The organism is Paraburkholderia sp. FT54 (genome assembly GCF_031585635.1).
Taxonomy (GTDB): Bacteria; Pseudomonadota; Gammaproteobacteria; order Burkholderiales; family Burkholderiaceae; genus Paraburkholderia.
The window spans coordinates 2,864,010-2,949,897 of the sequence record NZ_CP134196.1; the positions used below are offsets into that span (position 1 = coordinate 2,864,010).

Sequence of the window (85,888 nt, forward strand, 5' to 3'; positions counted from 1 at the left end):
CGTGCCGCCCTTTTCCTGGATCGTCAGCACTTCGACGGGACGGCCGCTCGCGCGCACCACGTCCACCAGATAGTGCTTGTTCATGCTCTCGCACCCGAGCGAGACGAATAGCACCGCGCCCACATTGGGATGCGTGGTGAGCCGCTCGAGCATCTTCTCGGCATAGCCGTTCGGATAGCAGCCCGGAAAGCCGATCAGGTGCACGGGCGGTTCGCGCTCGGCGCAAGGATCGTCGAACGCATCGAGCGGTTCGCGAAACTGCGTGACAATCTCGCGCGCCACGTGATGCGCGCACTCGACCAGATACGCAACGGCAACCACATTGCGGATGCCCTTGCGACCGTCGCGGCGCAGATATCCCTGCAACATGGGCTGCTGCGATTCGGCAGATGGAGATGCAACGGAGATGTCAGTCATGATCGTTCCAGAGCGGCGCGAGGCCACGTCATTGTGCTCACGTTAGTGATGGACGAATTCGTGGCCCGCGTCGTGTGTGTACGTTGGCAGATAGTCGCTTTCGAGATTGTGCGTATGCAGATGCGCACCGCGCGCCACCGCTTCCGTCACGTGACCGATCACCGCGCCGTAGCGCAGCACCTTGTCGTCTTTCGCGAGTTCATGACGCGCCACCTTGTGACCGAGTTCGATAGTCTTGGTGAGCGTCACGCGTTCGCCTTCAATCTCGATCTGCATGCCTGCGTCCAGACGCGCTGCCGCAATCAGGCAGTTGTCGGCGGGGCTGAGCAGGATCAGGCGTGGATCCGTTTGGTCCGTTGAGTCCGTTTGCGATGGGTGGCTGGTCAAATCAGTTCTCCGAGGTGCGTGCGCATCAGTTCTGGCCTTCGCCGCTAGCGAGGCGCGCCACCATCAGCGAGCCCAGGATGATCGCGCCGTAAATCGCCTGAATCCAGAAAGACGGGACCTGAGCGAGCGTCAACAGGTTCTGCACGACGCCGAGCAGCAGCACGCCGGTCAGCGCGCCAAACATGGTGCCCTTGCCGCCGTCGAGCGAAATGCCGCCGATCACCGCCGCCGCGAACACCGTGAAGATCATGCCGTTGCCCTGGTTCGCGTTGATCGCGCCGACGTAGCCGGTCACGATCAGACCGCCCACCGCGGCAAGTATGCTCCCGAGCACGAATACGCCCCACGTAATGCGCTCCACGCGAATCCCCGCCGCACGCGCCGCTTCCGGATTGCCGCCGATGGCATACAAGGCCCGGCCCAGCCGGTGATAGCGCAACATGAAGGCCGCGATCGCAAACGCCACCGCCGCGAGCCACACGGACAAGGGCAAGCCGAGCACGATGGTGGTCGCGAGCGTGAAGAACGACGGCGGCATATCGAACAACGTGCCGCCCTTGGTCGCACCCACCAGCATGCCGCGCAACACGATCAGCATGGCGAGCGTGACGATGAACGCATTGAGCCGCAAACGCACCACAAGAAAGCCATTGATCAAGCCGATCACCGCGCCCACCGCCACGATGGCGAGCAAGCCGGCGGCCGCCGGCCATTGCGTGCCGAAGCCCGCGGACGCCGCCGGCATCACCAGCATCGCACCCACGGCGGGCGCGATGCCGACCGTCGATTCGAGCGACAAGTCGAACTTGCCGGTCAGCACGATCAGCGATTCGGCGAGCACGACGAGCGCCAACGCCGCCGACGCACCCAGCACGCTAATGAGATTCGCCCTGGTCAGAAAGCTCGGGCTGACAAACGCGCCGATCACGATCAGCAAAGCGAGCGCGGGCAGCAACGCCAGTTCGCGCAGGCGCGCGAGTTCGGAGCGCGCGCGTTTGCCGCGTGACGCCTGCGCGGCCAACTGCGGCTGAACCTGAGCTTGCGTGGTGCCGAATGCAGGACTGGGCACACTATTCTTCATGGAGACTGACTCCTTCAACTGATGCAATCAGGTCGTGGTCCTGCCAACCCGCGGGAAATTCGACCGCGACACGGCCCCGGAACATGACCAGCACGCGGTCACAAGTGCGCAGATCGTCAAGTTCGCCGGACACGACCAGCACGGCCTTGCCTTCTTCGCGCACGCGATCCACGACGGAGAGCAACGCTTCCTTCGATTTAACGTCGACGCCCGCGGTGGGATCGATCAGCACGAGTACGTCGGGATTGGTGGCGAGCGCGCGTGCCATCACCACTTTTTGCTGATTGCCGCCGGATAGACCCGAGACGACATGCTCCGGACCTTGCGCGACGATGCCGAGCGCGTCGATCATCTTCTGGCCGAACGCGTTCTTCTTCGCGGGCGGCGCGATGCCGAATTTGCCGAGCAAACGCGCGATCGTCATCGAAGCGTTCTCCGCGACCGATTGTGTGAGCACGAGGCCTTCGTGATGGCGATCCTTCGGCACACAGCCGATGCCGTGCGCGAGCGCCGCGGGCACATCGCCGGGCGGCAAGGTTGCGCCGTCCACGCTGATCGTGCCGCGTTTGGCGGCGCGCAGGCCGGCAATCGCTTCGGCCACGCTCGTGCGGCCGCTGCTCGTCGCGCCGGTCAAGCCGACGACTTCGCCGCGCTTGACGGTGAACGACACGTCTTCATAATCGGCGCCGGCCAGATCTTTGACTTCCAGCGCCACCGCCGTATCGGCCAACAACGCGGCGCGTGCCGCCGCATCGGCCACCGCGAGACCGCCGCGTTCGCCGGTCATCGCTTCGATCAACTGCTCGCGCGGCAACGCGGAAACCGGCGCGCTGACGATATGCCGCGCGTCGCGCAGCACGGTCACGGCCTGGCAGATTTCATAGACTTCCTGAAGATGATGCGAGATGAAGAGGAACGTCACGCCCTCGCGCTGCAACTCGCTGATGCGCCGGAACAGGCGCTTGATCTCGTCGCCGTCGAGTTGCGCCGTTGGTTCGTCGAGAATGATGAAGCGCGCGCCGTACGACAGCGCCCGCGCAATCTCCACCAATTGCCGCGCTTCCACCGACAGATCGCCGGCGCGGGCATCTTCGCGCACGTCGATCTTCCAGTGATCGAGCAACGCGCGCGCGTCGCGCCACATGGCTTGCCAATCGATCACGCCGCCGCGCAACGGCTGGCGGTTGATGAACAGATTCTCCGCCACGCTCAGATCACGGATGATCGTCGAATGCTGATAGACGCACGCCACGCGCTCGCGCCATGCGTCGCGATCCGCGATCGATGGCGCGGCCGCGCCGCTGAAACGAACCTCGCCCGTGTCCGGCTTGCGCAGGCCGGTGAGGATCGACACGAGCGTCGATTTACCCGCGCCGTTGCGCCCGACGAGCGCATGCGACTCGCCGGGCATCACGCGGATGCTCACGTCTTTCAGCGCGGCCGTCGAGCCGAAGCGTTTGGTGACATCGATCGCTTCGACGACGGGCACGGAGGGCGCGAGCTCGCTCATTTGACGGCTCATTTGACCGTGTTGCCCCACAAGGCCTTGTCGTCGACGTTCGATTTCGTCACGAGCGGTGCGGGCAACTGGTCTTCCAGAATGCCCGGCGCCAACTGGATGATGTTGCTGCCGTGATTGGTCGGGCCCGGCTTGAAGGTCTGCCCTGCCAATGCCGCCTTGATGTAGAACAGCCCGTATTTCGCGTACGAGTCGGCGGGCTGCGAAATGGTCGCGTCGATATCGCCGCGGCGGATCGCCTCGAACTCCTGAGGAATGCCGTCGTTGCTGACGATCACGACGTGTTTCGCGTCGCCGGCGGGAAACAGCATCTGCTTGCGGCGCAAGGTTTGCAGCGTCGGCGACAGATAGACGCCGCCCGCCTGCATGTAAATGGCCTTCACGTCGGGATTGGCGGTCAGCAGACTGTCGAGCGCGGTGGCCGCGACGTCACCCTTCCAGCTCGCCGGAATTTCCAGCAGCGACAAACCCGGATAACCCTTCAGGCAGGAACGGAATGCTTCTGAGCGATCGCGCCCGTTGACCGATGCCAGGTCGCCCATGATCTGTACGACCTTGCCCGACTTCACGTGCTCGCCGATGTATTTGCACGCCTTCTCGCCATATGCGTGATTGTCGGCGCGCACCACCATCGCGACTTTGCCTTGCGTCGGCGCGACGTCGACGGCGACTACCGGCACGTTCTTCGCCGCTGCGGCGTCGAGCGCACGGCTGATCGCCGCCGAATCCAGCGGGCCGACCACGATGCCCTTCGCACCGAGGTTCAGCAGGTTGTTCATGTCCGTGATCTGCTGGACGGGATCGCCGTTCGAATTGACCGGCGCCAGGATGTCGAGGCCGCTCTCCTTCGCGTATTTGGGCAGATAGTTGTTGTATGACTGCCAGAACGGCGACGTCAGCAGCGGCAGACCGAGGCCGATCTTGCCGGTGTCGGCGGCTTGCGCGGCGCCTGTCACACCGAGTGCGGCGAGGCACGCAGCGGCTGCTACGACAGAGAGCGAACTGCGGAACAAACGGCGGCCCGTGAGCGGCCCTTTCGCGAACGACATGGTTGTCTCCTGTGTCGACGGGAGTGAGCGCTTTAGCGCTTACTCCCGCCCCATGTTATGGGAATTGCGTGAACCGGCTGCGGAGCCCGGCACTTCGTCCTGCGCTTTCTTATCGATTCTTATGGGTATTGGCTATGTTCATTCACCAATGAACGTATTATTCATATACGGACTTTTTTAAGTCAAGGAATGTGCGCTGCACCAACCGTCCGTGTTTTCCCTGGACGTTCGCCAACTCCACGAGATTCATGACGCACTTACACTCACGCGCCACATAATGAGAAAAGCCCAAGGAATCTCCCTCACGATGGACGCAGACGACAAAGACGACGCCGACCGCTACCGCGCCCCGGCGCTCGACAAAGGCCTCGACATCCTCGAACTGCTCGCCGAGCAGAAGGAGGGACTGACGCGCGCGGAGATCACCAAGCTGCTCGGACGCAACGCGAGCGAGATGTATCGCATGCTCGAACGGCTGGTCGCGCGTCAGTACGTGGTGCGCTCGGCGGCCGGAGACCGCTACTCGCTCAGCCTCAAGCTGTATGCGCTCGCGCATCGTCATCCGCCGATGAACCGTCTGATCTCCGAAGCGCTGCCGCTCATGCAGCGTTTTGCCGATGCCGCCGAACAATCGTGTCACCTCGTGGTGTACGACCGCGGCAATCTGCTGGTGATCGCGCAAGTGGATGGGCCGGGCACGTGGGGCATGTCGGTGCGGCTCGGCTCGCGCGTCGGCCTGATCGACACGGGTTCGGGGCGCGTGATGCTGGCGTTTCAAAGCGTCGAGCAGCGCGAGCAGATGCTGGCCGAACACACCAAGGTGAAGGGCGAGGTCACGATCGATCGCGCCGCGCTCGATCAGGCCTGCGAGCGGATTCGCGCGGCGGGTTTCTCGCAGAAGGACAGCCAGCAGACGTTCGGCGTGACCGACGTCACGTTCCCGATCCAGGGTCCGTCCGGCCAGGCGATTGCGGTGCTCACCTGTCCGTATTTGCGCCGCATCGACGAATACGTCGCGCCGACGCTGGAAGCCGCCACCGCGCTGTTGCGCGAGACGGTCCAGGCGTTATCGATGTTTCACGAGAACGCCGCCTAGCATGCGATGCGGGCAAGCGAACCCACGCGGCGGCCTGTCGAAAATCGGCCGCTCGCGCACATGGTTTAGAATGGCGACCCTCTCAAAAATCACGCCGCATGGGGTCGCTCATGCGCGCTCATCGATAAGCAATGGCGAAACTTCTGACCGATTCCGAATTCCAGCGTTTTTCCGAACTCCAGCAGAAGCAGTCGAGCTTCACGATCACGCCTGAAGAAGCCGACGAGCTGCGCGACATCGTCGCTCATGCGCAAAAGCGCCGCGACGATCGCGCAGCGGCGATGCAAAGCATCGAGACATTCATTCAGCAATTCGACATCAGCCCGGACGAACTGTTTTCGGCCGAGCAGATCGGCGACGCTGCGCGCACCTTCGGTCTGATTCCGGCCGCGAAGAAAGAGCGCGTGCTGCCGCCGCAATTCACGTTCAACGGCAAGCCGTATCAGTGGACCACGCGTGCGCTGCCGGACGATATTCGCGTGCCGTTGTTCGATGCTTTCAAGGCGGGTGAATCGGTGAAGTCGTTCATCGCGACGCCGAAGGACTCGAGCCGTTGCGCGGCGACGATTGCGCGACTGGAGCGCGAGACTGGTGCGGTGTATGGGGATGCGTGGCTGGAAGAACTGTCGGTGACGCGCACGCAAGTCGACGAAGCCGCCGCGAAGCTGGCGGCCTGAGCGCGCTTGCGCTACTCACACGTTTCACACATCTTGCGGCGCGAGGCAGGCAGTGCCTCTCGCCGCTTCGATCACCGCCTGTAGCCGCCGCGACCGTGTCGCTGGCCTGCTGTGCCGACGACGCGGCGGTGATCCATCCAATTCAGCGCTACCAGCGCGCCGCTTATGCGCTTGCCTCGGCCGCCTCATCCAACGCCATCCTGAAGCCGACCACACCCGGATCCTCCGTCCGCGTAATCGTGAAACCGCTGGCTTTGGCGAGCCCGATCATCGGGGTATTTTCGCGCAGCGCCTCGCCGACCAGCCAGTGGATGCCGCGCACCCGCGCGTACTTGATGATCCGGTCCATCAGCAATTGGCCGAGGCGCCGGCCCTTCTGATCCGAGCGCACCGCCACCGCGAATTCGGCGGTTTCGTTGTCAGGATCGGCGACCGCGCGCACCACGCCCAGCGTCCGCGTGAAACCTTCTTCGCTTTGCACGGTGGCGATCAGCGCCATTTCGCGGTCGTAGTCGATCTGCGTCATGCGCGCGAGCTGCGAGTGGTCGAAGCTGCCTACGGCGCCGAAAAACCGCAGGCGCAAATCTTCGGGCGTCATCGCTTCGACGAAGTCATGATGCGCGGCCTCGTCTTCCGGACGGATCGGCCGGACTGTCACCCGGAAACCTTGCCAGTCCAGCGTCTCTTCGAAGCGGCGCGGATAAGGCACGATCGCGAGGCGGCTGCGCGTTGCCGCGACGCTCAGCGTCGGATCGACGAGCATCACGTGCTCCCGGTACACCCTGAGCGTCAGCGCGAGACCGACGAGCTCCTTGACGTCGCACACGGCTTGCGAGAGCGCCGTCAGCGCGGCCAGGGCCGGCTCCGGTGCAACCAGCCGCGCGTACGGCGAACGTGTGACCATATCGCGCGCGAGCATCGGGTTGAGCGGCGGCAAGCCGTAGACGCGCAGCGGCTCGGATACGCCATCGGTCGATGGCGCCGTGAAGCGGAAGACGGGCCCGAAGTTGTCGTCGTCGTGGAGTTCGACGGCGATGTCGACGACGGGCTTGGTGGATGAGTGGGTGCTCGCCTCCGCGCTGTCCGATGCGAACGGCGCGGTCTCCACGCGCAAACCAAAACGCTCCAGAAACCGCGCCGCCGCTTCCCCGGTTAGTTGGCGCTCACCTGCGGCAACTGCCGCGCATGCCTGAGCTTGGGCTGCGTCGATGGTTTCGGGGACCTGCGCCGGCAAACCCTCTGGCGTCTGCATCAGCAGTTCGCGGCCCATCCGGTAATCGACCAGCCGCGCGAAGGCGCGCGCGAGGCGCTGCGGCGTCGTATGCACCGGGATGCCCTGCGCGTGGAGCGCGTCGCGCGTGGCGGCATCCACGCCGCCGAAGAAACACGCAAGGAGGCCACGGTACGCGAAACGCTGGTTCGCGATCAACGCCTGCGCCACTTCGCCGACCGGCGCGCCATGCGTCGACGCGTGGACCACGAAGGCCGTGCCCGTGCCGCGATGATCCGCCAGCAGCTTGAGGGCGGTGCCGAAATGCTCGGGCCGCGCGTCGTCGCCAAGTTGCAGCGGATTGCCGCCGACCGCGTACGGCAAAGTCTGCTTCAAGGCTTCCGACGCTTCGTCCGGCCACGGCGCAAGCGTGTCGCCGGCGGCGGCAAAGGCGTCACAAGCGAGCGTGGCCAGGCCGCGGTCGCTCGTAATCAGCGTCGCCGTGGCCCCCGCCGCCACGCGGCCGACGCCGAGCGTCTCGATCTCGTCGAGCAGGTCGTCGAGCGCATCGACGCGCACCATGCCCGCGCGACGGAACGCGGCGGTGTAGAGCGCGTCGGCGGGATCGGCGCGGCCGGAGCGCAGTGCCAGCACCGGCTTGTTGCGCGCCGCCGCGCGGGCCGCCGACATGAACTTTCGGGCAGCCCGCACGCTGTCCAGTTCGAGCAGGATGGCGCGCGTGCCGGGGTCGCTCGCCAGATAGTCGAGCACGTCGCCCGCGTCGACGTCCGCTTCGCCGCCGAGCGCCACGGCATGCGAGAAACCGAGGCCGCGCGCATGCGCCCAGCCGAGCACGGCATTGGTCAATGCATTCGACTGCGACACCCACGCCACGCCGCCCGCCTTCACCGTGCACGACGGCGCGCCCAGGTGCGCGCGCAGCGCCGGCGACACCACGCCGAGACTGCCCGGCCCGACGATCCGCAGCAGGTTCGGGCGCGCCGCCGAGAGCGCGTGCCGCAGCGCGAGCCGGTCGTCATCGCAACGCACCTCGCCGACGATGATCGCCGCGCGCGTGCCCAAGCCACCGAGCTTATGGATGATGCCCGGCCACGTCGCCGGCGGCGTGCAGATCAGGGCGACGGTCGGCGCTTCCGGCAAATCGCCCGTGTCCCCGACCACGGCATGGCCGCCGAGCATTGCGTACTTCGTATTGACCGGCCAGAGCGGGCCGTCGAAGCCCCCTTCCAGCACGCGCGCCCACACCATCGCGCCGGTGCTGCCGGGCCGCTCGGAAGCGCCGATCACGGCAACGGATTTGGGTCGAAACAAGGCGTCGAGATTGCGAACGGTCACGGGCGCTCCGAAGACGGGGAAGGCGGGCCGGCCTCGCGACCGGGCGCATCTCCGTCAGCATAGGTGAAGTTTGGCGCGCGCGGCGGCGCTTCTCATCAAGCGCCACTCATGCACCCAGTCGTGGCCGACGGCTCAGGGCCTGTCGCGGATATTTCTTATCGAGATTAAGCAAAACGGGAGGCGCCAATGCGACAATCTTCAGGCTGCCAATGGCTAACAGAAGGTGATCTATGCGGCGCTTGCCATCGCTGATCGCGTTGCGGTTCTTCGAAGAGACAGCCCGTCATATGAGCTTCAATCGCGCAGCCGTTGCGCTGTGCGTGACACAAGGCGCGGTAAGCCGGCAAATCAAGCTGCTCGAAGAATCGCTGGGCGCGAAACTGTTCGAGCGCGACCACAAGGGCATCCGTCTGACGCAGGCGGGCCTGCAGTTGCTGCCGTGCCTGTCCGAAGCCTTCGACACGATCGAGCGCGGCTTTCGTCAAATCACCGCAGCCAAAGGGCGGCGGCGCCTCGTGCTCGCCCTGCCGCCCACTTTCGCCACGCAGTGGTTTTCGCCGCGGCTGGGTTCGCTCGCGGTGGAATTGCCAGACGTCGAACTATCCGTTCGCACTGAGGCGCATGGCGACTTTCACTGCCAGATTCGCTTCGGCCGCCGGGCGTTGCCGGACGCGCATTCCGAATTGCTGATAATGGAGCGCCACGTACTCGTGGGCGCGCCGCGCCTGCTCGGTCAACCGCTCGACGCGCTGCTCGAACGCATGCCCGCGCTGCATGTGCTGCACAACGACGCTCGGCTCGAACTGTGGCCGAACTGGCTAGCGAAGGCGGGCATGCCCGCGCGTTACGCGGACAACGGCATCGAGTTCTCGACGCTGGAACAGGCGATTCGCGCGGCGAGCAAAGGTGCGGGGCTGGCGATCGTCGATCGGAACATGATTGTCGAGGAACTGGCGGACAGCAGTCTCGCGCAGTTTTCCGATGTCGAAGTGAGCGGGCCGTTCGGATACTGGCTCGATATTCCCCAGCGACATCTGGGGCTCGAACATGTGCAGGCGCTGGCAGGGTGGATGCGGGAAGAGGTGTTAAAGCTGGGGTGAGCGTTGACGATTCTGTCGGCAGCCGTATGGGCGGCAATGCAAAAGGCCCCATCTTTTGACGGGGCCTTCTGATTTGCCTTGCCTTGACTTGACTCGCTTTGCGCTCGATACCGGCGCGGTGGCGTTACATCGCCCTCTTGAACGGCGCGCCCGAGTGCTCGCGCAATTCGTTGAACACGATCTTCGGCCACGCCTTTTGCGCGACTTCGATCTCCGACACGTGCGAGGCTAGATAGGTTGGCGCGTCCGACGCGTCGAGCGCGATCCGTGCCGCGTACGAATCGGTAAAGCGGCGCAATTCGGCCGCATCGTCGCAGGTCACCCAGCGCGACATGCGGTAACGCGCCGGCGCCATGCGCACGTCGACCTTGTATTCCGTCGACAACCGGTGCGACACGACTTCGAACTGCAGTTGTCCGACCGCGCCGAGAATCATCAGGCCGCCCACTTCAGGACGAAACACTTGAATCGCGCCTTCCTCGCCGAGTTGCTTGAGCGCCTCGCCGAGTTGCTTGGCGCGCATCGGATCCACCACTTCCACCGTCTGGAAAATTTCCGGTGCGAAGAACGGCAGGCCGACGAATTGCAACTGTTCGCCCTCAGTCAGCGTATCGCCGAGACTCAGCGTGCCATGATTCGGAATACCGATGATGTCGCCCGGATACGCCTCGCTCACTGTCTCACGACGCTGCGACAGGAACGTCACCACGTTGTTGGCGCGGAACGTCTTGTTCGAACGCGTGACCTTGACGGCCATGCCGCGCTCGAAACGTCCCGAACACACGCGGATGAACGCCACGCGGTCACGGTGCGCCAGGTCCATATTGGCCTGCACCTTGAACACGACGCCAGTGAACTTCGGCTCGTCCGGCATGACCGGACGCTGCACCGTCATGCGCATGGACGGCGGCGGCGCGAGGTCGACCAGCGCGTCGAGAATTTCCTTCACGCCGAAGTTGTTGATCGCCGAGCCGAACAGCACCGGCGACTGCTGGCCAGCCAGGAACTGCTCGCGGTCGAAATCAGGCGTCGCGCCGGTGATCAGATCGATCTCTTCCTTCGCCTTGACCCAGCTATGGCCGAAGCGGCGTTCGCCTTCCTCGTCGCTGAGCGCCTGCAGCGTTTCGACTTCGCCGCCCGCTTTGTCCTGCCCCGCGCGGAACAGGCGCACCTGATCGCGCTGGATGTCGTAGACGCCCTGGAATTCCTTGCCCATGCCGATCGGCCACGTGAACGGCACGGCGGCGACGCCCAGGTGCTGCTCGATTTCGTCGAGCAGTTCGAGCGGCTCGCGCACTTCGCGGTCGAGCTTGTTGATGAAGGTGACGATCGGCGTCTTGCGGCTGCGGCAGACTTCGAGCAGCTTGAGCGTTTGCGCTTCGACGCCGTTCGCGCCGTCGATCACCATCACGGCCGCGTCGACCGCCGTCAGCACGCGGTACGTATCTTCAGAGAAGTCTTCGTGACCCGGCGTGTCGAGCAGATTGATGACGGCGTCGCCGTACTCGAACTGCATCACCGAGCTCGCCACCGAAATGCCCCGCTGCTTTTCGATCTCCATCCAGTCGGACGTCGCGTAACGGTTGCTCTTGCGGCCCTTCACGGTACCGGCGATCTGAATCGCGCCCGAGAACAGCAGCAGCTTTTCCGTGAGCGTGGTCTTGCCCGCGTCCGGGTGGGAAATGACCGCGAACGTGCGGCGGCGTTTGAGTTCGGAGACTGACATCGGGTCTGGCGGTCACGGATAGGGGTTCGGGCGGTTCCCGGCGGCTTGTGGCTGCCGGCGTGCCACGCCTTGCGCGGCGGCGTCGAGCTGCGGGAATTGGGCCGACGACCCGCATCACAGTGGCAATCCGGCCGCATCGGAAACAGGTCACGAACGAGCGTTCGACAATACGGGAATCGCCAGCGCAGAACAGCGCAGGGAACGAATGATACACGTCATGGGCGCCGGCGTATTGAAACGCACTCGATCAGAAGCAACTGAACCAATAAGCGGAATCCCGATTCGAGCTATTGATACGACATCGTGAAGGTCGCCAGCGCCTTGACTGACCCTGGCGAGACTGCGCCCGTCCTGATGTATCGCGCTTGCATAGGCACAACCAACGAGCCGTTCGGCGAGTCACCAATCAGCCACTGATTGGTATTGCCGGGAGCAGCGGAATCCGGACCAAAGGATACGGGCGACCCGGTGCTGTTCAGCACTTGAACACCAATTCCTTGCGCAGTCGAATCGGTCGTCAACGTCAGCGTATTGGTCCGGTTCGACGGATTGACGCTGTCGGTCAGCGTGATCGACACCTTCGCGCCCGTGGCACAAGCGAGCGATAACTGGAATGATTGTGGAGCGGCAACACTACCAATCCCAGCGGAAAATGCGTGGGTGTTAGCCGTGGGCAGTGAGACGGACAGGCTGGATTGAGTGACTGAGCAGGTAGCGTGGACTAGCAAGCCAGTTGCCGCCCCCGTGTAAAGCGAACCCTTGCCCCATGACGTGTCCTGATCACTCGATGTATACGTGATCGATACCGATGGCACGGTTGAAAGCGCCACCGTGCCAGCAGCAATCGCCCCCGTAACAACCAGCGCGGGCGTGACCGTTATATTCGCTGCCATGTATGGACCATCTATCGGACCACTGAACGAACAACCGACCTGCGCATTTCCATTGATCATAACTACGCCGGTGGCGTTACATTGAATCGAATCGAAGGTATAGCGCACGCCGATGCCGGCGATATTGGTCTGGTAGACATCCGTGAATCCCGGCGCAAGCTGCGTCGTCGCCATATTGGCGTAATTAGTCGCCGAGGTCACAGTGTTCACGCGATTCACAAAGTGGCAGGTCATCTGGAACGTGCTTGGCGCAAGGCTACCGAGTGTCTGTCCGATCGACGTGCCGACTGGCACAGTGATAGTGCCCGCCGAAAGCGTCAACGAAATATTGCCAGCTTCGCATGCAATGTTTGCGTAAGCGGACGGTGAAAAAATCGCTCCTACCAAAGTCAGCACAATAGCCGCGAGGAATCGCAAAACTGACAAATTGCGAATGATTCCACCTGGCCGGCCCGCAGTTCGGCGAAAGAGCGTCGCGCTGAAGGAGGAATTGCTCAATCCAATTTTGAATTCAGCCATTTTCTTCTCCAATTCAATTCGCTACGGCGAGCACGTCGGACTCGCTACCCACACGGGCCGCCCGAATATCATCAATGCAATGCCCTTGCACTGAAGCGTATGCTGCCTCTTTGTCATCGACCTTCTTCGGCAACACGTAGTCAATCCTGCACTGCTCTGCCGAACTTGAACCCCACTTCACGAACAACGAGCCTTTGTCATCCAGTCCACGCGCAAAAATCCGGCTATCCTGTGCAACGACTCCAACGTTGTGCCCGTTGTTGTCAACCACATCCGCTCCGAACGGCAGCGCTTCGCCACCGAGTTGCGGCGCCCGAATCAGAGCCGCGCGCCCCGTCACCGTCTTGTACTTGAGCATAAGCACCGAGCCCAACCGCGGCACCGCATGTTCTGAAGTGGACTCGAACTCAACTTCGCTAGACGAGCCCTTCGGATCGATATCCACCGTGTTCATACTATACGGCGTCAGGTAAGGCACCACCGCATAACCACGACGATCGACCTTCACCCCCATCGCGCTCGACACCCTCGCGCCCGCCGCGCCCGCCGCTTCAACGATGCCGAACGTATCGCCCACGGTCTGGGAGAACGTCACGCCACCCGGATGCGCGACGATCGAGCCGCTCACACCAGCCGAGACCTGCGTCGAGTTGGTTCCCGCACTAGCCGACGCCGTCATCTGCGCATAAGGCGCACGATAAACGCCGCTCACACCGCCGTTCACATTCGCACCCGATGACGAACCCTGCCCCGCCGTCCCGTACGCGTTGTACGAGTACTGGTTCTGGTCGCCCGCCGATCCGCCGATATTCGCCTGCATCGTCGCTGTGCCGCTGCCCGCGTTCAGGTTCGTCGTCAGCACCGGCGCATGCGGCGTGTGGCCGAGCGGAATCGTCGTGCTGAGCATGATCTCGTTGGACAATGTGCCGTCCGAGCCGCGCGTGCGGCCCGCTGTCACACTGTAGGTGCCGAACTTGAAGCCATTCGAATAGCCAGCCTGATAGAACACGTCGCTACCGGGCCGGTCCCAGTAATGCTGCGACGACGCCGTCAAGAACACCGAACCGTGGTTGTTGCTCAGGTTCTGGTTCACCGTCAGTTGCAAACGGCCGCGTTGACGGTCGGCGGCATTCACGTCCCCGCCGTGCTGCGCGAGGTCGCGCAACGACGACGCGTCGGCGAGGTTCAGATAACCCACGTCCGAGTAACGGTAAGCGCCCACCGAAATATTCGTCCCCGTCGGGTCAATGAACTTACTGTAGCCGATATGCAGGCTGTTGCCATGCAGCGATTCGTGACCCGGCACTTCGGTGCGTGCGGCCGTGATGTCGGCGGCAACCGCGCCGTACTTCGTGTTGAACGCCGCGCCCGTGTTCGCCGCCACGTACCCGCTCGACGCGATCGCGCCGCCGTACAACGTGACCAGATTCGTGAGGCCGCGCTGCATCGTGAACTGTGTGAAGCCGGGCCTCGTCTGCAGCGAGTCGTCGCGCAACTGGCCAGCCGTCACCGCAAAACGCGTCGTGCCGGGGCGCAATGATTGCGCGACCGCTGCGTACGGTACCGTGAAGTTCTTCGTGCGGCCGTCCGCTTCGGTGACGGTCACGTCGAGATTACCGCCGTAACCGGTTGCATAGAGATCCTTGATCTCGAACGGACCCGGCGACACGCTCGTCTCGTAGATCACCTGACCATTCTGACGCACCGTCACGCGCGCATTCGAATCCGCCGTGCCGCGTACGACCGGTGCGTAACCGCGCAGCGATTCGGGCAGCATGCGGTCGTCGGTAGCGATCTGCGCGCCGCGAAACGACACGCTGTCGAACACGTCACCCGTCGTTTGCGCGTCGCCGAGCGTCACTTGCGAGCGTAGCATCGCGACGTCGTGCTGTACGTAGGTGGCGATGTTGTCGAATTGCGTCGCCTGGCCCGTCATCGCCGATACCGACGACTGATGGCGGAAGTGCCACGCGCCGATGTTCACGCCGGCGTTCAGGCCGAGATACTCCTGTGTCGAATGCACACCGCCATTGCTCGACTGATATGCGTTAGCGTTGTAGCTGACGAAGCCGGCATTCACGCCGCTCTCCCACAACTCGGGCGGCACATAACCGCGCGCAGAGTTGCGCATGTATTTCTGCGGAACCGTGATCGCAACCTTCTGTTCGGTGAAGTCGAACTCGATACTTGCTTCCGGCACTGCCACGGCAACGTCGATGCAGTCGCTCGCTGCGGACTTCGTCGCGCCTTCGTTGTGCTCGGCGTCGACCTTCGCGAAGTCGATGCCATAGCCTTCGAGCATTTTGCGATCGAAACATGCACGCGCGCTTTCGCCATCGCGCGTCGCGACGAAGCGCACGTTGTCGTGTGCTACGCGCACATCGTTGACCAACACGTCGACCGAGTACACGCCTGGCGACACGATGTTGCCACGCGCAAAGCGCGAGACATCGACGGTCTGTTTCGCATCGGTCTGCAAGAAAGTCGTGTCGAACGTAACGGCACTGGCTACCTGCGCTGCTTCCTTTGCGCTGACGTTTTCCTGCGCCATATAGCCCAACACTGCAAATACCGAAAGCACGACGGCAGTGACCGGCTTGAGGCCGAACGAACCGCAATCGCCGTTGGAGTGAGAACTCGATTGAATTTGACGCGAGGATTTCATGACCGTAACACCGCTTGCAGAAAACTTCGGCCTCTTGATGAGGTACAAGTCGATGTTATGGATTTACGAGATAGCAATATCTAGGACGGGTCTGAATTACGAGATAGGCGAATGAAGGCGTGCGGGGCGCGGCGTATCGCGGCCTGCGCGATACGGACGGAGTTGAACTGGAAGGGGTGGGCAGCGTGCAGCCGCCCTGTGAGGACGCGAGGAACGGGCCTCGCGCTATTGGCTCAGCGTCGCATCGCCCTCGATGGGGCCGCCAAAATCGCTGATGGCAGTGTAGTGGACCTTGGCACTCGCCTGCACGCCGGTCATCTGCGGCACGGGAATGATCTGCGTGCCGTGCGGCGCCACCATGCCACCGCGGTCGTTCTTGTACGTGCGGCCGTTCGCCGTCACATCGATCGCGCTGAACGACACGTGGTAGGCGCTCGGATTGGATACCGCCAACGCCTGCCCCTTGCCGTCCGACGCGGGTACGACCTTCCAGTCGAGTTGACGAGGCGCGTCCTCGGGCCGGCCAGGCAGCTTCGGCGGCCGCACGAACACCTTGATTCGCGTGCGGTACGCGAACTGAAGGGTATTGGCGTCGGGCGTGCTCGCGGCTTTGGGCGGAATATCCAGCACGTTCAGCCAGTAGACGGACTCGCGGTCCTGCGGTAACGCTTCGCCGCTGTACATCACACGCAACGTCTGCGACTTCTGCGGGTCCATCCGGAAGATCGGCGGCGTGATCACGAACGGCACCTTGGTCTCGCCGGGCTTCGCATCGGCGTTGCCGTCGTCCATCCACACCTGCACGAGCGACGGGTTGCGGCTATCGTTCTCGAGCTTGACCGTGACTTCGCGCTGATCCAGCGGGTACACGACCCGTGTGCCGCCAATCGTGACGCTCGCGTGCGCCGCGCCCGCGAACAACGCACCCGCCAGACCCGCCACCGCCATCCATCGACGCATCGCTTTCATCACCGCTCCTCTTCTTTCAAGCTTGATAGTGACTAATCTCAAAATTAGTCCATTAAAAAGGCGTTTGCCGCAACAAACGCCTTTTTCTACTACTTATTGATATTGCATCGTGTATTGAATCGACGACGTCACCGCGCCCGCCTGAGCCTTGCCGGTCGCATAGTACTGTGCGAAGTAGTTCACCGTCGCGTTGCCCGCGGCAATCGGCGCGCCGTTGGTGGCGACGTCGTTGTTGCTGCCGCTAAGAATGTTGATCGGTTGCAAATTCGCGTTCAGCAAGCGGATTTCGACGTTTTGCGCAGGCGCTGCCACCGACTGATTCACCAGGTAACCGTTCGACTGATCGACCGTCGAACCGTTTTCGAAGCGTGCGACTGCCTTGGTTGCCGCGCCAGAGCAGCCAGTCAACTGCATCTGGATGGCGCCGGAGTTGGTCGTGCCGGCGGTCGCGCCTGCCGATGCCAATGCGCCAGCGGGAACCGGCGGCAGCGTGACGGCGATGTCGGCCGGGCTGCCGGAGGTCACGCCGTTGATCGAGCAAGTCGTGTCGGAGACGCTGCCGGTGAACGTAATGGTGCCGTCCGCGGCGTGGGCCTTCACCGACAACAGGGCGACTACGCCGATGGCGGTCACGACGAGTGCGGAAATCATGCGTTGTTTCATTTCATGCTCCTGAGATTCAATCAATTAGATGGTTTCGAATTCAGCGGCCACTTCGTATCTTCACGTCGAACCGCCCAGGTTATCGCTGCTTTCGCTTGACTTCGTCTTGGCATCCACCGAAGCGTTGATCACCATGAATAGAATCTTAAAAAAGCACGGCCCGGCAGTCGTTCAGACCAGTCTTAAATTAATGAGATAACAGTAAGAGCACGACGCGGCCACTTTGCCGCCTCTGGTATAGCTTTGCGGGATTCAACAGGACTTTTTGCGACGGGCGGACGCTGTGGATTAAGAACACTCCTAGACTTCACCGGCAGGCGCGCACCGAGCCGCATGGCGAGCAGAATTCCGATCGGCCTCGAACTTCGGTCCAAAGCAAAAGACCCGCCGCATCGTTGCCGATGCGACGGGTTTTCTCGTCGTACTCCCGCGGTTACGCGCCGCTGGCTTCGTTCAGTGTCAGATGCCTGGTTTCCGGCGCCCACGCGATCGACACCACCATGCCGACCAGCAACACGGCGGCGAGGACCATCATCGTGATGTGGAAACCCAGATGCACGATGCCGAGCGGCAGCAGAAACGTCCCGACCGCCGAGCCAAGACGGCTGCACGCAATCGCGAGCCCGACACCGCACGCACGCACCTCGGTCGGAAAACACTCTGGCGGAAACACGCCGACCAGATTCGAGAACGCCGACATGGTGAGCGTGAAAATCGCAAACGCGACGATCGTGCCGAGCGTTGCCGACTCCGGCAGCACACTCAAAGCAATCAGCGAAACGCACGTCACGGCGAACGAGCCGATCAGGAATACGCGACGCGGCAATTTGATGGTCAGCCAGATGCCGATCAGCGCGCCGAGCACAAGGAATCCGTTCAGCAGAAAGTCCGCGCTCGAATCATTGTTCAAATGAATCGCCTTCAGAATGGTCGGCAAAAACGTATAAACGGCAAAATAAGGAATGACGAGACATACGAAGAACGCGCAATTGAAGATCGTGCGGCGAATCAGATCCGGCTTGAACAGCCGGACGAAACCGCCCGTCGATTGCGCGTGCTCGTCGTCACCGCCATCCAGCGTGACGTTCGCGCCGAAGTGCTTCAGCACGATCGACTTCGCTTCCGCCGTGCGGCCTTTGCCATGCAGCCAGCGCGGCGACTCGGGGGTGCCCATGCGCAACACGAGTACGATCAACGCCGGCACACCCGCCGACGCCAGCAGCCAGCGCCATGCATCCGGCGAGGCCTCGGCGTAATGCATGCCGAGCACATTCGCCACCACGTAGCCGATCGTCCACACCACGCTGAACGACCCGAGCAAGGTGCCGCGATGTTTGCGCGGCGAGAATTCCGCGAGGATCGCATGTCCCACCGCAAAATCGCCGCCCATGCCGAAGCCGATCAACACACGCAGCAAACACAGTTCGAGCGGCGAGCGCACATAGAACTGCGCGAACGCGGCCGCCGTGATGATCAGAAAGCTCAACAGAAAAATCTTCTGACGCCCGAGACGATCCGACAGCCAGCCAAACACCAGACTGCCGATGAAAATGCCCATCAACGCGGAACTGCCGATCATGCCCATCCAGAACGCGTCGAGCGGCATCTGCCGATTCAGCGACGCGAGCGCATAGCCGATCGTGCCGAGCGCGAAACCTTCAGTGAAGTGCGCGCCGAACGTCAACCCGGCGATCTTGACGTGAAAGGCGTTCAGCGGAACGTCGTCGAGAGGTATGGGGCCGTGCGCGGATGCCGCTGCCGCTGGCAAAGTGGGGGCGAGGCCGAGAGTGGCCGCCTGCATATCCTGATTGCTCACGCTGTCTCCTTCGTTAGTATGGATCGCCGGACGTGACAGGCATGTTGCCGGTCACGCCCGATTGCGTCGTCCGCCTGTGCGGCATACGTGTGCATGCCGCATGACGGACGCGCGGTGTGAAGATCAGCGTCCGAGGCCGCCCATCATCATGTACTTCAGTTCGGTGTATTCATCGAGCCCATACTTCGAGCCTTCGCGACCCAGCCCTGACTGCTTGACGCCGCCGAACGGCGCGACTTCCGTGGACAGAATCCCTTCGTTGATGCCGACCATGCCGCTTTCCAGCGCTTCGCCGACGCGCCATGCGCGGGCCAGATCGCGCGTGTAGAAATACGCCGATAGGCCGAACGGCGTATCGTTGGCCGCGTCGATGGCTTCCGCTTCGCTCTTGAAGCGGAAGCACGCAGCCACCGGGCCGAAGGTTTCTTCCTCGGCGATCAGCATCGAACTGGAGGCGTCAACCAGAACGGTCGGTTCATAGAAAGTGCCACCGAGTGTGTGCGGCCTGCCGCCGGTCAAGATCTTCGCGCCCTTTGCCAAGGCGTCGGCCACGTGCGTCTCGACCTTCTCGAGCGCAGCCCGATTGATCAGCGGACCCTGTTCGACCTCGCCTTGCAACGCGTTGCCCACGCGCATTTTGCGCACCGCTTGCGTCAGCGCCAACGTGAACGCTTCGTAGATGCCGTCCTGTACGTAGAAGCGGTTCACGCACACACACGTCTGCCCGGTGTTGCGGAATTTCGAAGCTATCGCGCCTTGCACGGCGGCGTCGAGATCCGCGTCGTCGAATACGATGAAGGGCGCGTTGCCGCCGAGCTCGAGCGACAATTTTTTCAACGTGTCCGCCGATTGCTTCGCCAGCAGCTTGCCGACGCGCGTCGAACCGGTGAACGACAGCTTGCGCACCACGTCGGATTCGGTGAGCGCGCCGCCGATCGCGACAGCATCGCCGGAAACGATATTGAACACGCCGGGCGGAATGCCCGCTTTCCCGGCCAGCACCGCCAAAGCGAACGCGGACAACGGCGTTTCTTCCGATGGCTTGAGCACCATCGTGCAGCCGGCCGCGAGCGCGGGACCGGCCTTGCGCGTGATCATGGCAAGCGGAAAATTCCACGGCGTGATCGCCGCGACCACGCCGACCGGTTCGCGCGTCACAATGATCTTCGCGGTTGGATTCGGACTCGGGATCACGTCGCCGTAAGCGCGCTTCGCTTCTTCCGCGAACCATTCGAAGAAGCTGGCCGCATAGCCGACTTCGCCGCGCGCCTCGGCAAGCGGCTTGCCTTGCTCCAGCGTCAGCAGTTCGGCGAGCGCGTCACGCTTCTCGAGCATCAACTCGCCCCAGCGTTTGACGCGCGCGCTGCGTTCCTTTGCGGTCAGCGAACGCCATGCGGGAAACGCGCGCTCGGCCGCCGCGATGGCCTGCGCGGTTTCCGCAGCGCCACCTTTGGCCACTTGCGCGATCACCTCGCCGGTCGCGGGATTCAACACGGCGTACGTGTCGGCGCTTTCGTACCACTCGCCGCCAATGTAATGCCCGGTGCGGAGAAATTCGTTCATGCGGCCTTCTCCAGCGTGTCGACGAAGACGCCTTGCGCGAGCCGCGGTTCACGCGCGATTCGCTTGCCGGCGGTGTAGTCGTTGATCAGATCGCACGGCGTGTAGTTGCGTTCGAGCTCGAACAGTTCATCCGCTGAGAGCGTCGTGCCGAGCGCGGCGAGCGCGCTGTCGAACTGCGCCGGCGTATCCGCGCCGACCAGCATGCTCGCGACGCCACCGTGATTCAGCACCCACGCCTGCGCAATTTGCGCGGCGGAAACGCCACGCCGCGCGGCCACGCGCGCCACCGACGCAGCGATCTCACACGAAGCCCTATCGCCGTACATTTGCGCGGTGAAGAAGTCGGTCTGATTGCGCGTCGAATTCGGATCGCACGTCAGCAGCCCGCGCGCCAGCGGACTGAACACGGACACGCCGACGCCCTGATCCTGGCAATACGGAATCATTTCGCGCTCTTCCTCGCGGTACGCCAGGTTCAACTGCAATTGCATATTGATCGGCTTGTGCCAGCCATTGCGCTCGCAGACCTGCATGATCTTGGCGAACTGCCACGTGTACATGGTCGATACGCCGATATAGCGGGCCTTGCCGGCGCGCACGATATCGTTGAGCGCACCCATGGTTTCTTCCACCGGCGTATTCACGTCGAAGAAATGCAGCATGTAGATGTCGACGTAATCCATGCCGAGACGCGCGAGCGAGCCGTCAATGCCGTCCATGATGTGCTTGCGCGAATGACCGCCCGCGTTCTGATACGCGCCCATGTCATAACCGACCTTGGTCGTCACGACGATTTCCTCGCGGCGCGCAATACGCTTCAAAATGCGTCCCACCACTTCTTCGCCCACGCCGGTCGAATAAAAATCGGCGAGATCGATGAAGTTGACGCCCGCTTCGAGCGCATGACGGACAATCGGCTCGCTTTGCGCTTCGTCGAAAATCCACGGTTTCCATTGCGGCGTGCCCATGTTCATCGTGCCGAGGCACAGACGCGAAACCTTCAGGCCAGATTGGCCGAGGCGAATGTATTCCATAGTGCGTGTCTCCTTCCTGATCGGATCCAGCAGCGCGGACGGTTGGCTGCGCGTTCCAGCACGCGCGCGGAACCGCGCTGCATGCCATTAACGTTGCTTCGGCGTGTAGAACGGGTTCGATACGCCGCGCGCGGCGGCGAACACTTCATCGCGATGCGGCAGGCCCTTCATCGCCGCGAGGAGCGCGTTCTTGCACGCGCGGTAGTTGTTCTCGAAGACGGCGTCGAGGTCGTCGGTGGACGGATTGATCCAGTTCGCCGACACCACCACCCAATCGTTTTCCGCTTCGGGCGGCAGCGTGCCGTTCTCCAACGACTCGGCCACCGCCTTCGCTATGCCGGCTTGCGAGGCGCCCCACGTTGCGTTGCCGTGGAAGTCGCTGCCAATCGGCGCCTTGTTCACGTAGAGCGTGAGCGGCTTGGTCGGCACGCCCGGACGCGCGATGACGACGAACGGCGCGTGGCCCGCCGAAGGCGTCGCCAATGCGGTGGCGAAAGCCTGCCCTGCCGGACCGTTGCGCGGGCCGACCAGTACGTTGATGTGCGCGAGATTGACGCCGGGGCCTTCGAATCCTTCGCCGATAAAGAGTTGTTTGTCCGTCGATGCGCTCATGGTCTTTCCGTCGAGGTTGAGTGGATAGCCGATTGTGACGTTCGGTATCCGCGACCATGTATCGATGAGTTTTGATCCGGGGTATGAGTGCAACTCAACTCCGGGTTAGTCCGTAGCGCGTTGGCCTGCGCGTGTCGGGAAACGCAAAGGTGAGGGTTTTCGGGACTCTCGCCGGCGCACCCTTGAATCGCAGCAAAAGGTGAGCGTGTCGTCTTTCGGTCGCACACCTGCACAGAGAAAGTCTGCAGCGCGTCGAACGCGACGGCCGCAACTGAAAGAGACTCGAGTGACGGCCGCAGCGATTCTTCGCAGAGCCTGGGAACGCCACGCCAGCAAAGGCTGGCGCGGGTTTCAAAGGAGGGAGGTCTGTGACGGAGGCTTGCGGCGGCAAGCTTGCCGCAAGGTGCGTGATTCAATAAAACCAGGCTTATCGAAGCAACTCAGCCCGACGCGCGTCGCACAGCCGAGCCCACGACTTACGCGCCAGGTTCACGCGAAAGGTGAGCGTTTTCGGGACCTGCTTGACGGTGCGTAAAAAACCGCAGGCGACATCACTTTAGACATTTAGACAATCCGGCGCACAACGCGCGGACACCTCACGCACTCACGCGGCTCAACCTTCGATCAGAAAGCGCTCGCGATTCTTTCCCGCGAGCCAGGCGGGCGAGCGGCCGCGGCCGCTCCAGGTCTCGCCGGTTTTCGGGTTGCGATATTTGGCGACCGGGACCGTTTTGCGGCCCACGGTGCGCTTGCTCGTAAATCCCAGTTCTTCAGCAGTCAGGTCGTATTCGGCCACCTTCTGCTTGATCTCGGCGATCGCCTGCGCAATTTCCTTCTCGCGGGCGGCCGCGACTTCCTTGTGGAGTTTTTCGAGCTGGGCAGTCAACTGCTTGTACGAGGCCATGACGGGTGCTCCGATCATTTTGACGAGAACTGAAGTGCGGACACTATCAGACGAATAAATTGCCGGATAGAGAGGCCCGACACCGCGAGCGGGTAACGCGCTTAAAAGACGCCGGCTCGGACGCCGCGACCGGTTCACTCAATCGTCAATTGCATCGTACACGCGACGTTCGAAGTCCACTGCCATTGAGAACGGTTCGATGGAGCGCCTTTGAATCAGCATCAGACCGATCAGGTCTTCCACCGGATCGGCGAACCAGCTCGTGCCGTACGCGCCCGGCCAGCCGAACGAGCCCATCGAGCGATAGCCGAGCGACAGTTGCTGCGCCGGATCGTCGACGACGGACAAGCCGAGGCCGAACCCCTGGCCTGCCCACAGCACATGACCGAAGGCCGGCACACGACGTTGGTCGCGCGTCAGGAAATTGGAGCGCATCAGATCGACTGAGCGATGCGACAGCAGACGCGTCGTGCCGACCCGTCCGCGGCCGAGCAGCAGTTGCGCGAATTGCAGATAGTCTTGCGCTGTCGAAACCAGGCCGCCGCCGCCGCTCTGGAATCGGTTCGGATTCGCCCACCGGCTCGATGACGGGTGATCCTCGACCACGCGCCGCCGCGTACCCTGTTCGACGCCATAAGCCGTGGCCAGGCGGGCAAGTTGCGCGTCAGGCACCCAGAAAGCGGTATCGCGCATGCCGAGGGGCTCGAAAATCCGCGTCCGGAAAAACTCGCCGAGCGGCATGCCGCTGACGCGTTCGATCAGCACGCCGAGCACGTCGGTCGCGATGCCGTAGTGCCAGCGTGAGCCTGGCTGAAACATCAGCGGCAAACCCGCAATGCGGGCGAGCCAGGCGTCGCCATCCATGCGCGCTTCGAAACCGTTGAAAGCGGCTGCATAAGCCTCGGCCAGCGGCCCGGTCGCGGTGAAGTGATACGCGAAGCCGGCGCGGTGCGTCAGCAGATCCAGTACGGTGAGCGACGCTCTGGCGGGGTCGGTTTCGTCGAGCGGGCCGGTGGGATCGCGCAGCACGCGCGGCGCGGACAGTTCCGGCAACCAGAGGGAAATTGGCGTGTCGAGGGCGAGCCGATCCTCTTCGATCAGCATCAGGATCGCGGCGCTGGTCACCGGCTTCGTCATGGAGGCAATGCGGAACAGCGTGTCGCGCTCCATCGGCAACTGCGCCGCTTCATCGCGCAAGCCGAGCGGCTCGAAATAGCCGATCTCGCCGCGCCGCCATACCATCGACACCACGCCCGCCACATCGCCGCGTTCCACATAGCCTTGCATGCCGTTGGTCAGCGCCGTCAGCCGAGACGCGGAAAATCCTGCTGGTTGCATGTTTGTCCTGAGTCAGTGGATGGGGACGGCGGCCCGCTGGCCCATGCCTCGCGAGCGCGTTCCATCCGCCGTCGGTGGACGAAATGCGCCTGCGCGCCGCAAGCGTGTTCGCTGCAGATGACGTGGCTTGCGTCAAGACAAGGCGCTACAGCCGGCCGCCGGCGTGGCCGTTACGTTCCCTTATTTTTGCAGAAAACGTGCGCCGATCGAAGCGTACGTCACAGCCTTCCACCGCGGCGGGCGTTCAGGCTTTCTGCCGCTGCTCCAGCGCCGAGAGTGCGGCATTGAGCCGTTTGACGCGGCTCGCCTGGGCTGGCACCAGGACGGCGCCGGAAACGGAGTCGATGCGATTTCGCCAATAGGACAGCGGGATGCGGTCTTCAGCGGAAATATGCGAGATTACGTGTTCAAGATGCTCGATATCTTTTTCGAGTTGGTGATGATTCATTGCTTTCCCCGGATTACTCGTTGAACTATTTTCAATGCGTAAATCGAAGCATGAAGCGTGCCGCAATTACTCCCGGTTTGTCTAAACGGAAAATCCTTCCTGCCACCTTTTAATCTCGACGACTGAACCGGCAAAACCTGCTTGCTGCCTGAATCTTGAGTCACTGACAAGAGAATACGGCGCCTGAACTTCGCGGTCCGTTAGGTGCCGCACTGACTTGGCAAAACGGCGGAAATCGCGGCGTTTTAATTATGGCCGGCGACAAGAAAGATAATATGAAGCGCAGCATTAATATCCATTGCGCATGATAGACGTGGACAGAACCGGCATTAGACGCAGGTCTTTATGACGGCCATACGCTTGTCGTGACGAGCTTGACGTGCCGCGCGAACCAAATTGACTGACGCGGATGAATTCGATGTGGCGATCGAGACGCCCGCCCTCGTTATCGAGAGGCGGGCAGAAGGAAGGGTGTTTGACGCGTATGAGTCGCGCCGGCCCTGTGCCGGCGGCCCGTTATTTTGCCCGGCAGGCGTAAATCAGGTTGAGTGTGCCGTTCTCAGTCGACTGCCGCACGACGTCGAATGCGCCGCCGCAACCTGCGCTGGCCTGCTGCGAGCAGGAGTCGGAACCGGCGGGGCACTGAACCAGCGTGGTCGCGCGGCCATCCGACAGAAACAGCGGCGCGCTGCTGCTGCAAGCGCTTAGCGCGACCATAGCGCCGGCCGCCAGCGTGGCGCCGGCCCGGCGCGCAAAAAAGGAGAGATTGCGTTTCATTTGAAACCCCGATCACGTCTTGTTTTTCGATCTCGCGATTGTGCCACGCGGCAATTACGCTGCGTCAATCGCTATCGTCGAACGTGGTCACACGTCGATGCCGTATGCCGCGATCTTTTTATAGAGCGTCGCGCGGCCCATGCCGATCTGGTTCGCCGTGTCGATCACGCGGCCGCCGTTGGCACGCAAGGCGTCGCTCAGGAAGCGCTTTTCGAAGGCCGCCATCGCATCACTCCAGGACGCCGGTTCAGGTGCGCCGGTCTGCGCGCCTGCAGCGTGCGCCGGGGAAAGCGCCTCCGGTAAGGCTACATTCGGACGATGCCCGCCGCCGTGCGCCGAGCCGATAAACGGCGCCAGCGCCCGCGCATCGATCCGCTCGCTGTCGGAGAGCATCACGGCGCGCTCCAGCGTGTTACGCAGCTCGCGCACGTTGCCCGGCCAGCCGTGCAGACACAGCAGCCGCAGCGCGTCGTCCTGCAATTCGAAGTGACTGCCGCCGCGTGCCTGCGTCGACAGATCCTCGAGCATGGCGTAGGCCAGCGCCTCGATGTCGGAGGTTCGCTCGCGCAACGGCGGCGCATGGATCGTCAGCACGTTCAGCCGATAGAACAGGTCCGCGCGAAAGCGCCCCGCCGCGACCAGCGCGGGCAAATCCGCCGACGTCGCCGCGATGATCCGGACATCGGCGCGCACGATCCGGTTCGAGCCCAGCGGTTCGAACTCCTTGTCCTGCAACACCCGCAGCAGCTTGCCCTGCAAAGGCAGCGGCATGTCGCCGATTTCGTCGAGAAACAGCGTGCCGCCGTTCGCCAGTTCGAACTTGCCGACACGCCCCTTGCGGTCCGCGCCGGTGTAGGCGCCTGGCGCGGCGCCGAAGAATTCGACTTCGAGCAAGGTGTCGGGAATCGCCGCGACGTTGACCGTCACGAGCGGCTGATTCGCCCGCGCCGAGCCGCCGTGGATGGCATGCGCGAGCAACTCCTTACCGGTACCGGTTTCGCCGAGCAGCAGCACCGGCGATTCGAGCTGCGCTGCGCGCCGCGCCTGGCGCTTCACTTCGAGACTGGCCGCGCTCGTGCCGACGAAACTGCCGAACGTATATTTGGCCCGCCGCGCCTGCGCGAGCGACTGGCGCGTCGCGATCAACTCTTCCTGCACGCGCGAGTAGTGGGAAAAGAGCGGCGTCAGCGCCTTCAGTTCATCGAAGAGCGCGAAGCCCACGGCGCCTACCGTGGCACCCGCGTCGTCCTTCAGCGGCAAACGCGTGACGACGAGCGGTTCGCGGTCCGTTTCCAGAATATCGAGCAGAATCGGTTTGCCGGTTTTCACGACCTCGCGCATCAAGCTGTTGGGGATCACGGCTTCGCAATCGCGGCCGATAGCCTGCTCCGGGTCCGAAAAACCGAAGCGCGCCGCATAGCGCTTGTTGATCCAGACTACGCGGGCGTCGGCGTCGACGATAAACGTGCCTTCGCTGAAATTCTCGAATGTGCGGAAGAGCGAATCCATCGCCCGGCGCAGTACGTCGCCGTAGGTGGCAGGGACACCCGCCCAGTCGTTCATCATGCTGTCGCTGTCTCCGGCTATCGTTTTATTATGCTTGTCTCATTTCGTAGACAAGCTTATCTCATCGACGAGATCGCCAGCAAGCTTACGGCATAAGGGTTTAACCTCGGTTTGGCCTAACTCCAGCCAATTTGCGTCCCATTTTTGAGACGTTTGGGTACAATCGGCCGCGCCGCGTTTCGAACTTCGGCCTGCGAAATCAAGCAGCGGGCCGTTTCCGCATGCGTGGCACGGAACCTGCAATTGCCGGCGCCGTGCCGTCGCGCCCTCGCGACGGCGACCATGTAGAACAACCAAGCTTTGGAGACTCAATGTCCTTTGTTATCGTCCTCGCCGCGCTGGCGTTTCTGATGTTTGCGGCCTATCGCGGCTACAGCGTCATTCTATTTGCGCCGATCGCGGCGCTCGGCGCCGTTCTGTTGACCGACCCGGCCGCCGTCGCACCGGTGTTCACCGGCATCTTCATGGAGAAGATGGTCGGTTTCGTGAAGCTCTACTTCCCGGTGTTCCTGTTGGGCGCCGTGTTCGGTAAGGTCATCGAACTGTCGGGCTTCTCGGAGTCGATCGTGGCCGCCGCGATCCGCTATATTGGCCGCTCGCGCGCCAATGCGGTGATCGTTGCGGTGTGCGCGCTGCTCACCTACGGCGGCGTCTCGCTGTTCGTGGTGGTGTTCGCGGTCTATCCGTTCGCCGCCGAGCTGTACCGCCAGAGCAATATTCCGAAGCGCCTGATGCCCGGCGCGATCGCGCTCGGCGCGTTTTCGTTCACCATGGATTCGCTGCCCGGCACGCCGCAGATCCAGAACATCATCCCGACCACCTTCTTCAAGACGACCTCGTGGGCCGCGCCCGCACTCGGCGTGATCGGTTCGCTGTTCATCATCGTGGTCGGCCTGACCTACCTGGAATGGCGCCGCCGCTCGGCGATGGCGACCGGCGAAGGTTACGGCACGGAACTCGTCAACGAGCCGGAGCGCGTGGAGTCGAAGCAACTGCCGCATCCGCTGCTGGCGGTTGCGCCGCTGGTTCTGGTCGGCGTCGCGAACTTCCTGCTGACCCGCTGGATTCCGAACTGGTACGGCGCGACGTACACCGTGGCGCCGGACATCCTGCCGGGCATCCACGCACCGGTCACGACCACGATCAAGGCCGTGGTCGCCATCTGGGCCGTGGAAGGCGCCCTGCTGCTCGGTATCGTCATGGTCGTCGTGACGGCGTTCAACCGTGTGCGCGAGCGCTTCGCGATCGGCACCAAGGCGGCGGTGGGGGGCGCGCTGCTGGCTTCGCTGAATACGGCGTCGGAATACGGTTTTGGCGGTGTGATCGCAGCGCTGCCGGGCTTTCTGGTGGTCAGCGACGCATTGAAGAGCATTCCCAATCCGCTCGTCAATGCAGCCGTGTCGGTGAGTTCGCTGGCCGGTATCACGGGTTCGGCGTCGGGCGGCATGAGCATTGCGCTCGCGGCCATGTCCGACACGTTCATCAAGGGCGCGGAAGCGGCGCATATTCCGATGGAAGTGCTGCACCGGGTTGTCGCCATGGCGAGCGGCGGTATGGACACGCTGCCGCACAACGGCGCGGTGATCACGCTGCTGGCGGTCACGGGCTTGACGCATCGCCAGTCGTATCGCGATATTTTCGCGGTGACTGTCATCAAGACGATGGCGGTTTTCTTTGTGATCGCGGTCTATTACGCGACTGGTTTGGTCTGATCGGACGGGAACTGGGCACGATGCCGGCAACGCGCCGGCATCCTGACTTTTGATCGGTTACCTTGTCATCCCGACATCCGATCTTGCCCAGCACACCCTGCCATGAGTTCAGCACCTTCTTTCTGGATGATTCCCTCAGCACCCACGCCGGTCGGCCCGTTCTCGCATGCTGCCGAGGCCGACGGCTGGGTCTTCCTGACCGGCCAGATGCCGACCTCTCCCACCGACGACAGCGCGCCACTCCCCGAAGGGGTGGTCGCCCAAACCAAACGCGTGATGGACAATCTCGTGCTGGTTCTCCAGGGGCTGGGCCTCGGCCTGTCAAACGTGGTGGCCGTACGGATCTTCCTGACCGAGTTCAAGCGCGATTACGCGCCGATGAACGAGATCTACCGCGCCTATTTCCCCGCCGATGCGCTGCCCGCGCGAACCTGCATCGGCGTCACCGCGTTGGCGCGCGACGCGCTGGTCGAGATCGACTTCATTGTCAAACGGCCGGGCTGAGGCGGCAAAGCGGCACGGCGGCTAATCAATGCGCCGACGCCTCGTCGAGTCCGTAGTGATCGCATAAGGCTTCGTGCAGCGAAATCGCGAGTTCGTCCATCTCGGTGGTCCAGCGTTCGCTTTCGTTGCATAGCCGTTGCAATCGCCGGCATTGCTCGACGAACCGCGGCTCCTGCACCACGACGAACGCGCCGCTCGCGCTATGCGCCCAGCCGGCCAATGCCTGCACGTCTTCCTCTTCGACGATCGCAAGCAGTCTCGGCAGATCTTTTTGCAAATGCTCCTTGAGCATCGCCGCGTAGCGTGCCTTGTCGTCCGCGCTGAGCGTGCTGCCCGCATTGGCAACGGGCGCCATGGGTTGGGCTGGCGCGGCTGTCCCGGCAGCCGCCTGCGCCGATGCCGGCGCCACCTCCAGCAACGCGGCTTGCAATTGGCTCAACGACGCTGGCTTGGCCACATAGCCGCTAAAGCCACGCTCGCGCCAGATGTGCGCACTCTCATTCTCGGACACGGCGCTAAAGGCCAACACCCGCACGGCAGCATGCAACTCGCGCAGCGCGGCCAGCAGTGCGTAACCGTCCATCTCGGGCATATGAATGTCGGTCAGCACCACCTCGAAATCTGTTTGCTCGAACAGTTTCAGCGCGTGCTTGCCGTCGTGGGCGATGGTGGGCACGCACCCCAATTCGACCAGTTGTTCGGCGATCAAAGTCTGGATCAGGGGATTGTCTTCCGCGACCAGGACCGGGAGTCCACGCAACGTGGGATGAGCTCCCATCGAATCCGTTGCCGCGCTCGCGGAAACCGGCGCCGCAGCCGCGGACCCGCCCTCGTGCGCCAGTTCGACGGCAGACAGAATCGCAGTCCGGCTGAATTCACTCACTTCGAGCACACCGTCGCCGCGCGCCTCGGCACGATGCGGGCCGTCATGCGTGATCCACACGGCGCCGACCGGTTGCAGCGCACGCAACGTGGCAATCACCTCGAAATCGTATTCGCCGGAGACGACCAATACATCCGGGCGGTTCACGCGCAACCACGCCTGCGCGGCGGCAGACGAGAACACCAGGTGGGCCGCCCAGCCCGCGCGCTGAAGCCAGCGGTCCAGCAACTCGCCGCCTTCCGCTTCCATGAATAAGACGAGCACCGTCCCGCGCTGCTCGGGGACCGCTGCTGACACGCGCGGATCGGCGGGGGGCTTCTCAAGAGGGATTGATACGCGAAATGCACTGCCGACGTTGGGTACACTTTCCGCGGAAATCTGGCCGCCCATCAACTCGCATAAGCGCGCACAGATCGCGAGGCCGAGACCCGTGCCGGCGTTGCCGCGCGAAGCCCCCTGTTCGCCCTGCGCGAACGGCTTGAAAAGCAGCGCCAGCGTTTCCTGGCTAATGCCTGCGCCCGAATCCGAGACTCGGCAGTTCAGTATCGCCCGGCCCGCTGAATCGTCTGTCACGTCGGCATATAACGTGATCCTGCCGATCGAGGTGAACTTGAATGCATTGCTCAGCAGGTTGTTGACGATCTGCCCTATGCGCATGCGATCGCCGATCAAGATCTGGTCGAGGGTCGGAGAAAAGAGGGCGTGGTAACTGATCGAGCGGTCACCGTGCATCGATGCATAGGAAAGGGCGATGTTTTCGAAATCGTCGATCAGGCGAAAGGGTTCCTTGACCAGCAACATCTCGCCTGCGTCGATCTTCGAAAAATCGAGAATGTCGTTGACCACGCGGCGCAGCGCGCCTGCCGCAAGGTCCAATGTCGCGAGCCGTTGCGAATGCGCCTCGAGACCTGGCGTACGGGCGAACAGTTCGAGATTGCCGAGCAGCGCGTTCAAAGGCGTGCGAATTTCGTGGCTCATTGCGGCGAAGAAATTCGTACGCGCACGCATCAGCGCTTCCGATGTCTGCTGTGCGTGCCGCAGTTGTTGTTCAAGCATGGTCTGCGCGGTGACGTCGAGTATCGCGCAGAACAGCACATTCTCACTGGCGTAACGAGCGGGCGCATAGATGAATTGCAGAAACAGGGCCGGCGCGTCGCCGTCCCTCTCTGATGGCAACGCGGTTTGCGGGCCTGCTCGGTGCTCGGTTGCCGAGCGAGACAGAGACTGAGCCGGCGGCGTCTTCAGCGGCTGCGCGGGCGCGACGAACGCAGCCACCCCCGTGAACGCCGCGGCCGACGTCTGATCCGGCGCCTGAGCCACGAACTCGCCCACGATATGCGGCGGGAGCCGACTACCATCGGCCTCGATATCGAGCAACTCAGTCGCAAGCGCGTTGGCCGTCAGGATCGAATAGTCGCTCTGCCGGACAATGCACAACCCGACGGGTGTCGCGCTGACGAGAATGTGGTTGAGGGTTTCGCTTTGCAGCGCGCGTGACGTTTCCGCAAACGAATTGCGTAAGAGTCGCAAGCCGAAATAGCGCGCCATCAGAGCGATAGCCAGCAGGAAGAGCGCCGTCAGGCAGCCAATCACCGCCAGTTGCCAGCCGAGTGCGACGGCCAGCGCGCTCCACGGTATGTAGCCGACCAGGAAGCCGACGCCTGGCCCCAATGGCTCGTAAAAAAATGCGCCCTCGCGGCCGTAATGAAAGGCGTGGGTTGGCGTAGCTGCTACCGTCTGACGCAGCAGCCGGGCGATCGAGCCGTCGAGCGGCGCCGACAACACGGCAATGCGGCCGTCCGCCCTCATGAGCAGATTCACGCCCTCGCGGTCGGGTGGCGCGATACGCGACACGAGCGCGTCCACCGGAATGTTCATGCTGATCAGGGAGATCGGCGTGTCGCCGTCATAGTAGGCACTCACCGCGGAAATCACCGGACGGTTCTGCAGCGGATCACGGTACGGTCCCAGCCAGACGCGCTCGCCTTTGCTCGGCACGCGCTTGCCGGTTTGCGCCTCGAACTGGCGCTCGAGCGTCTCGCGCAGCACGTTGACGATCGTCGGTTGCGGCACAGGCGTAGCGGCCTGATCGGCCCTGCCGGTCTGGCCCGCGAGCGGTTCCGCCAGCGTACGCAGAATCACCGCGTAGTCTTCGTTCAATCCGATCAGCATCGCCTGTTGCCGCAATTCAAAAGCCTGCTGAGTCACGAGCGTCGATCGCGCCGATTCGTAGAGGCGTCCGAGGTTTTGGCCCAGTTGCGGGCCCCACGCGTTGCGCGTGGCTTCGCCGACCGCCATGTCGAAATCTGAATCGTCTATCTGGAAGCGCGCGACACCGTTCTTCACGATCGCTTGCTGTATGGTATCGGGCGCGCTCCGTGCGCCGGCCTGGCCGTCGTTATGAGCGAGCGTCAACTCGGCGCGCCGCAGGAACGACTCCTCCTGATGCACGAGCAGGGAGATCTGGGCGGCATTCTGCGATACGAGGGTACGGTGATAGTCGAGTTGCTGGAGTCCCGCGACGGCAACCAGCACGAGCGCAAAGATCACCACGATCAGCATCAGCGAGCCGACGGTCGCGAGATAAAGCCGCTGTTGGCGCTTCGCGCTCTGGGCGAGCGTGGCAAAGGCCTGCGCCAGCGACTCCTGAGTACGGTCGAGAATCTTCTGCATCAGCGCGCGTGGGTAGCGGATTCGCGCAGGCAGACCGCGGCGAATCGAGGGGCGAGATGCGTCTGCAGCCCTTATACGGGCGCAGTGTAGTCCTTTTGAAGACATCGCGCGACGCATCCGGCACTGTTTCACACGGCCTTTCAGCGCTCGTCAAACAACCCTGTATTAACGGCCTGGTCGAGACTAAACCTGAGTGGTTTACTGGGAAACCCTCAAGACTGCGGGGTTAATTGCCGTTATTCCTTGCAACCATGTAAGCACCGCGCCCACGCGTGGGCTGGCACCAGCAAGGAAGCCATGCGCAACAACCAGCCTGTCACCGGGCACGAGTACGAAATCCCTTCGTCACACATGCTTGTTTCCGCGACCGACCTGACCGGTCGCATCCAGTACTGCAATCCGGCCTTCATCACCGTCTCGGGCTTTGCGCGCGACGAACTGATTGGCCAGCCGCACAACCTGATCCGCCATCCGGACATGCCACGCGAAGCGTTCGCCGACATGTGGGCAACGATCCGCGACGGGCGCCCCTGGACAGCGCTCGTGAAAAATCGCCGCCAGAACGGCGATCACTACTGGGTCCATGCCAACGTCACGCCGGTGGTCGAGAAAGGCGCCGTGGTCGGCTACTTGAGCGTGCGCGTGAAACCGGAACGCGCCGCGGTGCGCGCCGCCGAAGCGCTGTACGCACGCATGCGCGGCGGCGAGTCGCGTGGCGTGCGGTTGCGCCGCGGCGTGGTGGTGCGCACCGGTGTGCTGGGGCGCTTGCAGGCGCTGATGCGCCTGCCCGTCGCGACACGCGCGGCGATCGGCTACGCGATCACGCCGCTCGCGCTGCTGCTGACCGGCCTCGCGGCATGGCAAGGCGCGCCGCCTGTGCCGTTCTGGATGGCGTTCGGCGTCACCACGGCAGTCAGTATCGTGTCGTGGCAGGTGCTGACGCGCCAACTCGCCGCTCCGATCCGCGACATGTCGGGATTCGCCACGCGTCTCGCCGCGGGCGACCTGACCGCCGATCTGCAGATCGTGCGCCACGACGACCTCGGCGACGTGCTGCAAGCACTGAATCAGTTGAGGGCGAATCTTGCGGCGATCGTCTACGACGTGCGCGCCCAGATCACCGGCATGCTCGACAATGCGCGCGAAATTTCCAGCGGCAATGTCGATCTCGCGAGACGCACGGAGTTGCAGGCAGCGTCGCTTGAAGAGACCGCCGCCACGATGGAAGAGCTGACCACCACGGTGCAAGCCAACGCCGACGCCACCGTGCGCGCACTCGATCTGGCGCGGGACGCTCAGGCGGCGGCCGCGGTCGGCGGCAAGATTGCGGGCCAGGTCGAGCAGACCATGGCGGGCATCACCGCGGCATCTCGGCGTATCGCCGACATTACCGGCGTGATCGACGGCATCGCGTTCCAGACCAATATCCTTGCGTTGAATGCCGCCGTCGAAGCGGCGCGCGCGGGCGAAGCGGGCCGCTCGTTCGCGGTCGTCGCGGGCGAAGTGCGCATGCTGGCGCAACGCTGCGCGGCGTCGTCGAAGGAAATCAAGTCGGTGGTCGAAGCGAGCGCAACCGAAGTCGCGGCGGGCACCGAACTGGTTGCCCGTACAACGTCGCAGATGCGCGTGATCGACGAGGCGGTGGGCCGCGTGTCGTCGATCATCGTCGACGTGGCGAATGCGAGCAGCGAACAGGCGGAAGGCATTCGCCAGGTCAATCAGGCGGTCTCGCATCTGGACGGCGCCACCCAGCAGAATGCGGCGCTCGTCGAGCAGGCGGCGGCAACCGCGCAGCGTCTGGCGGAACAGGCGGACGTGCTGGACGAAGCCGTGCGTCTGTTCACCGTCGCCGACGCAGCACAGGCGCAACGCGCCGCCGGCAAGAAGCGTCAGGCGTTCAGCGCCGATGCAGCGCAAACGGCGGTGCTTGGGATCAAACGACACCGTGCGCCAGTCATCGTCCGCGATGTCGAGCAGGAAGACGCTGCATTGATCTGATAGATCGGCGTTACTCCCACCTCGACAGTCCGGTATTGACGCAGCACGATGGCACGGTCAGCGCCCAGTTGTTTGAAGGGGCAGGCTGACCCGAGTAACAACGGCGTTGAGCGGCCCGCCCCCTCCGTGGACGGGCCTATTTTTTTGCGGACGACGCCGGTGCGTGCGCTGTTGAGGATTCTTGAGGTTCGACCTTTGATCATTCGCTGCTGCCGGTGCAGCGGATAAGACGAACGGTGAGGGAATACGGGAGCACGCCTTCGTCGATTCGCCACGTGCCGATCGCCTCGCGCGAAGCGATGCTACGCTAGATAGGCAGGGCTTCCATTCTCACGCCACGCGCTCGCTTGACGACGCGCATGCGCACCCACGTGCCCAATTCCCGCCATCGGAGGCCGACGTGACCCCTTCCGACTCGCCGCGTGCCAATCCGCTGTCTTCGCACCTCACCGCCATGGCGCGCAACAACGCATGGTCGAATCTGCGCCTCTACCGCGCCTGCCTCGCCTTGACCGACGAAGCGTTCGCCGAACGCAGAGTGAGTTACTTCCCGTCGTTGCAGCTCACGTTGAATCACATCCTTCTGGTGGACCGTTATTACTTCGACGCGCTGATCGGCGGCGGCGCAGGCCTCACCATTTTCGATAACGAAATGCCCTATCCGCGCGCAGCCGACCTGTGGGATGCACAAGCGCGGAGCGACCAGCAACTGCTCGCCTTCTGCGAATCGCTCACCGACGACGATCTGCAACGCGAGGTCCAGATCGACCGCGGTCCGTCGATCGGGGTACAACGCGAGCAGGTCGGCAGCGTATTGCCGCATGTTTTCGTCCATCAGATTCACCATCGCGGGCAAGTTCACGCGATGCTGAGCGGCACGGCGGCCGCCCCGCCGCAGCTCGACGAGTTTTTCCTTTCCGCCGACGCACCGCTGCGCGTTGCCGAACTCAGCGATCTGGACACGATGCGCGACGCGCGAACCACGCCGCGCCCGGTCCATTTTCCCTAACCGGGGCGCGCGTCAACAGCATGACAGTCGGGGGGAAGAATCGCACCGTCACGGGGCACGAAAAATGCATCCGTCGTAGCCGAGAGTCGCGTTAAACTGATTGTCACGGCGGGACGTCACGACGTGCGTTGCCCGGCGGACCGCGCCAGTCAACGCGCTTGGCGGCCTACGGCACGCAGGCGGACGAACGGCCGACCACGCGGGTAACCACGCGAAGCGTGACGGCGGCGCGACAGACGCCGCGCTATCGTGCCCGTACAATGGTTCGATCAACAACGGAACAAGGACAACTTCGATGCGCACTACCGGGTCTTCCGGGTCAATGGCCCTGCTCACCGAATACGACGACGCAACGGCGCGCGAACTCCGTTCGCTGCGCCTCGAATCGACAGAAGACGGCAAAGGCATTCTTTTGATCGAAGTCGACGAGCGCAAGCCAGGCATACACCGCGAAGTGCGCTACGAAATTACGCCAGCCGAACTGATTGCCGCGATTCGCGCACACGGCGCCGAATTGCCTGGCGAACAGCACAATCATCGTCAATGAAATACGTCACGCGGCATTGCACGTCGACTGCAAATGCCGCGTGACGCGTCGGTATCACCCGCTTGCTGAGCGGGCTTCCGCGGACGTCAATCGGGCATTATTTCCGCTTCAGCACGCCGCGCGACATTCTCATCTTTTTCGTTTTGTTCGAGTCGCGCTGCTAATGCGTCTTTCAAGTCATTCAGTGTGCTTGAGATAGCGCTTCCCATACCCAACTAAAGGACATCTTTTCAGGGCGTTTGCACGTCTTGAAAATGCGTCCATAATTCTTGCATTCTCCTTTGCATTCCCTACCTGCGCCGCGTCCGAAAGGGCTGCGGATTTAAGCCGATGCTACATGATCTCGTCGAGCAATATGGGCCGGCGCTCGTGTTCGTGAACGTGCTCGCCGCCTCGATCGGGCTGCCGGTCCCGGCAATGCCGTCGCTCGTGCTGTTCGGGGCGATGGCGGCCATGCATCCCGGTTCCGTGGGCACGCAGTTGGCGCCCGTGCTTATCCTGTCGATTTTCGCCACGTTGATCGGCGACAGCGCGTGGTATTTCGCCGGCCGTATGTACGGCGGCAATACGCTGAAAACGATTTGCCGGCTCTCGCTCTCGCGTGACACGTGCGTGAAGAAGACAGAACGCTTTTTCGGCCGCTGGGGCGTGCGCGTGCTGGCCGTGGCCAAGTTCGTGCCGGGACTGTCGATCGTGTCGATCCCGATGGCGGGCGCCATGGGCACGCGCTACCGCACGTTCCTCACTTACGACAGCATCGGCGCCGCATTGTGGTCCGGCACCGGCCTGATCATCGGCGCGCTGTTCGCGAGGCAGATCGACATGCTGTTCGCGTTCGCCGGGCGCCTTGGCCGCACGGCCGCGCTGGTCGCCGTCGGCCTGCTGCTGGCGTATGCCGCGTATCGTTGGATCCGCCGGCGCCAGCTGATTTCGAAGCTCGCGTCGGCGCGCATCGAAGTCGACGAACTGGCCTCGCTCGTGAAGGCCGGCAACACGCCGGTGCTGTTCGACATCCGTTCGCATGAGAAGCGCAAGCTCGATCCGTTCGTGATTCCGGGCTCGCAATTCGCCGATGAGCGGCAACTCGACGAGATCGTCGCGACCTATCCGCACGATCAAAAGGTGGTGATTTACTGTTCCTGCCCGAATGAGATTTCCGCGGCATGGATGGCCAAGCAATTGAACGAAGCCGGCTTCTCCGACGTGCTGCCGTTGCGCGGTGGCATGGAAGCCTGGCGCGACTCGGGCAAGCCGGTGGATTCGCTGCCCAACATGCCACCGCCCGAGGTGGCGGTCGACGACATCGCGCCGAAGGCCGTATAGCGCAAGCAGCGCACCTGGATTCGCGCCTTCGGGCGCCGCGCCGCTTCGCTCCTCGTTCGATCCATCAATGAACACAGAAGGAGCGGTTTAATGCTTTCGATTCAAGAACCTGAAGTGCAGCAACCGGAAATGCCACAACCAGACGTCGTCGCCGACGCACCGTTTTCGTCGCTCTCGACGCGCATGCATCAGATGTTCCCCGCGCTCACCTGCGCGGAAATCGGCCGTTTGCGCAAGTTCGGCGAGATTGGCCACTGGAAAGCCGGTGAACTGTTGTTCGAGACCGGCCTCACCGGTCCCGGCATGTTCGTGGTGCTCGAAGGGCGCGTGAAGGTGTATCAACGCGACGGCATCGGGCGCGAAGTGCTGATCAACGAACATGGCGCCGGGCATTTCCTTGCCGAAGTCGGTCAATTGTCGGGACGGCCGGCGCTCGTCAACGGCATGGCGCTGGGTTCGGTGGAAGCGTTGTTGATTCCGCCGGATCGGCTGCGCGCGCTGATCGTCGCCGAAGCGGAACTCGGCGAGCGCATCATGCGCGCACTGATCCTGCGGCGCGTGTCGCTGATCGAAAAGGGCGCGGGCGGGCCGATTCTGATCGGCAACAGCAGCGACGCGCGGCTCGTCATGTTGCAAGGCTTCCTGTCGCGCAACGGCCATCCGCATTCCGTGATAGACGAACGCGACGAAGACGCGCTGCGTCTGATCGAGCAATTCGCCGCGCAAAAAGAAGACATGCCGCTGGTGATCTGCCCGGACGGCTCGGTGCTGCGTCATCCGAGCATGCCGGAACTCGCCACGTGCCTCGGCTTGCTGCCCGATCTCGACGATGCGCACGTGTACGACGTCGCGATCGTCGGCGCTGGACCGGCTGGGCTCGCCACTGCGGTGTACGCGGCCTCCGAAGGCCTGTCGGTAATCGTGCTCGACAGCCGTGCGCCGGGCGGCCAGGCCGGCGCCAGTTCGCGGATCGAGAACTATCTGGGCTTCCCGACCGGCATCTCCGGTCAGGCGCTGGCGGGCCGGGCGTTCGTGCAGGCGCAGAAATTCGGCGCGCACGTGGCGATTCCGGTCAATGTGAAGGCGCTGCATTGCGCGGAACGGCCGCATCGGCTGGAACTGAAGTGTGGCGGGCATATCACGGCGCGCGCCATTGTGATTGCAAGCGGCGCGGTTTATCGGCGCCCGGCGCTCGAAGGACTCGACCGCTTCGAGGGACGCGGCGTCTACTACTGGGCGTCGCCGGTCGAAGCCAAGCTGTGCAAGCGCCAGGAAGTCGTGCTGGTGGGCGGCGGCAACTCGGCCGGTCAGGCGATCGTCTATCTGGCGACGCATGCGGCCAAGGTTCATGTGCTGATCCGGCGCAGCGGTTTCGAAGCCACCATGTCGCGCTATCTGATCGACCGGATCCGCTCGCTGCCGAATGTGTTCGTGCATCCGAATTCGGAAATCGGCCGGCTGGATGCCGACGAAAGCGGTTTGTCGTCCGTCGCCCTGAAAAAGCCGTTGCCGGACGGCACCGATCATTTTGACACGCGCCATCTGTTCCTTTTCACCGGTGCGGACCCGAATACCGACTGGCTGCGCACCTGCGGCGTGGAACTCGACGAGAAAGGCTTCGTGTTGACCGGCACCAGCGCCGACGGCGCATCGGTCTGCGATCTCGCGACGACGGTCGAGGGCGTGTACGCGATCGGCGATGCACGCGCCGGCTCGACCAAACGGGTGGCGGCGGCCGTCGGCGAAGGCGCGGCCGTGGTCGCGCAGATCCATCAACTGCTGGCGGTGTCGGCGGGAGAAGCGGTCCCGCTGAGCGCCTGAATGCTCCACAAACCGCCCGCCGGCCTTGCAACCGCCGGCGGGTAACCTGCTGTTACACACACGTTCAACTGGTTGCACCTGCTCGCCTTTCTGTCTCGTAAGATTGTCGTCAGCCATTCGACAGTGAATGGCCGGCTCTTTCGACGCAATCTTGCATGGGAGACACGCATGTTCCAACGCGCGATCATTTTCGCCGCCTTCGGCGTTGCCGCCGCCTGCGCATCGACTGCCGCCTCGGCGCGGGTGGATGTCGGCGTGTTCGTCAACACGCCGGGACCGGTGTACGCAGCGCCGCCGGTCTATGCGCCGCCGCCGGTCGTGTACGCGCCCCAACCGGTCTACGGTTACGGCTACCGGGACGACTACTATCGCGGCCGCCACTGGCACCACGATCACGGCCGTCATCGCGGCTGGGATCGGCATCACGGCCGCGAGTGGTAAAGGCACGTTTGGGCGCTTCACGCTACAGTAGCGGCTGCTGATCCAAGCCGGGCCTCGTGCCCGCCCTTCGCAGTCACTCACTGATCGACGCCCGCGTGGAGACTCTTCCTCTTTCCGCCGCCCGTACCCTGCATCTGGCCGCGCAAGGATTGCTGACGCCGCCGCGCCGCAAGGCCGTCAAGGCCGACGTGCTCGACACGATCCGCCGCATGGCGCAATTGCAGATCGACACGATTCACGTGGTCGCGCGCAGTCCCTATCTCGTGTTGTTCAGCCGGCTCGGCGCTTATCCGCAGCAATGGCTCGACGAGCATCTCGCCGAAGGCAAGCTATTCGAATACTGGTCGCATGAAGCCTGTTTCGTGCCGATCGACGACTATGGCCTGCTGCGCCATCGCATGCTCGATCCGAGCGGCATGGGCTGGAAATACGCGGCCGAGTGGCACAAGAAGCATCGCAAGGACATTGAGAAGCTGCTCGCGCACATTCGCGCGACGGGTCCGGTGCGTTCCGCGGATTTTGCCCGCGAGGCGGGCAAGGGCAACGGCTGGTGGGACTGGAAGCCGGAGAAACGCCATCTGGAGGTGCTGTTCGCGATCGGGCAATTGATGGTGGCCGAGCGGCGCAATTTTCACCGCGTCTACGATCTGACCGAGCGCGTTCTGCCGGATTGGGACGACGCGCGCCATCTGCCGCCCGCGCACTCGGTAACCGAATCCGTGCTACGCCGCACCTGCCGTGCGCTCGGTATCGCGCGCGCAGATTGGGTGGCCGATTACTACCGGCTGCCGCGTCGTCCGTATCGCGACGAACTGCATGCGCTCGCCGATCAGGGCGAACTGATCCCGGTGCGCGTGGAAGGCTGGAAGCAGGATACGTACATGCATCAAGACTTCGCCGCCATACTCGACGATGCCGCGAGCGGCAAGCTCACGTCGACGGTCACCACCGTGTTGTCGCCGTTCGATCCGGTGGTGTGGGACCGAAAGCGTGCCGCGGCGCTGTTCGACTTCGACTACGCGATCGAATGCTATACGCCGGCGGCGAAGCGCAAATATGGTTACTTCGTGTTGCCGCTGCTGAGCCGCGGCCGTCTGGTCGGCCGTGTGGATGCGAAAGCGCACCGGACCCAAGGTGTGTTCGAACTGAAGTCGCTGCACATTGAACCGGGCGTGCGTCTGAGCGCCCGTCTCGCCGGCGATCTGCGGCGCGCGTTGCAACGCTGCGCGGATTGGCACGGCACGCCGCAACTGCAGATCACCTCCGCGCCGCCTGAATGGCGCGACGCGCTAAGCGCCGACGACGCCCCCTTGAGAGACAGCGTGGCCGCCTGAAATCCGGCTCAGCGCTGCACACTCAATGCAGCGCCGCCCATGCGAGCGACAAGGAAAATACACCGAGCACGATCGAAGCGCCGCGCTGCATCTTCACCGGATTGAGCCAGGTGAGCCTGCCGCTGCCGAGCGCCGCGCCGAACGCAATCCACGCGAGCGCGATCGGCACGAGCAGGCACGCGAATATCAGCATCGAGAAGGCGTAGGCGGGCAGGTGCGCGAAAGCGATAGCCGGAAAAATCGTACCAGCGAACAGCAAGCCCTTCGGATTGAGCAGCGTGGCCACGAACAACGTGCGCATGCCACTCGCGCGTTGTGCCGAGTCGGGCAAGGCGACTGCCGCGCGCCACATGTCGACGGCGAGATACGCGATGTACAAGCCGGCCGCCACGCGCAACAGCGAGGGCAACCAGGGCAGCACATGCGCCGCCCGGACGAGGAAATGCCCCCACACCGAGATCGAGACGAGATAGCCGCCCAGTTCGGCGGCAATCAGCGGCAGCGAACGCCGCACACCATGGCGCAAACCGGCCGCCGCAAGCAGCGTATTGGTTGGGCCGGGTGTAATCAGCACGACGATAATGCCGACGGCCAGCAGCGCGATAGCAGACGCAGAGAGCATAAAAAGGCGCAATGTTAGAGACAGTGCGCCTTTTTATCATAGACAGCGGCGGCGCCGAAATGCAGCGGCCAATTGCGATGACGAATCGCAACCGCGTGACGCCGTCACACCACAGAGGAGCAACGGCCGCTCGACATCGGTATGCATACCGATGTGAATCGCGCCGCGCACGGGCAACGCGCCATCGCCTTCAGTGATCCAACCTCGCGCGTAGCTCGCGAGCCGCTTCCAGCAGTCCCTCATAACCCGAACGTGCATGCTCCGGCAGATCGGGATCGCCGACGAACGTGCCGAGCGTTTCGATCAGGCTATACAGAATGCCCTTCGCGGCGCCGGACGCAATGCTGCCCGACGATACCTGCTGATCCACGTGACTGAGCGCCGCGTCGAGGTTTTCCAGATCGGGCCGGTCGCCCGTGGGTGGCTTAGGCGTTACGTCTTGCGTCATGATGAAACGTCACTCCTGTTAATGCAGCGGTGAACAAGCCATCCTTTCATATTGTTATATACCGATCGTGCGTTGCCGTCCATTCGTGAACGGGGCGAACGCGATCTGCGTTAAGGCATCCATCGATACATCAGAATTTTCGCGCGGGCATCGTCTTCGAGCAGGACGACGTACTCGCCATTGTCGCGTTGCACCGCGCTGATACCAAGATACACGTCGACCCACCCACTCGTGTTGCCGACGCTCGCACCCGGCGTCATATAGCCGACGGCCTGGCCGGTGCGCGCGTCGTACACATCCACCTTCTGCGTGTACAACTCAGCCACGAAGATGTAGTTGCCTGCCACCGCGACGCCCACGGTCGTCGTTTGCGGATTGCTCTGTGTGTTCCAGGGCAGCGAAATGGTGTACTGCTGCGTCGGCGTGCCGGAACTCCAGTTGTCATAGCGCGCGAGCACCGGCCCCGCCTCTTTCCAATGCGGCGCATCCCACGGAATCGCGCTGGTGAAACCGGAGATGTACATGGTGTCGGTCGCCGCGATATACACGATCCGCGCAATCCGCGTGAACGGTTGCGGCATCGCGAACATCGTCGAGCTGGCGTACGTGTAGATCGGATTACCCACGGAGTCGAGACCCTGCAACGGCATTTCGCGGATGCCGCTCAACGGTGTGGCAAGCCACACATTGCCCGGCGTGTCGACCCACCAGAAACCGTTGCCGACGGTGCTGCCGGTCGAGGGATTGCTGCTGATCTCGCTGGTGTCGACGCTGCCGTTGCCATTGCTGTCGCGCCACAGCCATTCGCCATACGTAGGCTGCGCCGCGGGCCACGTGCCTGGCAGCGGATTTTGCGCGAGCAGGCCGGAGGGAATCGCCACTTCACCGTGCGCGGCGTCGAAGCGATAGACGTTCAGGTAGTGCGCGCCCGGATCGAGCGTGTAGAGAAACGGCTGGCCGTTGATTCTGCGCACCATCGGCTCGCCCCGCACGCCGCGCGGCTCATGAAACGCGGGATCGTCCGGATAGTCGAAACGATCGAGCGTGAAACCCGCGTACGACCATTCGTGGCCGACGGGTTGGCTGTAATCCAGCGTGAAGCGCTTCGAGCCTGTGTAGACGGAATTCGGTGTGGCGGGATCGAAGGCGGCGCTATCGACGAACGTCAGGCCGTACAGGCGCCAATTGAGGGCGTGTGAACTATACACGTAGCTTTCGAGCACCGCGCCCTGTCCAACCGATGCCGATCCGACCGGCCGCGGTCCTTCGCCATTCTGCGCGACATACAGATTGCCCGCGGGATCGACGCCGATGCCCGTCATGCCGTTGAAGCGCCAGTTACCCGGCACGCCCTTGACCGCGTGAAAGATGCCGTTGCGCGTGCCGATCGCCGGGGCGGCCTGCGGTCGACCGTTGGCGTCCTTGTTGAAGACGAGGATCTGTTGCGACGGTCCATTGTCCGCGACGAGGATTTGCCCTGCCGGCGTAACCGCGATGTCAGCCGGCACCGCACCCGCGGGCAGTGGCAATGTGCCGGCGAGCGCGGTGCCATTTGCGGCGTAGTGCTGAATGGTTAGGGTTCCAGAAGAGACGCCGCTCATCACCCACAGCGTCGAGTCGGTATCCACCGCAATGCGTCCCGGCGACGTCACGTTCCACGAGCGCAAGCGCTGCATCGAATTCGCGTCGAACACGACGATCCGGTTGGCGTAGGTATCGGCCACGTAGAGTTCGCTGTCGGTGGCGGCCATGCCGCGAATGCCAGCGTCGTTGCCGGTCGCAACCGTCTCGAGCGGCAGAAAACTGTTCTTCGTCGCATTGGCGCTATTGCCGATGCCGCCGCTGAACGCCGCGCCGGTCGCCAGATTGGCGAGCGAGCGGCGCGTGACGCCGTACCAGGTCAGGTTGGCGGCCGGATAATCCGCGCCGACCAGGGCGTTGTTCTCGTTGCCGATCGACATTGCCGCATACAGGTACGTGTGATTCACCGCGACGGCGTCCCCACCGGCCGCGCCCCAGCCATGCGTGGAACCGGCGACAGCGATCTTGTCGCCCGCGCGGTAGGCGGCGATTTCACTGCCGCTTTCATCCCATGGCGCATTGGTGTAAACGGTGCCGTCAGCGCCGACGCTGATGGCCTGGATATCCTGCTGCATCCATTTGCCGTCGCCGAAACCAAAACTATTGCCGATCCAGGAGGTAGTGTAATTGAGTTGCGATTGCGCGGACGCATTCAGCGGAATAAGACAATGGAAGGCAACAACTGTCACGCTCAGGCGAGAGAACAATGTCACGACGGTATTTCCTTGCGAGGTGCGAAGCACGCGCGACCGCTATGTCCGGCGCGCATTCGCAGGCATGCGGATCGATGGGCAATCGCGCATACGTAAACGTTGGCGTTTTATCCTCGCATAGAAAAAGCGGAAATATATTGATAAAAAATCCGCTTTAAATGTCGAATGGTTCCAACAATTCGAAGCGCATAAGCGCGCGCACGAATACAGTGCTATTTGCTATTCACGCGATGCGATAAGCGCAGCGACGTGCGCCGGCCAGTACATGCCCCTCGTGCTCAACCGAATCGCCTTCGCGCGCTTGTTGCCGAGCGGCTCAAATTCGATTCGCACGCGCATCGGCGGCATTTATGCGGGCATGAGCCTGCTCGCCATTGGCGTGACCAGATTCTCGCCGCGCGTGCGCGCTTTGGCCGACTGGCTCGTCGAGGTAGTCGAAAGCGCAGCCGGAATGGTGAAATCGGCTGCGGCGCCCCGATCCGATTCGCCGCCGTGGCCGGTGCTCGATTCGACTCACGGCGCCGTATTGGCGCAGCTTGACTAGCCTGCCGATTTCACGCGTGTTGAACTGCTGCAGCCTGCACTGCCGCTGCTTCCGCCGCGGCGACGGCTGGCGACACGATCGCCGGCTGACCCGTCTGCCGGCGCGAGCGGCCCGAGCTCAGATAGTCCGCGATCGAATCCTGCGTGACTTCGCCGACGTAACGGCCGTCGCTATCCAGCACCGGCATCCATGACGAATTGAACTGGTACATCTTCGACAGCACGATGCGCAGATGCTCGTCCGCACTGACCGTCGCCTTGAACGCGGTCAGATGGTCGCCGCACACGCCCTGAGCCGCGCGCGCCGCGCGGCGCGTCACATAGCCGAGCGCCTGCTGCTTGTCGTCGACGATGGTCAGATAGCGGTTGTCGCTGTCGTCCATCATCTGGAACGCACGCGCGACCGGCATATCGGCGTGCGCGGTTTCCGGCTGGGTGGCGGCATCGCCGGCCTTCACCAGCAAGAGGCGCTTCAACGTGCTGTCCTGACCGACAAACGCGCCGACGAACTCGTCGCGCGGATGCGCCAGCAACGTATCCGGATGATCGTATTGCACCAGTTGACCACGGCGGAACACGGCGACGCGGTCACCGAGCTTGATCGCCTCGTCGATGTCGTGGCTCACCATGATCACCGTCTTGTTCAACTGACGCTGCATCTGGAAGAACTCGTTCTGAATCGACTCTCGGTTGATCGGGTCGACCGCGCCGAACGGCTCGTCCATCAGCAGCACCGGCGGATCGGCGGCCAACGCGCGAATCACGCCAATACGCTGCTGCTGACCACCCGACAGTTCACGCGGATAGCGCTTCAGATACTGCTTCGGATCGAGCGCGACCATCGACATCAATTCAGTGGCCCGTTCGCGGCAACGCTTCTTGTCCCAGCCGAGCAGGCGCGGCACGACCGTGATGTTCTCCTCGATCGTCATGTTCGGAAACAGGCCGATCTGCTGGATTACGTAGCCGATGTGACGGCGCAATTCGACTTCGTTCAGACCCGAGGTGTCCTCGCCGTTGATCAGCACGCGGCCCGAAGTCGGCGCGATCAGACGGTTGATCATCTTCAGCGTGGTGGTCTTGCCGCAGCCCGACGGGCCCAGAAACACGCAGATTTCGCCTTCGCCGACGGTCAGGCTCACCGAGTCGACCGCCTTCACCTGCTGGCCGTCCTTCTGCGTAAACGTCTTGGTCAGTTTGTCGAGTTCGATCATGTCTTTTGTACTCCCTTCGGGGTGAGCAAGCGTTGCAGCGCTTGCAGCAGCAGGTCGGCGACGATCGCGAGCACGCTCACGAGCACGGCGCCCACCAACAGTTTCATCATGTTGCTCTGGCCGATTGCGCGGATGATCAGCGTGCCCAGACCGCCCGCGCCGATCACCGCGGCGATCGTCATCACGCCGATGTTCATCACCACCGCCGTGCGCACGCCGCCGAGAATCACCGGCACGGAGAGCGGCAAATCGACGAGGCGCAGGCGTTGCCACACCGTCATGCCGATACCGATGCCCGCTTCCTTGATGCCGGCGTCGACGTTGCGCAGCGCGAGGTAGGTGTTGCGCATGATCGGCAGCAGCGAATAGAGGAACACGGCGGTGATCGCCGGCACCGCGCCGATGCCTTGGCCGAAGCGCGAGAACACCGGAATCATCAAGCCGAACAGCGCGATGGACGGCAAGGTCAGCACCACCGTCGCCACGCTCAGCAGCGGCGCCGCGAGCCACTCGTGCCGATTGATCAGGATACCCAAGGGTACGCCGACGGCAATCGCGCAGCCCACTGCGATTCCCACCAGCCACACGTGTTGTGCGGTGAGTTGCAGCAGTTCAGGCCAGTTGGCCAATAGATAGTCGAATACATTCATCAATAGGATCTCCGCTCAAGGCAGCTTGTGCGTGCGCAGGAATTCCGCCGCGACTTCGCGCACCGGCTTGCCGTCAATGTCGACCTGCTTGTTCATCTCCAGCATCGTGTCGTTGTTCAGCGCGTCGGACAATGCGTTCAGTTGCGGCGCGAGTTGCGGATTCTGGTCGAGCGTCGTCTTGCGCACCACGGGCGTGGCGTTGTACGCGGGGAAGTAGTGGCGATCGTCTTCGAGCGGCACGATGTTGAAGCCCTTCACGCGGCCGTCGGTCGTGTAGATCAGTCCGATTGGCACCTGGTTGTTATGCAACGCCGTGTAGACGAGGCCTGGATCCATCTGACGCGTTTCCGCGCGGCTGAACTGCATGCCGTAGGCGGCTTCGAGCGGCTTCAGCCCGTCCGGACGATTGGCGAATTCGGCATCCATGGCGAACACGTGCTTCTTTTTCGGCTCCGTCGCCATCTTCGCGGCGAGTTGCGAAATCGTGCGGATGCCGGTTTGCTGCGCCAACTGCTGCGGAAGACCGAGCGCGTACGTGTTGTTCAGCGGCGAACAATTGAGCCAAACCAAACCACGTTTCGCGTCGAGCGTTTTCACGCGCTCGTACATCGTCTTCGGATCGAGCTTTTCGGTGATCTTGTTGTAGACGATTGCGGCGGTGCCGGTGTATTCCCACGTGATATCGACCTGGCCGTTCTCCTGCGCGCTGCGCAACAGCGTGCTGCCGAGACCGGTGCGGGCGTCGATCGTGTAGCCCTTCGCGCGCAGATATTGCGACGTGATTTCGGCAAGAACGTATTGCTCGGTGAAATTTTTTCCGCCGAGCACGAGCGTCGCCGCGCCGGCCTGAAGGCTCGTAAGGAGCAATGCGCCGGCGGCAATCCAGCGGCTGCGTTTGAACAGATTCGTCATGCCGTCACCCCGCGTCGCGCGAGCAGGTAGCGGCTGCCGGCCGAGACGATGCCGTCCAGCACCAGCGCGAGAATCGCGGTGGCTGCCGCGCCGAGCAAAAGCTGCTGCTGGTTGTTCAGATAGATGCCGGGAAAGATCAGCGTGCCGAGACTGTCCGCGCCGATAAGATAAGCGAGCGGCGCGCTGCCCACGTTGATCGCGAGCGCCGTGCGCACGCCACCGATGATGATCGGCATGGCGTTAGGCAACTCCACGCGCAACAACGACTGCCAGCCCGTCATGCCGAGACCGCGCGCCGCCTCTCGCAGCGCGGGCGAGACGTTCTTCATGCCTTCATAGGCATTGCGGGTGATCGGCAGCAACGACGCGAGAAACAGTGCGACGAGCGCCGGAATATCGCCGATGCCGAAGATGCCGAGTGCGATCGCCAGCACGGCCAGCGAGGGAATCGTGTTGCCGATGTTGAAGATCTGCATGAAACGTTCGGCGTGACGCGCGAACGATGGACGGCTCAGCAATACGCCAGCGGGAATGCCGACCAGCAGCGCGAGCGCCATGGAATAGCCGACGAGCACCAGGTGTCGCTTGGTGTAGTAGACGAGATCAGGCGCGTATTGATGCAATGCGCTGGGATCGATCGCGCGGCACAGCAACGCGACGACAACACCGATAGCGACAAGACTGCCGATCAGTCTGGCAGGACGTTGAATCATGAAGATGCGCCTCCTTGTTCGAGCGACGCGCAGAAATGGCCGCGCCGCACAGGCGTCGTGACGACGCTGCGAATGGGAAGTTCGGGACGCGGCAGATACCGCGAGGTGAACCGAGTGGTGCCGGGGGTTCGTTTTTCCCGGCGCGAAGGCGATGTGGTTTCGCCTTCGGTGGCGGACCAGTCAGCAAAACTGGTGCCAGATCCATCGATGAAGTTGCACAGCAGCGCTGAGCTGCTTGTCCGACAGGGGTTTGGCGCCCCTCAGGGATACCGGTTTTTCACCGGCAACAGGGTGCGACACAAGTGCTTCCAATTTGCATCGAACCCCTTCTAACTTTGCTTATTCAGCTGCGATTTCGCGGTTAGGGTGCGTGGATTATACGGGCGTTCGACGGGTTCGTCTACCCATGTGGTTAATGTGGAGGTGGTGGAGAGGGCGCTGGGCTTTGATTTCTGCTTGATTTCGCCACTCCCGAAGAAGCTCACCTGTGGTTTCCCCGACCGCTTTTGATCTCCCGAAAACGCTCACCTCAAACGCTTGTTGGTGCGCCGGGGTCCCATCCGAATCATCGCGTTTGAGGAAGCGGCGCATCGGCAACCGGCGTCATTTCCCGCCAAACACCGCCGCCCGCCGCTCCGAAAACGCCGCCAACCCTTCGCTAAAGTCAGCACTCTCGCACGCCCGCCGACGCAGCTCCGCAATCTGCTCCATCGCCTGCACTGGCATCGGCTGCAGGTCCTCGAGTATTCGCAATTGCTCCTTCACGGCCTGAATCGCAAGCGGCGCCTTGCCGGCAATGCCGCGCGCCATGTCGAGCGCCGTTGCCTCCAGCCTGTCGCTGTCGACCAGCCGGTTGACCACACCGAACCGCTCGGCACGCGCCGCATCGAGCGGCTGTGCGGTGAAGAACATCTCCTTCAACACGTGAATCGGCACGTTGTTGAAGAAGCGCAGCAAACCGCTCGTCGTATAGGGCAAGCCGATATTCGCAGGCGTCATCGCGAAACGCGCGCTTTCGTCGGCGACGACCAGGTCGCAACTCATCACCAGATCCACCGCGCCGCCCCACGCCGAACCCGACACCATTGCGATCACCACGCCCGGATACGCGCGCACCCGGCGCAACGCCTGTTCGAGCGGCTTGCCGTAGGCGATCGGATCGCGGTCGCGCGCCAGTTCGCCGAGATCGTGGCCCGCGCTCCAGACGTCCTGTCCGACTCCGCTGCCCAATATCACGACCGGTATGCGCCGCGCAGCGAGCTCGATGAGGCGCGCGTCGAGCGCCTCTAACAGCTCAGCGCTGAGCGCATTTCTTCGCGTAGGATGACTGAACGTCAACCGGGCGATCCGTTCATCGATGATATCGACTGTCACCGTAAATGACGGTGTGTGCATCGTGCTCATTGCGTAACTCCCGCAGCGCGTTCCAAGGCATTCTCCAGCGAATGATAGCCGCCCTGTTGATGCACGGCCTTGGCCGCAAGCAACGCGTCGATCTGCGCGGCATCGAAACCCGCCTCGCGCAAGACGTCGACGGTATGTTCGCCAAGGCCCGGCGGCGCATGACGGCTCGTCTGCCGCGCGGATCCGTCCGCAGCAGCGGAACTCGACACCGGCGTCACAACCTGACGCAGCGCGCCGAGCGTCGGATGCTCGAGCGTCTCGACGAGTCGACTGTGCTGGACCTGCGGGTCGTCGAACACTTCGTCGAGCGTATTGATCGGACCGGCCGGCAGCCCGGCGCCGATAAACATCTCGGTCCACTCCCGCTTGCCTCGTGTCTTCAAACGCGCTTCCAGCACCGCCTTCAATTCATCTCGATGCGCGACGCGTGCTTCATTGGTCGCGAAGCGCGGGTCGTCAGGCAAGGCGGCCAGACCGAGCAACTGGCACAAGCGCAGCCACATGTCGGACGTGATCGGCGCGAGGTTGAGCGGGCCGTCCGCGGTCTCGAACACGCCGTACGGCGCGATCACCGAATGCGCGTTGCCGGTGCGGCGCGGCACGTCGCCAAGGCTCAGATAACGCTGACCATGCACGCTCAGCAAGCCCACCAGACTCGCGAGCAACGACGTGCTCACATGCTGGCCGCGCCCGGTTCGTTCACGTTCCAGCAGCGCGGACAGAATCGCCATGGCAAGCCACATGCCCGAACTCAGATCGCCGATAGCGGTGCCGGTGCGCGTGGGGTCGCCATCGGCGAAACCGGTCAGGCTCATCAGGCCGGAATAGCCCTGCGCGATCTGATCGAAACCCGGCCAGCCGCTCATTGGACCATCCGAGCCGAACGCGTTGATGCTGCCCATCACGAGACGCGGATTGCGCGCGCTCAGCACGTCGTAACCGAGCCCCATGCTGTCGACGGTGCCCGGCTTGAAGTTCTCGATCACCACATCCGCATCGTCGATCAGACGGTGAATCGCGGCCAGTCCTTCAGGATGGCGAAAGTCGATGCACACGCCACGCTTGTTGCGGTTGCAGGACAGATAATAGGTACTCACGCCACGGTCGAACGGCCCCCAGGTTCGGCTCATGTCGCCGCCCGGGCCCGGTTCGACCTTGACGACATCCGCACCGAGATCGGCGAGCACCATCGAACAGAATGGCCCCGACAGCGCACGGCTCAGCTCGACGACCTTGATTCCTTGTAACGCTTGCATCCGGTTCTCCAGCGAATTGATAACGACAGGCGACAGATGAGTAGTGGTGCGCTATTCCGGCAACGTCTGATGACGCGTCTCGACAGCGAACGGCAGAATCAGCAGGCCGATCACGAAGGCCGCCGCGGTCCACGCGACCGGCAATCCGAGCGACCCTTGCCAGTGAATCGCGGCGGCCAGCAGAAAGTTCACGCCGGCGCCGAGCAGGCGGCCCACCGACGCATTGAAGGCGAAGGCGGTGGCGCGAATCCGCGTCGGGTATTGCTCGGGTAGCCACAGCGAGAAAATCGCGAAGTTGCCGCCGAAAAACCCGAGGAACAGCAGCGACCCCATGAAGAGGTTGAGTCCGTTCGGCAGATAGAAGACCCAGCCGAACGCGAACACGATCGACACCGCCATGCCGGCGAAGTACGCGGCGAGCGCGAGCCGCCGCCCGAGCCGTTCCGCCAGCCAGGGAGCGGCGAGGCAACCGAGAATCGTCCCCACGGAGAGCACCGCCGCCCCGATCGATGCGAGATGCACGGCGCCGACGCGGTCAATGCCGGCGCGCGTCGCCAGTGTCACGACCGCGCTGGCTTCGTAGACCGAACCCGCCCACAGGCCGATGATCGCGACACCCACGAGGCTCGCGCTGGTCAACGTGCGGCGCCGGTAGGCCGGCGCGAAGATCTCCAGCAGCGGCCGGCGAGCCCGCGCGGGCGGCGCACTCGCTTGCCCGGCACCGTGCGTGGCCTTGCGCCACTGCCCCGGCTCCTTCACCTTGAGCACCGTGAAAATCGCGAGCAATGCCGGCGCGAGGCCGCACAGAAACATGGCGCGCCAGCCGTATGTCGCGCCGACGGTGTAGTTCAGCAAGGCGGCGAGAAAGAATCCCACGTAGTAACCCGTCTGCAGATAGCCTGCGCCCATCTTGCGGCGATCCTCCGGCCAGCTCTCGGCCACATAGGTGCCGGCCAGCGCCCATTCGCCGCCCACGCCGATGCCGGCGATCAACCGGAACGCGGCCAGCTCCCAGACGTTGTGCGCGAACGCCGCGGCGCCCGTGAATACCGAATAGATGAGGATGCTCGCGGCCAGCGTCTTCACCCGCCCGAAGCGGTCGGCGAGCGGCCCCCAGATGAACGACAGTCCCCAGCCGATCAGAAACAGCGCAAACAGGATCGAACCGTACATGCCGAGGTTGCCGGGCGTGGCGGCAATGCCCGAGGCGGGCAGCAGTTCGGCGAGCGCCGGCATCAGCACCAGCGCGTAGATCACCGAATCCACGCCGTCCATCACCCACCCCGAGTAAACCGCCCAGAAGCCGCCGATCTGCTCGCGGGTCAGGGGTGTGCGCCGGGGCTCGAGCGCCGGCGTCGATGCAGCAATCACTTTGGACATGCCCGTCTCCTGGCCGACCTGCGCCGGCCGTTTTGAAGCGGCGCCGCACCGTTCAGTCCGGGGCACGCTTCGGTTTTTTGTGGCTTGAGTATAAGAACGTGCTCGATAATCGAAAAATATGATATTTCTCTAGCTCAATCGGATTTCCTTATGGGATGAAGGAGCGAGCGACGCGCATGGATCTGCGGCAACTACGGTATTTCGTGAAGGTGGTGGAGTGCGGCAACGTCACGCGGGCGGGCGAGGCGCTGCATATCGCGCAGCCCGCGATCAGCCAGCAGATGCGCAATCTGGAAACCGATCTGGGCATGCAACTGCTCGAGCGCAGCGTGCATGGCGTCGCGCCCACGGCCGCGGGGCAGACGCTCTACCGGCACGCCGTGGACTTGCTGAGGCAAGCCGACGGCACGCGTGAATTGCTGCGCCAGGACGCGGAGTTGCCACAGGGGAAAGTGTCGGTCGCCATGCCGTCGAGTACGGCGCGCATGGTCGCCATTCCACTCGCGCGCACGATTCGCGATCGTTATCCGGGCATTGCGCTGGAATTGATCGAAGCGCCGAGCGCGGACCTCGGCAATCTGATCGGTGGTGGACGGGTAGAGCTGGCCGTCGTGGTCGACGCAGTCGAAACACGCGGCGTCACTTCGCAGAAGCTGCTGACCGAAGCGCTCTATCTGATTGCGTGGCCGGAATTTCCGATGCCGCACGAGCCCGTGCCGATCGCCGAGCTGGCGCGCATGCCGCTGATCCTGCCGAGCGCGCCGAACACGATTCGCAGCCGGGTCGAATGGGCGCTGCGCGAGGCCGGGCAGCCGTGCGAGATTCTGTTCGAAGCCAGTTCGACCGCGCTATTGTTCGCCGCGGTGATGGCGAAGCTCGGCGTGACGATCTTGCCGTGGACGGCAGCTCACGTGGAACTCGATGAACGCAAGCTCAAGCTCGCCAAAGTCGACCACCGACTGTTTTCGCGCGACCTGTCGCTGTGCTGGCACGACACGGCGTTGCTGAGCAACGCCGTGCAGAAAGTGAAGACGACGATCCTCGAACTGTTCGACCGCCTCGGAAAGCGGCCAGAGTGGACGGCAGCGGATTAGGGCGCCGCCTCGCGCGGGAGAATGCTCGTCAGGAAGTCCGCGCCCGCCGCACGAAGATGCGTCGCGTGAGATCGAACGCCACCAGATTGCCGGCCACCACTAGCAACAGTCCGACCACGGCCAGCGCTGACCACTGATAGTCTTCGAATACCGTCGACACCGCCAGCGCCACGATCGGAAACAACACCGTGCAATAAGCAGCCCGCTCGGGTCCGATGCGCCCGACCAGCATCAGGTACGCCGTAAAGCCGATCACCGAGCCGAAGATCGCGAGATAGGCGAGCGCGCCGAGATAACGCGCGGACGGCTCGACGGCGAACGAGAAGCCCGCCAATGCGCTTCCCACCGTCAAGACGCCGGCGCCGATCAGCATCGCCCAGCTATTCGTGGCGAACGGGTGCAGGCCCATCGACTGCATCCGGCTCGACAACAGGTTGCCGGCCGAAAAGCATAGGGTTCCGAGAAACGCGATCCCGAGCCCGAACCACGCGGCGTGGTCGTTGAGATGTCCCGTCATCTGCTGAACGAACAAACATACGATACCGACGAGCCCCAACGCCGCCCCGGCAATCGCCGTGGGTTGCAACGGCCGGCCCATGAACAGGCGGCCGTTGATCGAATTCAGCAGCGGCGCGGTGGAAAACACCACCGCCACGAGTCCACTCGGCACCACCTGTTCGGCGTAGTAGAAACACAGAAAGTTCAGGCAGAAGAGCGCCAACCCTTGTGCGACCAGGAGTCGCCACGCGGCGCGCGGCGGCAAGATCGGCCGGCGCATGATACGCAGCAGCGCGAACAGCACGAGCGCCGCGATCCAGAAACGCCAGGCAATGGATACCGGTGGCGGCACCGCCCCCAATTGCCATTTGATTGCGATCCACGTGGTGCCCCAAATCAACACGGTGGCGGCATATAGGAACAAATTCATGGTCAAGCCTGCAGCAGCAAATACGGAAGCCCACTATGCCGCAGCCCTGCTGGCCGCACTTGTCCAGGATTGCGCACTTTTCCGGAGTAGCGAGCCGCCGCGCGTGAGCGGCCGTATACTCACGCTCATTCAGCCATGACAAGTATTTCGCCTGCTTCATGAACACCAGACCGTCCGCACCCGCGATCCACTCCACTGAAACGCCGTTCGGCCTTCAGTCGGTGTGTCACACGCTGAGCAGCGCCAACGCGAATCTGGACCGCTTCGCGTGGCTCGGCGACCGGCTGGCCATCGCCGTCTGGACGCGCGACACGGAAGAAGCCGAGACCGTCTACGAGCGGCCGGGCCATCACACTCTGTCGTGCTATCTGGACGGCGGCTATCGCACCGAGCGTCAGAAGATGCCGGGGCATTACGGCGCGCCGTCGCGGCTCTGCGCGCTGCCAGGCGATCACGAATCACGCTGGTGGGTGCGCGGCCACATGCATTTCATGCACCTGTACTTCCTGCCGGAGCATTTCACGCAGCGCGCCGTTCAGGAACTCGATCTCGAGCCGCGCGAACTGACGCTCGCCGATCGCACGTATTTCGAAGACGCCCGCATCGCCGCGTTGTGTCAATCGCTGGCGAATGAAGACTGGCAGGACCCGGACGGCTTGCTGCGTACCAATGAGACTGCGCATCAGGTGCTGAGTCTGCTGTTGCGCGCGCAAGGCGTGCGCCGCACGGATGCGTCGCTCAAAGGCGGTTTGTCGGTCGCGACTCGCAGGCGGCTGCGCGACTATATCGACAGTCATCTCTCGCAGACGCTCACGCTCGGCGAGCTTGCCGGCATAGCGGCGTTGTCGGAATTTCATCTTGCGCGCATGTTCCGCACGTCGTTCGGACTGCCGCCCGCCGCGTGGATCGCGCAGCAGCGGCTCGAACGCGCCCGCACGCTATTGCGCACCACGGCGCTGCCGCTCGCGCAGGTCGCCGAACAGTGCGGCTACGCTAACGCCAGTCATTTCAGTCACCGTTTCCGCGAGAGCGTGGGCGTGGCGCCGACTGCGTATCGGCAGGCTATCGCCGCCTGAGCGAGGGCCGGCGCGCTCGGCTTCACTGCAGCGCCATCGCCAGCACGCGTGCCACGTGAATCGCGTCGACGCCCGCGCCGTCGTGGATCTGATGCCGGCAACTCGTGCCGTCCGCGACCATGAGCGTGTTGCCGTCCATCTTGCGCACCGCCGGCAGCAGCGAGAGTTCCGCCATGGCCTGGGACGTCGCGTAGTGCTCGGCCTCATAGCCGAAACTGCCCGCCATCCCGCAGCACGACGACTCCACCGTCGATACCTTTAATTCAGGAATCCACTTCAATACGGTCTGCACGGGTGTGAAGGCGTCGAAGGCCTTTTGATGGCAATGCCCATGCACCAGCGCCTGCTGTTGGGCCAACGGCTTCAGCGCGAGCTGCAAACGTCCAGCCTTGTCCTCCCGCACCAGAAACTCTTCGAATAGAAACGCCTGCTTCGAGAGCCGCTGCGCTTCTTCGCCGAAGCCGTAGTGCAGAAACTCGTCGCGCAACGACAACAAGCACGACGGCTCCAACCCGACAATCGCCACGCCGCGCTCCACGAACGGCTTGAACAGATCGAGCATGCGCCGCGCTTCCTGCTTCGCTTCATCGACGAGACCTGCCGCGAGGAACGTGCGGCCGCAACACACGGGCCGCTCGCCCTGACGCGCGTTGAAGTGCACCGTGTAACCCGCCGCCTCCAGCACTTGCTGCGCAGCGCGCGCGTTTTCCGGCTCCATGTTGTTGTTGAACGTATCGACGAACAGCAGCACTTCTTTGAGCGCGGCACCTTGCGCTGCTTTGCGCGATGACACCGCATCAGCCAAAAATGACTTCCTGAAGCGCGGCAAGCTCCGTTCGGGCGCGAAGCCCACGGACCGCTTGAACCACGCCGACAGCAGCGGCACGTTGTCGGCCAGCGCCATCAAGCCCGACATGCGGCTCGCCGTCGACGCATAACGCGGCATGAAGGCCACCAGCTTGTCACGCAGACGCAGCCCGTGACATTTGACGCGCGCCGCCCGCGCCTCGATCTTGAACTTCGCCATATCGACGCCCGTCGGGCAATCGCGCTTGCAGCCCTTGCACGACACGCACAGATCGAGCGTCTCCTTCACGTCGTCGCTCGCGAGTCCTGCTTCACCGAGTTGACCGGAAATCGCAAGGCGCAATGTGTTCGCGCGTCCGCGTGTGACGTGCTGTTCATCCTTCGTCACGCGATAGCTCGGGCACATGGTGCCCGCGTCGAACTTGCGGCAGTGGCCGTTGTTATTGCACATCTCGACGGCCTTCGCGAGACCGCCGGACAGATCGTTGCCACTGCCCGGCGAGGTCTCCTGTCCGGTCAGCGGATCGCGTTCGACATTCCATGCCGACCAGTCGAGCGCCGTTTCAATGCGATGTTCCTTGTAGCCCGGCGCGAAGCGGAAATTGCGCGTGTCGTCCATCTTCGGCGGACGCACGATCTTGTCGGGATTGAAGCGGTTGTCCGGATCGAACAGCGCCTTGATTTCGCTGAACGCCTGATTCAGGCGCGGCCCGTATTGCCACGCGACCCATTCGCCGCGGCACAATCCGTCGCCGTGTTCGCCCGAGTAGGCACCCTTGTATTCGCGCACGAGCGCCGCCGCTTCATCAGCGATCGCGCGCATCTTGAGCGCGCCGTCGCGCCGCATGTCGAGAATCGGCCGCACGTGCAGCGTGCCGACGCTCGCATGCGCGTACCACGTGCCCTCCGTGCCGTGCCGATGGAACACTTCGGTCAGGCGGCTCGTGTATTCGGCCAGATGTTCGAGCGGCACCGCGCAATCTTCAATGAAGGACACCGGCTTGCCGTCGCCCTTCATGCTCATCATGATATTGAGTCCCGCCTTGCGCACTTCCCACAATGCTTTCTGTTCGTTCGCGTCCGGCATCTCGACGACCGAATCGGGCAAGCCGAGATCGGCCATCAATTCGCTGAGTTGCTTGAGCGATGCGAGTTGCGCGTCGCGGTCCTCGCCCGCGAACTCCACCAGCAAAATGGCTTGCGGCTCGCCCACCAGCGCCTTGCCGATCACCGGACGAAACGCCGGATTGCTCATCGCCAGATCGATCATCGTGCGATCGACCAGTTCCACCGCCACCGGCTTCAGCTTGACGATGTGCTGCGTGAGATCCATCGACTGCCAGAAGGTCGGGAAGTTGACCACGCCGAGCATTTTATGCGCGGGCAGCGGCGCGAGCCTGAGCGTCAATTGCCGGCTGAACGCGAGCGTGCCTTCCGAGCCGACCAGCAGATGCGCGAGATTCGCGACGCCGTCGTCGGTATAAGCGCGCGGATTCTGGCAATCGAACACGTCGAGGTTGTAGCCCGCCACGCGGCGCAAGACCTTTGGCACACGCGCCACGATCTCGTCGCGCTCTCGTTCGGCGATCTGCTTCACGCCCGCGAGTATCTGCTGCAAGCGTGCGCCTTGCGGCGCCTCGCGCAACGACGCGAAACGCGCCTCGCTGCCGTCAGCGAGAATCGCGTCGATCGCCTCGACGTTGTGCACCATGTTGCCGTATTCGATCGAGCGCGAGCCGCACGAATTATTGCCCGCCATGCCGCCGATCGTGCACTGCGCGGCCGTCGAAACATCCACCGGAAACCAGAGACCGTGCGGCTTGAGCCATGCGTTCAAGTGGTCGAGCACGACGCCCGGCTCGACCGTTACCGTGCGCGCGTCGGCATCGAAGGCGACGATGTTGTTCAACCACTTGCTCGTGTCGATCACCAGCGCTTCGCCGACCGTCTGGCCGCACTGGCTCGTACCCGCGCCGCGCGCGAGCAGCGGCACTTTCTCGCTGCGCGCGATTTCCAGCGCGATGCGCAGATCGTCCTGATCGCGTGGCACCACCACGCCGATCGGCGTGATCTGGTAAATGGACGCGTCGGTCGCATAACGGCCCCGGCTCGCCGCATCGAACAGCACGTCGCCGCGCAGTGATTTGCGCAGATGCTGCGCGAGCGGACTCGTCAGGCGCGCGGCGGACGGAACGAGGTGGATCGGCTTGACGAGTAATGCGGAAGTGGGGTTCGTCATATCGTCGGCCTATGGCAAAAACAGGGGAACCGGCTAGTACAGCGTGAGGTTGACCGGCGTGAGTCCTTCAATGCGCCCGCTCGCCGTGCCCGCCGTTTGCGGAAAGAACATGCCGGTGTACGAACCGGCCGTGACGACCATCTCCGGCGTCACGGCGATGCCGCGCGATGTGGCGTGATTCACGAGCCACGTCAGCAGGCGCCGCGGATCGCCGGCCGGATTGGCGGGCGTGGTTTGAACCACATCGCGTCCATCGAAACTGAAATGCAGCGACGGCGCCACGAACGGAAAGTCCTCGCGATACGGCGTGAATTCGCCCACGATCAGCGCGCCGTGGTTCTGCAAGTCCGCGAGTTGCGCGAGCTTGTCGACGGCGGGCCATCCGGCGTAGCGGCTCGCCACGATTTCAATGGTCGCGCCGAACGAGCCGATGCCCGCCATCACTTCAGCTTCGCTATACGGCGCGGTGGAAGCATCGAAGCGGCGCCCAAAGCGAAACGCAATTTCCAGTTCGAGCCCCAACGGCGCGAAGACTTCGCGCGACAAACGCGCGCCGTCGGCATGCAAGTCGAGGTCGGGTAACGGCGCGCCCTGGATCGGGCCGCTTTCGGACTTCGCGCCGATCTTCCAGCCGGCGATCCGCGCGCCGCATGCGTCCAGGATTTCGTGCTGGATCGCGTACGCCGCGACGGCATCGACGGGTATGTGCTGCGGCGGCAACGTGTCGAGCGTGGCGTGGTTGCGACGGGCGTCGGCGAGAAGCCGGCTAAGTGCTGTCGTCATGTCATCAAGGGCAAAGAGAGAGGGAACGGTGCAGTGCGCTCAAACGCCCATGCCCGTGGGAACGTGCGCTTTGTCGGCCGCGTTGAGCGCGAATTTGCTTTCCGGCTGCATGCGGAACGCGAGTACCACGCCGATCGCCATCAACAGCATGCTGCCGACGAACGGCAACTCCCAGCTACCGAAGTAGTCGATCAGGAAACCGCCGACCACCGGCGAGATGATCGCGGCCAGAGCCGAGCCGGTATTCATCATGCCGCTCGCCGTGCCCGAGTATTCCGGCGCGATGTCCATCGGAATCGCCCACATCGGACCGATCGTCATTTCGGCAAAGAAGAAGCCGGATGCCAGACACGCCATGGACACATATAAGCTGTGTGTGAACATGAGCGGAATGAGCGAGAGCAGGCAGAAGAACATGCAGACCGACACCATCCAGCTACGTGCGCGCTTCAGACTGCTGGTACGCGTGAAGATCCAGTCGGTCACGATGCCGCCGAGCGTGTCGCCAATCACGCCGGCGAAGAACACTACTGAAGCGAAGATCGCCGACTTCTGGAGTTGCAGGTGATAGCTGTGCAGAAAGTATTGCGGAATCCAGCTCAAGAATAGCCATAGCGTCCAGCCGTAGCAGAAGTACACGATCGTGACCGGCCACATGCGGCGAAACAGTTTGCCCCACGGCACGCCGGCGACTTTCGTTTTTGGCGCGGGCAACACGGAGAGCTCGTCGTTCGTGATACGCGGATGATCTTTCGGATGTTCGGTGAAGGTGATGGCCCACACGGCGACCCACACCAGGCTGAAAACGCCGCAGATATAGAACGATTCGCGCCAGCCCCAGGTCGCCATGACCAGCACGATCAGGCCGGGCGCCACTGCATTGCCGATCCGCGACGCCGCATGCGTGATGCCCTGCGCGAAGCCGCGTTTTTCTTTGGCGACCCAGCGCGCCATCGCGGAGGTCGCGGCGGGAAACGTCGCGCCTTCGCCGAAACCGAGCAGCACGCGCGCGGCCAGCAGCGAAACCAGGCCGCCTGCAAAACCCGTCAATAAGGTCGCGACGCCCCAGATGGCGCCGCAAAAAATCAGCGTGCGTTTGGCGCCGAAGCGATCACTGACCCATCCGCCGATGATCTGAAAGATCAGATACGGATATGCGAAGGCCGAGAACACCAGGCCGACTTCCGTATGCGAGAGATGGAATTCCTTGCCGAAACCCGCAGCCGCGGTGCTGACGTTGACGCGGTCGAGGTAGGTGATGAAGTACATGATGCATAGCATCACTAGAACGATACTGGTCGCACTGGTTACACGAAACCGCTTCATCGTCTCTCTCCATTGCATGTGTCGACGGCGCGCCTGAGATGGCGCGCTGCGTCGTTGCCCGGCAGCCGTTCGCGCCGCGGGACCATCGCATTTGTTCGGGGCCGCGTTCTGCGCGCGGCTTCGTGAGGGAAGTGCTCGCCGCCTTCCCTTCTCTGCGAGTCGTTGCTTGCGCCCGGTGCCTCAAGGGCACTTTCTTCAGGGCGTACTCAGGCGGCGGCTTTCAGACCCGACGCCTTCGTCGGCTGGCTCAACCACTCCATAGCGGCAGGCATGCCGCTTTCCTTGAGCGGCACACCCGCGAGCCGCAGGCCCATTTCGCAGCCGGCCAGCGTGGCCAGCAGCATCAGGTCGTTGCAGTCGCCCAGATGGCCGATGCGGAACATGCGGCCTTTCATCTTGCCGAGGCCCGTGCCGAGCGACATGTCGAAGCGTTCGTAGATCACCTTGCGCACCGCGTCGGCGTCGATGCCGTCGGGCATCATCACGCCTGTCAGCACTGGGCTATACACCGACGGATCCGCGCACTGAATCTCCAGGCCCCACGCACGCACCGCGCGGCGGGTCGCTTCGGCAAGACGTTCGTGACGGGCGAACACGTTGTCGAGCCCTTCGCCGAGAATCATCTCGAGTGCTTCGTTAAGTCCGTAAAGCAGGTTCGTGTTCGGCGTGTACGGCCAGTAGCCGGTCTTGTTCATCTCGACGATGTCAGCCCAGTCCCAGAAGCTGCGTGGCAGTTTTGCCTGCTTGCTGGCGGCCATGGCTTTCGGCGAGATCGCGTTGAAGCTGATGCCCGGCGGCAGCATCAAGCCTTTTTGCGAGCCCGAGACGGTGACGTCGACGCCCCACTCGTCGTGACGGTAGTCGGCGCAGGCGAGGCCCGAGATCGTGTCGACCAGCAGCAAGGCCGGGTGACCCGCGGCATCGATCGCGCGGCGCACGGCGGCAATGTCGGACGTCACGCCCGTGGAGGTTTCGTTGTGCACCACGCACACCGCCTTGATCGCGTGTTGCGTGTCGGCGCGCAGGCGCTCCTCGATCATTTGCGGCTGCACGCCGCGACGCCAGCCTTCAATACCCGGCAGGCCGAGGAATTCCGGCTTCAGCCCGAGGCTTTCCGCCATCTTTTTCCACAGCGTGGCGAAGTGGCCGGTTTCGAACATCAGCACGTGGTCGCCGGGGCTCAACGTGTTCGACAGCGCCGCCTCCCAGGCTCCCGTGCCCGAGGCCGGGTAAATCACCACGGGTTGCTGCGTCTTGAAGATTTTCTTGATGCCGTCGAGCACTTTCAGACCGAGTTCGCCGAACTCCGGGCCGCGGTGATCGATGGTCGGGTAACTCATCGCCCGGAGGATACGGTCGGGCACCGGGCTCGGACCCGGGATCTGCAAAAAGTGACGGCCAGCGGGGTGAAAGTCTAACTTGAGCATTGGGCTCCTCCGATTGAATTTTGCATTCAAAAAACTATATCAGATGAACCGCGGCGACCCCAAGGCGAAAATTGGCCGCTGACGCCGGTGTTTACCCGCACTATTAACTAATCTTTCAGCTTCCTATAAAATCTGAGCTAATGAGGTGTTGAGGGCTTTTGTATGCAAAATTCGGAATTCGAGGCGGGCATCGCCACATCCCCGCTGATGCCGAAGGTCGAGCGGCAGCGCTTGCACGACACGGTGGTGGAGCACATTCGCCGCTTTATCGTCGAGGGCGTGCTCGAGCCGGGCAAGAAACTGAACGAGCGCGAGCTGTGCGAAACGCTCGGCATTTCGCGCACGCCGCTGCGCGAGGCGCTGAAGGTGCTGGCCGCTGAAGGGCTGATCGAGATTTCGCCGAATCGTGGCGCGTCGGTGTCGAAGATGTCGGAAGCCGAGTTGCGCGAGACCTTCGAACTGATGAGCGGTCTCGAGGCTTTTTCCGGCGAGCTGGCGGCAGAGCGGATGACGGCGGCTGAACTCGCTGAGATCAAGGCGTTGCATTACGCGATGCTCGCGTGTCGTACGCAGAACGATCTGGCCGGGTACTACAGCCGCAATCAGGCGATTCACGACAAGATCAATGAGGCGGCCAGGAATTCAGCGCTGCGGCAGACTTATGTCGCGGTGAATCGTCGCTTGCAGGCGCTTAGGTTTCGGTCGAATTTCCAGACTCCCAAATGGGATAGCGCGATTCATGACCACGACGAGATGCTGAAGGCGCTTGAAGCGCGGGATGGTAAGAAGCTGAGTGCGATTCTTCGGCAGCATCTGCTTGATAAGCGTGATGCGGTTTTGCAGGTGCAGTCGCGGGAAGAGGTGGCGGCGTCGCCATTGAAGACTTGAGTTGCGCCGAAGGAAGGCGCCTAAGCAGTGTTTGCCTTCGGTGCCAGTGTGGCCTGTTCGTCCGCGTCAACGCCGGAGACTTGTCCACCTAAAATGTTGGCAAGCCTGTGGACAACCTTCTTACATCCCAGCCAAGTGATTGATGCGATGGAAGTATCGGCCTGCGGTTCATGCGTGAGCATGGGTTGGGGCTTTGTGGGCGGATGCGCTGGAAACGCGCTACGCCGGCATGCGATCTGCCGGTTTCTCGTTGATTAGCGCCGCCGTACCGCAGGATCAACCGTGCTGGTCCCGAACATTCTAAGGTGAATTATGTCCGGGCCAGACAGTTGTTATGCAGCGAGATCCAACAATAAGGGCTGACTAAGAATTACCCCCCCCATAGATGTGGCGAAGGTCCGCGCCACCAACGCGGCTGTTACCGTCCACAATCATCAACCCATCGCCCGCTTCAGGATAATTGACCACTGGCTCGCCATCGAGACGATCAACTGAAAAAATGTCAAGAACGAATCCGTCCTCCGCTTCTTCAGTGACCACGTAGATAAGCACCGGTATGCCCTCGTCAAGGCCAACAAGCTCATATCTTAGGGTGCGGCTGCGCCCTTCAGGCTTGAGAGCAATACCCACATGACTGATCCTCAAGCAATAAGGTACGTTAACTTCGTGGACCGTACAATGCTCAAGTTGAGCTAACCAGCGACTTGATTGATCCGGATAAAGCGGCTTATTCACATCCAGAATGAACCCAAGCAGTCTGCGCTCGTGAGGCTCCAGGTTTCGTTCCATATATGTATCCATCACGGTCATTGGCGCGGAGGTCGAATGGAACCAACTCGAACCGAGTTGTCCCCCGTTTTATACGCAACATAGTCTATGGCAATGCCATCCACTTCTACGGTTCGGGTGCGACCCTCCTGCATTGGCAGAGCTGCTACAGCCTCTTCCAAGTCCGCGGTAATAGCATCCTTGACGGGCTGCACAGGGATATTTTTCTCCTGAAGGTAACGAAAGGTGTGATAGAGCTGGTTATCGTTCCTGCCCCAGTCTACTTCGACTTCCTCCTTAACGACCGGTTTGCACATCTCCTTGATGCGCTCGATCTTTTCACGAGCCTTTGCAGCACCCTGGCCGATGGCATAGCGGACAGCCGGTTTCTGCACCAGTCGCCAAACAAATACGATCCCGCGAAGTATGCCGTCGGGCAGGCCAGCCGAAAAATGGCAACCACTGCATACGGTCGATGTGCCCAGGAAATTGTCACCAAGCAACCGGGGCGTGCTCTGGAGATTGGCAGGTGGCCCTACTGGGGACTCACCAAAATTATAGTTATCGATCCACGTGTCAACCTCGTCGCTGGTAATCGGGACATCGGTACCGTCACCCATATCAAGGATGCTGCCATTCTTTGCGACGGTGCCCGTTCGTGAAACGACATGGCCATTTGGCGAATAGCCAAACTTGACCTTGAAAACTCGCCTCACTCCACCGTTTGCCGGGCTCGCGTATTCATTAAATTTAAAGTTATCAATACGACCACGTCGATCGTAGTGCAGATTGAAATCGCCCGTCGGGTTGAACCCAAATTCAACTCGGTGAGCGGCATCGCGAGAGGCCATTTCCGTGGCTTGCGGAATATTCTGCTGGACGACGATCGCATAGACATTCCCGGTCGCATCGCGATTGACTTTGTACTGCCCAACCAACTGCTCTCCCTCGTACATCTGCACGAATGAGAGCCGGTTATACGCGTCATACACCATGCCGTATGCGCGCGTTGTGCCGCCAGATTTTGCCGCATCGAACCCGTTCGCCCCCGTGCCGTCTGAGGTGGGCGTTTCGCTCATACCTGTCGTGTTGCCTTGCGCATCGTAGACGAACGACTGGATTACGCCGGGAGATGCTATGGTCAGCGGATGCAGGCTCGTCGCGTCGGCGTACCGGATCGTGGTGATCGACGTGCCCGACTTGCTATAGGCTGTTATTCGAACAGGTCTCCCCGCGCCGTCGTAGCCGTACTCAGTATCGCCGTTTGCACCGGTATCCTTTAGCAAATTGCCGGATGCGTCCCACGTCAGACCGATGACGCCATCAGCAGAACTGCTCGACGTTGGCCGCAGCATGCCGCCGACAGAAGAGAAATTCAGCGCCGTTGTCCGCTTGCTAGCGATGACTGAAGTTGTCCCCGCACCGTAACTGAACTGTACGTTGCGAGCTGAATCGGGATGGCTGACAGCCGTCGCACGACCTTCTGCATCGTAATTCCAGGTCGCAATGCGATTGCCCGACTCGTCAACCTCGCCCGTCAGTGCGTTCTTGAAACGCGTGTCGTCGTAGACATAGCGGTGCACATACCCATCTGGCCAAGTGACCGAAAGAAGGTTTCCGTTAACGTCGTATCCGTACTGAGTCAGACCACCCAGCGGATTATTGAGACGCGACAAACGGCGCTTATCGTCGTAGTCAAGCCGAAGCGTGACGTCCTTGTTCGCGTCCGTTCCCGCTGCGTGCTGCGTGATTGCGGTCAGCAGCCCTGAACCGTCATAGCTCAGCGTGCGAATAAATCCCGTCCTCGTGCTTTCTGAAAGCAATACGCCTTGGGCCGAGTACGATTCGACGGTATCAGTCTTAAGGTCTGTCAGTGCCCAGGTGGACCCATTCTGTACCAGCGCAAGACCCGTAAAGCCCGCCGTACGCCAAGTGCCGGCTGACCAGTTAAACGTAACTGGCTCACCGTTCTCGCGATACGCCAGCACGGTGGACGTACTGCCATTATTTGCATTTGCCAGACCTAGGCTACGTTGCCAACTATGGAACCAGACCGGCCCCATCGCAGCGGCGGACACCGTTAGCGACTTCGAACGGTAAGTCCGTGTGAACAGCATTGGAATGTCATCACCGCTGACAAAATCGGCCTCGGTCAACGTGACGGCTCCACTGCCGGGAAGAACCGGGTCAGCAACCGGACAACTCGCTTCCGGCTGATCAGCCGGCGGTGTCGCACACCACGCGTCGATAAGCGGCAAGCTAACGCAGTTGTAGTACTGCATGCCACCAGGTACGCCGGCATAAGCATCCCAGCGGCAGGTGGGCGAGCCTTGTTTCGCCCCGGTAGCCGCCCACACCGCGTTGCAATCAGCCGCGTTTGCGCCAAACGCGACCATGAGCAGCATGAATGCGGCTAGCTGGCGGCCCACCATTCCCGCTAGACTCTCTGTAGTTCTGTTTCTTTTCATAGTTGTCCCTATTGGTTGTACTTGGTTCAAGCCCAAGCACCCTATCGGGGTCACAATGATCAGAAAATCCGAAAACTCCTAAAATTACACTTGCCTTGCGCAAGGCATCCTGAGATCCATCTGCACCTATACATGGCATAGGAAAACAACTCGACGCTTGTCATCCGCCTGTCAGACGCAACGTTCGAACAGGGTGCTTTCCGTCACTATGAAAATCTCGATGGTGCGTTTAACAAGTGCCATTTATTTCTTCTCCTGTTTGTTGGCGGGAGTGATCTGAGAAATCACATCCCCGTGATTTCTGATTCACACGTTGCGATACATGTAATGCGTCGCGGTGAAGCACCTGCCGTGGGTGCGGCGAATGTCGCGTGCCGTGCCCTGCATATGGCCACAGCAGTCGTGCTCGAAGCGACAGCCGAAGGTCAAATGCTCATGGATGACTTCACGCGCTACCCGCCCGCTGACGCCTCGCGGTACAACAAACGTGATCTGACGCGTTTGCGAACGATTTCTCCCACGATATTCCCCACAAAACACCTGCGGTGTGCCAATCATACGGGCAACCGGAGGCCGTGTGCCAACAACCAAGTTGTTGAATTCAAACAGAACAGATGTTTGTAGACCTTGTGCATCGCGGGATGAATTTATCCACAGATTTTGTTCGCAAGCCTGTGGACAACCTGCGCACAGCCCACCCAAGTGCTTGATGCCACACACCTATCCCGTCCCGTCACAACCACAGGCACCCCACCCGCCGTGTGATAAAAAGTAGTTCCCCAGCCATTTGCCGAGGCCGAATATGTCGTCCGTCATGGGCTTCAAAGTCGTCCTGCTGTCGCTCGTCGCGATCATCGGTCTCGAACTGCTCGCCAAGCGGCTGCGTCTGCCGCCGGCTGCCGCGCTGCTGGTCGGCGGCGCCGCAATGGCCTTCGTGCCCGGACTGCCACGCTTCAATCTTGATCCTGAACTGGTCCTGATCGTGTTCCTGCCGCCGCTCCTCATGGACGGCGCGTACTTCTCCGTGTGGGACGAATTCAAGGGCAATCTCGGCGGCATCCTGCTGCTCGCGATCGGCGCCGTCGCGTTCACCACGCTGACGGTCGGTCTCGTCGTGCATTGGGTCGTGCCCGCTCTGCCGTGGGGCGCGTGCTTCGCGTTGGGTGCGATCGTCTCGCCGCCCGATGCCGTCGCCGCGAAGGCGGTGCTCGAACGTGTCGCGCTACCGCGCCGCCTGATGGTGCTTCTCGAAGGCGAAAGCCTCCTTAACGATGCGGCCGGCCTCGTGCTGTTCCGCTTCGCCGTCGCAGCCGCGCTGACCGGCACCTTCAGCGCGCAGCATGCGATGGGACGTTTTGCCGTGCTCGCGTTAGGCGGGGTAGCGGTGGGCGTGGCGATCGGCTTCGTGGTCGTCAAACTGCTGCGCTATCTCGACGACACATACCTCATCATCACCGCATCGACACTTTCGGCCTGGATCAGCTACATCGTCGGCGACACGCTGGACGTGTCGGGCGTAATCGCGACCGTGAGTTGCGGGATGATGCTCGGCTGGCATCAGCACGAAGTATTCTCGGCGGCGGTACGCATGCGCGGCACGGCCTTCTGGCAGGTCGTGATCTTCCTGATGGAAGCGCTGGTGTTCATTCTGATCGGACTGTCGCTGCGCGGCGTGATCGTGCGGCTAGGCGGTGTCGGCGACGCGTTGATCGCGTTCGCGCCGGCCGTCGGCGCGGTGCTCGCGGCGGTGGTGCTATCGCGATTCGTGTGGGTCTTCACGGTGGAATGGTTGAAAGCGCTGGTGTGCAAATTGATGGGCCGCGCGGGCGGCACGCCCGACTGGCGCTCGGCCACCGTCACGAGTTGGGCCGGCATGCGTGGTGTGGTCACGCTGGCTATCGCACTCTCCTTGCCTGAGACGATGCCCGGCCGCGATCTGATCCTCGTCGCCTCATTCGCCGTGATTCTGGTGACGGTGCTCGGTCAAGGCACGACGATCGGATCGCTGATTCAATGGGTCAATCCCGACCAGGAGTCCGAACGAAACGCGCGGCATCTGACCGAGCCACAGGCGTGGGCACGGCTCGAAGCCGCGCAGCTCGCCGCCATCCAGCCGCTCGTGCACGGGCCGGATGGCAGCGTGATTCATCCTCGTTTGCTGGAACAGTACAGCTATCGCGCGCGCATTACCGAAGCCTATCAAGACGAAGCCGCCTTTCCCGAGAAAGAACGCATCGCGCACTTCGATGTCGTGCTGGCCGCGGTTTCCGCGGCGCGCGTCGAGCTATTGCATCTGCATCGAACAGGCTTGCTTCACGATGACCTGCTGAGCGCTCTCGAACACGATCTGGACCTGCAGGAAACCGCCGCGTTGCATAGCAGAGGCTGACCGATCGCGCCTGATCGCCCTTTACCGCGCGGCTTCCTTGCGCCGCAACGAGTCAGGCAATCCGTACAACACGATCAGCGCGCAAACCAGGCTCATCGCGCCGATCACATACAAGGCCGGCGTCGTACTGCCGGTCAGGTCTCTCACACGCCCCACCATGATCGGGCTCACAATGCCGCCGAGCTGCCCGAGCGTGTTGATCAAGGCAATCCCACCGGCGGCACCGGCACCGGTGACGAGCTTCGGCGGCAGCGCCCAGAACGCCGGGATCGACGCGACCACGCCCGCGCCCATCACAGCCAGCGCGACGACCAGCAACGCCGTCTGCTTGTCGAAGAAGCCCGCGGCAAAGAAGCCGATCGCCGACATCACGAGCAAGCCGAACACGAATTTGCGCCGTTCGCCGCTCGCGTCGGACAAGCGCCCCACCACCACCATGCAGATTGCGCCCGCAATATAAGGCACCGCCGTCAGCAAACCGATCATCGTCGGGTTGTTCGTGCCCGCCACGTGAATCAGATGCGGCGCCCAGAAATTCAAGCCATACGACGCCACTTGAATCAGAAAGTACACCAGTCCCAGCGTGAGAAAGCCCGGTGTCCTGATTGCCCCCATCAACGAATGCCCGGTGTCCGGATGACGGCTTTGCTGCGCAATTTGCCCCGACAGAAAGGACTTTTCTGCCGGCGACAGCCAGCCCGCGTCCTCGATACGATCCTTCAGCAGTTTCAGCACCAGATAGCCAAGCACGATGCACGGCAGCCCGCCGAGCAGAAACAACCAGTGCCAGCCCGGCATGCCGAGCACGCCGTTCATGTGTCCGATCACGAGCCCTGCAAGCGGCGCGCCGACCAAACCGGAAAACGCGGAAGCCAGAAACAGCATCGACGTGATACGCCCGCGATAACTCGGCGGAAACCACAGCGTCAGGTAATACAGCACGCCCGGCGCGAAGCCCGCTTCCATTGCGCCGATAATAAAACGCAGCCCGTAGAACTGCCATTCATTACTGACGAACACCATCGCGGCCGTCGCCAGTCCCCACGAGATCATGATCCGCGCAATCCAGCGCCGCGCGCCGACCTTGTACAGAAACAGATTGCTCGGAACTTCGAACAGCACGTAGCCGATTACGAACAGGCTCGCACCAAGACCGTATGCGGTGTCGGACAAGCCTAGGTCGCTTTGTAACTGGAACTTCGCGAAGCTGATGTTGATACGGTCAAAAAACGCAAACAGATAGCAGATCATGATCAGCGGCATCAACCGCCACGCCACTTTGCGGATGATGGCCGAAGCATCATTCGCGCTGTGCTCGCGGTTGCCGGTTGCGACTGCGCCCAGGTCACTCATGTTCGTCTCCAATGCCGGATTCGGCGAAGCCGTCCGGTCGTTTAATCGATTAGGGAAGTGTCAGATTTGCAGAACGTATTCGGGTACGGGATGCAGGTCGCAGTTACGGCCCGCCTTCGCCAGTTGCCCCGGCACGTCGTGGCCAAGCAACGCCGGCAAGCCGCGCGACAGCGCGATCAGCTTTTGCAGATCGATCCCGGTGGGAATGCCCATTTCGTCGCACATGTTCACGAGATCTTCCGTGCAGATGTTGCCGGATGCGCCCGGCGCGAACGGACAGCCGCCGAGGCCGCCCAGCGCGGCGTCGAAGCGGCGCGCGCCGACTTCGTATGCCGCCAGCACATTGGCAAGACCCAAACCGCGCGTGTTGTGAAAGTGAAGCGTGAGCGCGGTCGCCGGCAGCCGTTCGAGCACGCGCGTGACCAGCCGCGCCACCTGTCGCGGGTTCGCCATGCCAGTCGTGTCGGCGAGCGTGACGCCCTCGATACCCATCTCACGATATGTATCGACAATGCTGATCACGCGGTCTTCGTCGATCTTTCCTTCGAACGGACAGCCGAACGCGGTCGCCACCGACGCGTTCAACAGCACGCCCGAGCCCTTCACGTGCCGCACGATATCGCCGAACGCCGCCAGCGACGACTCGCAACTCATCCGCATGTTGGCGCGGTTGTGGGTCCGACTCGCGGACATCACCAGGTTCAGTTCGTCGGCTCGCGAAGCCAGCGCGCGTTCGGCGCCCTTCAGATTCGGGATCAAGGCGACGTAGATCACGCCGGGTTGCCGCTCGATCTGCTGAAACACGGCCTCGCCGTCACGCAGCGCCGGAATGGCTTTCGGCGAAACGAACGAGCCGGCCTCGATCCGCGTGAAGCCCGCGGTGGATAGCGCATTGATCAGCGCAATCTTGTCGGGCGTGTCGACCCAGGTGGATTCGATCTGCAAGCCGTCGCGCGGTGCGACTTCCTGCACGATCAGTTTGTCGTAGTGCGGGATGTTCAAAATGCGCGTCATTGCACCGCTCCTTCGCGGCGCAGCCGCTCGATATCTTCGTTGGCGAATCCGAGTTCGCTGAGCACGCTGCCGGTATGCTCGCCGAGCGCCGGCCCTTGCCAGCGCACTTCGCCCGGTGTGTCCGAGAGCTTCGGCACGATCCCCGGCATCCTCACCGACGCGCCGCCCGGCAGTTGCGCCTGCAACAACATGTCGCGCGCCTGGTAGTGCGGATCGGCGACGATGTCGGCCACCGAATAGATGCGCCCCGACGGCACTTCAGCGCGTTCGAGCGCTGCCAGCACGTCGTCGGTGGAGTGGTGCGAGGTCCACTCGGTGATGGCCTGATCGAGCATCGCGCAGTGTTGAACGCGACCGTCGTTACGCGCCAAGGCGGGATCGTCGGCGAGATCGGGGCGGCCGATCACCTGCATGAGGCGCTTGAAAATCGGATCGCTGTTGCCGGCGATCACGACGAAGCCTTCGTCTTCGGTGCGATACGTGTTCGACGGTGCGATGCCCGGCAAGGCGCCGCCGCTGCGCTCGCGCACGTGGCCGAGCAGATCGTATTCAGGCACGAGGCTTTCCATCAGATTGAACACGCTCTCGACCAGCGAGACATCGACCACCTGGCCTTCGCCCTGCCCCGTCTTCACGCGCAGCAGCGACATCAGCGCGCCGATCACGCCATGCAGCGAAGCGAGCGAGTCGCCGAGACTCACGCCGACGCGCGCCGGCGCGCCGTCCACGTCGCCAGTCGTGTAGCGGATGCCGCCCATCGCTTCGCCGATCGCGCCGAAGCCCGGCCGATCGCGATACGGACCGCTCTGGCCGTAGCCGGAAATGCGGACCATCGTCAGTTTCGGATTGATGGCGTGCAGCACGTCCCAGCCGAGGCCGAGCTTTTCGAGCGCGCCGGGACGGAGGTTCTCGATCACGACGTCGGCGTCGGCCGCGAGCCGTTTGACGATCTCGACACCGTCCGCCGACTTCAGATTCACGCAGATGGATTTCTTGTTGCGCGACTGCAGATACCACCAGAGCGAGGTGCCCTCATGCAGCTTGCGCCATTTGCGGAGGGGATCGCCGGTCTCGGGCGCTTCGATCTTGATGACGTCGGCGCCGAACTCGGCCATGAGGCGCGCGGCAAACGGCGCGGCAATGAGGGTTCCGATCTCGATGACGCGGATACCCTGAAGAGGTCCACCCATTGTGCTGTCTCCGAAGCTGGTTTCGTGTTGAGAGACAGCTTAGGAGGAGCGCGGTCGCGGCGTCCAACCGCAATTCGCCAATGACCGTTCGTGAACGGCGAACGCTGCGCGTCAAGCGGTGGTGGGCGGGGCTTCCGTGGCTTCGATTGTGCGCAGATGGTCGAACAGGAGGCGGCTCACCGGCGACAATGCATCGACGTCGCGCACCACCAGCACGAGGCTGCGCGCCGACCAGTCGTCTTCGAGCGGCGCGCCGACGAGACCCAGCGGACGACCCATCAGTTGATACACCTTGAGCGGCAGCACGCCGACGCCCATGCCGGCCTGCACCATCCGGCAGACCGCGTCGAAGCCGGGCACATGGATGCGCAGCCGCAGCGGCTTGCCCGCCTGACGCGCGGCGAGATGCGTGCGGGCATTGATCGAACTCGCGGCGTGCAGGCCGACGTGATCGCCGTCCAGCGTTTCGACGAAGGCGACGCTTTTACGCGCTGCCAACGGATGATCGTCGCGCATCACGAGCACCAGCGAATCGTGCCGGTAGTGTTCGACATGCAGATCGCGCGTATCGGCGTCGCCGGAACAGATGCCGAGATCGACGAGGCTGTCGTCGACGGCTTCCACCACGCCGCCGCTCGGCCGCTCTTCCAGATCGAGCTTGACGCGCTCGTGCTGCAACTGGAACGCGCGCAAATCCTCCGGCAGGAATTCGACGATCGCCGACAGGTTGGCCATCATGCGCACATAGCCGCGCACGCCGCTTGCATGACCGGCCAGTTCGATGCCGATGTTTTCGATGTCGCGCATCACGCGGCGCGCATGATGCAGCAGCGTTTCCCCCGCCGGGGTGAGCGTCATGCCGCGCGCGTTGCGTTGGAATAGCGTGGCGCCGACCGCCTGTTCGAGTTCGAGCAGACGCTTGCTCGCGGCGGAGACCGCAATCGCCTCCCGCTCGGCGGCTCGCGTGAGCGTACCTTCCTCGTAGACAGCGAGGAAGAGTTGCAGCGTGGTGAGGTCGAGCCTTCGGAGAAGGTTTTTGATTACCATGGCGGAGTGCCGCGTTGTTGTGCGATGCGCCTATTCTGACGCCAGATGCAAAAAATAGGTGCCGTGCCCCTGCGGATTCCGTCCCTCGTCAAAGGAAGTCTTCCGATGCCCACCGTCGCGATCGCGATCTTTCCCGGCGTGCAGGCGCTCGACGTTGCCGGTCCGGTCGATGTATTTTCCGAAGCCAACCGCTTCATCGCGCCCGCGGATCGTTACGATGTGACGCTGCTCAGCGCCGCATCGGCACCGCTGCGCGCGTCCAACGGCATGATGCTGGTCGCCGACGCCACCTTCGACACGGCGCGTAGTCCGTTCAATCTTGCGTTGGTCGCGGGCGGCCCTGCGCTACCCGATACCGCACCTGATGCGCCCGTGCTGGACTGGTTGACGAACGTCGCCACCCAGTGCGGCCGTTACGGTTCGATTTGCACCGGCGCGTTCGCACTCGGTCATGCGGGCCTGCTCGATGACCGCCATGTCACGACGCATTGGCAGCATGCAGCACAACTGGCGGCGCAATTTCCAAAGGCGCGCGTCGACTTCGACCGCATCTATCTGCGCGACGGACAGCTCGTCACGTCGGCCGGCGTGACTGCGGGCATCGATCTGTCGCTTGCTTTGGTCGCTGAGGATCACGGTCCGCACACGGCGCTCGCCGTCGCTAAACGTCTGGTGGTGTTCGCGCAGCGGCAAGGCGGCCAATCGCAATTCAGCCCTTACCTGACAGCGCCCGCTGACGACACCTCCCCAGTCGCCAAAGTCCAGACGCACGTCATGGAACGGATTCAGGAGAGCTTCACGGTCAAGCAACTGGCAGACGTCGCGGGCATGAGCGCACGCAATTTCGCGCGCGTGTTCGTGCAGGAGACCGGCGTAACGCCGCATGAATTCGTCGAGCGCGCCCGCGTGGATGCGGCGCGCAAGCTGCTCGAAAGCAGCGGTGCGGCGCTCAAGGCGATTGCGTACGACTGCGGCTTCGGCACGGCGGACCGCATGCGCATTGTCTTCACCAAACGAATCGGGGCAACGCCGATGCAGTATCGCGAGCGGTTCCGGTCGGCGTGAAGCGAAGCGGCGTCGCACGCGGAAAAATATCGCGTGAGAAAATAGCGGCCTTTCCAAGCCAACGATTCAAGGACCGACATGACCACCTCTTCTCCGATCCGTGCGATCGTCACCGGCCACACGCGCGGTGTGGGCGCGGCGCTCGCCGAACAACTTCTGGCTCGCGGGACCTCCGTGCTGGGTTTGTCCCGCTCGCGTCACGCCGCATTGAAAGCACGCTTCCCGGCGCTGCTCGAAGAAATCGAACTGGAACTGGCCGACACCGCGCGCGTCGCGCAATGGATCGCGACCGATGCACTGCGTGAATTCGTCAGTGGCGCGCAAACCGTTCTGCTGATCAACAACGCGGGCACGGTCCAGCCCATCGGTCCGATTGAAGGACAAGACGTCGCGGTCATCGCGAATGCGGTTAGCCTGAATGTCGCCACGCCGCTGATGTTGGCCAGCGCGCTCGCCGCAGCCGCCGTCGACGCAACCGATCGCCGCATCGTGCACATTTCCAGCGGCGCGGCGCGCAACGCGTATCCCGGCTGGAGCATCTACTGCGCGACGAAGGCCGCGCTCGATCATCACGCGCGCGCTGTCGCGCTCGACGCAAATCGCGCGTTGCGTATTTGCAGTCTGGCACCGGGCGTGATCGATACGAATATGCAGGCGGAGATTCGCAGCAGCGGCGTCGAACAGTTCCCCATGCGTGAGAGATTCGAAGACCTCAAGCGCAACGGCCAACTGTCGAGCCCTGAACAATGCGCGACGCAGTTGCTCGATTACGCATTGAGCGATGCATTCGGCCAAACGCCGGTCGCCGACATTCGCGAGATCGCGAAGCCGGCGTGACGGCAACAACGGAGCGCGTCGAGCGCTCCCGAAAACCCTCACCTTTAGCCTGACTTGCCGCTGATTTACACGCCGGGCGCGACCATCATGCCGCGCTCGGCCGCACCGAGTTCGCCGTGCGGCACGAACACATAGCCGCGTCCCCATACGGTTTGCACGTAGCGCGGCTCGGAAAGATCGATTTCGATCAACCGGCGCAACCGCCAGATCCACACATCCAGGCTGCGCCCTTGATGCAGCACGGTGTTGCCGCGCAGTTTCTCGTTGAGTTGCACGCGCGTGCGCACGGTCATCGCGTGATTGACCGCTCCTGAAAAACCTCACCTTTGGCACGGAGCGCTTGGGGTTCAGCGCAAGTAACGCGTCGGAACGCTCCCGAAAACGCTCACCTTTCGCGCTTGGGGGCAGGCCGCAAAGCCATGCTGGGCGTGGTATGGGTGCACCGGAACACGCCACTCCCGCAAACCCTCACCTTTAAAAGCGGCGGAGTAATTTGCATACCCAGGTAAGCGGCCGTGCGCGTGCGGGCCTTTGCACGTGACGCAGATGCGCGATTCGCGCGAGCGATGGATGTTGTGATCGATGTATGCGGGTCATTGCGACCCCATCGGTCGATACAGAGCGGCCTGGTGAGTGCGGATCGAGTTTGCCACTCACCGTTTCCAATCCGCGGCTCGTGAGCAGGGAAAGCGCGCCCGCCGCGACAAACCAGGCTTTGTGGTGACCGTCTCGTGAATTCCCGCAGGGTCCCGAATATTCTCACCTTTGAACAGCGAGCGCGTTCGGAACCCCGGCCTCGATCAACGCTCCGGCCGGTTTTTACGCGTATACCGCGTGTTTCGACAGCCGCGGTGACCGCGGAACCGACTCAAAAACCCGCCCGCGCGCAGCTCCCGAAAACTCTCACCTTTGCGTGCGCTTGCCGCGCACAGGCGCCTAGCCCGCCAGTTTGCGGAACGTTTCCAGCACCGCGTCGCCCTTGAACGGCTTGACGATCCACCCCTTCACGCCCGCCGCCTTACCGCGCTCCTTCATTGCCGGGCTGCTCTCGGTTGTCAGCATGATGACGTTGACGGTCTTGTTCGCGAGTTCGCCGCGAATCTTCTCGACCATCGTCAGGCCATCCATATTCGGCATGTTGACGTCGCTGATCACCAGCTTGATGCCGGGGCTGGCCTTCAGCTTGGCGAGGCCGTCCTTGCCGTCCACCGCCGTGTCGACGTCCAGACCGTTCTTCTTCAGAAAGCCCGCCACTTCGTCGCGCACCGTGCTCGAATCATCCACCACCAGAATTTTCGACATGTTTTTTCCTATGACAACATTCAGAACAGATCCAGTTCGCCCGCCTCGACCATTGCGCCGACGTCGTCCGCGACTTCCTTGAAGTCTTCCGGCGACCAGCTCAGGCTGAACACAAAACGTTGATGCAATTTGACCGCACGGTTCGACTGCGGGTCCTTCAACCAATACGTGAAGCACAGTTGCGGATTGCCGCTGCCGAACGAGATGTACTTGTGCTTGTGATTCACGAGCAGCGGCACCTGCACCTGGCTGCGCGCCCAGGCGTCCGCATCGCCGACATAGCGGTTCTTGAAGGAACCCCAGATCAGGTTCGTCACTTCGCCGAGCACGCTGTTCAGGTCGCGGAAATCCGCTTCGCCGTGTCGCGCGTTGTCGATCATCTTGTAACGATCGAGCAGTTCGAGAATCGGCGTCTCTTCGGCCTGCATCATCATGTAGCCGCGGCACCATGCGCTTTCCAGCGGAATCAGGCTGAACACCTCGCCGAAGATGATGCGGTCACGCACGATATATGGCGTGTCGCACGTGATGGTGAGTTCCTTGAACACGTCGCCGAGAATCGCTTGCGTCATGTCGGCGATGCCGCGCACCAGTGCGTTCGGATAGTCCAGGCTGAAGATGTAGTCGTCGATCACCTGGCGCAGCGGCGCCATATCGTGCGCGACGTACGCCGCGCAGATCACACGTCGCAAGCTCTCCGGCAAACCGTCCATGCCTGGGTCGTCGTCCCGACGCATGATGATCGGCAACTCGGGACGCACCGCGTTGATCCTGATCGCGATCTCGGCACTCGCCTCCGGCGAGCCACCGTAACGCTCGGCAAACAGCACCGCGCCCAGATCGATGTTCGAGCGCAGCACCGATTGCAGGCGGTTCTTGCCGACCTTCACGCCGACCAGATTGTTCTCGTCGCAAAAGCGCTTCAGCGCTTCCTTGTGCGCCGGGCAGTCGTCCAGCACCAGCACCTTGCTGACCGGCTTGTTCATGTTCATGTCGCGTTCCTGCTCACAGCGGCTATACATTTCACGGTCAGAACAACTCCAGTTCGCCGCTGGTTTCTTCGACCACACTCGTATCGGCGACGAAGTCGAGCGGCGCATGCGCGCACACGCACACCGTCGCGGCAAGCCGCACGCTGCCGTCGAGCGTGACCGAATACGACGACAGCAGAGCCGGCTTCAATTCATGCAGATGCGGCAGGCAACGCGCGTTCAGCACGTAAGGCGTCGACATGCCGAGGTCGGGAAAATAGCGCAGCAACTCCTGATTCATCGCCCCGCAACACAGGTTGCAAATTTCCAGAAAGGCTTCCTGGAAGGGCCGCTCGTCGGCGGCGTCTTTCAGGTAATAGCCGCGTGTGCTGTCGTCTTCGTTGAAGTGAAGAATCAGCAGCAGTCTGAACACAATCGACGAAATGGTCAGCACGACCACTTGCGTGTCTTTGGATACGCCGACACTGGCGTCGGCTATCGGCGCGATCTCGCACAGATCGCCTGAATCCAGCGGTAAGCGCGCCTGCGCGGCCTTGCGGAAAATGCGCTCGAAGCTGTCCTTGGCGTGGGCCGAAATCACACCGCCACCTCGTGCAGCTTCGAATGAAGCTGATTGGCTAGCGACTCGACGCTGGCGAGCGACGCTGCGATCATCTTGCCGCCCGCCTGAATGTCCTGAAACGTGGAAGTCGTGGTCAGATCGTTGCGATGCAGGCTGTCGCGATAGCTCTTCGATAACTCTTCCGAACGCGCGGCGAGCGCGCGCACTTCGCTCGCCACCACCGCGAAGCCGCGGCCGGCCGGCCCCGCACGCGCGGCTTCGATCGACGCGTTCAGCGATACGATCACCACATGCCGCACAATCGACGACAGCTCCTGATTCTTCGCGTGCATGTCGTGATTTTGCGTCATCAGCGAAATCATCTGTTCGTGCCAGCGCTCGAATGTCGCGCCGAGACTCTTCAGACGCTCAGCCTCGCCGGCGATCCGCCCGGCCTGATGCGCCAAATGGTCTTTGTCCTCGGCGGCCGCTTCCAGTGCCGCGCGCAGCTCGTCGGCGCTGGCTGACTGCTGCGCGAGTTCCTCACGCAACTGCGCGGTCAAGGCATGGAGTTCATGCGCTGCCTGCTCTCGCTCGCGAATGGCCGCGCCGTGATCGGCGCGCTGCGCCTCGAGCCTGGAGATGTGGGCTTGCGCTTCAGCGCGCAGCCGTGCCGTCAGCTTCGCGCTATGCACCCTGTGCGCGGCAAATGCCAGCAGCGCGGTCACCGCGCTGCCTGCTGCCACCGCCAATACATACTGTTGAATCACAGCCGTTCCCTTCGAATTTCGTCGCAACTTACGCCGATGCGGCGCTCAGCCCTGCATCGCGTCGAGTTGCAGTGCACCGGCTTCGCCACGCGCTTGCATGCCGAGCGTATCGACGGCGACGCTATCCGGCAGGCAGACGATCGTCTGGAACTGACGGAACGCCGCGCCCTTCTGATCGTCGGTAAAGCGCAGTTCGATGCTGCCGTTCGCGCGCTTGAGGAAATCGCGCACCGCGTCCATGCCGACGCCGCGGCCCGACAGCTCCGTGACCGTTTCCGCGGTCGAGAAGCCCGGCCGGAAAATGAAATCGGCGATGGCTTCGTCGCTCAGCGCCTTGTCGTGGCTGATCCAGCCGCGTTCCATGGCGATGCCGCGAATGCGTTCGAGCGCGAGGCCGCGGCCATCGTCGCTCAGCGTGATCTGCAGCGCGCCGTTGTCCACACCGACCTCGATGCTGATCGTGCCGGTCGGCGCTTTGCCGTGGGCGCTGCGCGCCTCGGCGGTTTCGATACCGTGGTCCATCGAATTGCGCAGCAGATGCATGAACACATCGTTCAGCGTGCCGCCCACCTGAGCGCGCAGACGGTAGCCGTTGTCGTCGATATGCACGTTCGGCGCGGGCTTGCCCAATTCATTCGCGAGCGACGGCAACGAGTCCAGCACGCCGGAGAGCGCGTCGCGCACGCTTTCGCTGCCCAGGGCGCGAAGCGTGCGGCGCAGCGCATCGTGCATCGACTGAAGTTCGTGCAGTTCGCCAGCGTTGGTTTGCTCCAGCATGCTCAGCGTATGCTGGATATGTTCCCTGGCGACCATTACATAGTGGCCCGAGTTGGCGGCGTCGTTCGTCTGGCCTTTGCCCTTGCGGCCAAGACTCTGTTCGTTGATCTTCGCGTAGCTTTCGATGGCTTCGCGCACGCGCGTCAGTTCGCGCATCAGATGCTCCTGATCCCACGAGCGATCCGCGTCCGGTTGGCGCAGTTCATGATAGCTCTGCTCGGTTTCGTGCACGACGTTGGTCAGATGCTGCAGGTTATAGGTCCGCGCATTGCCCTTGATGGTATGCATGTTGCGGAACAGCTCGGCGATCGCCGCGTGATCCGCCTCCGAATGCTTACGGATGATCCGCTCGTTCTCGCTGACAAAGCCGGTCGAGCTCTCGATGAAGTGGTGGAACTTCTCCTCGCTGACCGCGAGAATCTCGCCGATCATGTCGAGGCGGCGGCGCTGTTCGCTGGCTTGCGCCGCGAGCTTGCGCAATTCGGTGACGTCGCGCACGCAAAGCATCAGGCGCACGATCACGTCGCTTTCATCGGTAATCGCCGACCAGCTCAGGTCGAGAATCTTCACGCGGCCGTCGGGCATGCGCCTGGAAATCTCGCCGACCAGCAGATGCTGATTGAACGCGAAGTTGATGCAGTCTTCGCCCAGACACGCATTCGCGGCTGCGTCGACTTGCGAGAGCGCGTCCGAGCCGAGATCCGTATCCGCGAACACCAGATCCATCAGACCGCGCCCGGCAATATCCTTCGTTTCGAAGATGTCTTCCAGATACGCCGAGTACTCCGCGTGGATCACGGCGCCGTCGATCACGGTGAGAATGCCTTGCGGCATGTTCTGCAACATCGCCTGAATGTCGGCGGTTTTCTGCTTGAGTTGCGCCGAGCTCTCCTGAATCTTCTCGATCATGCCGTTGAAGGCGACGATCGAATGGCCGATCTCGTCCAGCCGGCCGACCGGCACGCGCCGCGTGAAATCCTGGCTCGAAGCGATCTCGCTCATCATCGCCTGCATGCGGCTGAGCGGGCGCGTGATCTGGCGGTAGAGCAGCGAGCCGATGGAGGTCAGCAGAACGATCGCGATGCCCGTAACGACGGCGATTGCCGTGGTCGTGGTCGAGAGCGTGGTGTTCAGCGCGCTGATCGCCTCGTCTTTCTCGCGATTCTTCTCGACGCGCAAAGTTTCGACGATCCCTTCGAGTTCATCGCGATACTGCGCGACGTTGGCGAACAGATACGCCTGCGCGAGTTCGTTCTTGCCATCGGCCTTCATTTTGGCCGTCTCGGCGATCGCGGAGAAATAATTCTCGAGACTGTCGTTGGCTTGCGAGACGAGACCCTTCTGGGCGTGGCTCGCGGCATCTTGAGCTTGCAGAGCGAGCGCCTGTTGCAGCGAGACCCGCTTCTTCTTCAGTTCGTCCTGTGCCTGGGCGACCATGTTGGCGTCGGGCGCGTAGACCAGCGTCATCGCGGCGAGCTGCACATCCTTGACTTGCGACACGAGGTCGGCGGAAGCGAGCGCGCTCGGCACAACGCCTTCCGTCACCTTGCGCACCTCGGCTGCGCTGCCGCGCGTCTGGTAGACAGCGTAGCCGCCGATCGCCGATAAGGCGACGAACATCAGAACAACCAATAGCGTGATGCGATGACGAATAGTCATTTGAACCCCCGAGGCCTGGCCTTCGCGTCAGCCCTCGATAGGAGCCGCGCGTTTTATGCGAACTGTGGTCTGACTTGCAGCGCTGCGCAGTATTGCGCACGCATATTACTAAGCGATGACTGCAGGCTTTTAGAATGCATTCAACGCGTTAAATTAGTTTCTAAAGTTCCTGGAGAAATCGTCGTTAGTCAGTACCTTTTTAGATTTTTCGTCTTGTCACCAATTCAACAAACTGCGCGACCAGACTAAAGCTCCATTCGACATGGTGGAGCCTAATGATGAATGTCAGCGTCCGCAGCTATCTGTCCCCAACACTCGTGCTACTCGCTTTCGATTGGGCCGAAGGTGGCACGCGCGAAGACTTCCTCGGTTTCGCCATCAAACGGACGCCGGGGTTTCTCGCCGCGGATGGACACGAACGCGAAGCCAGCAGCTGGCTGCCCAACCGGTTGACCTTCAAAGGCGCGGTGCCGGACACGCAGAGGGACGCGCCGTCGAATGAGGCGCCCATTCAGAAATTCATGTGGTGGGATGCGCGGATCGACGAAGCGGATCGTGAGAAGTCGTTCACCTATCTCATCTATCCGGTGGTCGGCACGCCGGAGGCGCCACAATTGCTCGACGCGCAAAGGGGCGAATGCAAGCTGACGTTGCCCGCGCATGTGGAAGCGAACGTCGGCTCGTGGTTCAACCGCGCCGTGGTCAGCTCGCAGGCGTTCGCGCGCAAAGTCGCCGCGCTGCATCTCGCGCCGAATGCGGCGCCGTCGCCGGAGCAGGCATTGCGCCTGCGCACATGGCTTGCGAACGATCTGCAGGAAGTTTTCGCGCTCACGCTCGATCATGCGCATCGTGCTGCGTCGGCGGTGTACCACCTGACCGATCCGCTCTGGGCGATTCCCGCCTTCGAGGCTTTCGGCAAGAAGCAGGGCAAAGCATCGCTCGCCATTGTCTACGACTCGCACGAAGTCTTGCAGAAGGGCAAGCCGCCGGCACCGTCGCCGAATCAACCCGCCGTCGACCAGCTCGCCGACGTCGCCACGTTCGCGCCGCGCGACAAGACGCACATCATGCATGACAAGTTCATCGTGGTGGACAGCGGCAATGGCGATGCGTCACCGGCGCGCGTACTGACCGGCTCGGCCAACTTCACCACCGAAGGCATCACGGAGCAGGCGAACGTGCTCCATCTGTTCGACTCGCCGGAACTGGCCACCTTGTACAGCGAGCGCGCCAAGGCGCTGGCAGGCAATCCAGCCATCGCTGCGACGGCGAAGCTCACGCCGGGCTGGTCGGAGTCGATTCAGATCGGGAGCGCGAAAGTACGGGTCTGTTTTTCGCCTGAAGCGAAAGACTCGCGTATGCAGATCGACACGATCGTCGACGCCATCAACGAAGCGAAACACTCCGTGGTGTTCTGCCTCTTCATGCCGACCGACGCGCCGCTGCGCGATGCATGTTTCGCGGCCGGCGACAAAGGCCGGATGATGTTCGGCCTCGTCAACCACATCAGCCCCAAGTCAGCGGAAACGGCGGAAGAGGCGGAGAAAAACGGACAAATCGTCTCGACGACCGCGCTCGCCAACATGGAGCTGTATCACCGCGGCCGCGACAAGCACGACGTAATCGACGCGGAGTATTTTTCACCGGCGACCGTGCCGGCAGGCTTCGAACCCGAGTTGCGGCTTTTCCCGGGCGAACACGCGCCGAGCTACGCGCCCGTCATCATTCACCACAAGTTCCTCGTCATCGATGCGGAGGGCGCCAATCCGGTCGTCTACACGGGCTCGGCGAATATGAGCAACAACTCGGAACACTTCAACGACGAGAACCTGCTGGAGATTCGCGACCGGCGCATCGCCGGCACCTATCTCGCGGAATTTCTGCGGCTCTATGAGCACTATCGGGCACGTGCGTTGGCAATACGGCAAAAGAACGACGGCACGCATGAGCGCTTGATGCTCGCGCCAGATGGATCGTGGGCGAAGAAGTATTTTGTTGCGGACAGCCCGGAAGACAAAGCGCGTGTTGCGCTGGCGCACGGTGGTGATTAAGACGCGTGCGTTCGAAGGCGTCACCGAATCGCCGGAAGATGCTTCGACGCCTCGCGCAAGGTGAGCGGCGAGATAAGGTTCCGCGACGCCGACAGAAAACCGCTCACCGCTTCGGGCGCGTGCCGCGCGTAGTCTCGCAACGCCCAGCCGATCGCCTTGCGGATGAAGAAGTCGCTTTCGCCGGCCAGCGAACGTGCGTAGGCGAAGAGGCGATCTTCGTCCGTATGTTCGCGCCAGCCGAGTTGATGAATCATCGCGATGCGCCGCACCCACAGCGATTCGTGCTGAAGCGCGGCGTCCATCGTGGCCTGCGCCTGCGGCGTCCCGACTCGCGCCGCTTTCAACACGTCGCCGACCACGGCCGCTAGCGGATCGACCGAATCCCACCACGAAGCATGCTGCGCGATGGTCAGCAGATGCGCGATGTCGGCCAATGCCAGCGTCTTCCAGTTGCGCGCCAGTAGATCCGTCGCGACGTACTGGTATTCGCGGGCCGGCATCGTCCATAAGAGATTGGCGCACGCCAGCAGGTGATCGGCGTTTTCCACCGGCAGCCGCCTGAAAACCGGCGTTGCCGCTTGCCGCCGCAACGGCGTCGGCACGCCAATAAAGTCGAACTGGTGGCGCATATAGGCGCGCATGGCGAGCGCTCGCTCCGCGTCGGCGTGCGGAGCGAGCGCGGCCTTGATTTCCTTGGTGAAAGCGTGGGGCGTCATTGAGGAAAGCGCTCGACGTGAACTTCGCCGCGTCGGCCGAAATACTGCACCTGACGTCCCGCGATCCAGACGAAATAGCCGACGCATCCGGCGGCCAGGGTTCGGCGCACGAACTCGGCGTAGTTGACGGCGCCGCTCTGCGCGCCGCGCACGGCCAGGTTCACGGCGTCGGCATCGAACGCGTCCGCGATGGCAACGTCCGGCAGCGGCAAGGTGATCACATGCGTCTCCCCGCCCGGCGCATAGTACGTATGCTCACCGCGACGGTAATCGGTGAAATACGATTCCACGCCAGCTTCACCGAGCGCGCGCACGACGGAGCCGAAGTCGATCGTGCCGTTGTGGGAACGCTGCGCGCAGTCGTCGGCAACGCGACGGCTTGCTTCATCGAGCTTGGCGCGCGTGGTGATCTCCTACAGAGTTGAGCGTTTGTTCGACGGAAGCACCGAAAATACCGTGAACGAATACTAGTTTCCCAGGAAATCAAAGTCAAGCTCGCAGGACGAATGAGGGGTTGTGAACCCGTTACCGTGGCTCCCGAATTCCCTCACCTTTGTATTTAAAGTGCGCGCACAGGTAGCCATATTCTCACCTGGCCGACTCCCGAATCTTCTCACCTGTCCGCTTTCAGCCTTGCTCCCAATCTCCACCCAACACCTTGTGCGGTCTGTTGCTAGCGACATGTTGTCCGCTTCTGCGAGCCCGCGACGATCACGCGATCGCAGGAAGAAGAGGATGTATGCAGATGGGCGGCACGGCGTTGCACCGATAGGCTTCAAGGTGAGGCGCTTGAGCGCCAGCTGCTTCATCGTTGACGCTATGAATGGAACTCCCTGGAATTTCTCACCTTATCTCAAGTGCGGACTCAGCGCGCCGTTGACTCACCTCCTGGAATCGCTCACCTTTGCCGGGTGATCTCCTGGAACGGCTCACCTCTCGGCGAGTTTGAGCCATCTATCTCCTGGAAAGCTTCACCGTTGAGCACGCTGATGTCATCTCCTGGAATTCCTCACCATCCCGGAGTCACTCATCCCTATGAGTCACACTATCGGCAAGCCAGACGACTGCCTTGACTGCGGCGTCGAGCGCTTCGTCCTTCGAAGCAAACACAGCGCCCGAATAGTATTGGACCGGCGTCCAGGCTCCGCCGTCTTCGACATCGCGACGAAACTCTTCGAATCCGTACGTACTGTCTGAACGCTGGAACAGGTCCACGCATCGGTTGTGCTCGTCGTTTTCAATGCTGTCGAACACCAGCGAAGACTTGTCGATACGTGATGACATTTCGAATCTCCCCTCCCCAGACCGGCCTGCA

70 protein-coding genes and 1 pseudogene (1 of these 71 running past the window's edge) are annotated in these 85,888 nt (G+C 62.6%); 20 read left to right on the forward strand and 51 right to left on the reverse strand.

Going from position 1 to position 85,888, the window contains the following annotated elements:
- The 5 genes in view from RI103_RS32425 to RI103_RS32445 are tightly spaced (at most 42 nt apart) and all read right to left on the reverse strand, a layout consistent with a single transcriptional unit that may run on beyond the window.
- A protein-coding gene (locus RI103_RS32425; RefSeq protein WP_310816827.1) for a UxaA family hydrolase crosses the window boundary here: on the reverse strand, positions 1-417 show its 5' portion. The gene continues 903 nt to the left of window position 1, outside the view; only the first 417 of its 1,320 coding nucleotides appear in the window; the start codon lies at positions 415-417; the stop codon falls past the left edge of the window.
- Positions 418-459: 42 nt separating this feature from the next.
- The gene (locus RI103_RS32430; protein ID WP_310816829.1) at positions 460-804 is read right to left on the reverse strand and encodes a UxaA family hydrolase; all 345 of its coding nucleotides are present in this window, start codon (positions 802-804) and stop codon (positions 460-462) included.
- A gap of 25 nt (positions 805-829) precedes the next feature.
- Entirely contained in the window at positions 830-1,885 is a 1,056-nt protein-coding gene (locus tag RI103_RS32435) for an ABC transporter permease (protein WP_310816830.1), read from the reverse strand.
- Positions 1,875-3,395 (reverse strand): sugar ABC transporter ATP-binding protein, encoded by a 1,521-nt coding sequence (locus RI103_RS32440; protein WP_310816832.1) that lies wholly within the window; start codon positions 3,393-3,395, stop codon positions 1,875-1,877. The genes RI103_RS32435 and RI103_RS32440 overlap by 11 nt, the downstream gene beginning before the upstream one ends.
- Before the next feature lie 8 nt (positions 3,396-3,403).
- A complete protein-coding gene (locus RI103_RS32445) occupies positions 3,404-4,453 on the reverse strand; it encodes a sugar ABC transporter substrate-binding protein (RefSeq protein WP_310816834.1) in 1,050 nt (349 codons plus the stop codon).
- A gap of 307 nt (positions 4,454-4,760) precedes the next feature.
- Here RI103_RS32445 and RI103_RS32450 point away from each other — a divergent pair, with 307 nt between their 5' ends.
- The gene (locus RI103_RS32450; RefSeq protein ID WP_310816836.1) at positions 4,761-5,549 is read left to right on the forward strand and encodes an IclR family transcriptional regulator; all 789 of its coding nucleotides are present in this window, start codon (positions 4,761-4,763) and stop codon (positions 5,547-5,549) included.
- A gap of 131 nt (positions 5,550-5,680) precedes the next feature.
- Entirely contained in the window at positions 5,681-6,226 is a 546-nt protein-coding gene (locus RI103_RS32455; protein ID WP_310816837.1) for a hypothetical protein, read from the forward strand.
- 163 nt (positions 6,227-6,389) lie between these two features.
- Here RI103_RS32455 and RI103_RS32460 read toward each other — a convergent pair whose 3' ends face one another.
- Positions 6,390-8,792 (reverse strand): GNAT family N-acetyltransferase, encoded by a 2,403-nt coding sequence (locus tag RI103_RS32460; protein ID WP_310816838.1) that lies wholly within the window; start codon positions 8,790-8,792, stop codon positions 6,390-6,392.
- Positions 8,793-9,022: 230 nt separating this feature from the next.
- Here RI103_RS32460 and RI103_RS32465 point away from each other — a divergent pair, with 230 nt between their 5' ends.
- Entirely contained in the window at positions 9,023-9,892 is an 870-nt protein-coding gene (locus RI103_RS32465) for a LysR family transcriptional regulator (RefSeq protein WP_310816839.1), read from the forward strand.
- A 124-nt stretch (positions 9,893-10,016) separates the two neighbouring features.
- Here RI103_RS32465 and RI103_RS32470 read toward each other — a convergent pair whose 3' ends face one another.
- The 14 genes from RI103_RS32470 to RI103_RS32535 all read right to left on the reverse strand — a co-directional run bounded on the left by RI103_RS32470 (position 10,017) and on the right by RI103_RS32535 (position 27,385).
- Positions 10,017-11,618: a peptide chain release factor 3 gene (locus RI103_RS32470; RefSeq protein ID WP_310816840.1), complete on the reverse strand. Its 1,602-nt coding sequence runs from the start codon at positions 11,616-11,618 to the stop codon at positions 10,017-10,019.
- 287 nt (positions 11,619-11,905) lie between these two features.
- Entirely contained in the window at positions 11,906-13,030 is a 1,125-nt protein-coding gene (locus RI103_RS32475) for a fimbrial protein (RefSeq protein ID WP_310816842.1), read from the reverse strand.
- A 13-nt stretch (positions 13,031-13,043) separates the two neighbouring features.
- Positions 13,044-15,695, reverse strand: a complete 2,652-nt coding sequence (locus tag RI103_RS32480; RefSeq protein ID WP_310816843.1) for a fimbria/pilus outer membrane usher protein — start codon at positions 15,693-15,695, stop codon at positions 13,044-13,046.
- A 225-nt stretch (positions 15,696-15,920) separates the two neighbouring features.
- Complete coding sequence (locus RI103_RS32485; protein WP_310816844.1) at positions 15,921-16,664, reverse strand: fimbria/pilus periplasmic chaperone; 744 nt, start codon at positions 16,662-16,664, stop codon at positions 15,921-15,923.
- A gap of 93 nt (positions 16,665-16,757) precedes the next feature.
- Positions 16,758-17,327 (reverse strand): fimbrial protein, encoded by a 570-nt coding sequence (locus RI103_RS32490; RefSeq protein WP_310816845.1) that lies wholly within the window; start codon positions 17,325-17,327, stop codon positions 16,758-16,760.
- A 433-nt stretch (positions 17,328-17,760) separates the two neighbouring features.
- The gene (locus tag RI103_RS32495; protein ID WP_310816846.1) at positions 17,761-19,143 is read right to left on the reverse strand and encodes an MFS transporter; all 1,383 of its coding nucleotides are present in this window, start codon (positions 19,141-19,143) and stop codon (positions 17,761-17,763) included.
- 123 nt (positions 19,144-19,266) lie between these two features.
- Positions 19,267-20,706: an NAD-dependent succinate-semialdehyde dehydrogenase gene (locus tag RI103_RS32500; protein WP_310816848.1), complete on the reverse strand. Its 1,440-nt coding sequence runs from the start codon at positions 20,704-20,706 to the stop codon at positions 19,267-19,269.
- Positions 20,703-21,740 carry an aldo/keto reductase gene (locus RI103_RS32505; RefSeq protein ID WP_310816849.1) on the reverse strand — a complete coding sequence of 346 codons (1,038 nt, stop codon included), beginning with the start codon at positions 21,738-21,740 and terminating at the stop codon, positions 20,703-20,705. The genes RI103_RS32500 and RI103_RS32505 overlap by 4 nt, the downstream gene beginning before the upstream one ends.
- 87 nt (positions 21,741-21,827) lie before the next feature.
- Positions 21,828-22,352 carry a formaldehyde-activating enzyme gene (fae, locus tag RI103_RS32510; RefSeq protein ID WP_310816850.1) on the reverse strand — a complete coding sequence of 175 codons (525 nt, stop codon included), beginning with the start codon at positions 22,350-22,352 and terminating at the stop codon, positions 21,828-21,830.
- 613 nt (positions 22,353-22,965) lie between these two features.
- Positions 22,966-23,256: an H-NS histone family protein gene (locus tag RI103_RS32515; protein WP_310816851.1), complete on the reverse strand. Its 291-nt coding sequence runs from the start codon at positions 23,254-23,256 to the stop codon at positions 22,966-22,968.
- Between the two features lie 138 nt (positions 23,257-23,394).
- Complete coding sequence (locus RI103_RS32520; protein WP_310816852.1) at positions 23,395-24,594, reverse strand: serine hydrolase domain-containing protein; 1,200 nt, start codon at positions 24,592-24,594, stop codon at positions 23,395-23,397.
- A 244-nt stretch (positions 24,595-24,838) separates the two neighbouring features.
- Positions 24,839-25,042, reverse strand: a complete 204-nt coding sequence (locus RI103_RS32525) for a hypothetical protein (RefSeq protein WP_310818631.1) — start codon at positions 25,040-25,042, stop codon at positions 24,839-24,841.
- 516 nt (positions 25,043-25,558) lie between these two features.
- The gene (locus tag RI103_RS32530; protein ID WP_310816853.1) at positions 25,559-25,819 is read right to left on the reverse strand and encodes a hypothetical protein; all 261 of its coding nucleotides are present in this window, start codon (positions 25,817-25,819) and stop codon (positions 25,559-25,561) included.
- 87 nt (positions 25,820-25,906) lie between these two features.
- On the reverse strand, positions 25,907-27,385 hold the full coding sequence (locus tag RI103_RS32535) for a sigma 54-interacting transcriptional regulator (protein WP_310816854.1): 1,479 nt from the start codon (positions 27,383-27,385) through the stop codon (positions 25,907-25,909).
- A gap of 311 nt (positions 27,386-27,696) precedes the next feature.
- Here RI103_RS32535 and RI103_RS32540 point away from each other — a divergent pair, with 311 nt between their 5' ends.
- Both RI103_RS32540 and RI103_RS32545 read left to right on the forward strand, forming a co-directional pair.
- Entirely contained in the window at positions 27,697-29,097 is a 1,401-nt protein-coding gene (locus RI103_RS32540; protein WP_310816855.1) for a GntP family permease, read from the forward strand.
- Between the two features lie 102 nt (positions 29,098-29,199).
- Entirely contained in the window at positions 29,200-29,601 is a 402-nt protein-coding gene (locus RI103_RS32545; protein ID WP_310816856.1) for a RidA family protein, read from the forward strand.
- Positions 29,602-29,626: 25 nt separating this feature from the next.
- On the opposite strand, the gene RI103_RS32550 is transcribed toward RI103_RS32545, so the two are convergent.
- Positions 29,627-33,157 (reverse strand): ATP-binding protein, encoded by a 3,531-nt coding sequence (locus tag RI103_RS32550; protein WP_310816857.1) that lies wholly within the window; start codon positions 33,155-33,157, stop codon positions 29,627-29,629.
- Between the two features lie 297 nt (positions 33,158-33,454).
- Here RI103_RS32550 and RI103_RS32555 point away from each other — a divergent pair, with 297 nt between their 5' ends.
- The 7 genes from RI103_RS32555 (at position 33,455) to RI103_RS32585 (ending at position 41,630) form a co-directional block, all read left to right on the forward strand.
- Positions 33,455-35,155: a methyl-accepting chemotaxis protein gene (locus RI103_RS32555; protein ID WP_310816858.1), complete on the forward strand. Its 1,701-nt coding sequence runs from the start codon at positions 33,455-33,457 to the stop codon at positions 35,153-35,155.
- Positions 35,156-35,555: 400 nt separating this feature from the next.
- Positions 35,556-36,164, forward strand: a complete 609-nt coding sequence (locus RI103_RS32560; protein ID WP_310816859.1) for a DinB family protein — start codon at positions 35,556-35,558, stop codon at positions 36,162-36,164.
- 295 nt (positions 36,165-36,459) lie between these two features.
- Positions 36,460-36,711, forward strand: a complete 252-nt coding sequence (locus RI103_RS32565; protein WP_007178686.1) for a hypothetical protein — start codon at positions 36,460-36,462, stop codon at positions 36,709-36,711.
- 330 nt (positions 36,712-37,041) lie between these two features.
- A complete protein-coding gene (locus RI103_RS32570; RefSeq protein WP_310816861.1) occupies positions 37,042-38,034 on the forward strand; it encodes a DedA family protein/thiosulfate sulfurtransferase GlpE in 993 nt (330 codons plus the stop codon).
- A 90-nt stretch (positions 38,035-38,124) separates the two neighbouring features.
- Entirely contained in the window at positions 38,125-39,855 is a 1,731-nt protein-coding gene (locus tag RI103_RS32575) for an FAD-dependent oxidoreductase (protein WP_310816863.1), read from the forward strand.
- 168 nt (positions 39,856-40,023) lie between these two features.
- The gene (locus tag RI103_RS32580; protein WP_310816864.1) at positions 40,024-40,296 is read left to right on the forward strand and encodes a hypothetical protein; all 273 of its coding nucleotides are present in this window, start codon (positions 40,024-40,026) and stop codon (positions 40,294-40,296) included.
- A 95-nt stretch (positions 40,297-40,391) separates the two neighbouring features.
- Positions 40,392-41,630, forward strand: a complete 1,239-nt coding sequence (locus tag RI103_RS32585; protein WP_310816865.1) for a winged helix-turn-helix domain-containing protein — start codon at positions 40,392-40,394, stop codon at positions 41,628-41,630.
- Between the two features lie 22 nt (positions 41,631-41,652).
- Here the strand turns inward: RI103_RS32585 and RI103_RS32590 are convergent, their stop codons facing one another.
- The 3 genes from RI103_RS32590 to RI103_RS32600 all read right to left on the reverse strand — a co-directional run bounded on the left by RI103_RS32590 (position 41,653) and on the right by RI103_RS32600 (position 44,994).
- The gene (locus RI103_RS32590; protein WP_310816866.1) at positions 41,653-42,252 is read right to left on the reverse strand and encodes a LysE family transporter; all 600 of its coding nucleotides are present in this window, start codon (positions 42,250-42,252) and stop codon (positions 41,653-41,655) included.
- A gap of 190 nt (positions 42,253-42,442) precedes the next feature.
- A complete protein-coding gene (locus RI103_RS32595; protein ID WP_132383474.1) occupies positions 42,443-42,700 on the reverse strand; it encodes a hypothetical protein in 258 nt (85 codons plus the stop codon).
- 110 nt (positions 42,701-42,810) lie between these two features.
- Positions 42,811-44,994 carry a hypothetical protein gene (locus RI103_RS32600; RefSeq protein WP_310816867.1) on the reverse strand — a complete coding sequence of 728 codons (2,184 nt, stop codon included), beginning with the start codon at positions 44,992-44,994 and terminating at the stop codon, positions 42,811-42,813.
- Between the two features lie 265 nt (positions 44,995-45,259).
- Between RI103_RS32600 and RI103_RS32605 the strand changes: the two genes are divergently transcribed.
- Complete coding sequence (locus tag RI103_RS32605) at positions 45,260-45,538, forward strand: hypothetical protein (protein WP_310816868.1); 279 nt, start codon at positions 45,260-45,262, stop codon at positions 45,536-45,538.
- A gap of 10 nt (positions 45,539-45,548) precedes the next feature.
- Here the strand turns inward: RI103_RS32605 and RI103_RS32610 are convergent, their stop codons facing one another.
- The 7 genes from RI103_RS32610 to RI103_RS32640 form a co-directional block, all read right to left on the reverse strand.
- Positions 45,549-46,751, reverse strand: coding sequence for an ABC transporter ATP-binding protein (locus tag RI103_RS32610; protein ID WP_310816870.1), 1,203 nt, complete (start codon positions 46,749-46,751; stop codon positions 45,549-45,551).
- Positions 46,748-47,401, reverse strand: a complete 654-nt coding sequence (locus RI103_RS32615; RefSeq protein ID WP_310816872.1) for an ABC transporter permease — start codon at positions 47,399-47,401, stop codon at positions 46,748-46,750. Before RI103_RS32615 ends, RI103_RS32610 begins: the two co-directional genes overlap by 4 nt.
- A 15-nt stretch (positions 47,402-47,416) precedes the next feature.
- Entirely contained in the window at positions 47,417-48,313 is an 897-nt protein-coding gene (locus RI103_RS32620) for a glycine betaine ABC transporter substrate-binding protein (protein ID WP_310816873.1), read from the reverse strand.
- The gene (locus tag RI103_RS32625) at positions 48,310-49,026 is read right to left on the reverse strand and encodes an ABC transporter permease (RefSeq protein WP_310816875.1); all 717 of its coding nucleotides are present in this window, start codon (positions 49,024-49,026) and stop codon (positions 48,310-48,312) included. The genes RI103_RS32620 and RI103_RS32625 overlap by 4 nt, the downstream gene beginning before the upstream one ends.
- A gap of 603 nt (positions 49,027-49,629) precedes the next feature.
- Positions 49,630-50,430: a methylmalonyl-CoA decarboxylase gene (scpB, locus tag RI103_RS32630; RefSeq protein ID WP_310816876.1), complete on the reverse strand. Its 801-nt coding sequence runs from the start codon at positions 50,428-50,430 to the stop codon at positions 49,630-49,632.
- Positions 50,427-51,686 (reverse strand): CaiB/BaiF CoA-transferase family protein, encoded by a 1,260-nt coding sequence (locus RI103_RS32635; protein ID WP_310816877.1) that lies wholly within the window; start codon positions 51,684-51,686, stop codon positions 50,427-50,429. The genes scpB and RI103_RS32635 overlap by 4 nt, the downstream gene beginning before the upstream one ends.
- A 51-nt stretch (positions 51,687-51,737) precedes the next feature.
- Positions 51,738-53,066, reverse strand: a complete 1,329-nt coding sequence (locus RI103_RS32640; protein ID WP_310816879.1) for an MFS transporter — start codon at positions 53,064-53,066, stop codon at positions 51,738-51,740.
- A 176-nt stretch (positions 53,067-53,242) separates the two neighbouring features.
- On the opposite strand from RI103_RS32640, the gene RI103_RS32645 reads away from it, so the two are divergent.
- Positions 53,243-54,160 (forward strand): LysR substrate-binding domain-containing protein, encoded by a 918-nt coding sequence (locus RI103_RS32645; RefSeq protein ID WP_310816880.1) that lies wholly within the window; start codon positions 53,243-53,245, stop codon positions 54,158-54,160.
- A 28-nt stretch (positions 54,161-54,188) separates the two neighbouring features.
- On the opposite strand, the gene RI103_RS32650 is transcribed toward RI103_RS32645, so the two are convergent.
- Positions 54,189-55,088, reverse strand: coding sequence for an EamA family transporter (locus RI103_RS32650; RefSeq protein WP_310816882.1), 900 nt, complete (start codon positions 55,086-55,088; stop codon positions 54,189-54,191).
- 158 nt (positions 55,089-55,246) lie between these two features.
- Between RI103_RS32650 and RI103_RS32655 the strand changes: the two genes are divergently transcribed.
- Positions 55,247-56,164, forward strand: a complete 918-nt coding sequence (locus RI103_RS32655; RefSeq protein WP_310816883.1) for an AraC family transcriptional regulator — start codon at positions 55,247-55,249, stop codon at positions 56,162-56,164.
- Positions 56,165-56,186: 22 nt separating this feature from the next.
- Here RI103_RS32655 and RI103_RS32660 read toward each other — a convergent pair whose 3' ends face one another.
- The 4 genes from RI103_RS32660 to RI103_RS32675 all read right to left on the reverse strand — a co-directional run bounded on the left by RI103_RS32660 (position 56,187) and on the right by RI103_RS32675 (position 62,746).
- The gene (locus RI103_RS32660) at positions 56,187-59,210 is read right to left on the reverse strand and encodes an FAD-linked oxidase C-terminal domain-containing protein (RefSeq protein ID WP_310816884.1); all 3,024 of its coding nucleotides are present in this window, start codon (positions 59,208-59,210) and stop codon (positions 56,187-56,189) included.
- 33 nt (positions 59,211-59,243) lie between these two features.
- Positions 59,244-59,993 carry a 2-keto-4-pentenoate hydratase gene (locus tag RI103_RS32665; protein WP_310816885.1) on the reverse strand — a complete coding sequence of 250 codons (750 nt, stop codon included), beginning with the start codon at positions 59,991-59,993 and terminating at the stop codon, positions 59,244-59,246.
- Between the two features lie 39 nt (positions 59,994-60,032).
- Entirely contained in the window at positions 60,033-61,319 is a 1,287-nt protein-coding gene (locus RI103_RS32670; protein ID WP_310816886.1) for an MFS transporter, read from the reverse strand.
- Between the two features lie 206 nt (positions 61,320-61,525).
- Positions 61,526-62,746 (reverse strand): aminotransferase class V-fold PLP-dependent enzyme, encoded by a 1,221-nt coding sequence (locus RI103_RS32675; protein ID WP_310816888.1) that lies wholly within the window; start codon positions 62,744-62,746, stop codon positions 61,526-61,528.
- A gap of 162 nt (positions 62,747-62,908) precedes the next feature.
- On the opposite strand from RI103_RS32675, the gene RI103_RS32680 reads away from it, so the two are divergent.
- A complete protein-coding gene (locus tag RI103_RS32680) occupies positions 62,909-63,634 on the forward strand; it encodes a GntR family transcriptional regulator (protein ID WP_310816889.1) in 726 nt (241 codons plus the stop codon).
- Between the two features lie 363 nt (positions 63,635-63,997).
- On the opposite strand, the gene RI103_RS32685 is transcribed toward RI103_RS32680, so the two are convergent.
- Positions 63,998-64,423 (reverse strand): hypothetical protein, encoded by a 426-nt coding sequence (locus RI103_RS32685; protein ID WP_310816891.1) that lies wholly within the window; start codon positions 64,421-64,423, stop codon positions 63,998-64,000.
- Between the two features lie 17 nt (positions 64,424-64,440).
- Positions 64,441-66,870 (reverse strand): DUF6531 domain-containing protein, encoded by a 2,430-nt coding sequence (locus RI103_RS32690; protein WP_310816892.1) that lies wholly within the window; start codon positions 66,868-66,870, stop codon positions 64,441-64,443.
- Positions 66,871-67,672: 802 nt separating this feature from the next.
- Here RI103_RS32690 and RI103_RS32695 point away from each other — a divergent pair.
- Positions 67,673-69,259: a Na+/H+ antiporter gene (locus RI103_RS32695; RefSeq protein WP_310816893.1), complete on the forward strand. Its 1,587-nt coding sequence runs from the start codon at positions 67,673-67,675 to the stop codon at positions 69,257-69,259.
- A gap of 21 nt (positions 69,260-69,280) precedes the next feature.
- Here the strand turns inward: RI103_RS32695 and RI103_RS32700 are convergent, their stop codons facing one another.
- The 4 genes from RI103_RS32700 to RI103_RS32715 form a co-directional block, all read right to left on the reverse strand.
- A complete protein-coding gene (locus RI103_RS32700; protein ID WP_310816895.1) occupies positions 69,281-70,612 on the reverse strand; it encodes an MFS transporter in 1,332 nt (443 codons plus the stop codon).
- A 60-nt stretch (positions 70,613-70,672) separates the two neighbouring features.
- A complete protein-coding gene (locus RI103_RS32705) occupies positions 70,673-71,626 on the reverse strand; it encodes a hydroxymethylglutaryl-CoA lyase (RefSeq protein WP_310816896.1) in 954 nt (317 codons plus the stop codon).
- Positions 71,623-72,816, reverse strand: coding sequence for a CaiB/BaiF CoA-transferase family protein (locus RI103_RS32710; protein ID WP_310816897.1), 1,194 nt, complete (start codon positions 72,814-72,816; stop codon positions 71,623-71,625). Before RI103_RS32710 ends, RI103_RS32705 begins: the two co-directional genes overlap by 4 nt.
- Before the next feature lie 111 nt (positions 72,817-72,927).
- Positions 72,928-73,863, reverse strand: a complete 936-nt coding sequence (locus tag RI103_RS32715) for a LysR family transcriptional regulator (protein WP_310816898.1) — start codon at positions 73,861-73,863, stop codon at positions 72,928-72,930.
- A gap of 105 nt (positions 73,864-73,968) precedes the next feature.
- On the opposite strand from RI103_RS32715, the gene RI103_RS32720 reads away from it, so the two are divergent.
- Positions 73,969-74,928, forward strand: a complete 960-nt coding sequence (locus RI103_RS32720; protein WP_310816899.1) for a GlxA family transcriptional regulator — start codon at positions 73,969-73,971, stop codon at positions 74,926-74,928.
- Positions 74,929-75,006: 78 nt separating this feature from the next.
- Entirely contained in the window at positions 75,007-75,765 is a 759-nt protein-coding gene (locus RI103_RS32725) for an SDR family oxidoreductase (RefSeq protein ID WP_310816900.1), read from the forward strand.
- Between the two features lie 65 nt (positions 75,766-75,830).
- On the opposite strand, the pseudogene RI103_RS32730 reads toward RI103_RS32725, so the two are convergent.
- The 6 genes and pseudogenes from RI103_RS32730 to RI103_RS32755 form a co-directional block, all read right to left on the reverse strand.
- A pseudogene (locus RI103_RS32730) lies at positions 75,831-76,070 on the reverse strand (winged helix-turn-helix domain-containing protein); the annotation flags it as partial.
- Positions 76,071-76,701: 631 nt separating this feature from the next.
- Positions 76,702-77,067, reverse strand: a complete 366-nt coding sequence (locus RI103_RS32735) for a response regulator (RefSeq protein ID WP_011490379.1) — start codon at positions 77,065-77,067, stop codon at positions 76,702-76,704.
- Positions 77,068-77,087: 20 nt separating this feature from the next.
- A complete protein-coding gene (locus tag RI103_RS32740) occupies positions 77,088-78,059 on the reverse strand; it encodes a chemotaxis protein CheX (RefSeq protein ID WP_310816901.1) in 972 nt (323 codons plus the stop codon).
- A 37-nt stretch (positions 78,060-78,096) separates the two neighbouring features.
- A complete protein-coding gene (locus RI103_RS32745) occupies positions 78,097-78,639 on the reverse strand; it encodes a hypothetical protein (protein ID WP_310816903.1) in 543 nt (180 codons plus the stop codon).
- Complete coding sequence (locus RI103_RS32750) at positions 78,636-79,370, reverse strand: methyl-accepting chemotaxis protein (RefSeq protein WP_310816904.1); 735 nt, start codon at positions 79,368-79,370, stop codon at positions 78,636-78,638. Before RI103_RS32750 ends, RI103_RS32745 begins: the two co-directional genes overlap by 4 nt.
- Before the next feature lie 45 nt (positions 79,371-79,415).
- Complete coding sequence (locus tag RI103_RS32755; protein ID WP_310816905.1) at positions 79,416-81,806, reverse strand: ATP-binding protein; 2,391 nt, start codon at positions 81,804-81,806, stop codon at positions 79,416-79,418.
- 278 nt (positions 81,807-82,084) lie between these two features.
- On the opposite strand from RI103_RS32755, the gene RI103_RS32760 reads away from it, so the two are divergent.
- Positions 82,085-83,857, forward strand: a complete 1,773-nt coding sequence (locus RI103_RS32760) for a phospholipase D-like domain-containing protein (protein ID WP_310818632.1) — start codon at positions 82,085-82,087, stop codon at positions 83,855-83,857.
- Between the two features lie 20 nt (positions 83,858-83,877).
- Here the strand turns inward: RI103_RS32760 and RI103_RS32765 are convergent, their stop codons facing one another.
- The 3 genes from RI103_RS32765 to RI103_RS32775 all read right to left on the reverse strand — a co-directional run bounded on the left by RI103_RS32765 (position 83,878) and on the right by RI103_RS32775 (position 85,857).
- Positions 83,878-84,573, reverse strand: coding sequence for a DNA alkylation repair protein (locus tag RI103_RS32765; protein WP_310816907.1), 696 nt, complete (start codon positions 84,571-84,573; stop codon positions 83,878-83,880).
- Entirely contained in the window at positions 84,570-84,863 is a 294-nt protein-coding gene (locus tag RI103_RS32770) for a DUF1398 family protein (protein WP_310816908.1), read from the reverse strand. The genes RI103_RS32765 and RI103_RS32770 overlap by 4 nt, the downstream gene beginning before the upstream one ends.
- A gap of 733 nt (positions 84,864-85,596) precedes the next feature.
- Positions 85,597-85,857, reverse strand: a complete 261-nt coding sequence (locus RI103_RS32775; protein ID WP_310816910.1) for a hypothetical protein — start codon at positions 85,855-85,857, stop codon at positions 85,597-85,599.
- Between the last annotated feature and the right edge of the window lie 31 nt (positions 85,858-85,888).

What these genes read in the sequence shown, in the direction of transcription:
- RI103_RS32435 (WP_310816830.1), bottom strand. Translation starts at nt 1,885, where the DNA reads ATGAAGAATAGTGTGCCCAGTCCTGCATTCGGCACCACGCAAGCTCAG.
- RI103_RS32440 (WP_310816832.1), bottom strand. Translation starts at nt 3,395, where the DNA reads ATGAGCGAGCTCGCGCCCTCCGTGCCCGTCGTCGAAGCGATCGATGTC.
- RI103_RS32445 (WP_310816834.1), bottom strand. Translation starts at nt 4,453, where the DNA reads ATGTCGTTCGCGAAAGGGCCGCTCACGGGCCGCCGTTTGTTCCGCAGT.
- RI103_RS32450 (WP_310816836.1), top strand. Translation starts at nt 4,761, where the DNA reads ATGGACGCAGACGACAAAGACGACGCCGACCGCTACCGCGCCCCGGCG.
- RI103_RS32455 (WP_310816837.1), top strand. Translation starts at nt 5,681, where the DNA reads ATGGCGAAACTTCTGACCGATTCCGAATTCCAGCGTTTTTCCGAACTC.
- RI103_RS32465 (WP_310816839.1), top strand. Translation starts at nt 9,023, where the DNA reads ATGCGGCGCTTGCCATCGCTGATCGCGTTGCGGTTCTTCGAAGAGACA.
- RI103_RS32470 (WP_310816840.1), bottom strand. Translation starts at nt 11,618, where the DNA reads ATGTCAGTCTCCGAACTCAAACGCCGCCGCACGTTCGCGGTCATTTCC.
- RI103_RS32475 (WP_310816842.1), bottom strand. Translation starts at nt 13,030, where the DNA reads ATGGCTGAATTCAAAATTGGATTGAGCAATTCCTCCTTCAGCGCGACG.
- RI103_RS32480 (WP_310816843.1), bottom strand. Translation starts at nt 15,695, where the DNA reads ATGAAATCCTCGCGTCAAATTCAATCGAGTTCTCACTCCAACGGCGAT.
- RI103_RS32485 (WP_310816844.1), bottom strand. Translation starts at nt 16,664, where the DNA reads ATGAAAGCGATGCGTCGATGGATGGCGGTGGCGGGTCTGGCGGGTGCG.
- RI103_RS32490 (WP_310816845.1), bottom strand. Translation starts at nt 17,327, where the DNA reads ATGAAACAACGCATGATTTCCGCACTCGTCGTGACCGCCATCGGCGTA.
- RI103_RS32500 (WP_310816848.1), bottom strand. Translation starts at nt 20,706, where the DNA reads ATGAACGAATTTCTCCGCACCGGGCATTACATTGGCGGCGAGTGGTAC.
- RI103_RS32505 (WP_310816849.1), bottom strand. Translation starts at nt 21,740, where the DNA reads ATGGAATACATTCGCCTCGGCCAATCTGGCCTGAAGGTTTCGCGTCTG.
- fae (WP_310816850.1), bottom strand. Translation starts at nt 22,352, where the DNA reads ATGAGCGCATCGACGGACAAACAACTCTTTATCGGCGAAGGATTCGAA.
- RI103_RS32515 (WP_310816851.1), bottom strand. Translation starts at nt 23,256, where the DNA reads ATGGCCTCGTACAAGCAGTTGACTGCCCAGCTCGAAAAACTCCACAAG.
- RI103_RS32520 (WP_310816852.1), bottom strand. Translation starts at nt 24,594, where the DNA reads ATGCAACCAGCAGGATTTTCCGCGTCTCGGCTGACGGCGCTGACCAAC.
- RI103_RS32525 (WP_310818631.1), bottom strand. Translation starts at nt 25,042, where the DNA reads ATGAATCATCACCAACTCGAAAAAGATATCGAGCATCTTGAACACGTA.
- RI103_RS32530 (WP_310816853.1), bottom strand. Translation starts at nt 25,819, where the DNA reads ATGAAACGCAATCTCTCCTTTTTTGCGCGCCGGGCCGGCGCCACGCTG.
- RI103_RS32535 (WP_310816854.1), bottom strand. Translation starts at nt 27,385, where the DNA reads ATGATGAACGACTGGGCGGGTGTCCCTGCCACCTACGGCGACGTACTG.
- RI103_RS32540 (WP_310816855.1), top strand. Translation starts at nt 27,697, where the DNA reads ATGTCCTTTGTTATCGTCCTCGCCGCGCTGGCGTTTCTGATGTTTGCG.
- RI103_RS32545 (WP_310816856.1), top strand. Translation starts at nt 29,200, where the DNA reads ATGAGTTCAGCACCTTCTTTCTGGATGATTCCCTCAGCACCCACGCCG.
- RI103_RS32550 (WP_310816857.1), bottom strand. Translation starts at nt 33,157, where the DNA reads ATGCAGAAGATTCTCGACCGTACTCAGGAGTCGCTGGCGCAGGCCTTT.
- RI103_RS32555 (WP_310816858.1), top strand. Translation starts at nt 33,455, where the DNA reads ATGCGCAACAACCAGCCTGTCACCGGGCACGAGTACGAAATCCCTTCG.
- RI103_RS32565 (WP_007178686.1), top strand. Translation starts at nt 36,460, where the DNA reads ATGCGCACTACCGGGTCTTCCGGGTCAATGGCCCTGCTCACCGAATAC.
- RI103_RS32570 (WP_310816861.1), top strand. Translation starts at nt 37,042, where the DNA reads ATGCTACATGATCTCGTCGAGCAATATGGGCCGGCGCTCGTGTTCGTG.
- RI103_RS32575 (WP_310816863.1), top strand. Translation starts at nt 38,125, where the DNA reads ATGCTTTCGATTCAAGAACCTGAAGTGCAGCAACCGGAAATGCCACAA.
- RI103_RS32580 (WP_310816864.1), top strand. Translation starts at nt 40,024, where the DNA reads ATGTTCCAACGCGCGATCATTTTCGCCGCCTTCGGCGTTGCCGCCGCC.
- RI103_RS32590 (WP_310816866.1), bottom strand. Translation starts at nt 42,252, where the DNA reads ATGCTCTCTGCGTCTGCTATCGCGCTGCTGGCCGTCGGCATTATCGTC.
- RI103_RS32595 (WP_132383474.1), bottom strand. Translation starts at nt 42,700, where the DNA reads ATGACGCAAGACGTAACGCCTAAGCCACCCACGGGCGACCGGCCCGAT.
- RI103_RS32605 (WP_310816868.1), top strand. Translation starts at nt 45,260, where the DNA reads ATGCCCCTCGTGCTCAACCGAATCGCCTTCGCGCGCTTGTTGCCGAGC.
- RI103_RS32610 (WP_310816870.1), bottom strand. Translation starts at nt 46,751, where the DNA reads ATGATCGAACTCGACAAACTGACCAAGACGTTTACGCAGAAGGACGGC.
- RI103_RS32615 (WP_310816872.1), bottom strand. Translation starts at nt 47,401, where the DNA reads ATGAATGTATTCGACTATCTATTGGCCAACTGGCCTGAACTGCTGCAA.
- RI103_RS32620 (WP_310816873.1), bottom strand. Translation starts at nt 48,313, where the DNA reads ATGACGAATCTGTTCAAACGCAGCCGCTGGATTGCCGCCGGCGCATTG.
- RI103_RS32625 (WP_310816875.1), bottom strand. Translation starts at nt 49,026, where the DNA reads ATGATTCAACGTCCTGCCAGACTGATCGGCAGTCTTGTCGCTATCGGT.
- scpB (WP_310816876.1), bottom strand. Translation starts at nt 50,430, where the DNA reads ATGAGCACGATGCACACACCGTCATTTACGGTGACAGTCGATATCATC.
- RI103_RS32635 (WP_310816877.1), bottom strand. Translation starts at nt 51,686, where the DNA reads ATGCAAGCGTTACAAGGAATCAAGGTCGTCGAGCTGAGCCGTGCGCTG.
- RI103_RS32640 (WP_310816879.1), bottom strand. Translation starts at nt 53,066, where the DNA reads ATGTCCAAAGTGATTGCTGCATCGACGCCGGCGCTCGAGCCCCGGCGC.
- RI103_RS32645 (WP_310816880.1), top strand. Translation starts at nt 53,243, where the DNA reads ATGGATCTGCGGCAACTACGGTATTTCGTGAAGGTGGTGGAGTGCGGC.
- RI103_RS32650 (WP_310816882.1), bottom strand. Translation starts at nt 55,088, where the DNA reads ATGAATTTGTTCCTATATGCCGCCACCGTGTTGATTTGGGGCACCACG.
- RI103_RS32655 (WP_310816883.1), top strand. Translation starts at nt 55,247, where the DNA reads ATGAACACCAGACCGTCCGCACCCGCGATCCACTCCACTGAAACGCCG.
- RI103_RS32660 (WP_310816884.1), bottom strand. Translation starts at nt 59,210, where the DNA reads ATGACGAACCCCACTTCCGCATTACTCGTCAAGCCGATCCACCTCGTT.
- RI103_RS32665 (WP_310816885.1), bottom strand. Translation starts at nt 59,993, where the DNA reads ATGACGACAGCACTTAGCCGGCTTCTCGCCGACGCCCGTCGCAACCAC.
- RI103_RS32670 (WP_310816886.1), bottom strand. Translation starts at nt 61,319, where the DNA reads ATGAAGCGGTTTCGTGTAACCAGTGCGACCAGTATCGTTCTAGTGATG.
- RI103_RS32675 (WP_310816888.1), bottom strand. Translation starts at nt 62,746, where the DNA reads ATGCTCAAGTTAGACTTTCACCCCGCTGGCCGTCACTTTTTGCAGATC.
- RI103_RS32680 (WP_310816889.1), top strand. Translation starts at nt 62,909, where the DNA reads ATGCAAAATTCGGAATTCGAGGCGGGCATCGCCACATCCCCGCTGATG.
- RI103_RS32685 (WP_310816891.1), bottom strand. Translation starts at nt 64,423, where the DNA reads ATGGAACGAAACCTGGAGCCTCACGAGCGCAGACTGCTTGGGTTCATT.
- RI103_RS32690 (WP_310816892.1), bottom strand. Translation starts at nt 66,870, where the DNA reads ATGAAAAGAAACAGAACTACAGAGAGTCTAGCGGGAATGGTGGGCCGC.
- RI103_RS32695 (WP_310816893.1), top strand. Translation starts at nt 67,673, where the DNA reads ATGTCGTCCGTCATGGGCTTCAAAGTCGTCCTGCTGTCGCTCGTCGCG.
- RI103_RS32700 (WP_310816895.1), bottom strand. Translation starts at nt 70,612, where the DNA reads ATGAGTGACCTGGGCGCAGTCGCAACCGGCAACCGCGAGCACAGCGCG.
- RI103_RS32705 (WP_310816896.1), bottom strand. Translation starts at nt 71,626, where the DNA reads ATGACGCGCATTTTGAACATCCCGCACTACGACAAACTGATCGTGCAG.
- RI103_RS32710 (WP_310816897.1), bottom strand. Translation starts at nt 72,816, where the DNA reads ATGGGTGGACCTCTTCAGGGTATCCGCGTCATCGAGATCGGAACCCTC.
- RI103_RS32715 (WP_310816898.1), bottom strand. Translation starts at nt 73,863, where the DNA reads ATGGTAATCAAAAACCTTCTCCGAAGGCTCGACCTCACCACGCTGCAA.
- RI103_RS32720 (WP_310816899.1), top strand. Translation starts at nt 73,969, where the DNA reads ATGCCCACCGTCGCGATCGCGATCTTTCCCGGCGTGCAGGCGCTCGAC.
- RI103_RS32725 (WP_310816900.1), top strand. Translation starts at nt 75,007, where the DNA reads ATGACCACCTCTTCTCCGATCCGTGCGATCGTCACCGGCCACACGCGC.
- RI103_RS32735 (WP_011490379.1), bottom strand. Translation starts at nt 77,067, where the DNA reads ATGTCGAAAATTCTGGTGGTGGATGATTCGAGCACGGTGCGCGACGAA.
- RI103_RS32740 (WP_310816901.1), bottom strand. Translation starts at nt 78,059, where the DNA reads ATGAACATGAACAAGCCGGTCAGCAAGGTGCTGGTGCTGGACGACTGC.
- RI103_RS32755 (WP_310816905.1), bottom strand. Translation starts at nt 81,806, where the DNA reads ATGACTATTCGTCATCGCATCACGCTATTGGTTGTTCTGATGTTCGTC.
- RI103_RS32760 (WP_310818632.1), top strand. Translation starts at nt 82,085, where the DNA reads ATGAATGTCAGCGTCCGCAGCTATCTGTCCCCAACACTCGTGCTACTC.
- RI103_RS32765 (WP_310816907.1), bottom strand. Translation starts at nt 84,573, where the DNA reads ATGACGCCCCACGCTTTCACCAAGGAAATCAAGGCCGCGCTCGCTCCG.
- RI103_RS32775 (WP_310816910.1), bottom strand. Translation starts at nt 85,857, where the DNA reads ATGTCATCACGTATCGACAAGTCTTCGCTGGTGTTCGACAGCATTGAA.